This is a genomic window from Streptomyces sp. Z26 (genome assembly GCF_003665095.1).
Lineage (GTDB): Bacteria > Actinomycetota > Actinomycetes > Streptomycetales > Streptomycetaceae > Streptomyces > Streptomyces phytohabitans.
Window position 1 is genome coordinate 1,964,350 of the sequence record NZ_RCHV01000002.1, and the last position, 110,295, is coordinate 2,074,644.

Here is a 110,295-nt window from a genome sequence, read left to right on the forward strand (position 1 = left end):
GGCCGAACTCGCCCGAGGCTCCGTCGGCGGGCTTCCCGCCGATCCAGTGGCCGAGTGTCTTCATCAGGGGCACCTTTCCTACGTTCCGTCACGCTGTGCTTCGAGGCTTCTCACGCTGTCCCCCTCCCACCGGAGGGAGTTCGGCACCCGGGGGTGCCCCTACAGATGGCGCCGCCTGTCCCCCGCCCGGCGTTCGTACGCGCCGCGCGCGCGGACCGCGTCCGGCCGCGTCGCGACCTCCGCGACGGGCACGTCCCACCAGGCCGCGGCGGGCGGCGCCGCGGGCCCGTCGCCCGAGGTGTCCGTCTCCACGTACACACAGGTGGGGCGGTCGGAGGCGCGTGCCGTACGGAGCGCGTCGCGCAACTCCCCGACGGTGTCCGCGCGGAGCACGTCCATGCCGAGGGACGCGGCGTTCGCGGCCAGGTCCACGGGCAGCGGGTCGCCGGTGTACGAGCCGTCGCGCGCGCGGTGGCGGTAGGCGGTGCCGAAGCGTTCGGCGCCGGTCTCCTCGGAGAGGCCGCCGATGGAGGCGTAACCGTGGTTCTGGAGGAGGACGACCTTGAGGGCGACGCCCTCCTGCACGGCGGTCACGATCTCCGTCGGCATCATCAGGTACGTGCCGTCGCCCACCAGGGCCCACACGGGCCGGTCCGGGGCGGCGAGCCGGACGCCGATGGCGGCGGGGATCTCGTAGCCCATGCAGGAGTAGCCGTACTCCACGTGGTACTGCCGCGGCGACCGCGCCCGCCACAGCTTGTGCAGGTCACCGGGGAGCGAACCGGCGGCGTTGATCACCACGTCGTCGTCACCGACCACCGTGTCCAGCACGCCCAGCACCTGGGTCTGCGTGGGCCGCGCGGAGCTGTCGCCGTGCGCGTACGCCGCTTCGACGCTCCGCTCCCAACGCGCCCTGCCCGCGCGGTACTCCGCCTCGTACGCCGCGTCCACCCGGTGCCCGCCCAGCGCGCCCGCCAGCGCCTCCAGGCCCGCGCGCGCGTCCGCGACGAGCGGCAGGGCGGTGAGCTTGTGCGTGTCGAACGGGGTGACGTTGAGGTTGACGAAGCGGACGTCCGGCGCGGCGAAGAGCGTGCCGGACGCGGTGGTGAAGTCCGACCAGCGGGTGCCGACGCCGATCACCAGGTCCGCCGTACGGGCCAGGTCGTCCGCGACGGCCGTACCCGTGTGCCCGACGCCGCCCACGTCCGCCGGGTGGTCGTGGCGCAGCGCGCCCTTGCCCGCCTGCGTGGACGCGACGGGGATGCCCGTGGCGTCGACCAGCGCGCGCAGCGCGTCCTCCGCCTCGCTGTGGTGCACGCCGCCGCCCGCGACGATCAGCGGGCGCGCGGCGGCCCGTACGGCGCGTACGGCCTCCGCGAGCGCCGCGCCCTCCGGCGGCGGGCGGCGCACCGTCCAGACGCGGGGGGCGAAGAGGTGCGCGGGCCAGTCGTACGCCTCGGCCTGCACGTCCTGCGGCAGCGCGAGCGTGACGGCGCCCGTCTCGACGGGGTCGGTGAGGACGCGTACGGCGTCCAGCAGCGCGGGCACCAGCGCCTCCGGGCGGTGCACGCGGTCGAACCAGCGGGAGACGGGGCGGAGCGCGTCGTTGACGGACAGGTCGCCCGCGTACGGCACTTCGAGCTGCTGGAGCACCGGGTCGGCGGGGCGGGTGGCGAACGTGTCGCCGGGGAGCAGCAGTACGGGCAGCCGGTTGACGGTGGCGAGGGCGGCGCCGGTGACGAGGTTGGTGGCGCCGGGGCCGATGGAGGTGGTGACGGCCTGCGCGCGGAGACGGCCGGACTGGCGGGCGTAGCCGACGGCGGCGTGCACCATGGCCTGTTCGTTGCGCCCCTGGAGGTACGGGAGCGGGGGCAGGTCGGTGGCGTGGTGCTGCTCGACGAGCGCCTGGCCGACACCGGCGACGTTGCCGTGGCCGAAGATGCCCCAGCAGGCGGTGATCAGGCGCTGGCGGCGGCCGTCGCGTTCGGTGTGCTGCGCGGCGAGGAAGCGCACCAGCGCCTGGGCGACGGTGAGCCGGAGGGTGTCGGGTTCCCGCCGGACTGCGGCACCGCGGTCAGCGAGGTCGGCGGGGTCAGCCGGGTCGGCGGCGGGATCGACGGTGGGGCTCATGACGGGCCCTCCCCTTCTTCCGTCGGTGCGAGATAGAGCGGCAACCTTTGATCCACAGGCATTTCTCCCCAAGTGCCTCGGACCCACGCATGATCTGGATGGTCGCAGATCAGCCATTCACGGGCCACCCCGGGGCCCGCCATCACGTTGAGGTAGTACATGTCGTGCCCGGGGGCCGCGATCGACGGCCCGTGCCAGCCGTCCGGGATGAGCACCGTGTCGCCCGTACGCACCTCCGCGAGCACGTCCGTACGCGAACCGGGGCCGGAGGGCGTCACCCGCTGGTAGCCGACACCTTCGGTGGCGCCGTGCGGGGCGATCTCGAAGTAGTAGATCTCCTCCAGTTCGCTCTCCTCGCCGGGCCGGTGCTCGTCGTGCTTGTGCGGCGGGTACGACGACCAGTTGCCGCCCGGAGTGAGCACCTCGACGGCGATCAGCCGGTCCGCCTCGAAGGCGCCCGCCGCGGCGAAGTTGTTCACCTGCCGCGAGCAGTTGCCGCTGCCGCGCAGCTCCACGGCGACACCCTCCGCGGGCCCGTACCGCGCGGGCAGCCGCCGCGTACAGCGCGCGCCCGTCAACGCGAACCGGCCACCCGCCCGGCTGGACACCCGTACGGTCGCGTCCCGCGGCACGTACGCGAAGTCGCTCACTCCCGCGAACACGCTCTCCCTGCCGCGCAGTTCGAAGGTCACCTCCGCGTCGGAGCCACCGTCCGCCCCGTCGCCTGCCCCGCCGTCCGCCGCGACCACCGTGCAGCCGCCGCGCAGGGGGAGCACGATCCACTCGCTGTCCCCCGTGGCGAACTCGTGCGCGCCACCCGGCGGCAGCTCCAGCACGCGCAGCGCGGAGTAGCCCCAACCGGCCGTACGGGGGCCGACGTCGAGCGCGTACGGGCCCTCCGCGGCCGCCCCGGCGGGGAGGTGGAAACGGGGTGCCCGCCGTCCGGGTGCGCCCGGGCTGTCCTGGTGGGCCTGGTGGCCCCTGTCGTCCTTCTGGTCCTTCTGGTCCTCGTCGTCCTGGTGCCTCATGTCCCTCACCCTCCCGCGTTCAGAGCAGCCCGACAGCGGTGTCGACGGCCAACTCGACGTCCCCGTCCACCGGATAGAGCAGCGAACGCCCCACGACCAGCCCCCGCACCGTGGGCAGCCGCAGGGCGCTCCGCCAGTTCCCGTACGCCACGTCCTGGTCGGCCGGGTCCGCGCCGACGTCGCCGCCGAGCAGGACGGAGGGCAGCGTCGTGGCCGCCATCACCCGTTCCATGTCGCCGGGGTCGGCGGTGACGGGCACCTTCAGCCAGGTGTACGCGGACGTGCCCGCCAGTCCGGACGCGATGGTGAGGGACGTGGTGACGGCCTCCGCGCTGAGGTCGTTGCGCAGCCTCCCGTCCACCCGGCGGGACAGGAACGGTTCGACGAACACCGGCAGTCGGCGCGCGGCCATGTCGTCCACCGCGCGCGCGGTGGCGTGAAGTGTGCGGAGGGAGCCCTCGTCCGCGTAGTCGATGCGCAGGAGGAGCTTGCCCGCGTCGAAGCGGAGGCGTTCGATGTCGCGGGGGCGGTGGCCGGTGAAGCGGTCGTCGAGTTCGAAGGCGGAGCCCGCGAGGCCGCCGCGGTTCATCGAGCCGATGACGACCTTGTCCTCCAGCGCGCCGAGCAGCAGCAGGTCGTCCAGGATGTCGGCGGTGCCGAGCACCCCGTCGACACCCGGCCGGGACAGCGCGCGGCAGAGCCGTTCGAGCAGCTCCGCCCGGTCTGCCATGGCCAACGGGCGGGCGCCCACGGCGAGTACGCCGCGCGCGGTGTGGTCCGCCGCGATGATCATCAACCGTCCGCTCTCCCCGACGAACGGGCGACGCGAACGGCGGGCGGCGGCCTCGGCGACGGCCTCGGGGTGCTGGGCGCGCACCGCGACCAGGTCGGGAATGCTGATGCTCACGGTGACTCCAGGAGGGTTCGGCGGGGCGCGGGGCGCGCCGTCCGCGGGCGCTCACGGGAAGACGCTCACCGGCGCCCGCGGGTGGGCCCCGCGGGCGGGCGTTCGCGGGCTCGCGGACGGGGACGCGCGGACGGGGACGCGCGGGCCCCGCGGGCGGGGGCCCGCGGGCGGGGGCTCATGGGCGGGGGCTCATGGGCGGGGCTCACGTACCGGCGAGCAGCGCGTCGACCTCGGCGGCGGTGGGCATCGCCGCGGAGCACGCGAGCCGCCCGGCGACGAGCGCGCCCGCCGCGTTGGCGTACCGCACGAGGGGGTCCAACTCCCAGCCCGCGAGCAGCCCGTGGCACAGGGCGCCGCCGAACGCGTCGCCCGCGCCCAGCCCGTTGACCACCTCGACCGGGTGCGGCGGCACCTCGGCGCGCGTACCGTCCCGGTGCGCCGCGAGCACCCCCTCCGGCCCCCGCTTGACGACGGCGAGGGTGACGCCCGCCGCGAGCAGCGCCTCCGCGCAGGCGTGCGGGTCGCGTACGCCGGTGGCGACCTCGCACTCGTCCACGTTGCCGACGGCGACGGTGGCGTGGGCGAGCGCGGCGCGGTACGTGTCGCGGGCGGCGGCCGGGCCGCCGCGCCAGAACATGGGGCGCCAGTCGAGGTCGAAGACGGTGGCCGTACGGGCCCCGCCGTCCCCTCCTCCACCGGTACCGCCGTCCCCGCGCGCGGCGAGCGCCGTCAGGGTCGCCTCGCGGCTGGGCTCCTCGCACAGGCCGGTGCCGGTGACCCAGAGGATGCGCGCGGCGCGTACGGCGTCCAGGTCCAGTTCGTGCGGATGGATCTCCAGGTCGGGCGCCTTGGGGCGGCGGTAGAAGTACAGCGGGAAGTCGTCCGGCGGGAAGATCTCGCAGAACGTCACCGGCGTCGGCTCGTCCGGGACCGCCGTCACCCAGCGGTCGTCCACGCCGAACTCCCGCAGCGCCCGGTGGCAGTAGTCGCCGAACGGGTCCTGCCCGGTGCGCGTGATCACCGCCGAGGCACGCCCCAGCCGGGCGGCGGCCACGGCCACGTTCGTCGCGGAGCCCCCGAGGAACTTGCCGAACGTCTCCACGTCGGCCAGCCCCACACCCGTCTGCAGCGGGTAGAGGTCCACCCCGATCCGGCCCATCGTGAGGACGTCGAAGGTCTCGGTCATGGCGCGTCCTCCCGGGAGGCTGGACGGAGGTGCTGTGCGGCGGGTCCGTGCTGCGGGCGCGGGCGTACGGGCGGCGGCAGCGGGCCGCGCCCGCACCAGGTGTAGTCCCCGCACGGACCCCTGTCAACGCAATGTCCTTACATAAGGACGTCTGGACCCATCCCGTACGGCGGCACTATCGTCGACGGTGCCGCACCCCGGCTCCTCCACCCCTCCCCCGCCCCGACCGCGACAACCACCGCCGTCCCCGCCGCACCGCGTACCGCGCGCGACACGGGTGCGGACGGCGGAGAGGAAACAGGTAAGGAGTGCCCGCCATGCCCCTGCCCGCGAACCCAGCGCTCGACAGGCTGCGGATCGGCTCGGCCCCCGACTCGTGGGGCGTCTGGTTCCCCGACGACCCGCGGCAGGTGCCGTGGTCCCGGTTCCTGGACGAGGTCGCCGAGTCCGGTTACGACTGGATCGAACTCGGCCCGTACGGCTACCTCCCCACCGACCCCCACCGGCTCAACGAGGAGGTGGGCAGGCGCGGCCTGCGCGTCTCCGCGGGCACCGTCTTCACCTCGCTGCACCGCGGCCCGGCCGTCTGGGACGAGACCTGGGCGCACGTCTCGCAGGTCGCCGCGCTGACCCGGGCGACGGGCGCCCGGCACCTCGTCGTCATCCCGTCCTTCTGGCGCGACGACAGGACCGCCGAGCTGATCGAGCCCAGCGAGCTGACCACCGACCAGTGGCGGCAGCTGACCAGTGGCACCGAACGGCTGGCCCGCGACGTACGCGAGCACTTCGGGCTGGAGCTGGTCGTCCACCCGCACGCCGACACCCACCTCGACACCGAGCAGCACGTCGAGCGCTTCCTCGACGCCACCGACCCCGCACTGGTCAACCTCTGCCTGGACACCGGGCACTACGCGTACTGCGGCGGGGACAGCGTGCGCCTCATCGAGACGTACGGGGAACGGATCGGCTACCTCCACCTCAAGCAGGTCGACCCGGCGGTGCTCGCCTCGGTGATCGCGGAGGGTACCCCGTTCGGTCCGGCCGTACGGCAGGGCGTGATGTGCGAACCGCCGCTGGGCGTACCGGAGATGGAGCCGGTGCTGACGGCGGCGCAGGGGCTCGGCGTGGACCTGTTCGCGATCGTCGAGCAGGACATGTACCCGTGCCCGCCGGACCAGCCGCTGCCGATCGCCCGGCGCACACGCGCGTTCCTGCGCTCCTGCGGCGCCTGACGCGCGCACCCCGCACCATGGAGTGACGACGCACGACCTCCACGGCCACACGGCACCACGTACACCGCAGCACGCGAAAAGCACCAGGCACCAGGCACCACCGAAGGAGAAGCGCACATGACGCAGCAGGCCCGGCAGTTCGCCCGGCGGCCCAGCCTCGGCGTGGCCGTCATCGGCACCGGCGCGATGGGCGCGGACCACGTCCGGCGCGTCGACCGGCTGATCAGCGGCGCGCACGTGGCCGCCGTGGCGGACCTGGACCCGGAACGCGCGCGGCGGCTCGCGGACACCGTGGACGGCTGCGTCGCGTACGCCGACGCGGACGAGGCCCTGGCGGCACCCGGGGTGGACGCCGTACTCCTCGCGTCGCCCGGCCCCGCGCACGAGGAACAGCTGCTGGCGGCGCTCGCCCGCGACCTGCCGGTGCTGTGCGAGAAGCCGCTGACGCCGGACGCGGAGAGCGCCCTGCGCGTCCTGGAGGCCGAGCAGAAGCTGGGGCGCCGCCGTATCCAGGTGGGCTTCATGCGCCGCTTCGACAGCGAGTTCCGCAGGCTCAAGCGGCTGCTGGAGGGCGGCACCCTGGGCCGTCCGCTGCTGATGCACTGCCGCCACCGCAACGTACGGGTGCACGACTACTTCACGACGTCGATGCTGATCAACGACTCCGTGGTGCACGAGATGGACTGCACGCGGTGGCTGCTGGAGCAGGAGATCGCCGCCGTCACCGTCGTCCGGCCGCGCCCGTCGTCGCTGGCGCCGGAGGGGCTGGAGGACCCGCAGGTGGTGCTGTTCGAGACGGCGGGCGGCGCGGTCGTCACCGTCGAGATGTTCGCGACCTCCGGCTTCGGCTACCAGGTGCAGGCCGAGGCGGTCTGCGAACGCGGCACCGCGCGCATCGGCGAGGGGCACGACCTGCTGGTCAACTCCCGCGCGGGCTGGGGTGGTGAGATCCCGCAGGACTTCATCGCGCGGTTCGCGGACGCGTACGACCTGGAGGTGCAGGAGTGGGTGGACGCCGCGCGCGCGGACCGTACGACCGGCCCCACCGCCTGGGACGGCTACGCGGCGGCGGCGGTGTGCGCGGCGGGCGTCGAGGCGCAGCGCACGGGACGGCGCACGGAGGTCGAGCTGGTCGAACGCCCCGACCTCTACGCCTGATCCCGCCCACGCCCGGCCCCTCCGCACCTGGCCCGCCCACACCCGGCCCCGGGCCCGCGCGTCACCCGCACGTGCACCGCGCGGGCCCGTGATCCGCGCACACGTACGGCTCGTCCCGTGCGCGTCACGGCCGTAACGGATACGCGGGTTCCGTGTCACAGCGGACGCACAGCGCCGAGCGGCCGCGCGGCCGAGCCGACCGCCCGACGGAGAGTGACGCAGCACCAGTCGCTCTCCGGGAGGTTCCGCCTGATGACCGACCAACGACTCTGGACCTACAACGAGATCGCCGCGCACATCGGCGTCCAGACCGACACCGTGCGCTCCTACCGCAAGAACGGCCTGCTGCCGCCACCGGACAAGGTGGAGGGTGGCAGGCCGTTCTGGTACGCGGACACCATCCGCGACTGGGTCGTGCGCCGCCCCCGCCATCGGGGGAACAGCTGATGGGATACCCTTGGGGGGTATGGGGTGACCGTACCCGCCACCCCTCCCCGAGAGCGCGCCACCCAGGGAGCGAGTCCATGAGCAACGCCACCACGTACAAGGTCACCGGCATGAGCTGCGACCACTGCGAGCGGGCCGTCACCGCCGAACTGACCGGCGTCGAGGGCGTGTCCGCGGTGGACGCCGCGGCCGACTCGGGTCTGGTGACGGTCACCTTCACGGGCGAGCCGGACGACGAGGCCGTGCGGGAGGCCGTGGACGAGGCCGGGTACGAGCTGGTCGGCCGGGCCTGAGACGCCGAGCAGGAGGAAGGAAGAAATAAAGGAGCGCCCCGCGACAGGTCCCCCCACGGGCCTGCCAACGGGGCGCTCCCCTTGTCCCGGTCGCGGATTCCCCCCACGGGATCCTGGCCGGGCGTTCATTCGGAACCCACGTCGACGGGGACCGCTCAAGGACCCGTCGCGCGCGTTCCGCGAGTGACGACGACTCCGCCGGGTGTCGACGTCACCAGTTAGACCTACGACCCGCCTCAATGGTTACCCCCCAATTTTGTGACCTACGTCTCACAATTAGTCACAGTAGGGCCACATACGGAAGGCCCCGGTCCACTTGGACCGGGGCCTGCGCATATGCCGACGTGGTACGCCGCCGGCGCGTGGTTCAGCGCGATTCGACGGGTACGTAGTCCCGCTCGACGATGCCGGTGTAGATCTGCCGCGGACGGCCGATCCGGGAGCCCGGCTCCTTGATCATCTCGTGCCACTGGGCGATCCAGCCCGGGAGCCGCCCGAGGGCGAACAGCACCGTGAACATGGTCGTCGGGAAGCCCATGGCACGGTAGATCAGGCCGGTGTAGAAGTCGACGTTCGGGTAGAGCTTGCGCTCGACGAAGTAGTCGTCGCTGAGCGCGCGCTCCTCCAGCCGGAGCGCGATCTCCAGCAGTTCGTCGCTCTTGCCGAGCGCCGAGAGGACGTCGTGCGCCGCCGCCTTGATGATCTTCGCCCGGGGGTCGAAGTTCTTGTAGACGCGGTGCCCGAAGCCCATGAGCTTGACACCGTCCTCCTTGTTCTTCACCTTGCGGATGAAGGTGTCCACGTCGCCGCCGTCGGCGCGGATCGCCTCCAGCATCTCCAGCACGCTCTGGTTGGCGCCGCCGTGCAGCGGGCCCCAGAGGGCGTTGATGCCCGCGGAGATCGACGCGAACATGTTCGCCTGCGAGGAGCCCACGAGACGCACGGTGGACGTCGAGCAGTTCTGCTCGTGGTCCGCGTGCAGGATGAGCAGCTTGTCCAGGGCGCTGACGACGACCGGGTCCAGGTCGTACTGCGCGGCCGGGACGGAGAAGGTCATGCGGAGGAAGTTCTCCACGTAGCCCAGGTCGTTGCTGGGGTAGGCCACCGGGTGGCCCACGGACTTCTTGTAGGCGTACGCGGCGATCGTGGGGAGCTTGGCCAGCAGCCGGATCGTCGAGAGGTGGCGCTGCTCCTCGTCGAACGGGTTGTGGCTGTCCTGGTAGAACGTCGACAGGGCACTCACCACGGACGACAGCATCGCCATCGGGTGCGCGTCACGGGGGAAGCCGTCGTAGAAGCGCTTGACGTCCTCGTGCAGCAGGGTGTGCTGCGTGATCTCGTTCTTGAAGTTCGCCAGCTCGTCGACGGTGGGCAGTTCACCGTTGATCAGCAGGTAGGCGGTCTCGATGAACGAACCGCGCTCCGCGAGCTGCTCGATGGGGTATCCGCGGTAGCGCAGGATGCCCTGCTCGCCGTCGAGATACGTGATGGCCGACTGGTACGCGGCGGTGTTGCCGTAGCCGGAGTCCAGGGTCACCAGACCGGTATTGGCACGCAGCTTGCCGATGTCGAAGCCACGGTCTCCGACCGTGCTCTCCACGACCGGATAGCTGTACTCGCTGTCCCCGAACCGGAGAACCACGTTGTCACTTTCGCGGGGGTGTTCGCTCACGTCTTCCCTCACCGGAGGTAGTGCCTCGTCTTCGAGGTGCCCTGACCCTTCCACTGTCCCCCATTTGATGCCGTGCGGTGCACTCGGGGTCGGAGGAAGGGCTCCATGGTGGCACGGAGTGCCGTCTCTGTGACCATCCTGCACCCTGCGGGCCCGGTGGTCACCCCCGCGGCGGTGTGCTGTGCCCGCGAGGGCGCCGCCGTACGCGCTCAGCGGGCCGTGGCACCCGACAGCCGGTGATCGAGCGCTGTGCAGCGTCTTCCCGCCGACACCGTGCGCACCGCCTGCCCCAGCGCCCGCTGCGAGCCCACGAGGACCACCAGCCGCTTCGCCCGGGTGACGGCGGTATAGAGAAGATTGCGCTGGAGCATCATCCACGCGCTCGTCGTGACGGGGATCACCACCGCCGGATACTCGCTGCCCTGGGAACGGTGGATGGTGACCGCGTACGCGTGCGCCAGCTCGTCCAACTCGTCGAAGTCGTACGGCACGTCCTCGTCCTCGTCCGTACGCACCGTCAGCCGCTGCTCGTCGGCGTCGAGGCCGGTGACGACGCCCACCGTGCCGTTGAAGACGCCGTTCGCGCCCTTCTCGTAGTTGTTGCGGATCTGGGTGACCTTGTCCCCGACGCGGAACACCCGGCCGCCGAACCGCTTCTCCGGCAGCCCCGGCCGCGCCGGTGTCACCGCCTGCTGGAGCAGCCCGTTGAGCACCCCCGCGCCCGCCGGGCCGCGGTGCATCGGGGCCAGCACCTGCACGTCACGGCGGGGGTCGAGGCCGAACTTCGCCGGGATACGGCGGGCCACCACGTCCACCGTCAGCCTGCCCGCCTCCTCCGTGTCGTCCTCGGTGAACAGGAAGAAGTCCGGCAGGCCCCGGGTGACGGGCGGGGCACCGGAGTTGATGCGGTGGGCGTTGGTGACGACGCCCGACTGCTGCGCCTGCCGGAAGATCCGGGTGAGCCGCACCGCGGGCACCGGCCCGGCGTCGGCCAGCAGATCGCGCAGCACCTCGCCCGCGCCCACCGACGGCAGCTGGTCCACGTCGCCCACCAGCAGCAGGTGCGCGCCCGGCGGCACGGCCTTGATCAGTTTGTTCGCCAGCAGGAGGTCCAGCATCGACGCCTCGTCCACCACCACGAGATCGGCCTCCAGCGGCCGGTCCCGGTCGTACGCCGCGTCACCGCCGGGCTTCAGCTCCAACAGCCGGTGCACGGTGGACGCCTCGGCGCCGGTCAGCTCCGACAGCCGCTTCGCCGCCCGGCCCGTGGGCGCCGCCAGCACCACCCGGGCCTTCTTCGCGCGGGCCAGCTCGACCACCGACCGGACCGTGAACGACTTGCCGCAGCCCGGCCCGCCCGTCAGCACCGCGACCTTCTCCGTCAGCGCCAGCCGCACCGCCTGCCGCTGCTCCTCCGCCAGCTCCGCGCCCGTACGCCCGGCGAGCCAGCCCAGGGCCGCGTCCCAGTCCACGTCGCGGAACGCCGGGACGCGGTCCTCCTCCGTACGCAGCAGCCGCAGCAGCTGCGCGGCGAGGGACAGCTCGGCCCGGTGGAACGGCACCAGGTACACCGCCGTGACCGGCTGCCCGTCCGGGCCCGGCACGGTCTCGCGGACGACGCCCTCCTCCTCGCCCGCCAGCTCACCGAGGCACTCGATGACGAGGCCGGTGTCCACCTGGAGCAGCTTCACCGCGTCGGAGATCAACTGCTCCTCCGGCAGGAAGCAGTGGCCCTGGTCCGTCGACTGCGAAAGGGCGTACTGGAGCCCGGCCTTGACCCGTTCCGGGCTGTCGTGCGGGATGCCGACGGCCTGCGCGATGCGGTCGGCGGTGAGGAAGCCGATGCCCCAGACGTCGGCAGCGAGGCGGTACGGCTGGTTCCGGACCACGGAGATGGAGGCGTCGCCGTACTTCTTGTAGATCCGGACGGCGATGGAGGTGGAGACGCCCACGCCCTGGAGGAAGATCATCACCTCCTTGATGGCCTTCTGCTCCTCCCAGGCCGCCGCGATCTTCGCGGTGCGCTTGGGGCCCAGGCCGGGCACCTCGATCAGCTTGCGGGCGTCCTGCTCGATGACGTCGAGGGTGTCCAGGCCGAAGTGGTCGACGATGCGCTCGGCGATGCGCGGGCCGATGCCCTTGATCAGCCCGGAGCCGAGATAGCGCCGGATGCCCTGGACCGTCGCGGGCAGCACCGTCGTGTAGTTCTCCACCGTGAACTGCTTGCCGTACTGCGGGTGGGAGCCCCAACGGCCCTCCATCCGCAGCGACTCGCCCACCTGCGCGCCCAGCAGCGAGCCGACGACGGTCAGCAGGTCGCCGCCGCCGCGGCCGGTGTCGACGCGGGCGACGGTGTAGCCGTTGTCCTCGTTGGCATACGTGATGCGCTCCAGGACGCCTTCGAGCACCGCGAGTTCGAACGCCATGTGACAGACCGTAGTCCCCCGCACTGACAGCCGGGTCGCCGGACGGCCGGACCGGCGCCGTACGGGGGCGCGGGGGGGCGCGTCAGTCGGCCTGGACGTCGCCCACCGTGGAGGAGCGGAACGTGTCGCGGCGCGCGTACGCGAACTCCCCCGGTGGGATGCCCGGATGGTGGCCGTCCGGCTCCGGCGGGGCGGCGGGCGCGGGGCCGAGGGTGAGCCGGGAGACGAGGCGGTAGCGGTCGCCGCGGTAGAGGGAGTGGACGTACTCCACGGGGCGACGGCGGGTGTCGGTGGTCAGCCGCTCGAAGAGGAGCGCGGGGGACAGCTCGGGGACGTCGAGGAGTTCGGCCTCCGCCTGGGTGACGACGGTCGGTTCGATGGCCTGGACCGCCTCGTGGACGCGTATGCCGTGCCGTTCGCGCAGGTGCTCGTGGAGATGGCCGCTCTCCAACTCGCGTGCGGTCAGCCCCGGGACGAGGGCGGTCGGCACGTGGAGGTGCTCGACGGCCATCGGGGCGCCGTCGACGAGCCGCAGGCGCGCGGCGTAGACGATCTCCGCGGCGGGCGAGATCCGCAGCTTGCGGCCCACCCTGGCGCCCGCCGCCACGGTGGCGAACTCCAGCAGCCGGCTCGACCAGCTGCCCGCCGCGGGCGGCAGGCTCATGGTGGTCTGCTCCGACACCATCTCCTGGGTGATCTTGGCGGGAGCCACGAACATGCCCCGGCCGTGCTCCCGTACGAGCAGTCCGGCGGCCACCAGTTCGTCCACGGCGGCGCGCAACGTCGGCCGCGAGACGCCGAGTTCCGCGCAGAGCGCGCGCTCGGAGGGGATGGGGTCGCCGGGGCTGCGCGACTCGACGAGTTCCAGGATGACGCCGCGGGCCCGCTCCCGCTTGAGGACCGCCCCCGGTGCTTCCCTGTCCATCTGCCAGCTACCAGCCTTCCTCGCCTCGGGCTGTTGACCAGTCTGCCACGCAGCCGCCGTACGTCCCGCTGGTCAGACCGACCCGCCCCGACACCTCGGAGCCCCGGAACGGGCGCCGAAAAGCCGCCGAGCAGGGGGACTTGACGCCCCCATTGGTCTATGCCAGTTTCTTCCCGCACCAACAGGTCAGCTATCCAGTTGCCCACTGGTCAATGTGAGCCTCGACCTACCCCCACACGAAGGAGAGGCACATGCCCCGCGAGCACCGCGCACGCACCCGCAGGACGAAGACGATCGCCGCTGTCGCCGCCGCCACCGCCCTGGCCGCGGCCGGGCTCGCGGCGAACGCCGGCGCCTCGCCCGCCACCCCCGACGACGCGCCCCGCGCCGCCGCCGGTGAGACGCTGTTCGACGACTTCGACTACACCTCGCACGACGACCCGAAGCTGGGCGAGCACGGCTGGACCGCGCGCGGCAACTCCGGCGGCCCCGGTGTGCCCGGCGCGTCCTGGGCCGCGGACAACGTCACGTTCGCCGACGACGGCGGCAACTCCATCATGAACCTGGAAGCCTCCAGCGCGGGCACCCCGGAGACCACCGAGCAGGCCGAACTCCTCTCCGACACCATGAAGTTCAAGAACGGCACGTACGCGGCGCGCGTGAAGTTCTCGGACGAACCGAAGTCGGGCCCGGACGGCGACCGCCAGGTGCAGACGTTCTTCGCGCTCAACGACCTGACCGCGCCCATGGCCGACGACTACTCGGAGTACGACTTCGAGTACCTGCCGAACGGCGGCTGGGGCGAGGACGACCACGTCCTGTTCACCACCTCCTACGAGACGTACAACCCCGACCCGTGGGAGACCGTCACCCAGGTGAACAGCTCCCGGGACAGCCTCGCGGGCTGGCACGACCTGGTGTTCACGATCGACGACAGCAACATCACCTACTACCTCGACGGCGCCGAGTTCGGGAAGCACGACGCGAAGTACCTGCCGGAGCGGCCCATGGGCCTGTACTTCAACCACTGGCTGATCGACCTGGAGGGCCAGACCTCCACCGAACCGCGCGCGTACGACCAGCAGGTGGACTACGTGCTGCACGTGAAGGACCAGGTGCTGAGCCCGGCGGAGGTGACGTCCAAGGTCGAGGAGTACCGCGCGGCGGGCACCTCCTTCGAGGACACCGTGCCGAACGGCGCGGGCGCCTCCGACGCGAAGCCGCGCGGCGAGGCGGCACCGGGCACCCACGCCCGCTGACCCCGCGCCCCGCACCTCACGGCAGCCGCCACACCGCACCGTCGCCCCGCGTCGGTCACCGCACCGCACCCGCGACGGCCGCTGCCGCACCGGCCCGACGGCCCTCCCCCGGGGCCGCCGGGCCGGTGCCCGCGGCGGGGCGCCGGGAGCGCTACGGCGTCGGCACCCGGCCCTCGTCCCGGTCGCCGCGCCGGGCCGTGGTGACGGTCGCGACGGCCGGTATCAGGACGGCGGGGAGCGCGACCGCCATCATCAACGCGCTCACCCACACCGGCGAACGGAACCCCAGCCCCGCGCTGAGCGCCAGACCGCCCACCCAAGGCCCCACCGTGGCCCCCACGTTGAACGCCGCCGTCGCGAAACCGCCCGCCAGCGTGGGCGCTTCGGCCGCCCGCGTCATCACCCGGGAGATCAGCGCGATACCGGTCCCGAACGCGAGCGCGCCCTGCACGAACACGAACACCAGCGCCGCCACCGGGTGCCCAGCGGTCAGCGCGAGGACCGCCCAGCCCGTGGTCAGCGCGAGCATGGCGGCGGTCAGGTACGCGGTCGGGTGCCCGTCCGCGTACCGGCCCCCCACGGTGACGCCGACGAACGACCCCACCCCGAACAGCGCCAGCACACCCGGCACCCACCCCTCGCCGATCCCGCCGACCTCGGTGGCCAGGGGCGCGAGATAGGTGAACGTGCAGAACGTGGCGCCCTGGACCAACGCGCACACCAGCAGCGTCATCCGCAGGCGGCCGTCCCGCAGCACCCGCAACTCCCCGAGCGCGCCCGTCCCGCGTTCCACGGGCGCCTGCTCCGGGACCATCCGTACGAGCGCGGCGAGCGCCGGGAGCGAGACGACGGCGACGGCCCAGAACGCCGCCCGCCACCCCCACCGCTCCCCCAGCAGCGCGCCGCCGGGCACGCCCACGATGCACGCCAGGGTGACCCCGCCGACCACCACCGACGTGGCGCGTGCCCGCAGGCCGGGCTCCACCATGCTGACGGCGGTCGCCAGGGCGACGGCCCAGAAGCCCGCGTTGGCGAGGGCTCCGACGACCCGGGTGGCCAGCAGCACCGGGTAGTGGGTGGTGAGGGCGCCCACGACGTGGACGGCGACGAAGACGGTGAGGAAGCCCACGAGGGCGCGGCGGCGGGGCCAGCGACGGCAGAGCAGGGACATCAGCGGGGCGCCGACGACCATCCCCACGGCGAACGCGGAGGTCAGCAACCCGGCCGCGGACAGGGAGACATGGAGGTCGTCCGCGATGCCGGTCACCAGACCGGACAGCATGAACTCCGAGGTGCCCTGGGCGAAGACCGCGAGCCCGAGCACGTAGACGGCGAATGGCATGAAAAGGACTCCTGGCGTGATGACCCGCGCGCGGGCGGTCGCGGACGACCGTCCGGACCGGGCCGTGACGGCTGGACGAACGGGAGGGGTGGGGAGGGACGGAGGAACCCGGGAAAGAGGGCGCGAGGAGCCGCACGGGCACGGCGGAGTGCCGTACGGACTCGAGGAAGCAGCGGGCCCACCCGCGCGACAGGTGCACGACGCCGTAGCCACGGCGCCGCCACGTGGGCGGGTCGTACGCGTCACGACTCGCGTGACGGTGCTCGCTGAGCGAAGCCGCTGTCCGGCCGGAACATCCCGGTGCTTCGGGAGTGACGCGGCAACCGCTTTCCCCGTGGGAGGAAAGCCGTTGGCGTACGGAGACAGCGGGGTGGAGCACGGCCCGCCGGGTGGCGGTCCGGTGGCATCCCCGGGGAGCGCGCGATCAGTACGGGATCAGTGGATCCACGGAGGAACGCGCGACTGCTCGGGACGGTGTACGGGCCACCGGCAGCCGGTGGCTAGCGTAAGTCCGATTCGGGGCTGCTCACGAGAACGACCGTAACACTCCGTAGCGGATTGCTCCAGCGGTAATTTCCGGCCACTCCCGTCCGAACGCTTCCGCCCGCGCACGGCCGCCCCCGCACACCGGAGGCGCGCCCCGCACCACGCACGACGAGGGGCCCAGCCGCTGCGCGACGGGCCCCTCGTACCCCCCTCGGACTCCCTCCAGTGCCCCCCTGGAACGTCCGATGCAAGTAAGACGCCCGATCCCGCGGAACGGTTGTACGCCCCGCCGCACCTTTTCCGGAACGCCCCGTACCGGCCGCGCGGGCCCCCACCGCCCCGAGGCCCCGCTGGTCACGGCCCGTTCGGCCGGGGCTCAGCCCAGCACGTGCCGTACGTACCGCTCGACGGTCTCGGCCAGCACGTCGCCGCCGTCCCGCGCCCAGAGCCCCTCGTTGAACAACTCCACCTCCACCGGACCCGCGTACCCGGCGGCGTCCACCCGCGCGCGGAACGCGCGCAGGTCCACCGCGCCGTCGCCCAACTGCCCGCGCCCCAGCAGCACCCCCGCCGGAAGTGGCGTGATCCAGTCGGCGACCTGGAAGACGACGATGCGCCCGCCCGGCAGTGTCCCGTCCGCCCCCGTGGCCGCGCCCGCCCGCGCGATCAGCTCCGGGACGCGGTCGTCCCACCACAGGTGGTACGTGTCCACGACGACGCCGACCTGCTCCGCGGGGAAGCGTTCGGCCAGTTCCAGGGCCTGCCCGAGGGTCGACACCACGCAGCGGTCGGCCGCGTACATCGGGTGCAGCGGCTCGATCGCCAGCCGTACGCCGCGTTCCCGCGCGTACGGGGCGAGTTCGGCGAGCGCGTCCGCGACGCGTTCCCGCGCGCCCGGCAGGTCGCGGCTGCCCTCGGGGAGCCCGCCGGAGACCAGTACGAGGGTGTCGGTGCCGAGCGCGGCGGCCTCCTCGATCGCGACGCGGTTGTCGTCGATCGCCCGGCGGCGCTCGGCGGGCGCGGTGGCGGTGAGGAAGCCGCCGCGGCACAGCGAGGTGACGCGCAGCCCCTCTTCCCGCATGAGCCGGGCGGCCGCGGCGATGCCGTACGCCTGCACCGGTTCCCGCCACAGGCCGACACCCGTGACGCCGGAACGGGCGCAGGCGCGGGCGAGTTCGGGCAGGGACAGCTGCTTGACCGTCATCTGGTTGACGGAGAAGCGCGTGAGGTCCGAGGCGCCGCGGTCCGGCCCGTCGCCCGATGCCTCGGGCCGTACGGGCACCTCGGACCGTACGGCGGCCTCGGGCCGCACCTGCCCGTCGACGCGTCCCGGCGTGCTCCCCGGCACCGGCGTGTGCTCCGTCATACGCGCGCCCCCCGAGGTCCGTACGCGCCCTGCCCGCCGTACACCTCGGCCAGCCGCGCCATCCTCGCCGCCGCCAGCCCGGGGTCGGGGAAGAGGTCCAGCCCGTCGGCGAGTTCGTACGCGCGGCGCAGGTGCGGCAGCGAACGGGCCGACTGGAGGCCGCCGACCATCGTGAAGTGGTCCTGGTGTCCGGCCAGCCAGGCGAGGAGGACGACGCCGGTCTTGTAGAAGCGGGTCGGCGCCTCGAAGAGGTGCCGGGCCAGCGGCACCGTGGGGTCGAGCACCCGCCGGAAGCCCCGCGTGTCGCCCTCGTCCAGCGACCGCAGCGCGCGGGCCGCGAGGGGCGCCAGCGGGTCGAGGACGCCCAACAGGGCGTCGCTGTGGCCGTGTTCGTCGCCCTCGATCAGCTCGGGGTAGTGGAAGTCGTCGCCCGTGTAGCAGCGCACGCCGGGGGGCAGGCGCCGGCGCAGTGCCTTCTCGCGCTCCGCGTCCAGGAGCGAGACCTTCACGCCGTCGACACGGTCGGGGTGCCCCGCGATGACGCGCAGGAACGTCTCCGTGGCCTCGTCCAGGTCGGCGCTGCCCCAGTAACCGGTGAGCGCCGGGTCGAACATCGGCCCCAGCCAGTGCAGGACGACGGGCCGCGCCGCCTGGCCCAGCAGCCGCCCGTACACCTCCTCGTAGTCCTCCGCCCCGCGCGCGGCGGCGGCCAGCGCGCGGGAGGCCATCAGGACGGGCCGCGCGCCGCACTCCTCGACGTGCGCCAGCTGCCGCTCGTACGCCGCCGCCACGGCGGGCAGGTCCGCGCCCGGCGCCAGCTGGTCCGTACCCGCGCCGCAGACCAGTGCGCCGCCGACGGCGCGCGCCTCGGCGGCCGTGCGCCGGATCAGCTCCGCGGCGGTGTCCGGACCGAGGCCCATGCCGCGCTGCGCGGTGTCCATGGCCTCCGCGACGCCCAGGCCGAGCGACCACAGGTGGTGGCGGAACGCGAGGGTGGTGTCCCAGTCGACGGCCGCGGGCGCGTCCGGGGAGACGTCCGCGAACGGGTCGGCCACGACGTGGGCGGCGGCGAACACCGCGCGCGCGGACGGCGCGACGGGGGACGCCACCGCCGGGGTGGGCCCTCCCGGCGCCGTCACAGCGTCAGCTCCGGGACCTCGACGCGGCGGCCCTCCGCCGACGACCGCAGGCCCAGCTCCGCGAGCTGCACCCCGCGCGCACCCGCGAGCAGGTCGCGGTCGTACGGCTCGCCCAGCGCGACGTGCCGCAGGAACTGCTCCCACTGCGCCTTGAAGCCGTTGTCGAACTCGCCGTTGTCCGGCACCTCCTGCCACTGCGCGCGGAAGTCCTCGGTGACCGGCAGGTCCGGGTTCCAGGTGGGCTTCGGCGTCGCCGAACGGTGCTGCGCGCGGCAGCCGCGCAGCCCCGCCACGGCCGACCCGTGCGTGCCGTCGACCTGGAACTCGACCAGCTCCGCACGGTTCACCCGTACCGCCCAGGAGGAGTTGATCTGCGCGACGGCGCCGCCCTCCAGCTCGAAGATGCCGTACGCGGCGTCGTCCGCGGTCGCCTCGTACGGGCGGCCCCGCTCGTCGTGGCGCAGCGGCAGGTGCGTGGCGGTGAGCGCCTGTACGGAGGTGACGCGGCCGAACAGCCCGTTCAGCACGTACTCCCAGTGCGGGAACATGTCGACGACGATGCCGCCGCCGTCCTCCGCGCGGTAGTTCCAGGAGGGGCGTTGCGCCTCCTGCCAGTCTCCCTCGAAGACCCAGTAGCCGAACTCGCCGCGCACCGACAGGATCTTGCCGAAGAACCCTCCGTCGACGAGCCGCTTCAGCTTCAGCAGGCCGGGCAGGAACAGCTTGTCCTGGACCACCCCGTGCCGGATGCCCGCGTCGCGCGCGAGGGCGGCGAGTTCGAGTGCGCCCTTCAGCCCGGTGTCGGTGGGCTTCTCCGTGTAGACGTGCTTCCCCGCACTGATCGCCTTGCGCAGCGCGTCCGCGCGCGCGGACGTCACCTGGGCGTCGAAGTAGATGTCGACGCTGTCGTCGGCGAGTACGGCGTCCAGGTCCGTGCTGACGGCGTCCGGGTCGAGCCCGTGCCGTTCCGCCAGTGCGCGGAGGGCGTGCTCGCGGCGTCCGACGAGGACGGGTTCGGGCCACAGGACGGTGCCGTCGCCCAGGTCGAGGCCGCCTTGCTCACGGAGCGCGAGCAGGGACCGTACGAGGTGCTGGCGGTAGCCCATCCGGCCGGTCACGCCGTTCATGGCGATCCGCAGGGTCTTGCGTTCCACGGGCGCTCCCTCTCGGCAGTAAGCGCTTGCTATCGCGAGTCAGGTTAGCCACCCTCCGCACCGCGCGGCAAGAGCGGCGAGGCGGACACCGCCTGGTGCGGAGGGAGCCCGGAACGGGAGTGAACGGCGGCGCGGACGGAGGGCGCCCGGTGACGGGGCTCAGGAGGCGTCGATACCGTGCCACTCCTGGCCCGGCAGCAGCTTCAGCCAGTCCGTCAGGATCGCGTTGACCTCCTCCGCGCGCTCCTGCTGGATCCAGTGCCCGCAGTCCGGGAGGACGTGCGAGGCGATCAGGTTGGGCATCGTCGTGGGGAACGCGTCGACGGCCTTGGCCATCCAGTCCATCGTCGGGTCGGCCGCCCCGCCGACGAACAGCGAGGGCTGCGTCAGCGGCAGCCCGCGCCACGCGGCGAGGTCCGCCCAGTCCCGGTCGACGTTGCGGTAGCGGTTGAGCGCGCCGCTCATCCCCGCCCACTCGAACTCCGACGCGTAGACGTCGAGTTCCTCGTCGGAGAGCCAGCCGGGCCGTACGTCCACCGGGAAGCGGTCACGCAGCCGCCCGCCCGCGGACACCATGTACGGCTTGGGCCCGTCCACCGACCTGGTGTCGCCCGACACGGCCGCGTAGAAGCCCGCCAGCCAGCCGCGTACGTCCGGCTCCATCTCGGCCTCGGCGCGGCCGTACTCCTGGAAGTAGCTGATGTAGAACTCCTCGTCGCCGCCGAAGCGCGAGTAGACGTCCGTCGGGCGGGGACCGCCGGGCGGCGTGTACGGCACGCTGAGCAGCCCGACCGCCGTGAAGACGTCCGGCCTGAGCAGCGCCGAGTGGGCGGCGATGGGCGAGCCCCAGTCGTGGCCGACGACGGTCGCGGTCTGGGCGCCGAGCGCGTGGACGACGCCGACGTTGTCGGCCACGTGCGCCAGCATCCCGTACGCCTCCACCTCCCGCGGCTTGGACGAACGGCCGTAGCCGCGTACGTCGACGGCGACCGCGCGGAAGCCCGCGGCGGCGATGGCGGGGAGCTGGCGGCGCCACGAGTACCAGGACTCGGGGAAGCCGTGCACGAGCAGCACCAGGGGGCCGGTGCCCTGCTCGACCAGATGGATCCGGCCGCCGGGCACGTCGACCAGGCGGTGCGTCGCTCCGGGCGACAGCGTGGACGGGGTACCGGGGTACTGCGGCATGGCATCTCCTGAACGTACGGGCCGGGCATTCCGGCGTGCCGGGCTCCCGGGGCCGGGAGCGCGCCGCGCACGCGTCGCCCGATCGTGGCGGTGGCGGCGCGGTGGGCGCCATCCTCCTTGCCGGTACGGCAAAGGCGAGCGCCGACCCCGCGTACGGGCGGGTCGCGCGGGTGAGATCATGTCCCTCCCCCGAAGTCCCCACCCGCGTGTCCGACTCGCCCGCGCCCTTACGTCCGGAGGTCCCCGATGGCAGTGACCCTGGCGGACGTGGCCGCGCGCGCGGGGGTCTCTGCGGCCACGGTCTCCCGCGTGCTGAGCGGCAACTACCCGGTCGCGGCCCACACGCGCGGCAGGGTGCTGCGCGCGGTCGAGGAGCTGGAGTACGTGGTGAACGGGCCGGCCAGCGCCCTCGCCGCCGCCAGCTCCGATCTCGTGGGGGTGCTGGTCAACGACATCGCGGACCCGTTCTTCGGCATCATGGCCAGCGCCGTGCAGGGCGAGATCGGGGACCGCAAGCTCGCCGTCGTCTGCAACACGGGCGGCTCCCCGGAGCGCGAGCTGACGTACCTCACGTTGCTCCAGCGCCAGCGCGCGGCGGCGGTCGTGGTCACCGGCGGCGCGGTGGAGGACCCGGAGCACCAGGCGGCGCTCGGGGCCCGGCTGAAGCGGCTGACCGAGGGTGGCGCCCGGGTGGTGCTGTGCGGTCGGCCGCCGATGCGGGACGAGGCGGTCGGCGGCGGTACGGGCGCGGCGGGCGCCACGGGTACGGCGGCCGGTACGGAGCCGGGCGCGGCGGCCGGCGGCGCCCCGGAGGACGTGCCGGGCGGCGGGCAGGTCGGCGGGCGGGGAGCGGACGGCGGCATCGTCACCCTCGCCTTCGACAACACCGGCGGCGCCCGGCGCCTCACCGAGCACCTGATCTCCCTGGGCCACCGCCGGATCGGCTACGTCGCGGGCCCCGCCCACCGCACGACCACCCGGCACCGGCTGGACGGGCACCGGCAGGCGCTGGAGGCGCGCGGTCTGCTGGCCGACGCCGAGGCGCTCACGGTGCACGGCTGGGCGTACGACCGCCCCTCCGGCTACGACGGCGCCCTGGAACTGCTGCGGCGCGGCACGGCGCCGACCGCCGTCCTCGCCGCCAACGACACGGTGGCGCTGGGGGTCTGCGCCGCCCTGCGCGACCAAGGGCTGCGGGTCCCGGAGGACATCTCGGTGGCGGGCTTCGACGACTTCCCGTACAGCGTGGACGCGTACCCGGCGCTCACCACCGTACGCATCCCGCTGCACAGCGCGGGCGCGCGCGCCGGGCGGCTCGCGCTCGGGCGCGAGGGCGCACCGCCCGGCGGGGTGGCGACCGTACCGGCGGAGCTGATCGTGCGCGCCTCCACCGCGCCTCCGCACGCCTTCCGCTGAGGGAACCCGCCGCATACCTTTGACCGAGTCAAAGGTTCTCGTGGCCCCCGCGGGGCGTGACAGGGCGGTGGCGGCATGACGGTGACGGAGATCCGGGAGTTCAACCGCTTCTACACCAACCTCATCGGCGCGCTGGACTACAGCAGGCACCTCTACACGCCGTACAGCCTCACCGAGGCCCGCGTCCTCTACGAGCTGGCGCACTCCCCCGGGCTCGACGCCGCCGACCTGCGGGCCTCGCTCACCGTGGACGCGGGCCAACTCAGCCGCCTGCTGCTGCGGTTCGAGCAGGACGGGCTGGTCGTACGGGAGCGCTCCGCGACGGACGCCCGCCGCCAGTACGTCACCCTGACCGCGGCCGGGCGCGAGGCGGCGGAGCTGCTGGAGGAGCGTTCACGGGAGTCCGTGCAGGCCCTGCTCGACAGGGTGCCGGACGCCGAACGGCCGCGACTGGCCGAGGCGTTGGGCACGGTACGCGCCCTCTTCGGCGACCCCGACCAGGCCCCGGCGGCGGACCCCGCCCGTAGCCGTACGCGGGGCGCGGGCACGGACACCCCCGCGCCCCGCGTACGGCTGCGCGCGCCCGGGCCCGGCGACCTCGGCTGGGTCGTCCGGCGGCACGGCGTGCTGTACGCCCGCGAGTACGGCTGGGACGCCCGCTTCGAGGCCATGGTGGCGCGCATCGCCGCGGACTTCGGCGCGGACCACGACACGGCCGTGGAACGCCTCTGGATCGCGGAGGTGGACGGCGAGCCCGCCGGTTCCGTGCTGTGCGTACGGGACTCCGCGCCCGCCACCGCCCGGCTGCGGCTGCTGCTGGTCGAGCCCTCCGCGCGCGGACTCGGCGTCGGGGAGCGGCTGGTGTCGGAGTGCGTCGCGTTCGCGCGCGCGGCGGGCTACCGCGAGCTGGTCCTGTGGACCAACGGCAACCTGCACGCGGCCCGTCGCCTCTACCGGCGGGCGGGCTTCACGCTGACCTCGGAGAGCCCGCACCGCAGTTACGGCGCGGACCTTGTCGGACAGGACTGGCATCTGATCCTGTGACCTCATGCGACTGGCTTTCTCCACGCTCGGCGTCCCCGGCATGTCCATCCCCGAGGTCGCCCGCCTCGCCTCAGAGAACGGCTTCCACGGTGTCGAACTCCGCGCCCATCCCGAGGAACCGGTGCATCCGGGCCTCTCGCTCAACGAACGGGTGGAGCTCGTCGAGGAGTTCAAGGCCGCCGACGTCTCGATCCTGACGGTGGCGGGCTACGCGAAGGTCGCCGCCCCAGGCGACGACGAGCCCGTGCTCGCCGAGATCCGCGCCCTCCTGGAGCTGGCACGCGACATAGGCGCGCGGTACGTACGCGTCTTCCCGGGCGGCGGCGAGGGCAGCACCGCGCGCGCGGACGCGAGAGCCGTACGGCGCCTGTCGGCCGCCGCGGCGCTGGCGGCCGGAATGGGGCCGCGCGTGCTGCTGGAGACGCACGACTCGCACCCGACGGGTGGGGACGTCGCGCGGCTCCTGGACTCCGTGGGGGTCGGCCCGGTCGGCGCGCTGTGGGACGTGATGCACACGTGGCGCGGCGAGGAGGACCCGGCGGAGAGCCTGCGCCATCTGGCGCCGCACCTCGGCTACGTACAGGTCAAGGACATCGCCGCGGCCGAGAAGACCGCCCCGCTGCCGCCCGGTGCGGGCGTGCTGCCGCTGGCGGAGGTCGTGGAGCTGCTGAGCCGGTCGGGCTGGGACGGGTGGCTGTGCTGGGAGTACGAGAAGCGGTGGTATCCGGAGGCGCCGGAACTGCCCGCCCTGCTGCCCTCCGTACGCGAGCACCTGCTGCGGCTGCTGGCGGCCGCGGCGTAACACGCGACGGTTTTCCGTGCTCCGCGCGCGCGGAGCACGGAGAACCGCGTACGGAGGGCGGGAACCGTCGCGAACGGAGGGCGGGAACGCCCCCCGCGGAACACGCGGAACGGCCGCGGTGCCCGTCGTGCGGACGGTCACCGCGGCCGTTCCCTCTGCCTCGCCCCTGGGCGACCGGACGTCAGGGACGGAGCTTGCGCTCCGCCGTGTCCGGCCGGTCCAGCTGCGGGTCGGCGGTCGTCAGACGCTTCGCCGCGCCACCGGAGAAGCGCTTGTCGCCGTCCACGTCCGCCCAGTCGAGCAGCGTGTCGGTGGCCGACTTGCGGTCCCCCTCGGTGAGGGTCGCGATGGCCGCGCCGTGGTTCTGGCCGGGAGCGGTGAAGACGTGGGTGTCGTCGGTGCGCTTGCCCGGACGGAACGGCTCGGCACCCCACGGGTCGTTCTCCCCGTAGACGAACATCATCTCCTCGGAGTCCTTGCGGACCCAGCGGTCGATGTCCTTCATGGCCTTCTTGTCGAAGCGCATCGCGATGTCGCGGGGCACGAAGTTCCGCGAGTTGTTGATGCCGGGGTAGCGCTGCACGTCCGCCAGTTCGGGCGTGGCCACGGTGGGCTCGCCGAGCTGGGTGCCCGCCTGGTAGTAGTACGGCACGTACGGCTCGAGGCCCTGGTCGGTGTACGAGGAGAAGCCGCCGACCTCGTCGATCCACGCGTACAGCTCGTCGTCACCGGCGTCCTTCGCCGGGACGTCGGCGCAGGCCGACTCGGGCTGGTACTGCCAGAAGCCCCAGACCAGGTCCAGCGCCAGCACCTCGTACGCCTTGTCGGCGTTCCCGATCTGGTCGAAGGTCCAGCCTTCCTGCCCGGCCTGCTTCTCGTAACGGGCGACCATCTCGTCGCGCCGGACGAGCGCCTCGCGCTGGACGTCCGCGAGCCGCGTACGGCAGTCGGCGGTGGAGACGTTCTTGAAGAACCGGTCGTACGCCGAGTCCTCGTCGTTGTCGACGTTGTTCGGCGCGACGTAGGCGACGGTGCCGTCCATGTCCTTCGGGTAGAAGCGGCGGTAGTACGTGGCCGTCATGCCGCCCTTGCTGCCGCCGGTCGAGATCCACTTCTCGGAGTAGATCCGGCTGAGGGCCTTGTGGATGCGGTGCTGGTCGCTGGCGGCCTGCCAGATGTCCAGCTTGCTCCAGTCGGCGGGCTCGGGCCGGGACGGGGTGAAGTAGCGGTACTCCAGCGAGACCTGGTTGCCGTCCACGATCTGGGTCGGCTCGCTGCGCCGCGGGTCCTCGCTCATGTTGTAGCCGGAGGTGAAGAAGACCGTCGGCCGGTTCTCGTCCTTGTGCAGGAGCGTCAGCCGCTGCTTGAACGTGCCCTTCTTCGGGTGCCGGTGGTCGATCGGCTGCTCGTACTCCAGCACGAAGAAGCGGTAGCCCTCGGCGGGCTTCTCCTCGATGAGGCTCATCCCGGGGATCGCGAGAATGCGGTCCTCGATGTCGGCCTTGTGGCCGACCTGGCTGCCGTTGCCGCCGCTGTCGCCGGTGTCGGTGACGGCCATCGCCGTCGCGCCGCCGGCGCCCACGGTGCCGACGAGCACCGTGAGCGACAGCAGCCATCTGAGCGCCTTGCCCATTCACGCTCCCCTTGAGTTCGATTGCTTTCGGCCGAGGTCGCTTTCTGGCCGAAAAGGTCGCAGGCGAACCTATCCGGACGACCCGTTGCTCCGCCAGGCTCCGCGCCTCCCCACGTGCGCGCCCCCGCGTACGTGCCCCCGGATACGCCCACTTCGCCCATCCGGCGCACGCGCCGTGCGAGCCGCCCCCGGCCCCCGTCCCGAAGCCGCCCGCGCACGCCCACGGCGTACGCTCGCCCCATGGCCGCCCCCGACGCACAGCCGCCCGCAGCCACGCCGCCCACTACCGGCCCACCCGCAGCCGCCACGCCCGCGCCGCTCGCCTCCGGACCGCTCGGCATGGAGCTGCTGTCGTTCCACGACGAGCCGGAGGACGCGCGGTTCGACGACGCGCCCGTGGGCTACGTACTGGTGCTGCTGCGGCACGCGGAACGGGTGCTCATGGTGTACGTGGACGAGCGCGCCTGCTGGGAGCTGCCCGGCGGCGGGATCGAGCCGGGCGAGCGCCCGCGGGCCGCCGCCGTACGGGAGCTGCGCGAGGAGACCGGGCAGCTGCTGGCCGAGGACGACCTCCGGTTCGCGGGCTTCGCGAAGACCGCCCTCGGGCCGCGGCGACGGGTGCTGTACGGCGCGCTGTACACGGCCGGGACGCGGGAACCGGCACCGTTCGTGGCCAACTCCGAGGTGTCCGCCGCGCACTGGCGGCGGGGGGACGAACCGATGCCCGACGGCGGACGCGTGCAGACGGTGGACGAATACCTGGTCGCGCGCTGCCAGGGGTGAGCCGTAGCGTCGTCGTCATGACGGCAGCGGGGGGATTCACGTACGAGCGGTACGCGGACGGCAGCGTCCGCGTCAGCCACCACGGGCGGCCCGCGGGGACGCTGCGCGGCGACCGCGCGGCGCGCTTCCTCGCGGAGGTGGCCACCGGTGACGCGCAGACGGTGATGGCCCGCTGGACGGGCAACTACCGCCGGGGGAACGAGCGGACGGCCCGCGCCCACCCGCGCAACCAGCCGCGCGGGCGGCGCTGAGGCCCCCGGCGCCGCCCCGAGCCCCGGCCCCGTACCCGCGCCCGTGCGCGCCGCCCGCCCGCTCCCCTCCGGGGTCAGACCGCCGTCGGCTGCGGCTCCCCCGCGTACACCCGCCACAGTTCGGCGTAGTGCCCGTCCCGCGCCAGCAGCTCCGCGTGCGTGCCGCTCTCGACCACCCGGCCGTGCGCCAGCACCACGACGCGGTCCGCGCGCGCGGCGGTGCTCAACCGGTGCGCCACGACCAGCGTGGTGCGCCTGCGGGCGAGGCGGTCGGTGGCCTGGTTGACCAACGCCTCCGTCGCCAGGTCCAGGGCGGCGGTGGCCTCGTCGAGGAGGAGCACGTCCGGGTCGACGAGTTCGGCGCGGGCCAGCGCGATCAGCTGCCGTTGCCCCGCCGACAGGTTGCGGCCCCGTTCCGCCACCTCGTGCAGGTAGCCGCCGGGGAGCGACGCGACCATGTCGTGCGCCCCCACCGCCCGCGCCGCCGCCTCCACTTCGGCGTCGGTCGCGTCGGGCCGCCCGTACGCGACGGCGTCGCGCACCGTCCCCGCGAAGAGGTACGGCTCCTGCGGGACGACGCCGAGCCGGTGCCGGTAGCGGGTGAGGTCCAGCTGCCGCAGGTCGCGGCCGTCGACGCGGACGGTGCCGGACGTCGGGTCGTAGAACCGCGCCACCAGCTTGACGAGCGTGGACTTGCCGGCGCCCGTCTCCCCGACGAACGCGACCGTCTCCCCCGCCCGTACGCGCAGGTCGACGCCGGACAGCGCCTCCTCCTCGCCGTCGGCCGTGGCGTAGCGGAAGTGCACGTCCTCGAACGCGAGGTCGCCGCGGAGGCCGTCGACCGGCAGCGGCTCGGCGGCGGCCGGGGTGGTGGTCTCCTCGCGCAGCAGTTCCTGGATGCGGCCGAGGGAGACGGACGCCTGCTGGTAGCCGTCGAAGACCTGCGAGAGCTGCTGCACGGGGGCGAAGAACAACTCGATGTACAGCAGGTACGCCACCAGCGCGCCCGCCGTCAGCGTCCCGTCCCCGATCCGCCCGGCGCCCACCACGAGCACGGAGGCGGTGGCGGCGGAGGCGAGCAGCTGCACGAAGGGGAAGTACACGGAGATCAGCCACTGGCCGCGCACCCGCGCCTGCCGGTACCCGTCGCTGCGCTCCGCGAAGCGGGCGGCGCCACGCTCCTCCCCCCGGAACGCCTGCACCATCCGCAGCCCGGCGACGCTCTCCTGGAGGTCGGCGTTGACGCCGCTGACGCGCTCCCGCGCCAGCTCGTACGCCTTCACGCTCTGCCGCCGGAAGTAGAACGTGCCCACCGCCAGCAGCGGCAGCGTGGCGAAGACCAGCAGCGCCAGCTGCGCGTCGATGACGAGCAGCGCGACCAGGATGCCGAGGAACGTCAGCAGCGACACGACGGCGGTCACGAGCCCGGTCTGGAGGAAAGTCGACAGGGCGTCCACGTCCGTCGTCATACGGGTCATCACCGCGCCGCCGAGGTGGCGTTCGTAGTAGTCCAGGCCGAGGCGCTGGAGCTGCGCGAAGATCTTGACCCGCAGCGCGTACAGGACCCGCTCCCCCGCGCGCCCCGTGAGCCACACGGCGCCCGTCTGCGCGCCCCACTGCACGAGCACGACGGCCAGCGCCAGCAGGGACGCGGTCCAGACGGCGCCGAGCGCGAGCTGGCTGACGCCCTCGTCGATGCCGTGCCGGATGAGGACGGGCAGCGCCAGCCCGGCGGTCGCGTCGAGCGAGACGAAGGCGAGCGCGGCGGCCAGCGGGCGGCCGAAGCCGCGCAGCAGGCGGCGCAGCCCGTACGACTCCTCGGCGCGTTCCGCGCCCTCCTCGTCGATGTCCGGCGTGTCGTTCGCGGGCGGCAACGCCGCGACCTGCGCGAGCAGTTCGGGGCTGCCGGGCAGCGCGCCGAGGTCCGGGCCGAAGGAACGGCCGCTCTGCGCGGCGTCGGACGCGGCCCCACCGCCCGTACCGCCGCCGGTGCCCGCGGGGTCGTCCCGGCGCACCCACAGGGCGGGCGTCACGCCGCCGTTCCCGTCGCCGGGGGCGGCCTCGGCGGGCACCGTGGCGCCGTCCGTACGGGCGTCGTCCGCGTGGACGGGCGGCGCCGCGAGCCCCGCCGGGTCGCGTACGGTCTCGGCCAGCTCGTCCGGGTCGGTGAGCAGCCTGCGGTAGAGCCCGCAGCGGGCGGTCAGCTCCTCGTGCGTGCCGGTGTCCACGAGCCGCCCGCCGTCCAGTACGGCGATCCGGTCCGCGAGCGCCAGCGTGGACTGCCGGTGCGCGATGAGCAGGGTGGTACGTCCCGCCATCACGCCGCGCAGCGCGTCGTGGATCTCGTGCTCCACCCGCGCGTCGACGGCGGACGTGGCGTCGTCCAGGACGAGCAGCCGGGGGTCGGTGAGGATCGCGCGGGCGAGCGCGACCCGCTGCCGCTGTCCGCCGGAGAGGGTGAGTCCCTGCTCGCCGACGGTGGTGTCGTAGCCGTCCGGGAGGGCGGTGATGAAGCCGTCGGCCTGCGCGGTGCGCGCGGCCTCCCGCACCTGCTCGTCGGTCGCGCCGGGGGCGCCGTACGCGATGTTGGCGCGGATCGTGTCGGAGAACAGGAAGCTGTTCTCGGGCACCAGGCCGATGGCGGCGCGCAGCGAGTCGAGCGTCAGGTCGCGCACGTCGTGGCCGCCGACGCGTACGGTCCCGGCGGTCGCGTCGTAGTAGCGGGGCAGCAGCAGCGAGACGGTGGACTTGCCGCTGCCGCTGGGGCCGACCACGGCGACGGTCTCGCCGGGCTCGATGCGCAGGCTGAACCCGTCGAGCACGCGGTGCTCCCGCGCGCCGCCGTCACCCGTCCCGGTGTCCGCGTCGGGGTCCACCTCGGAGGCGGCGTCCCCGTGCCCGCCCGGCGCGTACCCGAAGGCGACGTCGTCGAACTCGACGGACGCGTCCGCGTCCCCCGGCAGCGCGTGCGCGTCCGGCCGCTCCGACATGGCGGGCTCGGTGTCGATCAGGTCGAATACCCGTTCCACGCCCGCCCGCGCCTGCTGCCCGATGGTGAGCATCATGGCCAGCATCCGTACGGGGCCGACGAGTTGCGCGAGGTACGTGGAGAACGCCACGAACGTGCCCAGCGTGATCTCCCCGCGCGTGGCCATCCAGCCGCCCAGCGCCAGCATGGCGACCTGCCCGAAGGACGGCACCGCCTGGAGGGCGGGCATGTAGCGGGCGTTGAGCCGTACGGTGCGCAGCCGGGCGGCGAACAGGGTGCGGCTGACGTCCCGCAGCTTCCCGGTCTCCTGCCGCTCCTGCCCGAAGCCCTTCACCACCCGCACGCCCGTGACCGACCCGTCGACGACGGAGGCGACCGCACCGGCCTGCTGCTGCGCGTACCAGGTGGCGGGGAACAGCCGCGTACGGCTGAGCCCGGCTATCCACCACAGCAGCGGCGCGACCGCCAGGGACACGGCCGTCAGCAGCGGCGACAGCGTCAGCATCACGACGAGCGCGACGGCGAACAGCAGCACGTTGCCGATCATCATCGGCACCATGAACAGCAGGCTCTGCACCAACTGGAGGTCGCTCGTACCGCGCCCGACGACCTGCCCGGTACTCAACTCGTCCTGGCGGCGCCCGTCGAGCCGGACGATGGCGTCGTACATGGCCGTACGCAGGTCGTGCTGCACGTCGAGGGCGAGTCGGCCGCCGTAATAGCGGCGGACGTACGTGAGCCCGTAGACGACGAGTGCCGCGACGGTCATCAGGCCGACCCACAGCGGCATGCTGCTGTCGCCCCCGTCGACGATGTCGTCGACGATGGCCTTCGTGAGCAGCGGCATGAGCGCCATCACGGCCATGCCGCCGAGGGACGCGCCGAGCGCCAGCAGGACGTTGCGCCGGTACGTCCAGCACAGCGCGGTCAGCCGCCGTGCCCAGCCCGTCCGCGCGTTCCCCGGCTGCCCCTCCTCCGCGCCGGGACCGCTCTTCCCCGTCGCGGTCCGTGCGGCCCGCTCCCCCGCCGTATCCGATTCCCCCACGCCCCGCGTCCCTTCCGCCGTCCGACCGCTCATGGTGCCGGACCGTGCAACATCACGGTGACGGGAATTCATCCCGGCCGGAGCGGGCGGGAGTACGAGGGGCGCGACGGGGCAGGCGGAGTGCGAAGGGCAAGGACCGGGGCGACGACCGGTAACGGCCCCGGAGGAGCCGCATACTTCTCCGGGGCCGTTCCTTCGGGCGCCGTGCCGGTGGCCTCGGCGGACCAGGCACCCCCCACAGGGCCGGCCCGCCATCCGTCGTGCGACGCCCCGTCCCGCGCGGGACAGTGATCAGGAGTCTGCCGAAAACCTTCACGTCTTGCACGTCGACCGAACAGAATCAGTAACGTTGCGTATTCAAGAGGTGAGCGGGTTGTAACGTTGCAATCCGTTGACGGAACGTCACTCTCCGCCTCCCACCAGCGCCGTTCCCGCCCGTACGCGTTGCGCCCACCCCTGCGGACCACCCGCGCGCGCGGCCCGACCACCTCGAACAAGGCCGGAAACCGCCTGCCCTCCGCGCCGCGCGCACCGCCCGCGCGCGGTGGCGCGTGAGCTTTCGTCGTCCGCGCGCGCGGACGACGTCTCAGCTCCCCCCGGACGTCCCCCGCCCCTCCGCGATCTGCCGCGCCATGAGCGTCGTCAGCTCGTACGCGGTGTGCGACGCGGCGACCGACGTGATCTCCGCGTGGTCGTACGCCGGTGCCACCTCCACGAGGTCCGCGGAGACCAGCCGGCAACCCGCCAGCCCGCGGAGGATCTCCAGCAGCTCCCGCGACGTGAGCCCGCCCGCCTCGGGCGTGCCGGTGCCGGGCGCGTGCGCGGGGTCGAGGACGTCGATGTCCACGGAGACGTACAGCGGCCGGTCCCCGATCCGTTCCCGCAGCTGCGCGGCCACGTCGTCCGGGCCGCGGCGCATGACGTCCGCCGAGGTGACGATGCCGAAGCCCATCTTGGCGTCGTCGTCGAGGTCCTTCGGCCCGTAGAGCGGCCCCCGGATGCCGACGTGGGAGAGCGCGGAGGTGTCGAGCACGCCCTCCTCGACGGCCCGCCGGAAGGGCGTGCCGTGCGTGTAGGCGGCGCCGAAGTACGTGTCCCAGGTGTCCAGGTGCGCGTCGAAGTGCAGCAGCGCCACCGGCCCGTGCCGACGGGCGACCGCGCGCAGCAGCGGCAGCGCGATCGTGTGGTCGCCACCGAGGGTCATCAGGCGCGCCCCCGTGTCCAGCAGGGCGCCCGCCGCCGCCTCGACGGTCTCCACGGCCTCGTCGATGTCGAACGGGTTCGCCGCCACGTCCCCGGCGTCCGCGACCTGCGCGAGGGCGAAGGGCGACGCGTGCTGCGCCGGGTTGTACGGGCGCAGCAGGCGGGACGCCTCCCGGACGGCGTTCCCGCCGAAGCGGGCGCCCGGCCGGTACGACACGCCTGTGTCGAACGGCACACCCACCACCGCGACGTCCGCCCGGCCCCCCACCTCGTCCAGCCGCGGCAGACGCGCGAACGTCGCCGGACCGGCGTACCGGGGCACCCGGGAGGAGTCGACGGGTCCGCGCGGCAACTGCCGTACCCCGTCGCCCTGTTGGGCCGCCGGGGCGGTTTCGCCGTCCGCGCGCGCGGGGGGCGGCGCGGGGGTGTCGCGCGGTTCGGGCAGGTCGTTCGGGGTGCTCGTCATGGTGGGGAGCGTAGGCAGCGGACGCGGGCGCTCCACATGGACGGAAACGATGATCGGGGCCGACCTTTTTGGACACGCCGTCCATCGACCGGGTGTACGAGTCACAATGGCGCCATGCCATTGCCACTTCCACTGCCGGCCGCGCCCTCGCGGTCCGAGCTGATCGAGCACCTCGTACGGACCCGGATCGCCGGTGACGTCGCCACTCCCCGCGAGAACAACCTGTCCCACTACCGCAAGCTCGCGACCGGCGACCGGCACTTCTGGCTCGGCCTGGAACTGGGCGACCGCTGGACCGACGAGCAGGACGTGCTCGCCGTCATGGCCGAGCGCTGCGGCGTCGTCGACGACCCGGAGCACCGGCACGGCCAGGACACCATCGACCCCGAGCTGACCGTCGGCGCCCTCGACCGCGCGGCGGCGCAGCTGCGCAAGGCCGCCGAGGGCCGCAAGCGGGTGCTGTTCGCGACCGGCCACCCTGGGGCGCTGCTCGACATGCACGGCACGCTGGCGCTGGCGCTGCGCCTGGCGGGCTGCGACATCGTACGGGCGCCGCTGGGCCTCTACCCGGACGACGGCGTCGTCGTCCAGTTCCAGGGCGTCGCGGTGTACGAGCGCGGCGCCTCGCTCTGGCACACGCACTCGCCGGAGCCGATGCGGCAGGTCCTCGACGCGCTCGCGCGCACCGGGGAGGCCGCGCCGGACCTCGTCGTCGCGGACCACGGCTGGGCGGGCTGCGCCGCGCAGCACGGCGTGGAGGCCGTCGGCTTCGCCGACTGCAACGACCCGGCGCTCTTCGTGGGCGAGGCCGAGGGCACCCTGTCCGTCGCGGTCCCGCTGGACGACCACGTCGTGGACCCGCGCTTCTACGAGCCGATGACCGCCTACCTGCTGGCGGCGGCCGAGCTGAGCGTCGGCTGACGACCACGGCGGCGGCCTGACGGCGGGCGCGGCGTCCGCACCCGTGCGCGTGCGCACCCGTGCGATCCGCGTCCGCGCGCGAGGCCGGGCGAATTTCGTTTGCCCGGCTCCGCCTCCCCCTCTACCGTCCTCCCCATGTCGGCATTCACGGCGATCTTCAGCGGCATCCGCGCCGACGCGCGGAGCTGCGGTCGCTTCCTCCTCCTGACCTCACGTCCGCGCGGTCGGCGCCAGGCCCTGGTCCGCCAGGACGCCTCCGGCGTCTGAGTCCGCAGCGTTCCTCCGGGACTCCCGCTTCCGCCGGGACCTCCCGCTCCGCCGTGATCCCGCACACCGCGGGCACGGCCCCGCCTCCGGGCGGGCGCTGACCCCACCCTCACGACCTGACGACGCGTCCCCGCGTGCGCCCAGGGCCTCCGGTGTCCCTTGCCGACACGGGCAGGCCCCGCTTCCGCGTGCCTGTCCTCCACCAGAGGACCTCGACCGTGGCACGCCGCCGCAAGACGCTCTCCCAGAACTTCCTCCACCACCCCGCCGCGGTCCAGCGCCTCGTGCGCGCCGCCGCGCTCCCTCCCGACGCGCTCGTCGTCGAACCCGGCGCGGGCGAGGGGGTGCTCACCCGCGCGCTGGCCGGACGCGTACGCCGCGTCGTGGCGTACGAGATCGACCCGGCGCTCGCCGCCCGCCTCCCCGACCGGCTGCGCGCGCACCCCAACGTCCGCACCGTGCGGGGGGACTTCCTGCGCGCGCGGGCACCGCGCGAGCCGTTCGCGGTGGTGGGCAACATCCCGTACGCGCGCACCTCCGACATCGTCCGCTGGTGCCTGGGGGCGCCCGCGCTGACCTCGGCGACACTGCTGACGCAGCTGGAGTACGCGCGCAAGCGCACCGGAGGGTACGGCCGCTGGTCGCTGCTGACGGTGCGGACGTGGCCCGAGTACGCGTGGCGGCAGGGGGCGCGGGTCGGCCGCGAGTGCTTCACGCCCGTACCGCGTACGGACTCGGCGGTGCTCCGGCTGGAGCGCCGGGCGGCGCCGCTGCTGCCGCCCGAACGGCTCGCGGACTACCGGGAGTTCGTCGACCACGGCTTCACCGGGGTCGGCGGTTCGCTCGCGGCCACCCTCGCCCGGCGGTACCGCACCCGCCGGGTGCGCGCCGCGTTCCACCGGCTGGGGATGGACGCGGCGGCACCGGTGGGCGCGGTGCCGCCGGAGCAGTGGCTGCGGGTGTTCACGGAGCTGACCGGCTAGGTGTGGAGTCCGGGCGATCCCTGAGGAGCGCGGGAAGGTCGCCCGGACATCGCCTAGCGTTCCCGCCGGACGGGTCCCGTACGGCTCCCGGCGGGGTCAGAGCCCCATCGACTTGGCGACGATGGAACGCATGACCTCGCTGGTGCCGCCGTAGATGCGGGTGACGCGGGTGTCCGCGTACAGGCGGGCGATCGGGTACTCCATCATGTAGCCGTAACCGCCGTGCAGCTGGAGGCACTTGTCGATGACGCGGCCCGCAGTCTCGGTCGTGAACAGCTTCGCGGAGGCGGCGTCGGCGGCCGTCAACTCGCCCGCGTCGTGCGCCTCCAGCGCCCGGTCGACGACGGCCTGCATGGCGTCGACGTCCGAACGGCAGTCGGCCAGCACGAACTTGGTGTTCTGGAAGGACGCCACCTCCCGGCCGAACACGGTGCGCTCCTTCACGTAGTCGTGCGCGAACCGCACGGCCGCGGCCGCCTGCGAGTACGCGCCGAGGGCGATGCCGAGGCGCTCCTGCGGGAGGTTGTGCGCGAGGTAGCCGAACGCCTTGCCCTCCTCGCCGAGCAGGTCCTCGACGGGCACCTTCACGTCGTTGAAGGACAGTTCGGCCGTGTCGGAGGTCTTCAGCCCGAGCTTGTCGAGCGTGCGGCCCACCGCGTACCCCTCGGAGGAGGTGTCCACGACCAGGATGGAGATGCCGCCGCGCCGGTCCTCCGGGGAGGGCGGGGAGGTGCGGCAGCAGACGAGGACGCGGTCGGCCTGGGCGCCGCCTGTGATGAACGTCTTCGCACCGTTCAGCACGTAGTGCGTGCCGTCCTCGGACAGCTTCGCGGTGGTCTGCATGCCCGCGAGGTCGGACCCGGCGCCCGGCTCGGTCATCGCGATGGCGGTCATCATCTCGCCCGCGACGAACGGCGGCAGCCAGCGCTGCTTCTGCTCCTCGGTGCCGTACGCCAGCAGGTACGGCAGGCACAGCCCGGTGTGCACGCTGGAGCCGCCGAAGCTCACGCCCGCGCGGGCGCACTCCTCGGTGATCACCGCGTTGAACTTGAAGCTGGACTCGCCCGCGCCGCCGTACTCCTCCGGCACCTCGATGCCGAAGACGCCGAGCGCGCCGAGCTTCTTGTAGAACTCGCGGGGCACGAAGCCCTGCTCGCCCCACTGCGCGTAGTGGGGAGCGACCTCGGACTCGATGAAGTCCCGCATGGTCCGGCGGAACGCCTCATGGTCCTCGTTGAACACCGTACGCCGCACTGCGCCACCTCCACCGCGGCCCGGAGCCGCGCCGCCACCGGATGATCTTCCACGCCACTAAGCGCTTGCTCAGGTCAAGTTACCGGGCGGTCCGCGGCACTGTCCAGGCCGGGCCGACCCCCGTCCCGTACGACCTCCACGACCCCCTCCGGAGCACGCAGCACGTCCGGCTCCGGACGGGAGCCCTCACCCGGGTCACCCACCGCGCCCAGCGCACCACGGGCGAGACGGTGCAGCAACGCGGCGGTGGTCGCCCGGTCGGGCAGCTCGGCGGAACCGCTCAGGTGCGGCGTGGAGTTGAGCAGCCCGAAGACCGTGTGCACGGACACCCGCGCCTCCAGCTCCGTCAGCCCCGGATAGACGGCCCGCACCGCGGTCACCCACAGCTCCACGTACTGCCGCTGGAGCTTGCGCACCCGCCTGCGGTCGGCCTCCCGCAGGCGGTCCAGCTCGCGGTCGTGCAGGGTGATCAACGGGCGGTCGTCGAGGGCGAAGTCGATGTGCCCGGCGATCAGCGCGTCGAGCGCGGCCCCCGGCGCGAGCCCGGCCGCCGCGGCCTCCTCGGCACGCATGCGCCCGCCGTCGTGCAGCCGCTCGCTGATCCCCACCAGCAGCTCGGCGAGCATGGCGTCCTTGCCCGCGAAGTGGCGGTAGATGCCGGGCCCGCTGATGCCGACCGCGGCGCCTATCTCGTCCACCCCCACGCCGTGGAAGCCCCGCTCCGCGAAGAGCCGGGCGGCCTCGCGCAGGATCTGCTCGCGCCGGGTCGGGGCTGCCGTCTCAGTGCTCATGCGTTCCATTCTAGACAGCGCGGTTAATGGTCGTTAACCTGGAGGGGCGGGTTAACGAGTATTAACTTTTCGAGGGGGCTCAGCGGCATGCAGGAGGCGACGACGCTGGTCAGCGGCGTGCAGGCGGCGTCCGAGGCCGGGCGGGCGAACGAGGCGGCGCACCGCGAGCTGTCCGCGGAGCTGCGCGAGCGGCTGGCCGCCGCGCGGCTCGGGGGCGGCGAGCGGGCCCGCGCGCGGCACACGGCGCGCGGCAAGCTGCTGCCACGGGACCGGGTGGACGGCCTGCTGGACCCGGGCTCCCCGTTCCTGGAGCTGGCGCCGCTGGCCGCCGAGGGGATGTACGAGGGGGCGGCGCCCGCCGCGGGCGTCATCGCCGGGATCGGCCGGGTCTCGGGCCGCGAGGTGGTCGTGGTGGCCAACGACGCCACGGTCAAGGGCGGGACGTACTACCCGATGACGGTCAAGAAGCATCTGCGCGCCCAGGAGGTCGCCCTCCAGAACAGACTGCCGTGCGTCTATCTCGTCGACTCCGGCGGCGCGTTCCTCCCGATGCAGGACGAGGTCTTCCCGGACCGCGACCACTTCGGGCGGATCTTCTACAACCAGGCGCGGATGTCCGGCGCGGGCATCCCGCAGATCGCCGCGGTCCTCGGCTCCTGCACGGCGGGCGGGGCGTACGTACCGGCGATGAGCGACGAGGCCGTGATCGTCCGCGACCAGGGCACCATCTTCCTGGGCGGGCCGCCCCTGGTGAAGGCCGCGACGGGCGAGGTCGTCACGGCCGAGGAGCTGGGCGGCGGCGAGGTGCACTCGCGGGTCTCCGGCGTGACCGACCACCTCGCGGAGGACGACCCGCACGCCCTGCGCATCGTGCGGCACATCGTGGACACCCTGCCGGTCCGTCCGACGCCGCCCTGGTCCGTGCGGCCGGTCGCGGAGCCGGTGGTGGACCCCGCGGAGCTGTACGCGGCGGTCCCGGTCGACTCCCGCACGCCGTACGACGTACGGGAGGTGATCGCGCGGGTGGTGGACGGCTCCCGCTTCCAGGAGTTCAAGGCGGAGTACGGCACGACGCTCGTCACCGGCTTCGCGCACGTGCACGGCCACCCGGTGGGCATCGTGGCGAACAACGGCATCCTGTTCGCGGAGTCCGCCCAGAAGGGCGCGCACTTCGTGGAGCTGTGCGACCAGCGCGGCATCCCGCTCCTCTTCCTCCAGAACATCTCCGGCTTCATGGTCGGCAGGGACTACGAGGCGGGCGGCATCGCCAAGCACGGCGCGAAGATGGTCACGGCCGTGGCCTGCACCCGCGTCCCCAAGCTCACCGTCGTGATCGGCGGCTCGTACGGCGCGGGGAACTACTCGATGTGCGGCCGGGCGTACGACCCGCGCTTCCTGTGGATGTGGCCCAACGCGAAGATCTCCGTGATGGGCGGCGAGCAGGCCGCGTCGGTCCTGGCCACCGTCAAGCGCGACCAGTTGGAGGCGCGCGGCGAGGAGTGGAGCCCGGAGGACGAGGAGGAGTTCCGCGCCCCGGTCCGCGCGCAGTACGAGCGGCAGGGCAACGCCTACTACGCCACGGCCCGCCTCTGGGACGACGGGGTGATCGACCCGCTGGAGACGCGGACGGTCCTCGGCCTCGCCCTGACCGCGTGTGCCAACGCGCCCCTGCCGCAGAAGGCTCCGGGCGTGCCCAACTTCGGCGTCTTCCGGATGTGAGGGGGAGCATGACCATGTTCGACACGGTGCTGGTGGCCAACCGCGGCGAGATCGCCGTCCGGGTGCTGCGCACCCTCCGGGAGAGCGGCGTGCGTTCGGTCGCCGTGCACAGCGACGCGGACGCCGACGCCCGGCACGTACGGGAGGCGGACACCGCCGTCCGCATCGGCCCGACGGCCGCCGCCGAGAGCTATCTGTCCGTCGAGCGGCTGCTGGACGCGGCCCGCCGTACGGGCGCGCGGGCCGTGCACCCGGGATACGGTTTCCTCGCGGAGAACGCGGCGTTCGCCCGCGCCTGCGAGGCCGCGGGCCTGGTGTTCATCGGCCCGCCCGCGGACGCGATCGAGCTGATGGGCGACAAGATCCGCGCCAAGGAGACGGTGCGGGCGGCGGGCGTGCCGGTGGTCCCGGGCTCGTCCGGGAGCGGCCTGAGCGACGACGAACTGTCCGCCGCCGCGCGGAAGATCGGCATGCCCGTGCTGCTGAAGCCCTCGGCGGGCGGCGGCGGCAAGGGCATGCGGCTGGTGCGCGAGGAGTCGCGACTGGCGGAGGAGATCGCCGCCGCGCGCCGCGAGGCCCGCGGTTCCTTCGGGGACGACACCCTGCTGGTGGAACGCTGGATCGACCGGCCGCGGCACATCGAGATCCAGGTGCTGGCGGACGGGCACGGGCACGTCGTGCACCTCGGTGAGCGCGAGTGCTCCCTCCAGCGCCGCCACCAGAAGATCGTCGAGGAGGCGCCGAGCCCGCTGCTGGACGAGGCGACGCGCGCCGCCATGGGCGAGGCCGCGGTGGAGGCCGCGCGTTCGTGCGGCTACCGGGGCGCGGGCACCGTGGAGTTCATCGTGCCGGGCGACGACCCCGGGGCGTACTTCTTCATGGAGATGAACACCCGGCTCCAGGTCGAGCACCCCGTCACCGAGCTGGTCACCGGCCTCGACCTGGTGGAGTGGCAGCTGCGGATCGCGGCGGGCGAGCGGCTGCCGTACGCGCAGGAGGACATCACCCTCACCGGGCACGCCGTCGAGGCGCGGCTCTGCGCGGAGACGGCCCGCCTCGGGACCGACGAGCACACCGGGCGGCCGGAGCGGGTGGACTTCCTGCCGTCGGCGGGCACCGTGGTGCTCCTGCGGGAGCCGACGGGCGACGGCGTGCGGACCGACTCCGGGCTCGTGGAGGGCACCGAGGTCGGCACGGCGTACGACCCGATGCTCGCGAAGGTCATCGCGTACGGCCCGGACCGCCCGGCCGCCCTGCGCAGACTGCGGGCGGCGCTCGCGGGCACCTCGGTGCTCGGGGTGGAGACGAACGCGGCGTTCCTGCGGCGGCTGCTGGACCATCCGGCCGTGCGCGCGGGCGAGTTGGACACCGGCCTGGTCGACCGGGACGCGCACACCCTGGTGCGTACGGACGTGCCGGACGAGGTGTACGCGGCGGCGGCGCTGCTGCGGCACGCGGCGCTGGAGCCGGACGCCGGGGCGGGTCCGGGCGCGGACGGTACGGGGGGCGGCAGCGGCTGGACCGACCCGTTCTCCGTGCCGAACGGCTGGCGGCTCGGCGGCGAGGCGGCCTGGACGGTGCACCACCTGCGGGTGCACGGACACGACCCGGTCGCCGTCCGGGTGCGCGCCCGGCCCGCGCCGGGCGGCGGCACCGGCGTGCGGGAGGTGCGCGTGGGCGACGGCCCGCCGACGGAGGCGGCGCTGCACACGGGCGCGGGCACCGGTACGGGCTCGGGCGGCGACGGTGACCTGCGGCTCGTGTGGGCCGGGGTCAGCCACCGCTTCACGTACGCCGCCGCCGACGCGGACGTCCGCTGGTTCGGCCGGGACGGCGAGGCGTGGCAGGTCCGGGACCACGACCCGGTCGAGGCGGCGCTGCGGGGCCGGACGGGCGCGCACGGCGGCGAGGCCCTCACCGCCCCGATGCCCGGCACCGTCACCGTCGTGAAGGCGGCCGTCGGTGACACGGTCGCCGCGGGGCAGAGCCTGCTGGTGGTGGAGGCGATGAAGATGGAGCACGTCATCGCCGCGCCGTACGCGGGGACGGTCACCGAGCTGGACGTACGGGCGGGCGGCACCGTCGCCATGGACCAGGTGCTGGCCGTGGTCGAGCCGCTGGCGGAAGAGGCGGCACCGGAGGCGGCGGACACGCCCCGGGAGAGCGGGGAGGGTGCGCGATGACGCAGGGTCCGCCCGAGGGGCTGCCCATGACCGTGCGGGCCGACGGGCTGCCGTCCCGGGTCCGCGTCCACGAGGTGGGCGCGCGCGACGGCCTCCAGAACGAGTCGGCGGTCGTCCCGGTCGAGGTGAAGGCCGAGTTCGTCCACCGGCTGGCGGACGCCGGGCTGCGCACGGTCGAGGCCACCAGCTTCGTGCACCCCAGGTGGGTGCCGCAGCTGGCCGACGCGGAGGAGCTGTACCCGCGGCTGGCGGACCTGACCGGGGTGCGGCTGCCGGTCCTGGTGCCGAACGAACGCGGACTGGACCGCGCCCTGGCGCTGGGCGCCCGGGACGTGGCCGTGTTCGCCAGCGCCACGGAGTCCTTCGCCAAGGCCAATCTGAACCGCACGGTCGACGAGTCCCTCGCCATGTTCGAGCCGGTCGTGGCGCGGGCCCGCGCCGCGGGCGCGTCGGTGCGCGGCTATCTGTCGATGTGCTTCGGCGACCCCTGGGAGGGCCCGGTCCCGGCCGCGCAGGTCGTCCGGGTCTGCCGACGACTGGTCGACCTCGGCTGCGACGAGCTGAGCCTCGGTGACACCATCGGCGTCGCCACGCCCGGCCAGGTCACGGGCCTGCTCACCGCGCTGGACGCGGAGGGCGTCGGCCGGGACCGGCTCGCCGTCCACTTCCACGACACGTACGGCCAGGCGCTGGCCAACACGTACGCCGCGCTCCGGCACGGTGTCAGCACCGTGGACGCGTCGGCGGGCGGCCTCGGCGGCTGCCCGTTCGCGAAGAGCGCCACCGGCAACCTCGCCACCGAAGACCTCGTGTGGATGCTGCACGGCCTCGGCATCGAGACCGGAGTCGACCTCGGCCGCCTGACCGCCACCAGCGTGTGGATGGCCGAACGGCTGGGCCGCCCCAGCCCCTCCCGTACCGTCCGCGCGCTCTCCCACAAGGAGTGACCCATGTCCCTTGACCACCGCCTCTCCGACGAGCACGAGCAACTGCGCCGCACCGTCGAGGAGTTCGCCCACGACGTCGTGGCGCCGAAGATCGGGGAGTTCTACGAGCGGCACGAGTTCCCGTACGACATCGTCCGGCAGATGGGCGAGATGGGCCTCTTCGGACTGCCGTTCCCCGAGGAGTACGGCGGCATGGGCGGTGACTACCTGGCGCTCTGCCTCGCCCTGGAGGAGCTGGCCCGCGTCGACTCGTCCGTGGCGATCACGCTGGAGGCCGGGGTCTCGCTCGGCGCGATGCCCGTCTTCCGCTTCGGCACGGAGGAGCAGAAGCGGGAGTGGCTGCCGAAGCTGTGCGCGGGCGAGCGGTTGGGCGCGTTCGGGCTGACCGAGCCGGAGTGCGGCTCGGACGCGGGCGGCACCCGTACGACCGCGGTCCGGGACGAGAAGACGGGCGAGTGGGTGATCAACGGAACCAAGTGCTTCATCACCAACTCCGGCACGGACGTCACGGGCCTGGTCACCGTCACCGCCGTCACCGGCCGCAAGGAGAACGGCGCCCCGCTGATCTCCTCGATCATCGTCCCGTCCGGCACCCCCGGCTTCACGGTCGCCGCCCCCTACTCCAAGGTCGGCTGGAACGCCTCGGACACCCGCGAGCTGTCCTTCGCGGACGTGCGGGTCCCGGCGGCGAACCTGCTGGGCGAGGAGGGCCGGGGGTACGCCCAGTTCCTCCGCATCCTCGACGAGGGCCGCATCGCGATCTCGGCGCTGGCCACGGGCCTGGCGCAGGGCTGTGTGGACGAGTCGGTGGCGTACGCGCGGACGCGTACGGCCTTCGGCAGGCCGATCGGGGCGAACCAGGCCATCCAGTTCAAGCTGGCCGACATGGAGATGCGGGCCCACACCGCGCGCGTCGCGTGGCGGGACGCGGCCTCGCGGCTGCTCGCGGGCGAGCCGTTCAAGAAGGAGGCGGCGGCGGCGAAACTGTACTCGTCGGAGATCGCCGTGACGAACGCCCGTGAGGCCACACAGATCCACGGCGGGTACGGCTTCATGAACGAGTACCCGGTGGCCCGCATGTGGCGTGACTCGAAGATCCTGGAGATCGGTGAGGGCACCAGCGAGGTCCAGCGCATGCTCATCGCCCGGGAGTTGGGCGTCGGCTGACGCGGCTGACCGGGCGGGCACGCGGGCGGGCGTTGCGGCCACGCGGGCGGGCCCGGCGGGCACACGCGCGTCCCGGCGGCCACGTACGGGCGCCGGGGCGCGGGGATAATGGGCGGATGGCGGAAATCATCCAGCGCACCGGCACCTGGACGTTCGACGGCACCACCGTCCGGATCGTGCCGGGCAGCGGCAAGGGCGTGCACAACCTGCGCAGGACGCTGGGTGAGGTGGCCGTGCCGCTCATGGCGGTGGCGGGCATCGCGTACGAGGCGGGGCGCAAGGGCGGCCGCCTCCGGCTGCGCCTGCGCGACGGCGCGGACCCGCTCACGCAGGTGGCGCGCGGACGGCTGACGGACCAGGCCGACCCGTACCAACTGGCCGTGGAGCCGGACCGTACGGGCGTCGCGGAATACGTGGTGGACGAGGTGCGCCACGCGCTGCTGCTGGAGCAGATACCGGAGACGCCCTGCGACCGCTATCTGCTGCCCGGCCCGTCCGTCCCGCTGACCGCCGCCGGTACGGACGGGACGGCGACCTTCGACGGGGAGCGCGTCCAGCTCGAGTGGAACTGGCTGACGGAGGAGAGCAAGTCCTCCGTGGGGCCGCGGACGTTCGCCCTGCGGGAGCTGGCGTCGGTGGAGTGGACCCCGGCGATCGGATGGGAGAACGGCAGCCTCCGCTTCCGCCCGAAGGGCGCGCACGCCGCGCTGAAGCCGCAGCACGACCCCAACTGCCTGATGCTGTGGGGCGTACGGCAGGCCCGCGAGACGGGCGGCTCGGTGCTGCTCGCCGCGGCCGTCACGGCGCGGATGCCGCACCCGGGCACCGACGGTTCGGCGGACGGCCACCGCGTCGGCCGTGGCGAAGGGGACGGCGCCGACGGCCGTGCGCTGGACGGTGGTACGCGCCCGGCCGCTGTGGCGGGCGCGGGACCGGAGCGGGTGGCGCTGGGCAAGGGCGACGGGCCGGGCGGTACGGCGGACGGCCCGGCCCCGGCCACCTCGGGCACGCCGTCCGCCCCGGCCGGGGCGGACTCCGACGACGGCAACCACGACCGGCTGCTGCGCCGCCTCCGCGAGTTGGGAGAGCTGCACCGCGACGGGGTGCTGACGGACGAGGAGTTCGCGGCGGCCAAGGCCGCGGTGCTGGCCCGCTTCTAGCGCGCCGCACGGGACGGGCGGGCCCCGCCCGCCCGCCCCGTGCGTACGCCCCGCACGTCAACTCCGCGGCGCACGCGCCCCGTTCAGGCCGTCCAGGTCGCGCGCCCCGTCCAGCCCGCGTTCCGTCCCGTCACTCCGTCCACGGGATCTGCGGCGACCGCCACCACTCGATGCCGAGCGCGTCCCACCGCTCGCCGTGCTCGGCGATGCGCGTCCGGTACGCCTCCCAGTCGTGCGACTCCTCCGGCGACCAGCCCAGTTCGGCGATGCCCGGCAGCCGCGGGAACGCCATGAACTCGATGTCGTCGTTCGTCTCCAGCGTCTCCGACCACATCGGCGCCTCCACCCCGTACACCGCCTCGGACGGCACGCCCTCGACGTACGTGCCCGGGTTCCAGTCGTACGACTGCCGCGCCTCGACGTACCCCGCCCAGCTCAGCCCGAGCGGCGTGCTCTCGTCGTACTTCATGTCCAGGTAGGCGCGGTTGGCGGGCGAGAGGATCACCCGGGTGCCGTTGCGGGCCGCCTCCGCGAGCTCCGGTTCGCTCTGCGTGGTCCCCCAGAACTGGGCGACGGCGCCCTCGGCCGGTTCCGCCCCGGCGAGCTGGTGCCAGCCGATGACCTTCTTGCCGTACTCGGCCACGGTCGCCTGCGCCCGCTCCATGAACGCCGCGTAGTCCGCGTCGCTGGTGGAGTGCGCCTCGTCGCCGCCGATGTGCAGGTACGGGCCGGGCGTCATCTCCGCCACCTCCCGTACGACGTCGTCCACGAAGTCGTACGTGCGCTCCAGCGGTACGCACAGCGAGCTGAAGCCGACCTCGGTGCCGGTGTAGAGCGGGGGCGCGACGCCGTCGCAGTTCAGTTCGGCGTACGAGGCGAGGGCCGCGTTGGTGTGGCCGGGCATGTCGATCTCGGGGACGACGGTGAGCTGCTTCTCGCCCGCGTGACGGACGATCTCCGCGTAGTCCTCCTTGGTGTAGTGGCCGCCCTCGCCGCCGCCGACCTCCGTGCTGCCGCCGTACTCGGTGAGCCGCGGCCAGGAGTCGATGGCGATCCGCCAACCCTGGTCGTCGGAGAGGTGCAGGTGCAGCTTGTTGACCTTGTAGAGGGCGAGTTGGTCGATGTAGCGCTTGACCTGGTCGACGGTGAAGAAGTGCCGGGACACGTCGAGCATCGCGCCGCGGTACTCGTAGCGCGGCGCGTCGGTGATCCGCCCGCCCGCCACCTGCCAGGGGCCGGGCTGCTCGGTGTCCGCCTCGACGGCGGCGGGGAGCAGCTGGCGCAGCGTCTGCACGCCGTAGAACAGTCCGGCGCGGGTGCCCGCGCGGAGGGCGACGGAGTCGGCGGACACGTCCAGCCGGTAGCCCTCGGCGCCGAGGTCGGCGCCGTCCTCGCCGTCACCGAGGCTGAGCCGGATGCCGCCGTCGGCGCCCGCGGCGGGGGCGTCGTCGGTGACGGGCAGCGCGAACCCGGTGGCCGGACGCAGCAGTTCGGCCAGCTGCTCGCCGACCTTCCGGGCGTCGTCCGAACCCTGCGGGACGCGGATGGCGGTGTCCTCGGTGAGGGTGTACGGGTCGCCCTCGGGGGTCACGGACGCCGGCGCCGGTACGACGTGGTCCAGCGGGCGCGGCCCGTCGGCGGACGTGCCGGGGGTGTCGGACGTACCGGACGTGCCGGGGGTTCCGGCGGCCGCCGCGCTGGCCGACACGGCGCCCGGTACGGCGGCGACGAGCAGGGCAGCGCAGAACAGCGTGGGCAGGATGCGTCTCACGAGCGATCCCTTCGGGGCCTCGTTCACGGTGGGGGGACCTGGCGGGAGGTGACCCGGCCGGTACGGGTGAGGTGCGGCGACGGGTACGGGGGTGGCGGGTACGGGGGTGGGCAGTCGCGGGCCGGTGGTGGTCACGCTCCGGTCACACTCGTACCGCGCGGCCCGGCGGGGGTCAAGGTGTAGACCAATCCCGGCCCGTTCCACGGGGGTTCCACTGCGCCAATCCGGCGTTCCGTGCCCGGAATCGGGCAGGTTTCTTGCGGAACGACCCCCCAGGGCCCAATATCTACGGGTGCCCGAAAGCCCCGTACCGGTCCACGACGACCTCCTCGACCACCTCGTCCGCACCACCGCGCTCCCGCGCGGCGAGGCGGCGCGCGTGGTCCTGGACGTCCTGGCCTACTTCGACGAGACGACCGAGGAGTTCGTCCGCCGCCGCCACCGCGAGCTCCAGTCCCGCGGGCTGCGGAACCCGTCGATCTTCGAACGGATCGCCGCCGAACTCCCGTACCGCGCCGTGGCGCCGCCCGAGCTGTCGCTCCGTCAGCTGCGCCGCCTCGTCTACGGCTGACCCGCGCGGCGCCGCCCGGTACGGGCACGCACCACCGCCGGACCGCGGCCGACCGCCGCGAGAACCCCCGGCCCGGGGCGACGGGCACACAGCACGGGCACACAGCACCGACACGACTGCCGAGGAGAAGCGCATGTGCGGGATCGTTGGATACATCGGCAAACGCGACGTCGCCCCCCTGCTCCTGGAGGGCCTCCAGCGCCTGGAGTACCGGGGCTACGACAGCGCGGGTATCGCCGTCCACAGCAGGAGCGCCGGTCTGCGGACCGCCAAGGCCCAGGGCCGCGTACGGGAGTTGGAGTCCCGTATCCCCAAGCGCTTCACCGGCACCACCGGCATCGCGCACACCCGCTGGGCCACCCACGGCGCCCCGACCGACGCCAACGCGCACCCGCACCTCGACACCGAGGGCAAGGTCGCCGTCGTCCACAACGGCATCATCGACAACGCCTCCGACCTCCGCGCCAAGCTGACCGCCGACGGCGTGCCACTGGCGTCCGACACCGACACCGAGGTGCTCGCCCACCTGGTGGCCCGCGCGGGCGCGGACGGCGCGGAGACGCTGGAGGAGGCCGTACGGCAGGCGCTGCGGCACGTCGAGGGCACGTACGGCATCGCCGTGCTGCACGAGGACTTCCCGGACCGCATCGTGGTCGCCCGCAACGGCTCCCCGGTGGTCCTCGGCATCGGGGAACGCGAGATGTTCGTCGCCTCCGACGTGGCGGCGCTCGTGTCGCACACCCGCCAGGTCGTCACCCTCGGGGACGGCGAGATGGCGACGATCAAGGCCGACGACTACCGCACGTACACCACCGAGGGCTCGCGCACGTCGGCGTCGCCGGAGACCGTGGAGTGGGCGGCCGAGTCGTACGACATGGGCGGCCACGACACGTACATGCACAAGGAGATCGCCGAACAGGCCGACGCCGTGGACCGGGTGCTGCGCGGACGCATCGACGACCGCTTCGCGACCGTCCACCTCGGCGGCCTCAACCTGGACGCCCGCGAGGCGCGCGGCGTACGGCGCGTGAAGATCCTCGGCTGCGGCTCCGCGTACCACGCGGGCATGATCGGGGCGCAGCTGATCGAGGAGCTGGCGCGCATCCCGGCGGACGCCGAACCGGCCAGCGAGTTCCGCTACCGCAACCCGGTCGTCGACCCCGACACGCTCTACATCGCGGTCAGCCAGTCCGGCGAGACGTACGACACGCTCGCCGCCGTACAGGAGCTGAAGCGCAAGGGCGCGCGCGTGCTCGGCGTCGTGAACGTCGTCGGCTCGGCGATCGCGCGCGAGACGGACGGCGGCGTGTACGTGCACGCGGGGCCGGAGGTGTGCGTCGTCTCCACCAAGTGCTTCACCAACACCGCCGTCGCCTTCGCCCTGCTGGCGCTGCACCTGGGCCGTATCCGGGACCTCTCGGTGGCGGACGGCAAGCGGATCATCGCGGGGCTGCGGGCGCTGCCGGGCCAGATCGCGGAGATCATGGCGGAGGAGCCGCGGATCGAGAAGCTGGCCGGGGAGTACGCGCAGGCCAGGAGCATGATGTTCGTCGGCAGGGTGCGCGGCTACCCGGTGGCGCGGGAGGCGTCGCTGAAGCTCAAGGAGGTGTCGTACATCCACGCCGAGGCGTACCCGGCCTCCGAGCTGAAGCACGGGCCGCTGGCGCTCATCGAACCGGCGGTGCCGACCGTCGCGATCCTCCCCGACGACGAACTGCTCGACAAGAACCGGGCCACGCTGGAGGAGATCAAGGCACGCAGCGGCACGATCCTGGCGCTCGCGCACAGCGAGCAGGAGAAGGCCGACCACACGCTGGTGGTGCCGCGCAACGAGCCGGAACTGGACCCGATCCTCATGGGCATCCCGCTGCAACTCTTCGCCTACCACACGGCGTTGGCGCTGGGCCGGGACATCGACAAGCCGCGGAACCTGGCCAAGTCCGTCACCGTGGAGTGACCCCGGCGGTACGGGGAGCGAGGTACGGGGTACGGGGTGCGGGATACGGGGTGCGGGATACGGGGTGCGGGCCGGTACGGGAGCGGGTGAGCGGGCGGCCCGGTGACCGGTGGTGGCGGGTCGCCCGTGCGCGCCGCCGCCCGGGAGCGGGGCGGCCGACGGGCGTGTGACGGCGAAACTCCCGCGCGGGCCACCAACCGCGCGGGAGTCCGCCTCCCGATGCCGGCGTTGCCCAAGACGCCGGCGGGTGGGCTGCCGTACCCGGGACCGTCACCTCCCGGTCGGCAGCGCGCTGTTCTCTGTATGCCCATCACAAGCGCACAATCCACCTGCCGGGGCGGATTCTTCGGGGCGGATACGGAACGACGGGGTCACGGCGGGGGCGCGAACGGCGCGCGGGCGGGCGCGGAGCGCGCACCGGCGGGGTGGTACGGCGGGGGTGTCGGGGCGGGACGTCGGCGCGGGTCGGCGCGGGTCGGGTCGGGCGTTAGGGCACGACGACGACGGGGCGCTGCGCGCGGCGCGCGAGCCGCCCGGCCACCGAGCCGAAGAGGCGCCCGGCCAACCCGTGCGTGGAGCCGACGACGATCGCGTCGGCCTCGTACTCCTGCCCGACCTCCTCCAGCTCGTGGCAGATGTCGCCACCGCGCTCGACGAGGATCCAGGGCACCTCGGAGAGGTGGTCCGCGCAGGCCAGTTCCAGCCCCAGCACCTCGGTGCGGTGGTCCGGCACGTCGACGAACACGGGCGGCTCGCAGCCCGCCCAGACGGTGGTGGGCAGCCGGTTGGCGACGTGGACGATGATCAGGCCGGAACCCGTACGCCGTCCCATGCCGATCGCGTACGCCAGCGCCCGCTCACTGGAGAGGGAGCCGTCGAAGCCCACGACGACACCGTGCTGGAACGCCGGGTCGCAGGAATGGCGCGCGCTTTCCGCCTCGGCAGGCGTGACCGTCGGATCGGCCACCTGCTTGCGGTCCGCGGGTTCGGGGATCTCGTGTCCAGCCATGGATGTCTCGGCGCGGGGAGTCCTCTTGCGGAGGGAACGGTGGTGGTGTTCTGCGGGGCGGGTGGCGCAATGACGACTTGGAACCGTCTTTCCCGACCCTTACCCCAAGGATACGGCGACAGTCCCCCCTTGCCCAGGAACGCGGGGCGCGGCCCCCGGACGCGGGTTGACCCCGGAGCATGCCCGAGCGCGGCTGTTGGCGCAATGCCGCGCTGCGCCCCTTACGCCCCCTCGCGCCCCCACCCCGCCTTCACGAGAAACGCTCCGTGTCCCTACAGTTACAGGTACTCGGGCACTCCGTACGTCCCGCAGTCGCGGTCGACGCGCCGCGCGCCCGTTCCGACCTGCGCGCGTACGTCGTCGAACGCCGGGAGCGAAGGGTGGTGCAACAGGGGGCCGACACATGTGGTTTCGGCCTCGCGTGCACCCAACCCCTCCGTTTTTCGGCCAACTTCTGCATCGGAGGCCCGACGTGCCGACCATCACCGCCAACACCGGCGCCAGCAGGGCAGAAAGGAGCACTTCGGGCCTGTGCACCCTACGCTGGCAGGGCATGCGCCGGATGCGTACTACCCAACCGTGCCGTCGAGTGGAACGCTTCGTGATCGAATGCTTTACGCCAAGTTGCCTTGTCGACATAACGTCGAGTGTCGAAGTTGTCACTCCGGCCTCGCCCGACGCAGTAGATTCGATCTTGGCTATCGCCGCGGGGGATAAGTGCAGGACCGAGAGGACGCGACGATTGAGGGGGGCTTAGGTCCAATGAGCCAGGACTCCACGAACGGTCCGGCGCCGACCGCCCGCAAGCTGGCCACGCGCCGCAGGCGCGAGATCGTCGCCGTGCTGCTGTTCAGTGGCGGACCCATCTTCGAGAGCTCCATACCGCTCTCCGTATTCGGCATCGACCGCCAGGACGCGGGAGTCCCCCGTTACCGCCTGCTGGTCGCCGCCGGTGAGGACGGCCCGCTCCGTACCACCGGCGGGCTCGAACTCTCCGCCCCCTACGGGCTGGACGCGCTGTCCCGCGCGGGCACCGTGGTGGTCCCCGCCTGGCGCTCCATCACCCAGCCCCCGCCCGCCGCCGCCCTGGAGGCGCTGCGCAGGGCGCACGAGGAGGGGGCACGGATCATCGGCCTGTGCACCGGCTCCTTCGTCCTCGCCGCGGCGGGCCTGCTCGACGGCCGCCCCGCGACGACGCACTGGATGTACGCGCCGACGCTGGCCAAGCGGTACCCGGCCGTGCACGTCGACCCGCGTGAACTCTTCGTCGACGACGGCGACATCCTCACCTCCGCCGGCACCGCGGCCGGGATAGACCTGTGCCTGCACGTCGTCCGCACGGACCACGGCGCCGAGGCGGCCGGTGCGCTCGCCCGGCGCCTCGTGGTGCCGCCCCGCCGCAACAACGGTGTGGACACGGGGCATCCACGCCACCTGGACCGCTCCTTACCCGAGGAGATCGGCGCCGACCCGCTGGCCGAGGTCGTCGCCTGGGCACTGGAGCACCTGCACGAGCAGTTCGACGTCGAGACGCTGGCCGCGCGCGCGTACATGAGCCGCCGCACGTTCGACCGCAGGTTCCGTTCGCTCACCGGGAGCGCCCCGCTCCAGTGGCTGATCACCCAGCGGGTCCTCCAGGCGCAACGCCTGCTGGAGACCTCCGACTACTCCGTCGACGAGGTCGCGGGACGCTGCGGCTTCCGCTCCCCCGTCGCGCTGCGCGGGCACTTCCGGCGGCAGTTGGGCGCGTCACCCGCGGCCTACCGCGCGGCGTACCGCGCCCGGCGTACCGACGGCGACGAGTCCCGCGTACCGGAAGCGCGCAAGGAGGCGGCGGCCGCCGCTGCCGCCGCCGAACGGGAGGCCGAAGCGGGCACGGGCGCCGGAGGCATGGGCGCACAGGGGGCGCCGGGGGCGCACACTCCGCCCGCCGGTGCGCCCGGAGGGGTGCCGCCGGGGGCGGTCCCCGCGGCGGGCGTGCCGGGAGGGGCGGGCGGGCACGGTACGCACGGCGGACACGGCGCGGGCGGCGGCATGGACGCCGACGGGCGTACGGCCGACCACGCCAAGCCGGACCCGGACGCCTGGGCGCCGCGACTGCCGCGACAGCGGGGACGGAGCTGGGGGGTGGCACCGTAGGGCGGCGGCCTGCCGCGGCCCACGGCGCCACCGCGCGCACCGGCCCGCACCCGAGCCGCACCGCGCGGCACCGGCCCCGGACCGGCGACGTAGGGTGAGCGCATGAACGATCGCATGGTGTGGATCGACTGCGAGATGACGGGTCTCTCGCTGTCCGACGACGCTCTCGTCGAGGTGGCGGCGCTCGTCACCGACTCGGAGCTGAACGTGCTGGGCGAGGGCGTGGACATCGTGATCCGCCCGCCCGCCGAAGCCCTGGAGTCCATGCCCGAGTTGGTACGCACGATGCACACCAACTCCGGGCTGCTCACCGAGCTGGAGCGGGGCACGACGCTCGCGGACGCCGAGGAGCAGGTCCTCGCGTACGTACGCGAACACGTCAAGGAGCCCGGCCGCGCGCCCCTCTGCGGCAACTCCGTCGGGACCGACCGCGGTTTCCTCGCACGGGACATGCGGACCCTGGAGTCGTACCTGCACTACCGGATCGTGGACGTCTCCTCGGTGAAGGAGCTGGCCCGCCGGTGGTTCCCGCGTGCGTACTACAACAGCCCGGAGAAGAAGGGCAACCACCGCGCCCTGGCGGACATCCGCGAGTCGATCGCGGAGCTGCGCTACTACCGCGAGGCGGTCTTCGTACCGCAGCCGGGGCCCGACTCGGACACCGCGCGGAAGATCGCGGCCCGGCACACCCTCTCCGCGGACGGCACGCCGCCGCCCACCCCCGAGGGCGCCTGACCGGGGCCGCGCGAAAGCCGGGCGCGAGCACCCCGGCTGACCCTGTACACTTCTTCACGGCCGGGGGAAAGCGCCGGTCATGGTGGATGTAGCTCAGTTGGTAGAGCACCTGGTTGTGGTCCAGGAAGTCGCGGGTTCAAGTCCCGTCATTCACCCTCACTGATCAAGGGCTGACCTGCGAGAACGGGTCGGCCCTTGTTCATACCCGGAGCCACGGGGGTCCCGTGGGGGTCCCAAGCCCTCACATCCGCCCTACAGTCGGCCCATGGCCTACATCACCGAGCGCCCACAACGTAACGGTTCGGTCACGTACCAAGTCCGGTGGATCGAAGGCGGCGGCCGGGTCGGCGAGAAGGCCGACGAGAAGTTCGCCGACCGTACGGACGCCGAGACCTTCAAGACGCTCGTCAACGCCCACGGGCAGCGCTGGCCACCCGGCTGGATCCGCGGGCAAGGCTTCGTCGAGGCGCCAGAGCACCCCGACGACGTACCGCTACTCCCCTGGTGCCACCGGTACGTCAACCGCCTCACCGGAGTCGACGAGCGCACCCGCGACGACTACCGCCGCGACATCGACCGGCACCTCGCACTGATCCAGCACACCCGGCACTCCGGGCAGGCCGTCGAGCCCACGATCGGGAACATCACCGCCGACGACGTCCAGGACTGGGTGCGCCTCCAGGAGAAGGGCGAGGAGAACCCCGAGACGCCCGGGAAGTGGATCCGTCGCCCCGCCTCACCGAAGTCCATCGCGAACCGGCACGGGCTCCTGTGGTGCATCGTTCAGGCGGCCTTGGAGTCCGAACCGCAGCGCCGTACGAAGAACTGCTGCGTCGGCACGCGTCTGCCTCGTACGGACGACGGCGTCGACGCCGAGATGGTGTTCCTGGAGCAGGACGAGTACCAGCGCGTCCGCGTCGAGTTCACCGATCCGGGCGCCCTGGATCTGGCCGACTGGCTGGTCGGCACGGGCATGCGCTGGGGCGAGGCGACGGCCCTCCAGGTGCGGGACCTGAAGCTCAGCGCGGACAATCCGACCGCGTCGGTCGAGCGGGCCTGGAAGCGGGCCCCGAAGGGCAGCACCAAGTCGTTCTTCTTGGGGCCGCCGAAGACGAGGAAGGCGCGGCGGCTCGTCGGCTTGAGTGGCGCGCAGGTGGACATGGCCCGCCGCCTGGTGACCGGTCAGCCGCCCGAGGCGGCCGTGTTCCGTACGGCGTGGGGCAATGCGTGGGCGCACGGCAACTTCTACAACCGGAAGTGGCGGCCGGCGGTTGAGGCGGCCGTTGCGGCGGGGCTGCCTCGGCGGCCGAGGATTCACGATCTGCGGCACACGCACGTGTCGTGGCTGATCGCGGCGAACATCCCGTTGCCCGCGATCCAGGCGCGTCTGGGGCACGAGTCGATCCAGACGACGGTGGACCGGTACGGGCATCTCGTACGCACCCTGGACGCGGAGATCTCGGCGGCCGTGGAGGCGGCGATGTCGCCGGTGGCGCGGCATCTACACGCGGTGCGTGACGGCGAGGAGCGGGGGGCCTAGCTGGCTCTGCGGGTCTGGGGCGGCGTGGTGGCGTCGTCCCAGTTCTGCGTCAGCTTGCCGTGGCGTCCGAGGTGTTCGGCGAATCGATTCAGCGCGGCGCAGAGTTCGTCGCTGGCGTGGTCGGGGTGGACGGCGAAGTCGAGGCGTCCGGACTGTTCGATGACGGTCAGGATCTCGCCGTCGGGCAGGAGGGTGGTGCGCTGGAATCGAAGCGAAAGCGTGCGCGTCTCAGCCATGAGGCTCCCCCAAGGAGCGTAGTTCACGTGTTCGATTGTCCGGCTTCATGCAGGCTACACCGGATGTCCACGCCCCCAGGCGGATCACTCATCGTGCCATTTCGGCCACGCTGAGGCCAGCGAAGGGGAAGAAAACTACGATCCGTGACGAGTGGGGGTAAACGTCACTCGGCGGTGAACGCGTCGATCAGCCGCGTCAGCTGCTCGCGCTGGGCGGGCGTCAGGCGCTCAGCGCGCTCGACGAGGGCGCGTGCTTCCCCGGATGCCGACCACACGGTGTCGATGCCGAGGAACTGCGCACCCGCCGCGTCCTGGACTCGGCCGAGGCTGACCTGCATGCCGGCGGCGAGTCCGCGCAGCGTCGACAGGTCGGGGGGGATGACGCCCTGCTCGGACGCGAGGCGGTGCAGCCACGACGGCTTGACGGACTGCTGCCCGGTCTCGGGGTCGATGCTCTGCTCGGCCATGCGGTCGAATGACAGGCCGAGGTACTCCTTGCGTTCGCGCAGCAGTTCGGACAGGTGTGCGCGCTGAGGTGGGCCGCCCTGCGGGGTCATGGGGCTCATCCTGCCACTCCGTGTCGTGTGATCGGTCCCCGGTGTCCATGCAACCCCGGAGATTTGGACCGAAACTACCCTGCCCGCGAGGGGCTTCACCCCTGCGCGTCGGACTAATTGTCCACGCCGTAGCCATTGCATCCCATGGACGTTCTGTCCATCGTGTGCAATGCTCTCTCCATCCACGCAATGCAACAACTCACTGCACGAGGTGGAGATGATCACGCACACCCTCATGTACCAGCTCCTCGACCCGGAGCTGCTGCACCGCCTGATGCAGCGCACCGGTACCGGGGCGCGCGTCTCGATCCGGGAGCTGTCCACGGCCTCCGGTGTCCCGCGCTCCACCATCCACAACCTGACGACCGGCAGCCAGCAGTCGGTGGCCGCCAACACCGCCCACGCCATCGCGCAGGCCATCGGCGTCGACGTCCTGATCCTGTTCGCCCCGGCCGGGCGCAGCTCGGCGCCGACGCAGGCCCGGCGCCCCGAGGCGGCGGTGACCGCATGACCGCCGCGACGTACGACTTCGCCGAGGCCGCGCGCAAGATCGGCTGCTCCGAGACCTGGCTGCGACGCAACAGCGTCCGACTGCCCCGGCAGAAGTGCGGCCGCGACGTCCGCTTCTCCGAGTCGGACTGCGCGCGCATCCAGGAGATGCACCACCTGGAGCCGCAGGCGGCGAGCCAGCCCACCGCGATCGGGCCGAAGGGCGCTCCCGCCCTGTCGAGCCTCAAGCCGCTCCCGAGCCGCACGTCGGCCTGAACGGCAAGAGGAGCCACCCCCAACTGCCAGGTCCGGGGCGGCCCCTCTCTACGGCACTACCCCGCCAACCATCAGAAAGCGAGGCGCGCGCCATGAGCGTGAAGCCTATCCCCGTCCCCCTCGGCGACTACCGCCGGACCATGGACAACCGCAACGGGTTCGACGCCATGCAGGGCTACCTCGCCCTGCCCGCGCCCGCCGTCATCGAAAAGCCGGACGCCGTACACGTCACCCTCCACGACCCCGACGACCTCGCGTACTGGGTGGTCTCCCTGGGCGGCGACATCCACGTCGGCTCCCCGACGGACGGCGCCGCGCTGTGGACGCTGCACACGCAGACGCCCCGCCGGGCGGACGGGTCGACGGTGACGATCCTCGTGCACGTCGCGGTCGTCGACGGCACGGACGTGCTGACCGAGGTGCGCAGGGCGGTGGCGGCATGAGTACGCCGACCGTGGTGGCGCAGGCGGTGCGGTCGCGTCGGGCCCGTGAGGCGGCCCGCGTGCAGGCCCCGCCGCCGAAGCCGAAGAAGCCGGTCCGCCCCGTGGCGGGGCCGGAGGTGCAGCTGGTCGTACGGGCGGCGTCCCGGGAGGCGTGGCGGGAGCGTGTCGCCGCGCTGGGCCTGACGGAGTCCCGTACGGGCGGTGGGCTGGTGGCGACGGGGGTGCACGGCGGTGTCGCCGTACGGCTCGTGGCCGAGGGCGCGGGGCCGGTTGTGTCGGCGCCGGGTTACTCCCGCCGGTACCGGAAGGGGGCCCGGCCGTGAGTGATCCCCAACAGCAGTCGCCGCGCCCGCAGTTGTCGTTCGGGTTGACCGCGGACTGGCTGCGCGCCCGTGTGCGGGTCGACGCGATCCAGCACGACACGCTGCTGGCGCTGGGTCGTGCGTGGGCCGAGGAGGGCGGCGAGGCGGACATCGCGCGCGCCGCCGACCAGCTGGCCGAGGCGCTGTCCGGCGACCCGTCGCCGGAGGAGTTGGACGCGCGGGTGCAGGCGGTGGAGGACGCGGCCGCCGTGGACGACGCGGTCGTGGAGTTCGGTTTGGCGGACGCGGTGCGGCTGCGGGACGAGCTGGACGCGGTGATCGCGGTGTTGTCGCGGTTCTCGCGGCCTCGTCTGGACGCGGTGCCGCAGCAGGATCGGGGGGCGGCGTGATGCCGATCTACCTGCCGGCTCCGGCGCCGCGCCTTGGCGGGCCGGACGGCCGCGGTTGGACGCGGCTCTCCATCGCCTCCATGGGCGGACTCGGCGGCGACGAGTGCGCACTGCGCCCGCTCGACTACACGCACTGGCTCGAGTCGTACGCGGACACTCGGCATGCCCGCTACGGCGGCTACGGGGCGTGTGTCCGTGCTGGGCAGTGCAACGAGTGCCCGATTCTCGCTGCCCGGTCGCACCTGGATGCGTTCGACTCCCGCGTCCTGGTGCGTGTGCACCCGGAGGACGGGCGGCCGTACCTGATGAGCCGTCCCGAGGACGGCTGGGCGTCTGGTGCCCTCCGCTGGTCGTGGGAGCGGCTGGCCCGCATGGAGGGGTGGGAGCCCGACGGACGCCACCAAGATCAACACGGCGGCGGGTTCTGGCTGAAGCGCGTCGGGGGTGAGCCGTCGTGAGCGCCCCGTACGACACCGTCGACGTGCCCCGCCTCCTCGCCTCCCTCTGCCGCGCCGCCGAACGCGACGGCCTGTGCATCTCCGCCACGCGCGTGCGTGACCTGGTGAACAGCCTCCGCGAGGACGGCCGCCGCGAAGCCCAACGAGACGCCGACCGTGCCGACGCCCGGCTGGAGTTGGCCACCGAGTTCCGCGTGCCGCTGCCCGAGGGGCCGGGCGGGTACGGCGAGGTCGTCGTACGCCGCCGCGCCCTCAACTCGACGCTGTTCGCGGTCACCGACGGGTCGATGCACGGCACCTGCGCGTGGGTCGGCGACCAGTGGCAGTACCTCGGGGACTGCGGCCGGGACGCGGCGTACGTGCACGACCTCGGGTCGGCGCTGGCGCTCGCGGAGGAAGTCGCGCAGCTGGAGCGGGCGAGCATCGAGGCCAGCATCCGCCGGGAAGCGGGTGACCGGCGATGACCGACCCGAAGCACGCCATCGCCACCGACCGGGGCCGCTACTACCGCGACCCCGCAGGCGGCCCCGACCTCATCTCCGTCACCAACGCCCTCGGCGCCATCCACAAACCCGCACTCGTGCCCTGGGCATCCGGGCTCGTCGCCGACGCCGTCGTCGCCGACCCGATCTCCACCGCACGCCGCGCCCGCACCGAACCGGCCGCGCTCCGCAAAGAGTTGGCCGGACTCCCCCGCGGCGTTTCCGACCACGCGAAGGATCTCGGCACGCGGGTGCACCACCGTGCGCACGCCATCGTCATCGGCGCCCCCTACCCGGCCGACCCCGAAGTCGAGCCGTACGCGATCCAGCTCGCGCAGTGGTTCCGGCTGTGGCGCATCGACTTCGAGACGCACGTCCTCGCCGTCGAGACCACCGTCCTCAACCGCCGCCGCGGATACGCGGGCACCGGCGACGTGTGGCTGTGGCTGCCCACCGGCCCCGACGGCACGTGGCAGCTGTGGCTCATCGACTACAAGACGTCCGCCCGGAAACCGGCGACGACGGTCTACGACGAGCAGCCGCTGCAACTCGCCGCGCTGCGGCACGCCCCCGAGTGGCTGCTGCCCGACGACAGCAGCGAGCCCGCGCCGCGCGTACACCGCACCGCGCTGCTCAACCTGCGGCCCCGCAGCCACCGGCTGATCGAGGTGCCGTCCGGCCCCGAGCAGTACCGCGGGTTCCTCGGCGCGCTGGCCACCTCCCGCTACCTGCACGCCGCCCCGGCGGCCTCTTCCCTTCCGACGATCCTGCCGCCTTGGGCGCCGGGCTCGCCGACGACCCGAAAGGCGGCCTGACATGGGTAGCCGCATCCTCACCATGAAGCGGCAGGCCGCCGAACTCGGCCGCCTCCGCACCGGCTACAGCGTCCCGAACAAGGACCCGAAGAAGCGCAACCGGGCCGTACGGTCGGAGACGTTCATCTTCTCCTCCCACTCCCGCGACTACGTTGCGGCTGCCGCCCAGCTGTACGGCGGGCAGGTCGAGGAGTGGACTCCGCAGGGCCAGAAGGCCACCCAGTACCGGGTCATCACCGAGGCCCGCGAGCTGCGCGCCGTGCTCCCGACTGGCGACCCGCTGTCCCAGTCGTACGAGATGTGGACCGGCGGGGGCTGCGCGCGGCGCTGCGACGGTCAGACCGAGCAGCTCACCCGGCGGCCGTGCCTGTGCCTCGCTCAGTACGGCGAGAAGTGGCACGAGCGCGGCCCGGATGAGGTGTGCCGCCCGACCACCCGCATCAACGTGATGTTGCCGGACCTGCCGGACGTCGGCGTGTGGCGGCTGGAGACGCACTCCTACTACGCCGCGGACGTGATGGCTGGGGTCATCGACACCGTTCTCCAGGCCACCGACGGCAAGTCGTTCATGCCGGTGCGGATGTGGATCGAGCAGCGCACCCGCAAGGCGGGCGGGGTGACGAAGAACTTCCCCGTCGTGATGGTCGTCCCCAGCGTCCCGCAGCTGCGGCAGGCCCTGTCCGGGCCGATCTCGACGGCGGTCGCGCTCGGGGCCGCGCCGGAGGACCGTCCCGCGCTGGAGCCCGGGACGGGAGGCCAGCCGGATTACCTGGCTGAGGCCCGCGCGTGCCGTACGGCCGCCGAGGTGCGGCAGGTGTGGGTGCGCGGCAACCGGGCCGGGCACATCGCGAAGGACAGCGACCTGTCCGCGCAGATCCAGCGGATCGCCGCCGACATCGACCGGGGTGTCGATCCGTCCACCGGGGAGATGGACGACGGGGCTCCGGGCCCGGACGACGAGGGCGTGTACGACGTCGAGGTCGTCCGCGAAGAGGCCGACGAGCCGGCCGAGTGGCCGGAGGTCGCGCAGCCGGGCGGGGGCGCCCGATGACGAACCCGCCTCCCGAGCAGCCGCTCGAAGCCCGCTGCGACCACTGCCGCCAGAACCGGCCCCTGTTCCTGTACGAGCCCGACCACGACATGCACCTCACCGGCATCACCTGCGAGTGGTGCGCCCGAGGCAGGCAGCCGCTGCTCTGTGCCCGCTGCTGGAGCGTCGAGAAGGCCCGCGAAGAGGCCGACCCCGGCGACCCGGCCGACAACGAGGCGGCTGCTGTGTTCGTCCAGCTCGTACGCAACAACCACCGTCACATCACCCGCCGCGAGGCGGACAAGGCCGCTTGTGACGGCATCGAGGCGGCCACCCGCGCCGCTGAGAGCGGCGATGCCTCATGAGCTGGCACCTCGGCAGCCTGTGCGCCTTCGACCTGGAAACCTCGGGCGTCGACGTCGAGCAGGACCGCATCGTCACCGCCGCAGTCATCCCCATCCACCGCGGCACGCCACCCGCACCCCGGACATGGCTCGCCAACCCCGGCATCGACATCCCGGACGAGGCCACCGACGTGCACGGCATCAGCACCGAGCACGCCCGTACCCACGGCCGCCCCGCCGCCGACGTGATCGAAGAGATCACGGAGGCGCTCGCCGACCAGGTCGGCCGCGGCGTACCCATCATCGGGCACAACATCGGCGGCTACGACCTCACCCTCCTCGACCGCGAGTGCCGCCGCCACGGCCTGAAGACGCTGACGGACCGGCACCCCGACGGGCAGATCTGGCCCGTCATCGACACCGCCGTCCTCGACAAGGTGGTGCTGCCCTTCCGGCGCCGCGTCTCGGAGAAGCAGGGCGCCCGGCAGCTCATCACCCTCGCCGCCGTCTACGGGCTGCGGTGGGACGAGGCCGACGCGCACGGCTGCGAGTACGACGCGCTGCAAGCCGCGCGGGTCGCGTGGCGGATCGGGCGGCTCGCCCACAGCCCGCGCGAGGAGTGGCCCGACCACATCCGCGCCGAGCGCACCGCGCTGTTCCACCAGCTCGCGGGGCTCGACCTCGAAACGCTGCATCACCGGCAGATCGCCTGGGCGAAGTCGCAGGCGGCCGGGCTCGAAAAGCACTTCCGGAAGACCGACCCGGCCGCCGTCGTCGACGGCTCGTGGCCCCTGCGCCCCTGGGAGACACCCTCATGAACAACGACCCGATCTACCCCGACGCCTACCGCCTCCTCCTCACCGTCGACGACCAGGGCCGCATCGTCATGCACCACCGCACCCTGTGCCCGCACCTCGCCGTCACCGCCCTCCGCATCGCCGCCGACGTGATCGAAGCCCGCCAAGGCGACGGCGACGGGGAGTTGGTTGACCTGCCCGTCAACTCCCGCGACGGACACCTCGACACCAGCCGACGCGTGTGGACCGACGGCGCCGGACACGCCTGGAACCTCGGTTTGGACTGGGTCGACATCACCGGCCACGCCTGGCGCTGGACCGGCGACCTCGACCCCGGCGGCCGTGCGCCGATGATGCGCGCGGCCACGGGCGACGAGACGGAGCCGCTGGACGTGCTCCGCGCCGTGTACGGGCCGATCAGCCCCGCGCCGCAGGCAGGTGACGCGTGATGTTGGACGCCCTGCTGGAGGTGCTGCGCTTCCTCCTGATCTGGACCGCGGTCGCGGGCGGCATCGCCGGCGTGTGGGTCCTCTGGAACGTCGACCACGGGCGCGGGGGTGGGGCCGATGATTCCCGGACTCCTCTCCCCCACCGACACCCCGCCCGCCCCGACGGCTGTCGGGCTGCGCGTCATCGGCCTCGACCTCAGCCTCACCTCAACCGGCGTCGCCTACCCCGACGGCACCACCCACCGCATCAAGACCCATGCGCGGGAGGGCGACCGGCGGCTGCTCCGTATCCGCGACCGGATCGTCCAAGACCTCGACCACTACGCCCCCACCGTGGCCGTCGTCGAGGACCTGCCCCGTCACGCGATGGGAGCCGGGATCACGGCGATGGTGCACGGCGTCGTACGGGCCGCTCTCGCCGAGCGGGACATCCCGTACGCCCTCGTCGCCCCGGCGACGCTCAAGAGCTACGCCTGCGACCACGGCCGCGCCGACAAGGCGCAGATGACCGCCGCCGCGTACCTCGCGGCGGGCGCGCAGTTTGCCGACGACAGCGGAGGCGACCAGGCCGACGCATGGTGGCTCCGCGCCGCCGGTCACGACGCGTACGGGCAGCCGCTGTTCGCCCTGCCGCAGGCGCAGCGCGACCGGCTCCGCAAGGTCAACTGGCCGACGGTGGCGCCGTGAGTCCCGCCCTCGGCCCGACCGTCGGCGGCGATACGCCCGGCCCCGGGCTCCGCGTACGCCTCGACCACCCCAAGGCACTCCCGTCCGCGGATTTCTGCTGCGCCTGCGGCCAGCTCGCCGAGGACGCCGTCGGCGCCCGCGAGGTGCAGCAGTTGGTGATCCGCGCCGAGCGCCACATGCGCGACACCTGCACGAACCCCGCCGTACGGGCCGCCGCCGCACACCGCGACTGGCGGCGCCACCACCCACCGAAGAAGAGAAGGAAGTGATCGTCATGCCGAAGATCGACAAGGACGCCGACGTCGAGATCAAGCTCGACTCCGCAGCCGGACTCCTCCAAGGCTCCCTGACGGAGGAACAGCGCCGCGGCCTCTTCGAACACCCCGGCTCGGCGGTCGTCGCCGTCGTCGAGTTCGTCTCCGTCACCTACACCGGCCACGCCGACGGCGAGGAGAAGCCCCCGCAGGTCAAGGTCCGCGTACGGACCGCGGAGGCCGCCCGCGACGACGCGCAGGCCGACCAGCTGCGGGAGGTCGCCCGCGGGTTCTACCGGCGCCGCAAGATGGACCAGACCCTCGACGAACTCGGGCCGGGGCCGCGCGACGCGGACCGCGCCGTCGAGGCCGCCCTCGCGAGCGTCCCGACGGAGGGCGAGTTCCGCGAGCACAAGGAGCAGACCGCGGCCCGTAAGCGCCGGTCCGGCCACGTCGAGCAGCACGGGTGACCAACACCCGGCAGGCACGGAGCAACGGGGCGCGGCCGACGCGCTGCCCCCGCTGCCACCGGCCCGTCCTCCGCCAACTCGTCGGCCAGCGGGCCGCGTTGGACGTCACCGCCGACACCGCGCCCCTCGCACCGGCCGCCGCCCACGCGCTCACCGGTCCGAACCGGCTCGCCTGGTGCCTCCGGCAGACCCGCGACGGGCCCGACCTGCGGTGGACCGGCCCCACACACCGCGCGGGCTGCCCCCACCCCCACGTCATCGACCACCAGTGCACGGCCCCGAACCGCCCTCGGGCGGCGACGGCGACCGCGCAACCCGGACTGTTCTGAGGAGCACCACAGCATGAGCCTCGACGCACAGGACTGGGTGTGGGAGCACTCCCGCGCCAAGGGAACCGCTCGCCTCGTGCTGCTCGCGATCGCGGACTGGGCGAACGGCCCGGACTGCTCGGCGTACGCCGGTACGACGATGCTGATCAGGCGCAGCAACGCGGCGAAGTCCTCCGTCGTCGTCGCCGTCGACAGGCTGATCGAGTCCGGTGAACTCGCGATCGTCGAGGGCCGTACGGGGCGTCGCGGGGAGCGCTGCTACTCGCTGCCGCTCGCGATCGGGCACACCCGTACGACCCGCGCCACAGGGGGTCCGAAAACCGGACCGGTACGGAATCCGGACCGGTCCGAAAACCGAACCCCAGGGGGTACGGAATCCGGACCCCCCCGGTCCGAAAACCGGACCGGTAGGGGTCCGAAAACCGGACCCCAGAACACAGAGAACGCAGTAAAACGCAGTGGAACGCAGAGAGAGCGCGCGGGCGCGCGTACGAACGGACACCGCAGCGGCTCGGTGAAGACCCAACAGCCTCTCTCTCAGATCGACCCCGCATGGCAGCCGAGCGAACACCACCTCGCCGCCGCCCACGCCGACATCGACCGCCTCGGCCCCGACGCCACCTCCGCGGCGACCGCCAAGTTCGTACGCCACCACAGCGCGAAGGGCACAGCCGCAGCCGACTTCGGCCCCCTGTGGATCACCTGGCTCGCCCGCGAACACGCCGCCCTGCCCACGCCATCCGGAGTGGTCGTGCACCTGCCGACCGCTCCCCGCACCGGCGGAACGTCCACCGCGACCGAACGCGCCGCCGCCGCCTACGACCTGTCCGCCCGCCTCGCCGCAGAGGAGAACTGATCATGACCCCGTCCGAAGCCGCGAAGCTGCTGGGGAACGCCGCCGCGTTCGACAACCGCACCGTGGGTGAGGCAGATGCCCGCGCGTGGGCCGCCGCCCTACACGACGTACCCGGCGACCCGGACGCGTTCGCCGCCGTCGCCCGCTACTACGGGACGGCGCCCGTCGACGGCCGTCGCCTGTGGATCGAGCCGCACCACGTGAGGGCCCTGCGCAAGACGATCCGGGACGAACGACACGGCGAGACGATCCCCGCGTACGACAGCCCGGACCCGCAGGAGTCCGGCGACGAGTTCGTGCAGCGGCGCCGGGAACAGCTGCGCGCGATCGGCGACGGACGCCTCACCCCGACACCCGTACGGCAACTCGGCGGCGGCCCCCACCCCTCCGTCGCCCCCGCCATCGCGAACGGCGTACGCACCGTCAACGCCACCCTCGACGGCGACGACGGGCAACCCCGCCCGTACATGCCCGAGGAGATCCGACGCGCCTCCGGCCTCACCGACCGCCCCCCGGAACTCCTCGTCGCCTGCCCCGAGCCGTACTGCCGCGCTGACGCGCGACGCCCCTGCGTCACCCCGCGAGGCAAGCGCCGCACCACGACGCATCAGGCCCGGCAGCGCGCCGCCCAGCAGACCGCAGGAGGCGCGTGATGCCCGCCTACGACGAGGAGTTGGAGGCCCTGTTCTCCCTCGACCTCTGCACCCCCGACTGGCCGGACAGCGACGACGAGCCGCGCACATACCCCAGCGGCCACGCCCGCCCCGCCACCCGCGCACCCACCCCCATCAACCCACGGCGGCCCATCACCGACACCCAGCCCATCGACACCTACCAGCCCGCGGCATCCGGTTCCGCCCGGCCGCGCACACACGAGGAGCACTGACTGACATGCCCCAGCCGTACACCGACGCCGACATCCGCGCCGAGGCCGCCCGCCAGCACGCGCTCTCTCTCGATGACCCCGACTTCATGGGCATCGGCGAGCGCATGAACGACACCGAGATCCCCAGCTTCACCACTGAGGACGAGCCCGGCCTGGTCGAGGGCACGACGTGGGACGCCCTGTCGCGAGAGGACTTCGACGCGGCACAGCGTGCGATCGACGACCTACTCGCCGGCGCCGCAGACGTGTCCCGCTGGGCCGTCGACCTCGGCGCCGACGGGCTGGAGCCGGTCGACGGACAGCTGACCGCCGACACCGGCGACGGGCCGCTGTTCCGCATCCACATCGCCGTGCGGCCCGACATGCCCGAGGACGTGCGTACGGCCCTCCTGGAGGGCCTCGGCATGGAGATCGCGAAGTACCTGTGACCCGCGCACCCGAGGAGCAGCTGATGGTCGAGCCGACGCTCGTCTACGTGGACGCCGGGAACGACGAACTCGCCGTGACCGCCGTCCAAGCCGCGTCCGAGGCGTTCGGTGCCGTGCCCGTGGTCGCCCTCGCGATCACCTCGCACCACACCGACGAACCGGCGTGCGTGTGCGTGCCGTTGGCCGACGTGGACCGGCTGGTCGCCGCGATCCTCTCAGCGCGCGACGAAGCCGGAAGGGAACACCGATGACCACCCCGTTCTACGCCGACGAGCACGTGACGCTCCTCTTGGGCGACGCGCTGGAGACCCTCCGCGGCATGCCCGACACCTCCGTGAACTGCATCGTCACCAGCCCGCCGTACTACTTCCAGCGGGACTACGGCGTGGATGGCCAGTACGGGCTGGAGCCCACCCCGCAGGACTACCTCGATGCGTTGCTCGCCGTCACCGGGGAGCTGCACCGGGTCCTCGCGGACCACGGCACCTGCTGGCTCAACTGCGGCGACGCCTACAGCCAGCGCAAAGCGGTGCGCGTGAGCAGCCACCAGGAGGGGCTCCACGGCCGGGTGCGGGGCGGGCGCCCGTCGTGGCGGGAGTCCCGCGCGGCCGGGCTCGCCCGGATGAGCACCGAGAACCTCATCGACGGCAGAGCAGTCACCGAGAAGAGTCTGATGATGCTGCCGGAGCGGCTGGCGCTCGGCATGCAGGACCAGGGCTGGATCATCCGCTCGAAGATCATCTGGGCCCTCACGGCGACGACCCCTGACCCCGCACCGGACCGGCCGCCGGGTCGCTGGGAGCCCATCTACCTGGCCGTCAAGTCCCGCCGCTACCACTGGGACCCGGCATCTCAGGCTTCGGCCTCCGACGTGTGGACATTGCCCGCGTCCCGCGGCGGCGGCGCCCATACGGCCAGCTACCCGCCCGAGATCCCGGCCCGCGCCATCGCCGCCGGATGCCGCGAGGGCGGAACGGTGCTCGACCCGTTCTCCGGCTCAGGCACCACCGGGGTAGCCGCCCTCGCCGCCGGGCGCCGCTACGTCGGGATTGACCTCAACCCGAAGTACCACGCCGAGGCGCTGCGTCGGATGCCGCAGCCATCGCTCCTCAACCTGACCACACCGTGACCCGCATGGACGGCCACACCACCCCGGCCGTCCCCGGGCAACTCACCCTGGAGGAAACCGTGCCCGAGATCCGGCTCACCTGCATCAGCACCGACGCCGCCGCCGCGGTCGTCGCCGAGGCCACCCGGCCCGGCGACACCGTGCACACCGTCCGGCAGGACGGCGCCCAGGTCGTCATCGGCTACCTGGACCCGCGCTGGCCGCTGAACGTCGCGGACTGGGCGGGCGAGCACGGCCACGCACACGACGACGACGCGGCGCGCGTGATCGCGCAGTTGTGACCCGCATGGACGGCCCGCCCGCTCGAACCGGGCGGGCCGCCACCCACCACTACCCCACGGAGGACCCGCACATGAGCTACCCGACCCTGTTCACCACCCCCGGCGTGAAGGCGTTCGCCGAGGACGTCGACGCCGAACGCCAGCGGCAGCTCGCCAAGTTCGGCGACCAGCACCACCCCGACGGCACCGGCGGCTCAGGACCGCGGTACACCGCCGACCGCTACCGCTCGATCGTCGACCAAGCCCTCCAAGGCGACGGACCCACGTGGCGTGACGTCCTGCTGGAGGAGGTGTACGAGGCCCTCGCCGAGGAGGACCCGGACGCGCTGCGCGTCGAGCTGGTGCAGGTGGCCGCCGTGTGCGCCGCGTGGGTGAGCGATCTCGACAGCCGCACCAGCGACCGCCACTCGGCCCACCCGGCGCCGTGCCGGGTTCCTGACTCCCCGGACTGCACCTCCCCCGACACCGACACCCCCGGCGGTGCGTCGTGAGCGCCCGTGACGGATATGCCGGGATCAGCCTGGCCGGGCGCTGGGAGTGCGGTGCCTGCGGCGCGGACGGCGACGGCTGGTACGACCTCGACGACGGCCTCGTGCTGCACGACGAGGAGGGCCACCCGTTCGCTGTCGAGGACCACGTCTGCCCCGACGCCGACGGCGGTGCGTCGTGAGCACCCGTGCGCGGATCGCCGCGCTGGACGTGCCCGCCCGCGACCACGCGCTGAAGGAGCCCCATGTCTGACACCGAGCACGTCGCTCTGCGCACCGCCGCCCAGCGGCTGCGCGCCACCCCGGTCACCATCGCCCGCCACGCCCCGTACCCGATCAGTCGCTTCACCGGCGCCGCCCGGACCGGACGTCGAGACGGGCTCGCCGCGTGGCTCGACGGCCAGGCCGACGTCGGGCGCCGCGAGTGGGGCGACCACACGCCGTACGCGCACGCGCTCGCCGTGGCGCGCTACATCCTCCGCCGGAGCAGCCCGCTCAACGGACGGCGGACGCGGTGACCAACCAGCCGATCCCCAGCCGCGACGCCATCCGCCGCCAGGCCGCCACGGTCCGCGCCGCGCAGCGCCGTGTCGACGACCTCCTCGCCGCCGCCCTCACCCTGACCGGCCGCGCCGTACGCCGAGCCGCACACGCCCGCCGCGACGACTACGCCCTCACGCCCGACCCCGAACAGGAGCAGCCCATGCACAACCCGACCCCCGCCGCCGAGATCCGCGCCGCCGCCGAGACGCTGCGCGCGCTCGCGACCGCCGCCTCCACCGCCACCTCCACACCCCTCGCCCGCGGCGGGCAGCCCACCACCCGCTGGCACTTCGCCGAGCACGTGTCCGGCTCCGGCTACCTGTACGCCGAGAACCCGTCCGGGCGCGGCGTACGCCTCCTCCGCACCCTCGGCGCCGGGGGACGTGGCCACCGCGACCCCGCGAGCATCCGCACCCGCCACGGCGCCTACGCCGCCGCCATGGACCCGGTCGTCGGACTCGCCCTCGCCGCGGCGCTCGACGAGGCCGCCGCCAGCATCGAGCAGGGAGCCATGGCCGAGGCCCTGCTCGACGTCGCCCGCGCGATCAACAGGAGCCAGCCGTGAGCGACCTGACGCCCGCCCAACAGCGCCTTGCCGAACGGCTCGTGGAGCGTCGCGGCATGGGCCCCGAGGCGGCCCGCACCGCGGTCGAGGACGTCCTCGCGCGCGGCGACCGCAGCCCGTGGGCCGCCGCCGTCCGTACGCAGGCACTGCCCCTCGCGCTGGAGCTGTACGCGGAAGCCGCGCGCGCACTCGCACGCGCCGCGCTTCCGATCTTCCAGCAGTTCGCGGCGGCGGCGCGGACGGCCGCGCGTGACGCCGAGACCGTACGGACGCTCAGCCGCCGCCGTACGGGCGTTGCCGCCCAGCGCTCGCCGTACGGACCCGCGCGCGCCCGGGCCGAGATCCACGTCCACGCCGATCCGCCGGGCGTCGCCGAGGAGATACGCGACATCCGCAGGAACGGCCCGCACCGCAGCCGCTGAGCACGCAGCAGGGGCGCGCCCTCGATCTCCCCAGACCAGGCGCGCCCCCAGGTGATCACCACCGTACCCCCGCCACGCACCACGGAGGACACCGTGACCACCACCCCGCAGCAGCACCTCCAGACCATCATCGACCGCTGGACCGACCTCACCGACACCCTCCCCGCACCCACCACCGTCGCCCCCTACGGCCTCGGCCTCCACGCCTACCTCGCCGCCCTCGACGCCTACGACGCCGAAGAAGTCGCCGCCCGCCGCGCCCTCCGCATCGCAGACCGCGCCGACCGCCCCTACGACGCCCTCGGTGAACGCCCCGTACCCATCCGCCTCACCACCCTCGACACGATGCGCGCCGTCGAGGCCGTACTCCTCGACTGCGCCGACCAGATCGCCTCCGCCATCCAACGGCCGGCCGCCAGCGCCCTACCAGCCGTCACCGGGGACGACGTCGGACTCCAACTCCGGCTCCTCGCCGCGAAGGACGCCGCCGACCGGTCCCGCTGGTCCTGGACCGACCCGGCAACGCGCACCGCCCCGTACGCCGCCGTGTGGCTCCGGCACCGCCTGGACGGCGTCTCCGGCCCGTTCGCGCCCCTGTCGGCGCTGCACCGCGACCAAGTCACCCGCGTTGCCCGTGGGACCGCTCAGCGCGTCGAGGAGACGCTCGGGCTCCAGCGCAGCCGACGGGCCCTCACCGAACCGTGCCCCCGCTGCCGCGGGCGGCTGGAGATTCACGGCGGTGACGGGCAGCCCCCGGTGGTGGAGTGCTGCGGCTGCGGCTGGAAGCGCACCGACAACACCGTGGCTGCCTAAGCGCACTGCTTTGTCGGTGGAAGTACGTAGCCTCACCCCCACGGCCCGACGAAGGAGCACCCATGCGCTACGCCGACGATCCGAAACGACTGGCGTCCCTCTTGCGTGAACTCGCCGACGCACTCGACCGCGGAGGGGTAAGCGAAGAGGACAGCAGCGCCGTACAGCGCCTGCCGCGAGAGGCACGTGACGCAGCAAAGGAACTGGACCCGCCGACCCCAGGAGGTGGCAAGGGCAGGGTGATCATTCTCGACTGACGGAGTGCCCCGCCAGGCCCCCGCACGGCGGGGCACTTGCATGAGCCGAGAGTGATGACGCACACTTGCCCCAGTTCCGGCATGCCCGGACACTCCAGGCCCGCTACGTGCGGGCCTCAGCTATGTCACGAACCGGTCATACGGTCACCGGACAGCCCGAACCCCTGTGAACCTGAGCGCTCCACCGCGTACACAGGGGGCACCATGGGCCAACACCGCACCACAGCAGCCGCGTTCGCGATCGCCGCGACGCTCGCCCTCACCGCCTGCGGCTCCGACGACGGAGGCGGAGACGACAAGCCCGACGTCCCCCCGTACAAGATCACCCACCAGAGCAAGACCGGGAACCAGCGCACCGTCGACATCGAGGTCAAGAGCACCAAGCAGCTTGAAGCCGTGTTCGAGGACGCCGCCGACAAGCTCACCGATGACGCCGGGTACTACATCGGCATCAACTGCAACTCCGGAGGCTCCGCCGCAGCCGACAACCGGCTCGCCAACGGACGCAAGGCCGTCGGCAGCATCGGCGCCGCCGTGACCGGCATGAACGACGGGGATATCGAGTACGAGGCCGTCGAGGGCAGGACCTGCCCCGACAAGTAGACCCACTCCCCACCCAGCAGAGCCCCCTCGCCGTACGGCCAGGGGGCTCACGCATGCCCGGGCAGCTCCAACGTCCCTCACTCACGTCGTTGTTGAGCGCCCGACGGGCCGCCGCCCGCCACGCCTGGGGAGGACCGGGCGGCGGCCCACACCCTTCACCCCGTGCAGCGCGGGCCCACACCCCGACCCCCGGGTGCTGACCGCCCTGCACGGCCCACCCGCGCGCGCCGGAGGTGACGAGATGTCGTTCCCCGACAGCGCCCCCGTCGTCACCCTCACCGGCCGCCTGCCGTCCGCCGCGGGCGGCGCCGGGCAGACCGGCACCGTCACCTGCACCCCGTCCGCAGTGCTCGTGGACGCCGACCGGCACGCGGTGTACGTCGGCGCCGGCAGCGTCGACGTGGTCGACGGCGAGTTCAGCATCGACCTCGTGCCGTGCAACGCCGCCGGCGTCCTCCCGACCGGCTGGGTGTGGCGCATCGACATCCGGCTCGACGGATGCCGGCTGGAGTTCTGGGCCGACATCCGCGGCCTCCACGGCGACACGATCCACCTGGACGAGCTGCTGCCCGTCCCCGCGCCCGGCGGCGGCTCCATCCCCGGCGGGCTGCGCGGCCCGAAGGGCGACCCGGGCGCGTCCGCGTACGAGGTCGCGCAGGAGGAGGGGTTCGAGGGCACGCCGCTGGAGTGGCTGGCGTCCCTCGTCGGAGCGCCGGGTGAGCCGGGCGTCGACGGCGCGGTAGGGGCGCCGGGCACGGCAGGCGCCCCGGGGGCGAAGGGCGACCCGGGCACGCCGGGAGCCCCCGGCGCGAAAGGCGACACCGGCCCGGCCGGGAGCCCCGCCCCGCTGTGGCGCCGAAGCGCGCTGCCCGACCCGGCCGTCGCCGACGCGGTCATGGCGGACACCCAGCCCGTGCTCACCGTCGTCAACGGCATCTCGCCTACATCCGGGTACGTGCGCTACGTGCCCGCCCCGATCGCGCTGTCCGCGGGCGAGGTGCGCGGCCCGTACGCCTTCCCGGGCTCGGGCGGGCTGCTCGCGGGCGCGGGCGGCGACGCCCAGTACGTGGCTCCGTCCAGCAAGTACCCCGGCAACCGTGGCGACCAGTCCACGTGGTCCGTGGCGTTCGGGACGGACTCCCGCTACATCGAGCTGCGGTTCAAGCAGTCCGTTGCAGCGACCTCGTACCGGCTGTCGATCAACGGCCGCAAGGCCACCGACCTCATGCAGGCGACGGGCGCGGTGACGACCGGCACGTACCACCTGCTCAGGTTCGACCTCGGCTCGGCGGCCCCGCGAGTGATCCGCTTCGACTTCTACATCCTGGGCTTCGGCGGCATCTACCTGCCGCCGGCGGCCACCATGTGGCAACCGGCCCTCCGCGGCGGCCCGTTCGTCTGGTACGGCGACTCCATCACCGGCGGCACCTCGTACAACACCGGGGCGGGCTGCGGGACGTACGCGGACCGCGCCGCGCGACTGCTCGGGGTCGACGACTCGTACCGGCAGGGCCTCTCCGGCACCGGCTACCTCGCGACGTCGTCCACCACGCACTTCGGGTTTCCCCGCTTGCAGACGGACCTCCTCAACCTGGCCCCGAAACGCGCGGTCATCTGGGGCGGCATCAACGACAAGTCGTACGCCCAGCCCGACATCGCGGCGGCGGCGAACACGATCTACGCGGCGATCAAGTCGAGCCTGCCGTCGTGCGAGGTGTACGTGATCGGCGTCTTCTCGCCGTACGGCAACCCGGATGCGGCCAGCACGCAGACGGACGAGACGATCCGCGCCTGCGCCGCCAGCGCCGGGTTCCCGTTCGTGTCCCCGCTCACCGGGGCGGTGTACGGCCGGGACGGCACCCTGCTCACGACGCAGGGCCCGTGGATGACGCCCGGCATCGCGCCCGCGTACATCGGCGCGGACAACGTCCACCCGAACGACGCCGGGCACACGTACCTCGCCCGGCGCGTACGAGACGCCGTCGCCGCGTGCATGCCGGACTGACCCGGAGGAGGTGACCACCGTGGCCGTCAACCACGACAAACGCCCGGTCACCGACGACGACCGGCAGCAGATCCGGGTCCTGCACGCCGAGGGCCTCGGCCGGAATGAGATCGCCCGCCGCCTCAACCGCAGCCCCCGCACGATCAGCGTGCAGGCCACCGACATGGGCCTCACCTTCGACCGCACCGCCACCGCCGTCGCGACCGCAGCCCGGAAGACCGATGCGAAGGCCCGCCGCGCCGCGATCATCGACGGCCTGTACGACGTCGCCGAGGACGACCTCGCCTACCTCAAGCAGGGCGCCGGGTACGAACTCGTCGAGGTCTCCATGGGCGCCCCCGTCCGCTACACCGTCGACCGGCTGCCCGCACAGGACCGCCGGGCGCTGATCGGCGGCATCAACACCGGCACCGGCGCCGCAGCCAGGCTGGAAGCCCTCGATGCAGGCGACGGAGCCGACGACGCCCGGAGCATGATCGGGCAGCTTGCTGCCGGCCTCACCGCGGCGTACCACGCCATGAACGAGGGGGATGGTGATGCTCCGTGACCTCGGCCTGCCCCTGTCCCGGAAGCAGATCGCCAGCATCGTAGAAGCGCAGGACGCGCCGCTCGCCCTCTGGTCCGGTGCCGTCTCCTCGGGCAAGACCATCGCCAGCCTGGTGGCGTTCCTCGTACGGCTGGTCGCTGCCCCGGACCACGGCCTGGTCGTCATCGTCGGCCGCACCCTCCAGACCATCGAGCGGAACATCCTCGACCCGCTCCAGTCCACGCACCTGTTCGGGCCGCTCGCCGCGCACGTGCACCACACCCCGGGCTCCACCACCGCCGTCATCCTCGGCCGTACCGTGCACCTGGTCGGCGCCTCGGACGCCCGCGCGGAGGGCCGCATCCGCGGCTCCACGATCGCGCTGGCGTACGTGGACGAGGCCACCCTCGTCCCGCACTCCTTCTGGATGATGCTGCTCTCCCGGCTCCGCGTCGGCGACCAGTCGCGGCTGCTGGCGACCACCAACCCGGACGGGCCGTTCCACTGGCTCCGTTCCGAGTTCATCGCGCGCGCCGACCAGGTCGACCTGACGCACTGGCACTTCACCCTCGACGACAACCCGGCCATGGACCCGAAGGTCGTCGCCCGCCTCAAGCGCCAGTACACCGGCCTGTGGTACCGCCGCTTCATCCTCGGCGAGTGGTGCCTCGCCCAGGGCTCGGTGTACGACATGTTCGACGAGCAGCGGCACATCGTCGACCTGCTGCCGCGGATGCGCCGCTGGATCGCTGTGGGCATCGACTACGGCACCGTCAATCCGTTCTCCGCCGTCCTCGTGGGCGTCGGCGACGACGACCGGCTGTACGCGGTGTCGGAGTACCGGTACGACTCGAACACGGCGCACCGGCAGCTGACGGACGCGCAGTACAGCGCGGGCGTACGGAAGTGGCTGGCGCAGGTGCCGCGCCCGGGTGAGTCCGCGTCCGGCGTACAGCCGGAATGGATCTTCGTGGACCCGTCGGCCGCCAGCTTCATGAACCAGCTGTGGGCAGACCAAGTCCCCTCGATCGCGCCCGCGGTGAACGATGTCCTCGACGGCATCCGCTCGGTGTCCGTGGCGCTCGGGTCGAACCTGCTGCGCGTGCACCGCTCCTGCACCGGGCTGCTCGCCGAACTCCCCGGCTACGCCTGGGACGAACGCGCGGCCGAGCGCGGCGAGGACAAGCCGGTGAAGACCGCCGACCACTCGGCCGACGCCCTCCGGTACGCGCTGCACTCCACCGCGCACACCTGGCGCGGCCTGATCCGCACCGACCGGGAGGAGATGGCTGCCTGATGGCCGCGACCGGGCACATCCCGATCTACATGCGGATCGGCACCGGCGCCGAGGCCGAGATCGGCTACTTCGTGATCAACGCGGGCGCCGACTGCCACAAGGGCCTGACCACCAGCCACATCGCCGAAGCACTCCGCTCCGTGGCGGACGTGCTTGAGAGCCCAGAGCCGGAACAGGGGGTGCACGATGCTCCCTGACGACAACACGCCGTGGCCGCCGCTGGCGCCCGAGGTGCGGTCCGCGCTCGCGGACTGGTCCGCGTGGTACTCCGCAAACCCCGACAAGCTCGCCGAGCGGTACCTCAACCGTGGCACCCGCGACGCCCAGAACCGGCCCTCCCAGATGCGCGGCGGCGTCGTCGGACGGTTCGCCCGCTGGTGGTGGGGTCAGCCCACACCGCTCGGGGAGAAGCGCGCGAAGATCCACGTGCCGCTCGCCTCCGACATCGCCCGTACCAGCTCGGAACTACTGTTCTCCGAGCCTCCGCAGATCACCACCGAGGACACCGCTGCGCAGGAACGCATCGACACCCTGATGAAGGGCGGGCTGCGGGCGACGCTGCTGGAGGCCGGGCAGGTCTGCGCCGCGCTCGGCGGGGTGTTCCTCCGCAACGTGTGGGACCCCGAGATCAGCCCTCTGCCGTGGATCGCGCCCGTCCACGCGGACGCCGCGATCCCCGACTTCTCGTACGGGCGGCTCCGCGCGGTCACGTTCTGGACCGTGCTGGAGGACGACGGACAGCGCCGCGTACGGCACTTGGAGCGGCACGAGCGGGGCGTCATCCGGCACGCCGTGTTCGAGGGCACCCTCGACAACCTCGGGAAGAGGCGGGACCTGGGAGGGTTCGAGGCGACACGCGGCCTGATCCTGGACGGCGACGACTACCTCACCACCGGCGCCCCCGGGCACCTCACCGCCCACTACGTGCCGAACATGCGCCCCGCCCGGGACTGGCGCGACATCTCCTCCGCCGCATGGTGGGGGCAATCCGACTTCCAGGGCATCGAGGGCCTGTTCGACGCCCTCGACGAGACGTACGCCTCGTGGATGCGGGACGTACGGCTCGGCGCCGGCCGCGTGCTGATGCCCGACGGGTTCCTCCAGTCCCACGGACCCGGACAAGGCGCCAGCTGGGAAGACCGGGAGATCCTGACCGGCCTGAACATCCCGCCCACCTCCGAACAGGCCATGCAGATCGTGCAGTTCGCGATCCGCGTGGCCGAGCACCGAGACACCGCGGCCGGAATCATTAGCCAGGCCATCCGGCAGGCCGGGTACTCCGGCGCGACGTTCTCCGAAGGCAACGAGGGCACGGCGGTCACCGCGACGGAGGTCAAGGCCCGTGAGAAGCGGTCGATGACGACGCGGTCGACGAAGACCCTGTACTGGGAGCCGGAGCTGGCCGGGGCGCTGGAGGCGGACGCGGCGCTGTGCGTGGGCCGCTTCCGGCAGTCCCTCGCGGTGGAGCGGCCGAAGATCGAGTTCGGGGACTCCGTCACCGAGGACGTACGGGAGCTGGCGGAAACCGCGGCGGCGCTGCGTACGGCCGAGGCCGCGTCCACCGAGACCCTCGTTGCGTTGGTCAACCCCGGCCGTGACCAGACGTGGGTGAAGGGCGAGGCGCGCCGGATCCTGAAGGAGTCCTCGCGGGGCCCGCAGGCCGATCCGACGATGACCGGCGCCGAACAGGCCGCCGCAGGCGGGGGTCTGTTCGGGGGCGGCGAGGCGGAGGAGTAGCCGATGCCCGTCTCCCCGGCCGATGCCGAAGACCTCGCCGCAGCGGTGCGGGTGCTGTACGAGGACGCCGAACTCGCCCTCCTCGAACGTCTACGTGCGGCGGTCGCGGAGGGCATCGACTCGCCGCTGTGGGCGGAGATCAAGCTGCGGTCCCTCGGTGACCTGCGGGCCGCGGTCGAGCGCATCGCGGTCGCGCTGGAGCGGGACGCGTCCGGGTTGGTGGCCGCCGCGCTCGCCACGGCGTACGGCCGCGGGCGGCAGGCCGCCGTCGCGGAGCTGGGCGCGCTGGAGGAAGGGCAGCGGGAGCAGGCGGCCCGAGTCCTGCCGGGCGCCCCGGCCGTGGACCGTCTCGCCGCCTCGTACGCGGCGGACACGCGCCCGCTGTACGCCCGCATCACCCGCGCGATCGTGGACGCGTTCCGGGACATCACCACCCGGGCCGCCGCCTCCCCGCTGCTCGGCACCCAGACCCGCCGCCAGGCTTCCCAGCGCGCACTGGACGCGCTGGCGGCTCGCGGCATCGCGGCGTTCACCGACCGCGCGGGCCGCAACTGGCAGCTCGCGAGCTACGCCGAGATGGCCGTACGGTCCGTCACCGCCCGCGCCGCGGTGGAGGGGCACGTCGACACCCTGGACACGGCCGGGGTCGGGCTCGTCATCGTCTCCCGCGCCCCCCTGCGCTGCCCGCTGTGCGCCCGCTGGGAAGGCAAGGTGCTCTCCCTCTCGGACGTCCGGGACGTACGCGAGGAGCAGCACCCCCACGCCGTACAACCGGCTGGCCTGCGCGGCCTGCTGACGACCCGTACGACGCAGGTACGTGTCGCCGGGAGCCTGGCCGAAGCGCGCGCGGACGGCCTGTTCCACCCAAACTGCCGCCACTCCCTCAGCGCCTACCTGCCGGGGGTGACGACCCGGCCCCCGGAGCACGCCACGCCGGGCACGACGTACGCCGACACGCAGCGGCAACGCGCCATCGAGCGGCACATCCGCCGCTGGAAGCGCGAGCAGGCCGTCGCTCTCGACGACTCCGCGCGCCGCCGCGCGGGCGAGTTCGTCCGCAGGTGGCAGGCCGCGCAGCGCGAGCACGTAGCCGCGCACGACGACCTCCGGCGCAAGCCCGCGCGCGAGCAGATCACCGGAGCACGCTGACGACTTCGGCCCGCCGGGCGCGGGCCGGGAACACCGATCCGCCTGGCGCGGATCACCCCTTGGAGGCCCGCCAGGCGCGGGCGACAACTGCCCTGGAGGGCGCATGCCGAAGAAGACTCTGCCCCGCCACCGACTCGCGGGTGCCGGATGGATGCACCCCTACTCGACCGGCCCTTTCTCCCCGTTCCTCTACGCGGACGGAGGAGGGGACGGCGGCGGCTCCGGATCAGGCAGCGACGGCGGAGGGGCTGACGGCGGCGGCCAGGACGGCGGCGACGGTGGGGGCGATGGCGGCGGCTCCGGAAACGGAGGCGACGGCACCCGCAGCGGCGCCGGGAAGGACGGCGGCCAGGGCAAGGACGGGGACGGCGGCGGCGAGGATCTCGCGGCCACCGTCAAGCAGCTGAAGAAGGAACTCGCGGACGCCCGCCGAGATGCGGGCAAGGCCCGTACGGACGCGAAGAAGCAGGCCGCGGACGACGCTGTCGCGGCGCTGACGCAGCAGCTGGGCAAGGCCCTCGGGTTCGTGAAGGACGACACCCCGCCCGACCCGGCGAAGCTGGCGGAGGCCATCGCGCAGAAGGACACCACCATCGCCGAGCGGGAGTCGACGCTGCGTGCGAAGGACGTCGAACTCGCGGTGTGGTCCCGTGCGGACAAGGCCGGAGCGAAGGCCGCCGCGCTGCTCGACTCGCGGGCGTTCCTCTCCAAGCTCGCCGAACTCGACCCGGCCGACAAGCAGCAGTTCACTTCGGCCCTCGACGACGCCATCAAGGCGGCCGTGAAGGACAACCCCGGCAGCTTCGCCGCGCAGGCCCCCGCCGGGCGCTCCGGCGCCGACCTGTCCGGCGGCTCCGGCGAGGGCAAGACCAAGCGCACCGGATCTCTCGCGGGCGCAATCGCCAACCACTACCAGACCTGAACAGGAGTACCTCATGCCCGTGACCCTCGCGCAGGCGCAGGTGAACATGGCGGCGGACGTCGACTACGCCGTCATCGACAACCTGCGGCGCAACAGCTGGCTGCTCAACAACATGGTGTGGGACGACACCGTCAGCCCCGGCACCGGCGGCGGCTCCCTGATCTACGGATACACCCGCCTGCTCACCCCGAGCACCGCCCAGTTCCGCGAGTTCAACAAGGAGTACCCGGCCAACGAGGCGAAGCGCGAACCCAAGAGCGTGCAGCTGCGCCCGCTCGGTGGCGCGTTCAACGTCGACCGGGTCCTGTCGAACCTCGGCCCCGCCGCCACGAACGAGATCATGTTCCAGATGGCGCAGAAGCTGACGTCCGTCCGGACGCGCTTCCAGCAGGAGCTGATCACCGGCGACACCGCAGTCGACGCCTCGGGTTTCGACGGCCTCGACAAGGCCCTCGTCGGCCAGTCCACGGAGTACCTGCCGCTGAACGAGGGCGTCACCACGGGCTACGTCGACTGGTCCCCGGCCACCGTCAACAGCCAGGACAAGGCCATGTCGGCGTTCGACGCGCTCGACGACTTCCTGTCCCGGATCTTCAGCTCGCAGACCGGATCGGGTGACGTCGGCGCCGACGGCTCCGTGCCCGCAGGCGTCCGCGCGATCCTCGGCAACACCGTGTCCATCTCCCGCATCAAGTCTCTGGCGCGGCGGGCGGCGCAGTTCACCTCCGACCGGGACGCGCTCGGCACCCTGGTGGAGCGGTACGGGAACTGGGTCCTGGTCGACCTCGGCGACCGCGCGGACGGCGCCGCCCCGATCATCCCGATCCGGTCGGCAGACACCGACGGCGGCGGAGCGGGCGGCGTCATCACCGGCCTCACCGACATCTACGCCGTCAGCATCGGCCTCGACGCGTTCCACGGCGCGGCCATGGCCGCCCGGCCGCTCGTGCAGACGTGGCTGCCGGACTTCTCCGTCGCGGGCGCGGTCAAGTCGGGCGAGATCGAGATGGGCCCGGTCGCAGCCGTACTGCGGAACACCAAGGCGGCCGGCGTGCTGCGCAACGTCAAGGTCAGGTGAGCAGCATGACGAAGTACCAGATCGAAGCCCCCGTGCGGTCGTTCTCCGGTGAGTCCGTGGGCGTCCAGTTCACCAAGGGCACCGGCCACGTCACCGATGCCGACAAGCCCGGCAGGGCCGCGCTGGAATACTTCCGGCGCCACGGCTACGGCGTCCTCGCGGTCGACGACGACCACAAGCCGCTCGACGAGCGCGTGAACGACCTCGTCACCGGCCCCGACTCGCCGCCGCCCCCGCCCGCGGGGAAGCCCGACATGTTCGACCCGGGCGAGCACAGCGTCGAGCAGGTCATCGAGCACCTCCGCAAGGTCGACGAGAGCGTCGAGACCCGCCGCGTCCTGGACGCGGAGGCTGCGGGCGAGAACCGCGCGGAGATCGCGTCCGAGGGCGCCGCGCTCCTCGACCGCCAGGAGGCGCGGGACAAGGCCGCCGCCTCGACCACCACCCCCGCAGCGGCTCGCACCGCCGCCCCGAAGAAGGGAGCGCGGTCGTGACCGTACTCGGTACCTTCCGCGGCAACGTCCGCGACGACCTCGGCTGGCTCAACTCCGCCGGCCGCCCCGACCCGTCCGAGGTGTTCCACCGGGCGAACCTGCCCCGTACCGGCCTCGACGACGTCCCGGCCGCGGCGACGGGCGTCATGTGCTCGGTGGCACTGTTCTTGCACGACGGGGACACCGTCAGCGCGCTGACGTTCATCTCCGGCGGCACCGCGGGCGCGTCCCTGACGAACCAGATCGCCGCCCTCTACAGCACGTCCGGGGCGCTGCTCGCGCAGTCCGCGGACAAGACATCCGAGGCGTGGGCCGCCGACTCGGCGAAGACGTTCGCGCTCGCCGCCCCGTACCGGGTGACGAAGAGTGGCGTGTACTTCGCGGCGCTCGCGTTCGCGGCGTCCACCGTGCCGACGCTCGTCGGGTCCATCGGGGCGAAGCCGCACCTGTCGGGCGAGGCCAACCTCGCGCAGACCTCCGGCTCGGGCATCGGCGCGACCGCCCCGGCGACCATCGCGTCCCCGGCGTTCAAGCGGCACGTACCGCTCGTCGTCGCGACCTGATCGGGAGGCTGGCCCATGGCTCTCACGAGCAGCGTCTCAATCGCCGCGACGGCGGAGCTGTCCACGGCGCTCGACCTCACCACGGGGCGGGCGCCGTTGCAGGTCCGCAGGGCGGTGCAGTACGGGTCCGGCACGGGTGCGGGCAAAGCCGACCGGGTGTTCTCCGACCGGCGCACGCTGGCCGCGTCGGCGTCGGAGGATCTCGACCTGGCGGGCGTTCTCCTGGACGCCTTCGGGGCAACGATCACCCTCGCTCGGATCAAGGGTCTGATCGTCTCCGCGGCGGCCGGGAACACGAACAACGTGGTGATCGGCGCGGCGAGCAGCAACCCGTGGGCGACGCTCCTCGGCGCGACCCACACCCTCACCCTGCGCCCCGGCGCCACCCTGGCGTTGATGGTCGGAGAGGCGGACGCCACGGCGTACGCGGTCACCGCCGGAACGGCCGACCTGCTGAAGGTCGCCAACTCCGGCTCCGGTACGCCGGTGTCGTACGACGTCGTCCTCATCGGCACCTCAACCTGACGGGAGGAACGCGGCATGAGGGTGTATGCGCAGCCCGCGGACCTGACCGAGTACACCGGCGAGGAACCCCCGGACGGCGCGGACCGGCTCCTGCGGAACGCGTCCCGGATGCTGGAGGCCCGCGCGCTGCGCACCGCCTGGTACGACACCGACGCCGACGGGATGCCGACCCACCCGGCCGTGCGGGCGGCGCTGCGCGACGCGGTGTGTGCGCAGGTCGCGTGGTGGGGCGAGATCGGCGACTCCAGCGGGGCGTCCGCGGTGGGCTGGGGCGCCGTCGAGATCGGCTCCGCGAAGCTGTCGCGGTCGCTGACCGCGACGGACGCCTCGGCGTCGCCCGCCCGCCAGCTGGCCGAGGCCGCGATCGACGCACTGACCGCCCCGGACCTGACGCCGGACATCTTCCGCCTTGGGGCGGTGGTGAGCGCGTGAGGCTACCGGGCTTGCTCCTGCGACACGAGGTCGCCGTCGAGGCGTTCGAGGGGGCGGGCGCGTACGGCGAGACGTACGGGCCCCCGCAGACCGTGCGCGGCTTCCTGGACGAGCAGACCCGGCTCGTGCGGGACACGGGCGGCAACCAAGTCAGCTCGTCCTCGACGTTCTACTGCCACCTGGACGCGGTGACGGCGCCGCCGCAGTCCCGCGTCACCCTGCCCGACGGCCGCACGACGACCGTCATCGCCGCCCTACGGCGCGACGGAGGCGGCCTGCCCACCCCGGACCACCTTGAGGTGCAGCTCACCTGACGGAGGGACACCCCATGGCGCAGTACACGCGGATGAGCTGGGACGGCAACCGGCTGTGGACCTCCCGCGGGCGGCGTCTGGCGGCCGAGGGCCTTCAGCGGGCGCTGGAGCACACTCTCGGCGAGGCGAAGAAGCGGGTGCCGCTGGAGGAGGGCACGCTGGAACGCTCCGGGAAAGCCAACGTGATGGGCCTCAACGGGTCGATCAGCTTCGACACCCCGTACGCCGTCCGCCAGCACGAAGAGATGACCTGGCGGCACCTGCCGGGCCGCACCGCGAAGTACCTCGAACTCCCGATGAACTCCGAGCGGGAGGTCATGCTGCGGCTGATGGCCGTGCCGCTGAGCCGCTGGCTCCGCGGATGACCGGCTACAGCAGCGCCCTCACCGAAGGGCTCGCCGAGCTGGCCGCCGGGGCGGGGCTGGGGACGTGGCGTACGAGCGGGGTGTACGCGGCGGGCGAGACCGGCATCACGGTCGGCGTGGTGCCGGACGTGCCGGACCGGATCATCTGCCTCACCCCGTACCCGGTTGAGGACACCGACCTCACGGACGCGGTGACGGGGATGCAGGTCCGGCTCCGTGCGGGCCGTGACCCCCGCCACGTCCAGGACGCGGCCGACGCGCTGTTCGACCTGCTGCACGGCCGGGAGCACTACCAGCTCGGCGGCGTGCACGTCGCGCTGAGCTGGCGGCAGTCGCAGGCGTGGATCGGCCAGGACGAGCACGGCCGTATGGAGCTGACGGCCAACTACTACATGCGGACCACCAGGGCCGCGACCTACGCGAACGAATAGGAGTGATGGGCCATGTCGACGCCCACCCCGGTCACTGCTCTGGCCCGCCGCTGGCGGCTGGAGGTCAACATGGGAGACGCGGAGACCCCGGACTGGCAGCTGTGCCCCGGGATCACCGCGTTCCAGTGGACCGCGCCGCCCAACCACGAGGACAGCTCCGACTACGACTCCGACGGCTGGGCCGGGAACACCAAGACGGGCCAATCGTGGGAGGTGAAGGCGACGTTCAACCGGAAGATCTCCAAGGATTCGACCCTGTACAGCGCGGTGCACGAGAAGATCCGGGCCGCGTTCTTCGCGTACGGCGACGCCTCCCAAGTGCACATCCGCTGGGCCGACCGACTGGGCCTCCCCGAGGCGTACGAGGGCCTCGCCCTGCCCGCGTGGGAGCCCAAGGGCGGCGAGTACACCGACCTCGACCAGGTGGAGACGACGTTCACCGGCGACGGCCCGCTCACCCCCGTCACGAACTGGCTGGCCGCCTGATGGGGCGCCGGTTCGAGGCCGTCGAGGAGGTCCTCGACGACACCCTGACGCTGCCGGTACGCGGACAGGACGGCACCACCAGGGAGTTCACGTTCGATGCGCCCGACGCGGAGACCGGGCTGCGGGTGCAGCTCATCATGGAACACGCCACCCGCGTCGTCGTCGCGGGCGAGGCCCCCGAGGACTCCACCGTCCTCGACGACGCCGCCGAAGAGGACATGTACCGCCTCGCGCTCGGCGACCAGTACGACCCGCTGCGGGAGCACTGCGACTGGTCCAGGTTCAAGCACGCGTCGATGACCGTGGTGTTCTGGATCATCGCTGACGGCGAGACCGCCGAAAGCTTCTGGTCCTCCGGTGGCGACCCTTCTCAAGCGGCCCCGAACCGGGCGGCACGCCGAGCAGCAACCCGCGCCTCGGCGTCGGGTTCGGCGAAGTCGACCCGCAAACGGGGCTCCACGAGTGGTACGAAGGCGGCACCGCGGGCCCGCAAGGGCAAGAAGGCGACGGGCTGACCTGGGCTCAACTGCTGGAGCAGTGGCCGCTGATCGAGACCGACCTCCACGCCGAGTACGGCATCGACGTCGGCTCCGGCATCCTCCGCGCACGCACGTGGCGCTGGCTGCGCGTCCGTATCGCCGGGCTCCTGACCGCTGACACCCGGGTCGCCCGCCACTTCGCCCCACCCGAGAAGTAGACGCGGAGGGGGGCGGCTCATGGCGCTCACCGTAGGCGAACTCACCGCGATCATCCGGGCCGACGACGCCGGGTTCCGCTCCGGGCTGTCCGCCGCGGCGCTGCGCCTGCGGGGTCTCCAGCGGGACGCCGACGGCCGCCTGCGGGACATCAACGGCCGGTTCGTACGGACCGGCGACAGCGCCGGGCGGGGGCTCGGCGCGGGCATCGCGCGCGGCGCCCGCGCGGCAGTCTCCGCCCTCGGGAAGATCGCCCCGGCGCTCGCCGGTATCGGGGTGGGGCTGCCGGTCGCGGCCGCGGCGGCAACCGCGCTGGGCGGGATCGCCGCGGGCGCGGCCGCCGCCGGGCTGGCGGTGAAGGCATTCCAACTGGCTGCGGGCCCGCAGATGGACGCGGTCACCGAGACGACCTCCGCCGCAGAGAAGGCCGAGGCGGCGCACGAGAAGGCCACGCTGAAGAAGGCGCAGGCCCAGAAGCTCGCGGCGAAGGGCGGCGACAAGTACAAGGCCGCGCTACGCGAGGCGGAGTCCGCGACGAAGGCTGCGAAGGACGCCGACGCGGAGTACGAGCAGCAGCTCGCTGGGCTGCCGCCCGCGACCCGCCGCTACGCCAAGTCCCTGGCCGGGCTGAAGGACGACCACCAGGAGTGGTCGGACGAGCTGTCGAAGGACACCATGCCCGTCTTCACCAAGGGCATCGAGCTGGCGCGTGACCTGCTGCCGACGCTAACGCCGTTCGTACGGGCGGCGGCGTCCGCGATCGGCGAGTTCCTCGACGACGTCAGCCGGGGCGTGAAGTCGGCAGGCTTCAAGCAGTGGGCCGCGGACATGTCCGAAGCTGCGGGCCCGGCGCTGTCCAACTTCCTCACCGTGATCAAGAACCTGGCGGTCGGGATCGGCGGCCTGTTGCAGGCGTTCCTGCCGCGGTCCGGCCAGATGACTGGCGGCCTCGTCTCCATGTCCGAGGCGTTCGCGCAGTGGGGCCAAGGGCTCAAGGACAGCGAGGGCTTCGCGCGGTTCCTGGATCTGGCGTCGGCCGGCGGCGGCACCCTGGGGCAACTGGCCCTCGCCGTGGTGAACCTGCTCATCGCGTTGGGCCCCCTCATCGGCATCAGCACGCAGGTCGCGCTGGCGCTCGCCAGCGTCATCAACGCCCTCCCGCCGGACGTGCTCTCCACGCTGACCACCGGCATCGTCGCGGTGGTCATCGCGATGAAGGCGTACCGCGCGGGCGCGGCCGCGTCGGCGACGATCAGCGCGGTGCTGCGCTCGGCGGCGATGACGACGGCGCTGGCGTGGGTGCGCGGCGCCGCGATGATGACGGCCGCCATGCTGCGGATCGCCGCGACGGCGACGCTGTCCGCGGCGCGTACGGCGGCGGTGTGGGCCGCGAGCGCGGTCAGGATGACCGTGACGTTCCTCGCGAGCATGATCCGTACCGCTGCGGTCACCGCCGCGCACTTCACGATGATGGCGGTCCGCGCGGTGGCGTGGGCCGCAGTGATGGCCGCTTCCTGGATCGCGGCGATGGGCCCGGTCGGCTGGATCACGATGGCGGTGATCGCGCTGGCGGCGCTGATCATCGCGAACTGGTCGACGGTGAAACGCTGGACAGCCGCGGTGTGGACCTGGGTGTGGGAGAAGGTACGGGCTGCCGCGCGGCTCATGGTCCAGGCATTCCTCAACTTCACGCTGCCTGGCCTGATCATCAAGCACTGGTCGACGATCCGCAGCAAGACGGCGGCGGCGTGGAACGCGATCATCGCCTGGCTGCGTGGCGTCCCGGGCCGTATCCGCTCCGCCCTGTACGTCATGGGGAACTTCGTCAACGCTGTGGCGACCGGCGCGTGGCGGCGGTTCTCCTCGGCCACGCGGCAGATGACCGGCACCGTGATCAGCTACGTGCGGGGCATCCCCGGACGTATCCGCTCTGCCCTCGGCTCGGTCGGCTCCCTGCTCTACAACAAGGGCCAGGACATCGTCTCCGGCTTGTGGCGCGGCATCCGTTCTATGGGCAGCTGGCTCCGCTCGACGCTGATCAACTGGGCGAAGGACATGATCCCGGGGCCGATCGCGAAGGCGCTGGGGATCAACAGTCCGTCGACCGTCATGGCGCGCGAGGTCGGGCGCTGGATTCCGCCCGGTGTCGTCAAGGGCGTGGACGCGTCGAAGCGCGTCTTGGACCGCGCGATGGCCAAGCTCGTCACGCCGCCGGCTGTGCCGTTCGGCGCTGGCGGCGCGGGCGCGTACGGCGCGCGCGGCGGTACCACGGCTGGCGGTCGCCAGACGGTCCGCGTCGTTCTGGACGTGGCGGGCGCCGACTCGGACATGAAGCGCATGGTCCGGCGGATGGTCCGGGTCGACGGCCGCGGGAGCGTACAGACCGCGTTCGCGTGAGGGGGTGACCGTGGCGTTCCCGGAGGACCCGCTCGGCGTGGTCGTCGAACTCCAACTGGGCGGCAGCTGGATGGACATCACGCCGCACGTCTACGCCCGCGACCCCATCAAGATCGAGCGCGGGCGGCGGGACGAGGGCTCCCGCGCCGACCCGGCCGTGTGCACGCTGACGATCAACAACCGCGACGGCCGGTACTCGCCGCGCAACCCGCGCTCCCCGTACTACGGGCTGCTGGGCCGCAACAGCCCGGTCCGCGTGTACGTGCTGCTGCCCGGCGGGGTGTCGTACCGGTTCGTCGGGGAGGTCTCCGCGTGGCCGTCGCGCTGGGCACCGTCCGGGGCGGACGTGTGGATTCCCGTGCAGGCCGCGGGCATCCTGCGGCGCCTCGGGCAGGGCGCGCAGCCGTTGCGTGACGCTCTCCGCCGCCACATCGAGGCGTCCGTCCCGCGGCCGTTGGCGTACTGGCCGTTGACCGACGGCGAGTACGCGATCCAGGGCAGCGAGGTGATCAGCGGCGCGCAGCCCGCCCGCACCCTCGGGCCTGCCGGCTCCTACTACCAGGGGCAGGTGGAGTGGGGTAAGGGCGAGCTGGCGCCGTGGATGGACGCCGCGGTCGGCCTGCCGCCGGCGTCCCGCGGCAACCTCACGGTCGGCGTCAACCCCGCCCCCGCCGCGACTGACGGGTGGAGTGTCGACATCGTCCGGTCCGGGCTAGGCAGCCAGTTGGTGGTGGAGATGTGGGACACCGCTCCCCGCATCTCCCTCGATCCGCAGATCTGCTGGTCACTCGTCGTGGGCATCGACGGGGACACCTCGATGCGCCTGGTGCTGGGCGCTTACGACGAGGCATCCTCGTCCTCAATGACGCTGGCGCTGGTGAACGTGCCGGCGCTGTACACACCGGGCCCGCACCACATACGGCTCACCGTGACTCCCGCGCCCGGGGATGACGCGGCGTGGTCGGTGATGCTGGACGGGGCGGTCGTGGCGTCGGGGGTGACGTGGCCGCTGGTCCGTCCCTTGGCGAAGATCAATACCTACTGGGTGACGGTCACCGGCGACGGCGGCGATACGGGGCCGCTCGCGATCGGGCACCTCACGTACTGGGGCCCGCAGACGCCCCCGGCGGCGGACACCTGGCGGGCCGTACGCGGCCACGCGGGCGAGCGCGCCGGACGCCGCATCGAGCGGCTGTGTGCCGAGCAGGGCGTTCCCCTCCAGGTGACCGGCAGCCTCGACGACACCCCCGCGATGGGCCCGCAGCGGCCGGCGACGTTCCTCGACCTGTTGGCCACTGCGGAGGACGTGGACGGCGGCACGCTCGGCGAGGCCCGCGACGAGCTGGCACTCGCGTACCGGACCCGCACCAGCCGCTACAACCAGGGAGGGTGACGTGGCGTACAACGTGCAGAACGTGTGGCTCGGCGCGGCCACGGACACCTCCGTGTGGGTGCGCTGCCGGACCGTGCCGCCGGTGTCCGTCACGCTGCTGGTCTCCACCTCGCCCGACCTCTCGGGGGCGCTCGCGCTCGGCCCGGCGGCGCCGACGGCGGAGGGCGTGGTGTCCTGGCAGGTCACCGGGCTGGAGCCGGACACGCGGTACTGGTACGCAACCGACGACGGCGCCGTGAGCCCGTTCTACCGGGGCACGTTCCGCACGCACCCGCCCGTCGGCGAGCGCGCCAGCTTCGCGTTCGGCGCGGCCGGGGACGCCGGGCACGCGGGCGCCGGGGACCTGGCCGAGGTCACCAACGGCGTGTCCGACGCGCAGGTGTTCGAGCAGATGCGCCACCGCGCAGGCGTTGAGGAGTGGGTGCAGTTCTGCCACCTCGGGGACCTGCACTACCGCAACATCAACACCAACTCCCCGGCGGCGTTCCGGCAGGCGTACACCGACACCCTCAGCTACAACCTCGGCTCCAACTCCTCCGCGAAGCAGGGGCACTTCTTCCGCACCGTGCCCATGACGTACGTGTGGGACGACCACGACTACGGCCCCAACAACAGCGACCGGCTGAGCGTGGCGCGGCCGGCTGCGCAGCAGGTGTACCGGGAGCGGGTGCCGCACTACCCGCTGCCGCACGCGGAGGGCATCTACCAGTCCTGGCAGGTCGGCCGCGTGCTGTTCATCGCGTCGGACGTGCGCAGCTTCCGGGACCCGAACACCGACCCGCAGACCCCGTCGAAGACGATGTTGGGCGCGGCGCAGAAGACGTGGATGGAGAACCTCCTCACCACGACGGACGCCGCGGCCCTGGTGTGGATCTCCCCCTCTCAGTGGATGTCCGACACCGACGACAGCTGGGCCAGGTTCCGGCACGAGCGGGACCAGGTCACCGAGATGCTCGGCGACACCGGCTGGCTCCGCCGCATGGTCCAACTCACCGCCGACCGGCACGCCCTCGCCATCGCGTCCGGCCCCGCCAACCCGTGGGGTAACTTCCCGATCTTCATGTTCGCGGGCCTCGACGCCGTCCCCTCCGACATCGACCCGGCGTACGACATCGGCATGCGGGCGGCGCGGCAGCAGTACGGCACGATGCACGTCCGCGACCACGGGCACACCATCTCCCTGACCGGCACCGGCCGGTACATCAGCCTCGCCAACGGGCAGTGGCAGGACAACGTGTGGAGGTCGCACACGGCGTACGTGCACGTCGGGTCACCGAGCCTGGCGCTCGGCTACCGGCAGGTTGCCCCGCCTCTCGAACCGGTCGACGACGACCAGCAGTTGCGGAACGACATCGCCGTCCAGCGCGACGGCGGCGGCGAGGCCCGCGTCCTCCTCGGAGACGGGCCGCTGTCCGTACAACCCCCGCCGGACGGCGTCGGCACGTACGACGACGCGGTCACCGTCAACGTCGTGTCGGACGAGCAGCTCCTCGACCAGGCCGGGTGGCGGCTGCGGCGCGGCACCGTGGACGCCGCCCGATACCCGACGCTGCGCCTGGACCTCACCAAGCGGCCCGACCTCATCCCGGGCGTGGCCGCGCTGTCCGAGGGCGACCGGATCACGATCTCCGACCCCCCGGAGTGGGAACCGCCCGGCCCGATCGCCCAGATAGTCGAGGGCACGACGGAGATACTCCGCCCCCGGGCGTGGGAGATCGAGGTCAACGCGAGTCCTGCGGCGCCGTGGACGGTGGCCGAGGCCGCGCCCGGCGACGAGACGACGGCCGGGCCGACCGGCCCACGCAGGCTGGACACCAGCGGCGCGCTCCTCGCTGACGCGGTGTCGGAGGCGGGCACGGTGCTGCTGGTGCACACCCCGCCTGACGGTCCGATCGACCGCGCACCGTGGGCGCCGTCGGCCGGGCCCACGCCGACGTTCGCACCGGAGTACCCGTACGACCTGAGCGTGGGCGGGGAAACCGTACGGGCGCTCTCGTGCGCGCCCGCGGTGTGGGACACCTTCGCGCGTACCGCCTCGTCCGGCTGGGGGTCGGTGCCGTCCGGCGGGGCCTGGGCCATCTCCGGCGGCGCGAGCGCGGACTACTCCGTGACCTCCGGGCTCGGCCGCATGTCACTGGGCAGCGCGAACGTCGCCCGCTGGGCACTCACCCCGGCGCCTGCGCCCGACGTGGACCTGCGTGCGACCTTCGCGGTCGACAAGCTGGCGGCCGGGGCCGCGCATCTCCTGGCGCTGGTGGCCCGCACGACGGACGTCAACAACGGCTACCTCGTGCGGCTGGCGCTGAACACCAACCAGACGATCACGCTGTCCCTCCGCAAGCGCGTGGCGGGCACCGAGACGCAACTCGCCGAGTACACCCCCGCCCTCCTCCACGTCGCGGGCGCCGCGTACGCCGTACGCCTCCAACTGGAGGGCAGCACCCTCCGCGCGAAGTTGTGGCCATCCGGGAGCAGCGAGCCGCGCTGGCACGTGACCACTGTGGACACCGCGCACGCGGGCGCGGGACAGCTCGGCGTACGGGTGATCCTCGGCGCCGGGAGCACCACCACGCTTCCGGTGCTGGTCACCGTGGCGGATCTCCAGACCGTCACGCCGCAGCGCCTCACCGTGGAGCGCTCCGTCAACGGCATCGTCAAGCCGCAGGCGAAGGGCGCCGCGGTGTCGCTGGCGCAGCCCGCCTACCTCGCCCTGTAGGGAGACCGCCCGTGCCCAACCCCCGTTTGTACGCAGGCCAGGTGCTGACCGCGGACCGCTGGAACAGCATGTTGCCGCAGTTGGTCGTGCAGGAGAACGACCAGGTGGTCACCGCGTCCGTGACGCCGATCAACACGGAGATCAGCATCGTCCCCGAGGCGAACGCCACCTACTTGTACTGGCTGTACATCTCCTACTCGGCGTCGAACAGTTGCGGGATGCGCTGGCAGTGGTCCGCGCCCGGCGCGATCTTGTGCTCCTTCACGCAGTCGATCGCGAGCCCCGGCAGCTCCGGCTCCGCGAACACCCCGCAGTCGGTGAACTTCCGCCGCCCCGCGAATACCACGGGCCGCCTGGCCGGCGGCTCCGACAGCGTGACGACGCCGGTGAACTTCCACTCGGCGTACGACTCGGGGTCGTTCACCACCGACAGCACGCTCAGCCCGATCACGCTGCAATTCGCGCAGGCCGTGTCCAGCGGAGGCCAGGCGATCCTCCGCGGCGGCAACCAAACCCGCCTGGCGTACCAGCGCGTCGCCTGACCCCGTCCCGAACTCGTACGCCCCGGAGCTATCCCGGCCCGGGGCGTTCCGCATGCCCAAGGAGGGCGCCATGAAGCTCGTCCGCAGGTCCCAGTGGGGAGCGCCCGCCACGTCGGCGGCCTCCTCCATCGGCTCCACCCGAGGCGTGAAGGTCCACTACCTCGGCTCCCCCTACGCGTCCCGCGCGCACTCCGGGTGCGACGACGCGGTCCGATCCATCCGCGCCAGCCACCTCGCGAACCGCGCGGAGGGCTACTCCGACATCGCCTACAACATGCTGGTGTGCGAGCACGGCTACGTCTTCGAGGGCCGCGGCGCACACAAGAAGACCGGCGCCAACGGCAACAGCAGCCTCAACTCGGCGCACTACGCGGTGTGCGCGCTCCTCGGCAGCAGCGGCCTCACCAAGCCGTCCGACGACATGCTGGCCGGTATCCGCGACGCCATCGAGTGGCTGCGGGAGCACGGCGACGCGGGCAACGAGATCAAGGGCCACCGCGACGGCTACGCCACTTCGTGCCCCGGGCCCGCGCTGTACGCGTGGGTGCAGAAGGGGGCCCCGCGCCCCGGCGGTACGGGCGGCAGCACCCCGCCGAAGCCCGGCCCGTCGTCGTACGAGCCGTTCCCCGGCGCCAGCTTCTTCATGAAGGACGGCCGCCCCGCGCTCGGCAAGTCCAGCCCGATCTTCACCGCGATGGGCAAGCGCCTCGTGGCCGTCGGCTGCGGCCGGTACAAGGTCGGGCCCGGCCCCGAGCTGGGGCAGGCCGACGTCTACAGCTACGAGGCGTGGCAGAGGGAATGCGGCTACTCCGGCGCCGACGCGAAGTGGCCGCCCGGCAAGACCACCTGGGACCGCCTGAAGGTCCCCAACGTCTGAGGAGGAACCATGTCGCACACGTTCACGTCCACGGCCGTCCTCGGCTACCTGAAGTGGGACACCTTCGAGCGCGCCGGGTGGACCGGCGTGCAGACGTCCCTCGGTGTCCTCGCCGCCGACCTGGCGGACGTCCCGGCGTGGTGGGCCGCGCCGATCGCGCTGGCGCTGGCCTCCGCGAAGTCGTACGCGGCATCCCGGCTCGGCGTACGGGGCACCGGTTCAACGCTCCCCGCCGGACGGGACCCGGCGGGCGCCGAGCCTCTGCTGCCCACGCCGGGTACGGGCGGGCCCGAGGCGCTGTGATGCGGGCCGCGGCGCGCCGGGCGGCGGCGCGGCTGGAGTGGCGCGGCCTCGCGATCCTCACCTCCGGCGTCGCCTGGATCTCGTACGGGGTCCATGTCGCGGTGCAGCCCCGGTACGGGACGACGCGCGGTATCGCTGTGATGCTGGACCTGATGCCGATGTGGGGGTGGGGTGTCGGCTGGATCGCCGCCGGGGCCGCGTGCCTCGGCTACGCCTGGGCGCCGACCGGGCGGGACGTGCCGGGCCTCCTCGCCAGCGTGTGCCCGCCGCTGCTGTGGGCCGTCGCGTACGCCATGGGCGGCGCGCTCGGCACCGACGCGAAGGCGTGGGGCGCGGTCGCCCCGTGGGCATCGCACGCGGTGCTCGTGCTGATCGTCGCGGCGACGACCAGTCCTCGGAAGCTGGTGATCTCGAATGGCTGAGCCGACGGGATGGTGGGCCGTGCTGGGCTTGGCGGTCACCGCGGCGGGTGGCGTCACCACGGCATGGCTGGGCCGCGGACGCGAGCAGCTGGTGCGCGTCCCCGCGGCTGGCGCCGACGAGCCGCCGCCAGCCGACCTGACGACGATCACCGGCCTGGCGACCGCCGTCACCCAGCAGCAGCGGCAGATCGACCGCATGGAGGCACGCGACGGGGCGCTGCGGCGCCGCGTACGGAGCCTGGAGGCCGCCCTGACGGCGGCCGGTGTGCCGGTTCCCGAGCCGGACCCCGATGACCGCCGCCTGATCGAGCAGTGACCCGCGTACGTACGCGCCCCCGTCTCGGCTTCGGCCGGGGCGGGGGCGATCTTCTGCGTTCAGGGCAGAATGCCCCTGTGGATGCAGGAGTTGCGGCCGTCGTGGGTGCGGCCATCGGTGGTGGACTGGCCGGGCTGACGGCCGTCGGAACGGGCCTGTTCGGCCTTCGGCAGGCACACCTTCAACTAAAACACCAGGAGTCGGAGGCGGCCCGCCAGCGGCGCTTCGAGAGTCTCACCGAGAGGCGGGGCCCGCGCTCACAGGCGTACGCGGAATTCGTCGCGGCTGGGCAAGATCTGATCGACGCGCTGTACGGACAGGAGCAGGAATTCCACGAGCAGTTCCAGGGTCTCTGGGAGGCCATCCGGAAACGCCGTTCTACCGTCGCTATCGCAGGACCAGATTTTGTAGTGAAGGCGGCAGGTCAGTTTTCCGACGAAGTCAGGTCCTTCAGGAACGACCTCGCCCACGGGCGAATCAGCACGAATCCTCTCAACGAGAAGCACCGCCTCGAACGCCGACTTGACAGCTTCACCCAGGCAGCACGCACAGCGTTAGAAGACGAAGGCCACTAGCCCGGAGGACCTAGCGCAACGGCAGAGTCCGGGAAGGGCTGCCGCTCTCCGACCTTGTTGAAGCCCCAGTCCTCGTAAGGCGACTGCACGCGGGGGGTGGGTCACGTCGACCAGAAGGTCCTCGGGGCGGAGTCGGGGGCTCGGGCTCGGTAGGCATGGGCCGAGCGTACGGCGACCGCCGTACGACGGGGGAGAGCGCACGGGCGCGTACGCGGCGCGCCCCGCTGGGCTACGCAGCACCCACGGAGAGGGCCCTCACCCCGCGCGGGGTGAGGGCCCTCTCGTACGTACGGCTACGCGAGCCAGGTGGGGGCTCCGCGGCGCCGCCACTGCTCCAGTCCTGCCCCGTCGATGGTGAACACCTGGTGGGTGCGGGCGTAGTCGGCGGCGGGCCGGGTGAAGCGGCTGGTCGTGACGAACAGTGCGATGTCGGCGCCGTGGTGGGGGCGGGCGGTGCCGACGAACCGCTGCATGTCGCCGGACCCGACGGGGTTCCGCGGCCCGTAGCGCTTGCACTGCACGACCACCCGCTGCCCGGTGCGCGTACGGGAGACGACGTCCGCGCCGAGGTCCCCGGCGCCGCCGGACACGGCGACGTGGGTGTGTCCGGCGGCGGTGAGGAGGTCGGCTATGTGCCTCTCAAAGCCGGACGGCGACAGGGCGAGGGGTGATCGTCCGGTTCGGGTGCGGAGCCGTACCGCGCTCCCCCACCGGCCTCGGGTCACCCATCCGGCCAGCAGCAGCACCGTCACGGCGGCGGCCCCGTACGCGACGGCGGGATGGTCGCGGAGCCAGCGGGCTGCGGCGAGTACGAGGACGGCGCCGACGGCGAGGGCTGTGCCGTCCAGCCGTAACCGCGCGCGCCCTCGCCCTCCTCGGCGTCTGCGTGTTCTGCGGGCCATCGGATCGTCCCCCTCAGCGGTGGTAGGTGTGGTGATTGCGGCCGAACAGGCCGTGCGCGTGCTGGTGAACGGTGACGTGCGTACGGGCGCCGGTCGTCCACCGGGCGGCGGCGATCAGCAGCACCAGCGCGAGCAGCCCGCCAGTCCCGAGCCCGGCGACGGCGCCGAGGATCTGCCCGACGCCGTAGCCGAGCCCGGCGCCGGCGGCTCCGGCGCCGAGGCCGCCCGCGAGGAGCCGCTGCGCCTGCGGGTCGAGGAGCGGCTGCGGGGTGAGATCCCGAGGCGCGGTGGGCACGGTCGGCTGCTGTACCTCGTAGACGGGCACCATGGCGCCGCCGTACGGCTGGTAGCCGACGATGCGGCGGGCGGCGGCCGGGGCGACGGGCCGGGGTGGGGCGGGCGTGATGTCGTACGGGCGGGCGGGGGTGACGGCGGTGGGTGTCACCGTGCGGCGTACCGGCTCGGGCAGGGGCATCACGAACCTCCGTTCTGGGTCTGGCGGATGCGGGCGAGGACGGGGTCCAGGCCGTCGGGGCGCACGTGCACGGTCCGGGCCCGGGACCCATCCGAGGGGCCGACGACCCCGTGGTGCTCCAGCGCGTCCATGAGCGCCCCGGCCGCCGCGAAGCCGACGCGCAACTTCCGCTGGAGCATCGACGTCGACCCGAACTGCGTGGACACGACCAGCTCGGCCGCCTGACACAACAGGTCCACGTCCACGCCGGGCGGGGCCGGGCTCGTGCTCGGGGCGGGGCGGGGCCGCAGCGCGTACCGGCCGTGCCGCGGCCGGTGCACGTCCGCGTCGGCAGCGAGCCACCGGCCGATGGTCTCCGGGCTCGGCAGGTCCACGTCCGGGCGCGTACGGGAGAGGACGTCCCGGATCGCCTCCGGCCCGATACCCTCCGGACCGGCCTGCGCGACGACCTCCCGGACCAGGGCCTTGCGGGGGTCCTCGGGCCGGGTGCGGGCGGTGTCGATCGCGTCGCCGAGCGCCCCGTCCTCGTCGCCGTCGCCGAATCCGGCGTCGAAGATGGCGCGCGCCTGCGCTTCGAGATCGGGGTCACGGCGCGAGGCATCCTCGATGGACGCGTTGATCTGGCGCATGCGGGCGTCGGCGTCCCGGATCGCGGCGGCAGCCTCGTCGTCGGGCGCACCCTCGGGTCGGGGCTTGCCCCAGTCAGCGGTCACGTCCCGGCGGCGGGGCGCGGCGGGCGGCTGCTCGACGGCCGGGGCCGCGGCGGGCGCCGCCACCACAGGGGCGGCCGCGCTGAACAGATGGGCGGTGCCGTCCCAACGGTGCTCGTACGCCTCGCCCGCGGCCTCCCGCGACAGGGCGTCCAGGGACGGCTGCCGGCCGGAGCAGGCGGCGACGATGTCCGCGATCTGGGTGGGCTTCAACCGGTACGCCTTGAACGGCCTGGCCGGCTCGTCCAACTCCTTGGCGAATCCGCAGCCGGGGTAGGGGGCGTCCTGCGGGTTGAGCCGGTCCGCCCACCCCATGAGGTACGCCAGTTCCGTTTCGTCGCTTTTCATGCCGATCTTCAGCCCGGACTGCTTCACCAACTGCGGCTCCGCAAGAACGTCCTGCGTCGCCCGCAGTGCGGCCGCGTCGACGTTGCAGGCGACGGCGCGGGCCAGCTCCACGACCTGGAGGAGGGCGTCGCCCGCGGCGCGGAGGGTGGTGTCGCGGCGCGCGCGGTGCGAGTACAGCTCGGCGATCTCGTCGGCGGCGATGACGATGCCCGGCACCTGCGGGCTCACCGGGAGCTTGTCGTCGTCGTGCTCGATCATCAGCTGCGCGTAGCCGGGCTTGCGGGCCTTCGCGATCCGCAGCAGCGCCTCGCACATCGCGCGGGCCTTCTCCGGGGTGTCGGCGACCCAGTCGATCGGGGGCTGCCCGTGGCGCCCGGCGGCGTGCCAGGCGCGCAGCCACGGCAGGGCGAGGCCGCCGCCGTTGAGGTCGAGGACCCACGGCAGGCAGTCCGTCATCCGGGCGTAGCCCGCGAGGCCGAGATGCATGCGGTTGGTCTTGCCGCTCCCCTTGCGGCCGACGGTGGTCGCGGTGTTCTGCCGGAGGCACGGCGCGAATGTCGACCCGTCTCGGTGGACGCCCAGCGGCAACGGCCCGTTCATGGACAGGGGGCTGTAGTCCTGCGGGTAGACGACGTCGCCCACGAGGGCGTTCGCGGTGGTGACGTTGATGAGGAACGCGCCGCGGTGCACACCCTGCTGCACCTCTACGCCGCAGCCCTCCGGGAGACGGGCGTCCCCGGCGAGACCGTCCTCATAATTTTTGATCTGCCGCCACGTCGCGCCGCCCGGCGGGGTCTCGCCCTCCAGGGTGTAGCCGCCGCCCTCCTCCCACTGCTCGATCCCGACGACCGTGCAGTTCGACACGTTGCAGACGCGGGCGATCCGGGCCACCCACTGGTCCGCGAGGTCCCGCTGCCCGGCACGGCGCCGAGTCCGTTCCGCCTCCGCGAGCTTCTCCGCGGCACGCTGCTCGGCACGGGTGGCCTTCGTACGGGCACCACCCATCGCCGTACCCAGACCGACCGCACCGGCGGCCAGCGCACCCAGCGCGTGCACCGACCAGGGCCCGCCCGCGAGCGCCCACGAACACCAACCCCCGGCGCCGATCCATGCCGCGGCCCGCAGCGCGAGCGTCCCGCGCGGCGCCTTGGCCTGCACCCCGGCGATGTGGTGCCCCACCAGCCCGGCCGCGGCGACCGCGCCCGCCCACGCCGGGGGTACGTCGGCGACGTACCCGGCGTAGGTGACAGCCAGCGCGGTCCCGGCGGCGCTGATCGGGCCGCTGAGCGGCCCGTGGCCGGACTCCCAGTCGATACTCACAGCTGTGCGTCTCCTCAGATGTTGTTGGTGACGTCCCACTTGGCCTCGGCGTGGATGCCCTTGCGGGGCGTCTCGATACGCGCGAGGTCGGGGGCGTGGATGCGGCGCATGACCGGCGCCAGTTCCTCGGCCAGCTCGGCCGCTTTGATCTGGAGGCCGTGGACCTGCCGCATGATGTCGACGACGGAGTCGTCGAGGGGGAAGTCCTGATCGGCCCTCGCGACGGAGATCTTCATGGCCTCGGCGATGTAGCCGAGGGCCTCGGGGAGCGCCGCGAAGTCCTCCGCGACCTGCAACATCCCGCGCGGCTCGTAGTTGGCGGCGACGCGGGCCATCTCCATGGCGGGCGCGGTGAAGTGGTGTCCGGACATCAGTCCTCCAGGACTTGAGGGTGTGCCGCCGGCGGTCGCGGGGCGGCGTACGAACGAAGCGAGGGGGCCCGGCGTCGCCGCGACGGCCGGGCCGGTCATGTCGGTGCCGTCGCCCTTGCGGGCCGCGCGGCGGTCGCGGGCGGCATCCCGGCGGCGACGCCAGACGCCGAGGGCCTTCTGCCACCCGGCGCGGATACTGCGGCTCCACAGCGCGGCACCGAGCCCGGCAACCCCGGCGATGACCCCGTCCCGGGACGCGGACGCCGCGCGACGGGCGTGACGCCCGGCCCATGTCGCGGCGCGGGCGGCGTGCGGGGCGCCGGCCTTCGCGCCCCGGCCGAGCCCCTTGCCGATACCGCGGCCCGTCGCACCCGCGGCACGACGCGCGGCCGAGGCTGCCCGCTGCGCCGGGGAGCCCTTGCCCGCGGCGGCCCGGGTCAGGTTCCGCAGCGCCTTCTCGGCGGCCCGCTGCTGCTGCCTCTGGCCGCGCGCAGAGCCGCCTCCGTGGCGCCCGCCGCCGCCCGCGCGACCGGAACCGGAACGCAGGCCGGAACCGGACTTCAACCCGGCACCCGCACCGCGGCCCTTCCCCGCGCCGCCACGACCCGCACCCGTAGCGCCGTGCCCGGCAGGCTGCTTACGCCCCGACCCCGTGCCGCCCGCCGCACCGCTACGGCCACCGGGGCGCCCGGCGCCACGCTGCGACCCGCCACCGACGCCACCGCCACGACCCGCGCGACCGGCGCCGGTGCCGCCACGGTGACGCCCACCCCCGCCGCCACCGGACCCGCCACGACGTCCACCACCCAGACCGCCACGGCCCGCCCCGAACCCGAGACGGTTCCGCACGCTACGGCGACGCAGCACCACCGCCGCGGCGGCGGCCGTACCGACCCCCGCCACAGCGCCCACCACGCCCATGGCGCCCGCCGCCTGATACAGCGCGGTGGCGCCCATCGTGGCGCTGTTGCCGACCCCGACGACGACCGGTTCGATCGGCACCCCACGCCGACGTGCAGGCGCCGGCGGCTTCGGCGCCGCGCCCCCCGTCGACGCCGTCGGCGCAGGGGTGGCCGCAGGTGCCGGCGCGACCTGTGGCTGCGCCGGTACGGGCGGGTCAGGTGCCGCCGCGGGCGCGGGCGGCGGCTGCGTCTTCGTGTCCGGCATCAGCACGTCCTCTCGGTGTACGAACTCTGATCCGCGGTCTGATCCGCGTTCTGATCCGAGGTCTGACGGGGTGGGGTATGCGCAGGCGGGAGGGGGGCCGGGGTCGGCCCGATCAGGATCAGGATCAGGATCAGAATCATGATCAGGATCACGTTCCGGTCATCGGGCGGACGTTGTCGGAGCCCAGCGCCGCCAGCTCGGGGTGCTCGGCCTCCAGCTCGCGCCGGAGCTTGTTCGCGAACTGCCGCGAGTCGTGCGGGTGGCGAGCGGCCTTGAGCGCGTCGACCATCTCGCCCTCGTAGGGGCGGCGGCCCAGCGCGTGGTACAGCTCGCGGATGGTCTCCTTGGCCGCGGTACGGCCGCTCTTGGTGGCGCTCTTGGACGCCTTGCCGGTGGCCTTGCGGGGCGCCTTCGTGGCGCCACCGTCCACCGTGGCGGGGCGCTCCGTAGCGGGGCCCGTGGCGTCGCCTGTGGCGCCACGGCCGCTCTCCTTGTGGCGCTCCGGAGCGGGTCCGGTGGCGCTCTGGGGCGTGGCGCCGTGGCGCTCCAGAGCGGGTGCCGTGGCGCCCTGGAGCGCCGGGAGCGTGGCGGTCCGGGGCGCTACGGGAGCGCCCGCCAAGGGCGCCTTCGTGGCGGGCGCCACGGTGGCGCCCTCGATCTGCCAGGGCGCTACGAGGTTCATCGTCGCGAGCGTGTTCGCGTTGCGGCGCGCCGCGAGAAGGAGCATCAGCCGCTCCCGCTGCTCGGCGTCGGCGCCGATCTGGGCCCGGTCCACAGCGACCGCGAGGCGCCGCGACGTACGCGTGTGCCGCCGCCCGCCCGCCTTCAGATCGGCCAGACGAGCGGCCAGGGCGACCGCCCGGAATGTCGCCCGGTCCCGGCTGATCTGTGCCGCGTCCCGGCCACGGCGGGCGAGACCAAGGCGGGCGAGGAGCCGCTCGCGGGCCTCGCGGGCGACGATGGCGAGGAGCCCCTGCGAGTCCGCATCGGGCTTCGCGTGCCGCAGCTCGATCCCCATCGCGAGGTGCCACAGGACGGCGGCGAGGACGGGGCCGACGACGGCACGGACGGTTCCGCCGACGACACCGGACTCCGAGTAGGCCGGGATCACCTGCACTCCGGTGATGGCCCACACCAGCAGGCCCGGGGTCCCGGGCGCCCCGGCCGTCTTGAGGTTCTGGCGCGCCATCAGCGCGCACGCGAACAGCGCCAGTTCGGCGGCGGCGAACATCGCGGCGCGCTCGACGGGCGACGCCATGTCCAGCCGGTGGGTGGCGAACCGCCAGCTGGTGTCCCCGCTGTAGGCGGTGCAGGCTGCGGCGGCGAGCGCCGCGACGCGCACGGCGGCGGGCGTACGGTCCCGGCTACGGCGCGCCTCGCGGCGGGCTGTGATGGCTACGGACAGGCGTCGCCCGACGGCGGCCACGGCCAGCACGAGAAGTACCGCGGCGACCGCGGCCAGTGCGAGGGGCACGGGGGCGAGGGCGGGAACGGGCACGCCTTCCTCCAAGGACAGAACGGGTGGGGGGTGGTCAGAACTGGTTGGGTTCGATCGCGAAGAAGACGACGTTGCCCCCGGACACGGCCGGGTTCTCACGCTCGACGTGACGCCGGATGTCCATGTAGGCGTCGAGCCGGGTCTGCCCGGGGAGAGGGGTGTAGGTGAAGGACGACGTGCTGGAGATGAGGCCGCCTCGGACGGGCTTGGAGAGGGTGATCACCACGTGGTGCGTGCCCTGGGTCGGCGTGTGGGTGGGCATGGGGCTCCGTTCGGGTCGTGCGGAAGGGGAGGGCGTGGGGCCGTGATGCTCCGGCGGCTCCCGTTGGTGCACCGCCCCAGGCGATGCACCGCAGGCAGTCGTCAGCACATTTCGCGGTACTCCTCCAGCGCGTCACATCCGGTCCGCAGCAGGTGCTCGGCGCGGGCCAGCAGGACCGGGCGCTGCTCGGCGGCGGCGGTCGGGACGTCGGCGAGGTACACGGCGGCGGCGGTCAGGTCCTCGGCGTACAGGAGGTCGACCGCAGCGGCGTTCTCCGCGGCGGCGGCGAGCTGCGCGGCGAACGTCGCTAGGTCGTCGGTCGTCTCCTCGTCGGCGACGAACGCGACGTCGTCGGCGTAGCGGGTGATGATGTCGCGCCCGATGTCGATGGTGCTGGTCATGGCCTTCCCTTCGGGTTGTGGGCCGGTCGGTCTGTCCGGCCCCTCGTCGTCCGGGGCTGTCCCGGCTCCCCTCACCGCCCGGCACGCGCCGGGCGGATCAGGCAACCGGTCAGTCGCCGTAGGGGAGGCCGTGGCGGCTCAGCCATTCGCCCTCGTAGTCGCGGCGCCCGACCGCCTCGAACGACGCCCGCGCGTCGTCGACTTCGCTGTCGGTCATCTCGCCCGAGGTCTTGTTCGCCCAAGACTTGCCAGTCAGGTCGGGCCAGCGGTCTGCGGATCCCATGACGTTCCCTTCGGGGTTGTGGCCGGTACGTCCGGCCCCACCGCACCCGCCAGCCCCGGGAGGGCTGGTTGGCGCAGAAGGGTCAGAGGGACTCGCCGGGGAGACGCTGCGGGAGGCGAGCGGGCTGGTCTGGCGGGGCAGAGGTCCGACCGTGCTCCGGCTCCGGCTCAGCCACGGCGGTCGCCCGTCTTCCGGAGCGCGTCGAGTACGGTCTCCGTCAACTCGGCGGGCAGGAGGCCCTTGTCGATCGCGGCGAGCATCGCGAACTCGCGGGCGAGCCGCTCGCGGCCGTTCATCAAGTTGCAGCCGAGGCCGCGGTTGAGTCGCTCGTTCTCCTCGACGCACTTACGCAGCAGCGCGGCGGCATCCTCCAGGTACTCGGACATCAGACCGTCACCCCCGCGAGGCTGGGGTCGGCGGCGAGGAGCGCCTCGGCGAGGTGCAGGCCGGACGGGGTGAGCCGTTCCCGCTCGACGAGGTCGGCGGCGTACAGGTCCATCAACGCCGACGCGTTCTTCGACTCGACGTGGTGGTCCGGCCGCACGGCGGCCCGCACGAGGATGCGCTGCTGGATGTACGGCATCGGCGTCGTCACGCGGCACCCCCGGTGAGGTTCGCGGCGCGACCGAAGACGCGGGCCGTCACCCGGGCGTTCATCCGGTCCAGCACCTTCTCGTCCGCGGCACGCTGCTCACGGGTGGTGAGGGTCTCCGCGTACGCGTCCACCCAGCGGCGGCGGTCCGCGGCGAGCAGGGAGACGGGGTCGGGGTCGGGGGTGTTCATCGGCCACCGCCCTGCACGGCCTCGATCACGGCCAGCTCGTCGGCCATCGCGTCCAGCCGGTCGCAGTGCGCCCGCACCTTCGCGGCCTGCGCACGCAACTGCTCCGCGTTCAGGTCCGTCCACGCGCCGCCACCGGCGTCCACGGCCGCACGAACCGGGGCCTCACCCGACAGGTCCGTGAGGTAGGCCGCAAGCGGCCCGCCGGGGATCGCGACCGGGGCGGACTCGTGGCCCTGATGCACGCCGTGGGCGTCACACCACGGCACCGGGCACGCGGGCCCCACCGTGCCCAAGATCTCGGGGGTAGAATCCATCAGGTCCCTCCTAGGGGGATCAAGGCCCCGGCAGCGGTTGCGTCGCTGTGCGGGGCCACACGTTTGTCAGGCAGCGCCGGGCGCCGGGTTGAGGTACTCGACGACCGCAGTGCGCGGGATGCGGATCAGGCTGCGGCGTACGGTCCCGCTGCCGCGCGCGATGGAGCGCATGCGCCCCGCCGCGACGGCCCGGTAGACCGTCGCCTCGTGGACCCGGAGCATGTCGGCCACCTGCTGGACGGTGAGTGATTCCTCCAGCTCTGCCAGGGCGGCGTCGAGCTCGTCGGGCTGGGCCACGGGCAGGTCTCCTCTCAAGGTCGAGTACCTGCGTAGACAGGTGACTCGTCGTGCTCGAAAGGTAGCCCCTTTGAACCTGTCTACGCAAGAGCAGCGAGACGAGTCGACTCCGGTCGAGGAGCAGGCAACACGAGAAAGCGCCCCGACCCGGAGGTCGAGGCGCTGGCGAAGGCGCAGATCAGACGGCGATCTCGTACCGGAAGGTGTGTCGATCGGCGGGAATCCGGGAGTCCAGAACCTCCACGGGGAGGCCAACCGTGTCGTACGCCGTGCGGAGAACACGAGCGAGCGGGACACCGACGGGAATGTCGAGCGACTGCTTCTCGTGGGGGTTCGGCATCCGAATGTCGATCTCCTCCACGAACTGCACGACGCGGCGGCGGATCGGGCCTTCGGGGTCTTCGATCACGCCCTGTACGCCGCCGCGGATGGGGCGAGCCTCGGCGATGCGGGTGCCCGACACCAGCTCGGGGTCGTAGTAGCCGTCCACCAGTTGGGCGGGCTCGTCGTCGATCAGAAAGAGCCGACGCCGGAGGAGGACGTTCGAGCCCGGCTCCACTCCGAGCAGGTGCGCGATGTCGTCGGCGGCCGGGACCTCCAAGACGTCCAGGATCTTCTGGCGGGGACGCCGGCCCTGGGCTTCCACCTCGGCGTTGAAGTTGGACTTCCCCGTGGCCTGCCGGTTCCGGTAGGTGGCGCCGGTCTGCCGAAGTGCCAGCTTCGGTCGCTCCCGGACGATCGGCGCGCGCCCCTGCGTGGAAGTGACGAGCCGCTCGGCCACCAGCTCATCGATCGCCCGGCGGATGGTCGCACGGGCGCCCCCGTACTGGGCGCGCAGGTCGGCGGCGGAGGGAAGCCTGTCACCGGGGCGCAGCTCGCCCGTGTTGATCTGCGTTCTCAGGTCATTCGCAATTACCTCGTAGATCTTTGGCATGTCTAGGACTCCTGGCTGAGTGGCTACACATGTCAGGGTATCCCTGACAACGGGTTTCACCCCTATGCTGCGCGCGCCTGCCATCCTGACCAGCGGCTTACCTCGATAACCATCATCGAACCCGCTGGGTGCACCTCCTGGTACTGGGGGTACTTGTCCACAAGGATTGAGACAAGTTCACCCTCATCGGCGGCGGCCGCGACCCGCGCCGCGCCATCTGCACGCACCCACCAGAGGGCATCCCAGTCGTCCGAGTAGTGATCGACCAGCAGCGAAACGGCAGGGTTCGACTCGACGTTCCGGAGGCGCTTCAAGCGCGTGCTCGTCTTCGGCTTGTGGTCGACCGCGATTCCGATCACGTCGCCTCGGATCGCGAACGTCGCAGGGACGAGGTGGGGGCGCCCTTCAGCATCCGCTGTCGCCAAGCGCAGCACGCGAGCGTCCGTGAACAAGACTCGGCTCTGCTCCGTCGTAAGGCGCATGCCGCCACGCTATCGACCGGGGAGTCAGTCGCGGTACTCGCACTCCTTGCATCCGCCTCACTGAACAGTTACGGTCACACTAGGTAACCTGTCTATGCAGGTTCAGGCTGAGGGGCTCTATGACCATAGGAAGCAAGCACGCGAGCGGGATTCTGTGCCCGACGCACCGGACGTACGGCTTGAGCTGCAAGGAGTACGAGACCCTGTGGACTCGCTGTGGTGGCTGCTGCGAGTCATGCGGTCGTCAGCTCCGGCTCAACGCCAGCGATCGGGTAATCGACCATGACCACCGGTACGGCAACACGGCGGTGCGCGGGATCATCTGCGCATCCTGCAATCAGTACCTGTGTCAGATCGAGAGCCCGCGGATCAACCCCGTCTTCCCGGCCGGACCGGGGCGCCACTTCGCCTCGTACTTCCAACGCGCATGGTTCACCCGAGCCGGACGCGACGAGGAGGACGCTCCTCCCGAATACCTCGACCATGCTGCCGTCCGGAAGCACATCCGCAAGTGGTCGACGAAGAACCGCCACCTGCACACGGTCGCCCCCAAGGCTGTCGTCGTGCCGACCGACCAGGTGCGCGAGTTGGTGCGTATCCTCCGGGCCGCCATGTCCCCGCAGGCGTTCGCGCGCCTGGCGAAGCTGATCAACGAAGAGGCGGCCATCCCGAAACGCCTGACACCCCCGGCGGCGCAGAGCTGGAGGAATCCCTCGCCACCCAAGGGGAATACCCCACCGAGATAGCCGCCCGCCACGTCCCGCCCCGTCCTCGTCGAGGGTGGGGCTTCGCTGTTTCGCGCCGACGTTTTCAGGCCAGCTCGGGGACGCCTTCCGAGGGGGTACACCTCCGCACAGGGGGTGTGTAGGTCTTACTCACTTTTTCGAGTAGCCCAAGGCCAGAGGGGTGCATGTGACACGACTCTTGCTGGTCAGACCGCCAATATTGCGACGGGGCCGCCAATTTTGGCGGTGCGGCCTGCGGCGGATTCCGCATGTGGGCGACATGGCCGAGTCTGTGCGTCGCCTAGGGTTCTGGAGCAGCACGGCGGCCGGGTGTTGGAGCACCCGGCCGCCGCAAAAACGGCAGGTCACAGCCTGCCGATGAGCACTTCCCTACATGCAACGAAGGAGATGCGATGCCGAGTGTAGGTGACATTTTCGCGGTGCCGCGAGCGTGCCCGTCGTGGTGTGCGGCGGGCCGTTCGGGTGTACCGCATCAGGGCTGCGAGGGCGACGAAGTGTCGTTGAGGGCGCCGGACGGACAGGTGCTGTTGTCGGCGTCTCGGTTTCGGGGTGACGGGCAGGGCGCGCGGCCGGTGCTTGCGGTGCATCCGGGGGCCGGGTGCGTCGAGCTGGACGCGGAGGGGGTCGAGGCGCTGCGGCGTAACGTCGCGGAGTTCAACTCCGGGCTGGCGCTGCTTTCGGAGTAACTCGACGAGCGACCGTTGACGACTGCGCCCCCACCCGGACTTGGGTGGGGGCGCAGCTGTTTCATTCGTCGCGCGTGCCTCGTTCTTGATCACGTGTCCACTGGTCTACGAGATCCGTGTTGCGACGCATCGCGGCTCGGAGTTGCTTCCGCTGGAACCGGTCACGCCCCTCCTCTACTACCTGCTGCCAGCCCTCACGCCCGTCAGCAAGGCGTTCCGCAACGAGGAACTCGATGATGTCTTCGATACACGGACGGAAGCGTTTACCTCCGACCGGGAAGTGCAGCTTGTCGAGGGGGCGCCCGATGTCGCCGTCGCGATTCAGCTTCTCAAGGGCCGGGGACGTGCCGTGAATCTGTAGGTGCGCGCCCGTGTAGTGCTCCTTCTCGCGCTCGAAGTCGAAGTGACACAAGCAGGCGCCCAGGTCCTCATCGGCGAAAATCCCGCAGAACGAGGAGTGCACAGCGAGGTAGCGGTCCTCGTCGTCCATCCGCACCTGGTACGAGAGGCTCATCCACGAGCGCGCCTTCTTATTGGTGATCCCTAGAGGGAAACCTTTGGGCTGCGTCGGGTTGGTTCTCGACAGCCCGGCACCGATGGTGAAGACGGGTCGTCCTTGTGCGGGACGCTGCACCGCGATCATCCGTACATGCTGGCAGATCGTCTTGTTGAGGGTGTTCTGGATCTGCTGGGCAAAGCTGCGCGCCTCTTGGCTGAGGTCAGAGGTCAACCGTGCCGCCGATGGAGACCCACAGGGCATGCGCCTGAGCAGAGGTGAAGCTCCGATCGTGAGCTTGCTTCTCAAGTTCGGCATACGTCAGGCCGAGATCACGTAGAGATCCCTTGGCGGCACTGCGGAACTCATCTGCTGTGACGACGATCAGGGTGTCGTCGTCGTGATCTGCCAAGTGCTCGTCTATCACGGTCATCGCCGCTTCCCCCTTCGTGATGCAGTGTTGCTCGTATGTCTACTGTCTCGCCTCGGTCTGACACTGTGCCGCACAACCTCGAGTCCCTCTAGAGGGGTGCCCTGATTGGCTGATCGGTTACCTCCACAGTGGTAGGCACTGAACGTCTGCACGCGGGTGCTCATGTCAACGGTCGGCCTGAGCGGACCAGCTCGGCGAGGTCGGCTTCGAGGGCGTGGGCGATCGCGATGTACCAGTCGATGCGTCCGGCGCGTACGCCGGTCTCGATGCGGTAGATGGTGTCGCGGGAGACGCCTGCGCGTTCGGCGAGCCCTTCCTGCGTGAGGTTGGCCTCGAGGCGGGCGGCTGCGATGTTGCGGCCGATCTGCTGGCGTACGGCGAGGGTGCGCGCGCTGGGCGGTTCTGCGGGGGCTGGCACGCGGCCAACGCTTCGGCGGCATGATCAACATGTCAGTCGCCATTCGGCAGCAGTTTTTGATCAATGGGTTCGGGGGTAGGCGACTACGTCTCGGGCTCCGTCGCGATGTGCCGCCCCCAGGCGCTGTCGCGGCGGCGCGGCGCCCCTGCTCCGGCTATGGCCGGGGTGGGGGCGCTTTCGTGCGGTCACCGGTTTTGTCATTCACCGCGGGGACGTGCTGGGGGCGGCGCCTGGCGGTGCGCCCCCGTGGGGGTCCCGTACCGGATCGGGCCCCGGCGGTCGTCATCCAGCGTCATTGAGCGGCATCGAATAGCGCCCGAATGTCCCACTTTCCGTAATCACCGCAGGTCACAATGGGGTAAAGGAACAGGTTCAAGTCCCGTCATTCACCCTCGTAGATCAAGGGCCGACCCGTGGGAACGGGTCGGCCCTTGATCGTGCTCCGGCGACCATCGCAGCGCTCGGCACTCGGTGCCGGCGGTGCTTCGCTGGGATGATCGTCGAGAGCTGACCGTACGACGACAGGCCCCGTCCGGGTCTCCTTGGACGGGGCCTCTCGCTGCTCTCAGCAACAGGTGGCCACACGGCTGCCTTCGGAGGCTTCAGGTGTCGAGTTCGACGCGGAGCCTGAGCCAGCGGCCGAGGGCGTAGTCGACTTGCATCATGTCGGTGTGGTCGAGGTGGTCCACGGGGTCACCGTCGACGTAGCTGGTGTCGATGGTGCGGACCTGGTCGATGAGCGCGAGGGTGTCTCGGCCGGCTATGTGGAGCCGGGGTCGGAAGATGGCGTCCTGGGCCCTGGTGGAGGTGGGAATGATCGTGGCGGTGGTCCACATGTCCGGGCTGTCGCTGACGACGATCCCCAGCCGCTTGCCGCGTTGCTCGCGCCCGCGCTTGGCGTCGCCGAGATCCACTCGGTAGACGGAACCGCGGATCACCGCTTGATGGTCCGGCGCTGAGCGGCGGCGTGGAGGCGGTGCAGCTTCCAGTTGGCGGTGCGGTGCGAACCAGCGCGTGCGGCGGCGAGGAGAAGTTGCCGTTGCGCTGCGGTCATTCCACGTACACGGCTTCTCGGGCCTTCTTGGGCCGACTTGGCCAAGCTCCGCACCCACGAGTGCATCGCCGCGCCCTTGACGTCCGGCAGCGGGCCGTAGCCGTCTTCGCCCCACGAGGGGCGTGGCCCCTCTGCCGCTCCGAACAGCTCGGACTCGCCGGGCCGGTCGCTCAGCGCTTGGCCAGGACGCTGCCCGCCTCGGTCGTAGGTCCAGTCGTCGGGCTCGTCGGACAGGTCTTCGCCGCTGGCCGCGATCCGTTCCATGTCCTGCCGGGCTTGTGCCTGCCACTGATTGTCGTCGAGGGCTCGCAAGGCCCGCCGGAGGACGTCGGAGGTGGATTCGTTGGGTCGCTTGTGGGCTTGGATTATCTCGTCGTCTTGAGGTGTGGGACGAAAGCCAACGCTCATGACTCCGAGCGTACAACTTTTGTCCAACAAGCGGAGGCCCCAAGCGGTCAGTCACCCTCGCACCAGGACCCGTGGTGGAACCGGTGCCCCCTTGGTAGCCACGCGCGCCCGCACATGACTCCGTACGCACGTACGAGCACTCTGCGTGCAACCCTTTGCCGTGTCCGGTGGTCTCCCCTCCACACCCCCCGCTCCGTACGACGACACCCTGGAGCGCCCATGAGCCACCACCCCGGACCGCAGCCGCCTCCCCCGATGCCGCCCCATCCCGGGCCGCCCGCCGGACAGATGCGCAGGCGCGGGAAGTTCTGGCTGGTCATCGCCGTCGTGTGGTTCCTGACCTTCGCCTGTACCGGCGCCCTCACGGCTGGTGAGGACGGCGGGGGCGGGAAGGGGAAGGCGGCGCCCGCGCCGACCGTCACCGTCACGAGGACCGCGGTGCCGAAGGCCGCGGAGCGGAAGCCCGAGCCGGGCCCGACCGTGACCGAGACGGAGCGGGTCGAGGTGGAGGTGACCGAGACGGTCACCTCACGGCCGGACCCCGCGCCCGCGGACGACGACGGTACGGGTGGTGCTCCGGGTGGGGACACCGGGGGCGGTGGCAGCGTGTACTACGACAACTGCACCGACGCCCGCGAGCGGGGCGCCGCCCCCGTCCACCGCGGCGAGCCCGGCTACGGCAGCCACCTCGACCGGGACGGGGACGGCATCGGCTGCGACACCTGAGCCGCGAGCGGCGCGCACGCGCCCCGGCCCCGCGCGGTCGTGCGCGGGGCCGGGGCGGTGGGGACGGGGCCGGGGGCCGGGGCGGGGGCTAGACGACGCGGACCCCGCGGTCCGCGAGGTACGCCACCGGGTCGACGTCCGAGCCGTACCCCCGCTTGCTGCGGACCTCGAAGTGGAGGTGCGGACCGGTGCTGCGGCCGGTGTTGCCGGACTTCCCGATCACGGTGCCCGCCTTGACCCGGTCACCCTTGCCGACCTGCCGCTTCGAGAGGTGGGCGTAGAGCGTGTACTTGCCGTCGTCCATCCGGATCGTGATGGCCTCCCCGTACGAACCGGAGGTTCCGGAGAAGACCACGGTGCCGGAGCCGACCGAGCGGACCGTCGTGCCCACCGGTACGGCGAGGTCGACGCCGGTGTGGTGGCCGGAGGCCCAGTCGCCGCGGACGCCGTAGGGCACGGAGACCTTGACGTCGGAGAGGGGGCTCGCCCAGGAGCCGGGCGGGCCGGCGGGCCAACTGCCGTACACGTGTGCGCTTTCCGCCTGCCAGGGTCCGCTGACCGCGTACGGTTCGGAGTCTGCCACCGGGTCTTCGTACGCGCGGGGCGCGGCGTGTGCCGTGCCCGCTCCGGCCAGGCCCCAACTGCCGCCCAGGAGGAGGGCGCCGGTCAGCGTGCCGCAGACCGCGCGACGGAACGGTGCTGTCGAGCGTCGAGTCGCTGCATCCATGCCAGAGAGCCAAGACCAGCCCGCGAGCCACCGCACCCCCGCGCGGTCCGTACGGGTGACGGACGGGTGACGGCCCGGACGTACGGGTGACGGACCGGCAGAACGCGCTCCCCGACGGGCCCTGACGGCCCGCCAGCCGCGCGGGAAGCCGTACGAGGCGGCACGAAGCGAGCGCGGCGCCCCCCGCTCACGCCGAGCCGCGCCGTACCAGCTCCGTCGGCAGCACCACGTGCGGCCGCTCCGCGGACCGCTCCCTGATCTGGTCGAGCAGCACCCGCGCCATGGTGCGCCCCATCTCCTCGATGGGCTGCCGCACGGTGGTCAGCGGCGGGTCCATCTGCCGGGCCATGGCCGAGTCGTCGAAGCCGACCAGCGCGACGTCGTCGGGCACCTTGCGGTCCGCCTCGCGCAGCGCGGCGCGGGCGCCCGCGGCCATCAGGTCGGAGGCGCAGAAGACGGCGTCCAACGCGGGTGCGCGCGCGAGGAGTTCGCGCATCGCGCGGTGGCCGCCGCGCTCGGTGAAGTCGCCGTGGGCGACGAGCGTGTCCGCGGGCCGGTGCCCGGCGGCGCGGAGCGCGTCGCGGTAGCCCTCCAGGCGGCACTGGGCGACGTACATGTCGAGCGGCCCGGTGATCGTCGCTATGGTCCGCCGCCCCCGCGCGGCGAGGTGCGCGACGGCGAGGGCGGCGCCGCCGGAGTTGTCCGAGTCGACGTACGGGACGGACTCGGCGCCGGAGCGGCGGCCGTTGAGGACCGCGGGCATGTCGTAGCGCTCCAGCAGGTCCGGCAGCGGGTCGTCGTGGTGCACGGAGACGAGCAGTACGCCGTCCACGCGGCGGGCCGCGACGAACTGCGCGAGGCGGTCGCGCTCGCGCTGGTCACGTACAAGAGTCAACAGCAACTGCATGTCCGTGTCGGCCAGTTCCGAACTGACGCCGCGCAGGACGCCGGAGAAGTACGGCTCGGCGAAAAGCCGCGTCTCGGGCTCGGGGACGACCAGGGCGATGGCGTCGGTGCTGCCCGCGGCGAGGGCGCGGGCGGCCCGGTTGGGCACGTAGCCCAGCTCGGTCACGGCGCGCAGCACGGCGGTGCGCGTACGGTCGCTCACCCGCGGTGATCCGTTGATGACGCGGGAGACCGTGCCGCGTCCGACGCCCGCGCGACGGGCCACTTGTTCCAGCGTCGGGCGGCCGCCGGGGTGCCTGTCCACCACTCCCATGCACAGCTCCCCGCTCGGGCCGCAGATAACAGAATCATTCAACTACATCACGTTGTGGGGCGATCCCTGCGTGACCCTTGACACTCCGCACCCTG

At 72.7% G+C, this 110,295-nt stretch carries 124 protein-coding genes, 1 tRNA gene and 1 pseudogene (1 of these 126 only partly in view); 83 read left to right on the forward strand and 43 right to left on the reverse strand.

The window, feature by feature from the left end:
* The 5 genes from D7M15_RS08610 to iolC form a co-directional block, all read right to left on the reverse strand.
* Window positions 1-64, reverse strand: the start of a protein-coding gene (locus D7M15_RS08610; protein ID WP_121520449.1) for a CoA-acylating methylmalonate-semialdehyde dehydrogenase. It extends 1,433 nt beyond the left edge of the window; only the first 64 of its 1,497 coding nucleotides appear in the window; the start codon lies at window positions 62-64; the stop codon falls past the left edge of the window.
* 95 nt (window positions 65-159) lie between these two features.
* Window positions 160-2,130: a 3D-(3,5/4)-trihydroxycyclohexane-1,2-dione acylhydrolase (decyclizing) gene (gene iolD, locus D7M15_RS08615; protein ID WP_121516956.1), complete on the reverse strand. Its 1,971-nt coding sequence runs from the start codon at window positions 2,128-2,130 to the stop codon at window positions 160-162.
* Entirely contained in the window at window positions 2,127-3,158 is a 1,032-nt protein-coding gene (gene iolB / locus D7M15_RS08620; RefSeq protein ID WP_121516957.1) for a 5-deoxy-glucuronate isomerase, read from the reverse strand. Before iolB ends, iolD begins: the two co-directional genes overlap by 4 nt.
* Before the next feature lie 19 nt (window positions 3,159-3,177).
* Window positions 3,178-4,065, reverse strand: coding sequence for a deoxyribose-phosphate aldolase (locus D7M15_RS08625; protein WP_121516958.1), 888 nt, complete (start codon window positions 4,063-4,065; stop codon window positions 3,178-3,180).
* 202 nt (window positions 4,066-4,267) lie between these two features.
* On the reverse strand, window positions 4,268-5,251 hold the full coding sequence (gene iolC, locus D7M15_RS08630; protein WP_121516959.1) for a 5-dehydro-2-deoxygluconokinase: 984 nt from the start codon (window positions 5,249-5,251) through the stop codon (window positions 4,268-4,270).
* Between the two features lie 317 nt (window positions 5,252-5,568).
* Between iolC and D7M15_RS08635 the strand changes: the two genes are divergently transcribed.
* The 4 genes from D7M15_RS08635 to D7M15_RS08650 all read left to right on the forward strand — a co-directional run bounded on the left by D7M15_RS08635 (window position 5,569) and on the right by D7M15_RS08650 (window position 8,381).
* On the forward strand, window positions 5,569-6,483 hold the full coding sequence (locus tag D7M15_RS08635) for a sugar phosphate isomerase/epimerase (protein WP_121516960.1): 915 nt from the start codon (window positions 5,569-5,571) through the stop codon (window positions 6,481-6,483).
* A 117-nt stretch (window positions 6,484-6,600) separates the two neighbouring features.
* Window positions 6,601-7,641 (forward strand): Gfo/Idh/MocA family oxidoreductase, encoded by a 1,041-nt coding sequence (locus D7M15_RS08640; RefSeq protein ID WP_121516961.1) that lies wholly within the window; start codon window positions 6,601-6,603, stop codon window positions 7,639-7,641.
* A 252-nt stretch (window positions 7,642-7,893) separates the two neighbouring features.
* Window positions 7,894-8,088: a MerR family transcriptional regulator gene (locus D7M15_RS08645; protein ID WP_121516962.1), complete on the forward strand. Its 195-nt coding sequence runs from the start codon at window positions 7,894-7,896 to the stop codon at window positions 8,086-8,088.
* A gap of 77 nt (window positions 8,089-8,165) precedes the next feature.
* Window positions 8,166-8,381 carry a heavy-metal-associated domain-containing protein gene (locus D7M15_RS08650; RefSeq protein WP_121516963.1) on the forward strand — a complete coding sequence of 72 codons (216 nt, stop codon included), beginning with the start codon at window positions 8,166-8,168 and terminating at the stop codon, window positions 8,379-8,381.
* Between the two features lie 367 nt (window positions 8,382-8,748).
* Here D7M15_RS08650 and D7M15_RS08655 read toward each other — a convergent pair whose 3' ends face one another.
* The 3 genes from D7M15_RS08655 to D7M15_RS08665 form a co-directional block, all read right to left on the reverse strand.
* Window positions 8,749-10,053 carry a citrate synthase gene (locus tag D7M15_RS08655; protein WP_165906220.1) on the reverse strand — a complete coding sequence of 435 codons (1,305 nt, stop codon included), beginning with the start codon at window positions 10,051-10,053 and terminating at the stop codon, window positions 8,749-8,751.
* Between the two features lie 209 nt (window positions 10,054-10,262).
* Entirely contained in the window at window positions 10,263-12,479 is a 2,217-nt protein-coding gene (locus D7M15_RS08660; RefSeq protein ID WP_121516965.1) for an ATP-dependent RecD-like DNA helicase, read from the reverse strand.
* A gap of 82 nt (window positions 12,480-12,561) precedes the next feature.
* Complete coding sequence (locus D7M15_RS08665; RefSeq protein ID WP_121516966.1) at window positions 12,562-13,404, reverse strand: GntR family transcriptional regulator; 843 nt, start codon at window positions 13,402-13,404, stop codon at window positions 12,562-12,564.
* A 401-nt stretch (window positions 13,405-13,805) separates the two neighbouring features.
* On the opposite strand from D7M15_RS08665, the pseudogene D7M15_RS08670 reads away from it, so the two are divergent.
* A pseudogene (locus tag D7M15_RS08670) lies at window positions 13,806-14,663 on the forward strand (glycoside hydrolase family 16 protein); the annotation flags it as partial.
* A 151-nt stretch (window positions 14,664-14,814) separates the two neighbouring features.
* On the opposite strand, the gene D7M15_RS08675 reads toward D7M15_RS08670, so the two are convergent.
* The 5 genes from D7M15_RS08675 to D7M15_RS08695 form a co-directional block, all read right to left on the reverse strand.
* Window positions 14,815-16,005 carry a Cmx/CmrA family chloramphenicol efflux MFS transporter gene (locus tag D7M15_RS08675; protein ID WP_121516968.1) on the reverse strand — a complete coding sequence of 397 codons (1,191 nt, stop codon included), beginning with the start codon at window positions 16,003-16,005 and terminating at the stop codon, window positions 14,815-14,817.
* A gap of 862 nt (window positions 16,006-16,867) precedes the next feature.
* Window positions 16,868-17,695: a sugar phosphate isomerase/epimerase family protein gene (locus tag D7M15_RS08680; RefSeq protein WP_121520451.1), complete on the reverse strand. Its 828-nt coding sequence runs from the start codon at window positions 17,693-17,695 to the stop codon at window positions 16,868-16,870.
* A 158-nt stretch (window positions 17,696-17,853) separates the two neighbouring features.
* Window positions 17,854-18,996, reverse strand: coding sequence for a dihydrodipicolinate synthase family protein (locus D7M15_RS08685; protein ID WP_121516969.1), 1,143 nt, complete (start codon window positions 18,994-18,996; stop codon window positions 17,854-17,856).
* On the reverse strand, window positions 18,993-20,150 hold the full coding sequence (locus D7M15_RS08690; RefSeq protein WP_165906222.1) for a Gfo/Idh/MocA family oxidoreductase: 1,158 nt from the start codon (window positions 20,148-20,150) through the stop codon (window positions 18,993-18,995). The genes D7M15_RS08685 and D7M15_RS08690 overlap by 4 nt, the downstream gene beginning before the upstream one ends.
* 159 nt (window positions 20,151-20,309) lie before the next feature.
* Entirely contained in the window at window positions 20,310-21,335 is a 1,026-nt protein-coding gene (locus tag D7M15_RS08695) for an alpha/beta hydrolase (RefSeq protein WP_121516970.1), read from the reverse strand.
* A gap of 246 nt (window positions 21,336-21,581) precedes the next feature.
* Here D7M15_RS08695 and D7M15_RS08700 point away from each other — a divergent pair, with 246 nt between their 5' ends.
* The 3 genes from D7M15_RS08700 (at window position 21,582) to D7M15_RS08710 (ending at window position 24,597) form a co-directional block, all read left to right on the forward strand.
* Entirely contained in the window at window positions 21,582-22,751 is a 1,170-nt protein-coding gene (locus D7M15_RS08700) for a LacI family DNA-binding transcriptional regulator (RefSeq protein ID WP_121516971.1), read from the forward strand.
* A gap of 75 nt (window positions 22,752-22,826) precedes the next feature.
* The gene (locus tag D7M15_RS08705) at window positions 22,827-23,795 is read left to right on the forward strand and encodes a helix-turn-helix domain-containing GNAT family N-acetyltransferase (protein ID WP_121516972.1); all 969 of its coding nucleotides are present in this window, start codon (window positions 22,827-22,829) and stop codon (window positions 23,793-23,795) included.
* Between the two features lie 4 nt (window positions 23,796-23,799).
* A complete protein-coding gene (locus D7M15_RS08710) occupies window positions 23,800-24,597 on the forward strand; it encodes a sugar phosphate isomerase/epimerase family protein (protein WP_121516973.1) in 798 nt (265 codons plus the stop codon).
* A gap of 181 nt (window positions 24,598-24,778) precedes the next feature.
* On the opposite strand, the gene D7M15_RS08715 is transcribed toward D7M15_RS08710, so the two are convergent.
* The gene (locus tag D7M15_RS08715; protein WP_121516974.1) at window positions 24,779-26,230 is read right to left on the reverse strand and encodes a S28 family serine protease; all 1,452 of its coding nucleotides are present in this window, start codon (window positions 26,228-26,230) and stop codon (window positions 24,779-24,781) included.
* A 240-nt stretch (window positions 26,231-26,470) separates the two neighbouring features.
* Between D7M15_RS08715 and D7M15_RS08720 the strand changes: the two genes are divergently transcribed.
* Together D7M15_RS08720 and D7M15_RS08725 are read left to right on the forward strand one after the other, a co-directional pair.
* Window positions 26,471-27,013, forward strand: coding sequence for an NUDIX domain-containing protein (locus D7M15_RS08720; RefSeq protein ID WP_206337335.1), 543 nt, complete (start codon window positions 26,471-26,473; stop codon window positions 27,011-27,013).
* 17 nt (window positions 27,014-27,030) lie between these two features.
* On the forward strand, window positions 27,031-27,264 hold the full coding sequence (locus D7M15_RS08725; RefSeq protein ID WP_121520455.1) for a hypothetical protein: 234 nt from the start codon (window positions 27,031-27,033) through the stop codon (window positions 27,262-27,264).
* A gap of 74 nt (window positions 27,265-27,338) precedes the next feature.
* On the opposite strand, the gene D7M15_RS08730 is transcribed toward D7M15_RS08725, so the two are convergent.
* Window positions 27,339-31,184, reverse strand: coding sequence for an ABC transporter ATP-binding protein (locus tag D7M15_RS08730; protein ID WP_240649604.1), 3,846 nt, complete (start codon window positions 31,182-31,184; stop codon window positions 27,339-27,341).
* Between the two features lie 700 nt (window positions 31,185-31,884).
* The gene (gene speB / locus D7M15_RS08735; RefSeq protein ID WP_240649191.1) at window positions 31,885-32,967 is read right to left on the reverse strand and encodes an agmatinase; all 1,083 of its coding nucleotides are present in this window, start codon (window positions 32,965-32,967) and stop codon (window positions 31,885-31,887) included.
* A 114-nt stretch (window positions 32,968-33,081) separates the two neighbouring features.
* Here speB and D7M15_RS08740 point away from each other — a divergent pair, with 114 nt between their 5' ends.
* The 3 genes from D7M15_RS08740 (at window position 33,082) to erm (ending at window position 35,138) form a co-directional block, all read left to right on the forward strand.
* Window positions 33,082-33,888, forward strand: a complete 807-nt coding sequence (locus tag D7M15_RS08740) for a phosphatase (protein ID WP_121516977.1) — start codon at window positions 33,082-33,084, stop codon at window positions 33,886-33,888.
* Window positions 33,889-34,023: 135 nt separating this feature from the next.
* Window positions 34,024-34,155, forward strand: a complete 132-nt coding sequence (locus D7M15_RS29375) for a hypothetical protein (protein WP_276314442.1) — start codon at window positions 34,024-34,026, stop codon at window positions 34,153-34,155.
* Window positions 34,156-34,373: 218 nt separating this feature from the next.
* Window positions 34,374-35,138 (forward strand): ErmE/ErmH/ErmO/ErmR family 23S rRNA (adenine(2058)-N(6))-methyltransferase, encoded by a 765-nt coding sequence (gene erm, locus D7M15_RS08745; protein ID WP_121516978.1) that lies wholly within the window; start codon window positions 34,374-34,376, stop codon window positions 35,136-35,138.
* Window positions 35,139-35,234: 96 nt separating this feature from the next.
* Here erm and D7M15_RS08750 read toward each other — a convergent pair whose 3' ends face one another.
* The gene (locus tag D7M15_RS08750) at window positions 35,235-36,392 is read right to left on the reverse strand and encodes an acyl-CoA dehydrogenase family protein (RefSeq protein WP_121516979.1); all 1,158 of its coding nucleotides are present in this window, start codon (window positions 36,390-36,392) and stop codon (window positions 35,235-35,237) included.
* Window positions 36,393-36,466: 74 nt separating this feature from the next.
* Entirely contained in the window at window positions 36,467-37,192 is a 726-nt protein-coding gene (locus tag D7M15_RS08755) for a TetR/AcrR family transcriptional regulator (RefSeq protein WP_206337336.1), read from the reverse strand.
* Window positions 37,193-37,270: 78 nt separating this feature from the next.
* Here D7M15_RS08755 and D7M15_RS08760 point away from each other — a divergent pair, with 78 nt between their 5' ends.
* The 5 genes from D7M15_RS08760 (at window position 37,271) to D7M15_RS08780 (ending at window position 44,359) form a co-directional block, all read left to right on the forward strand.
* Window positions 37,271-38,902, forward strand: coding sequence for a carboxyl transferase domain-containing protein (locus tag D7M15_RS08760; protein WP_121516980.1), 1,632 nt, complete (start codon window positions 37,271-37,273; stop codon window positions 38,900-38,902).
* A gap of 14 nt (window positions 38,903-38,916) precedes the next feature.
* Window positions 38,917-41,085, forward strand: a complete 2,169-nt coding sequence (locus tag D7M15_RS08765; RefSeq protein ID WP_121516981.1) for a biotin carboxylase N-terminal domain-containing protein — start codon at window positions 38,917-38,919, stop codon at window positions 41,083-41,085.
* On the forward strand, window positions 41,082-42,032 hold the full coding sequence (locus D7M15_RS08770) for a hydroxymethylglutaryl-CoA lyase (RefSeq protein ID WP_121516982.1): 951 nt from the start codon (window positions 41,082-41,084) through the stop codon (window positions 42,030-42,032). Before D7M15_RS08765 ends, D7M15_RS08770 begins: the two co-directional genes overlap by 4 nt.
* Window positions 42,033-42,035: 3 nt before the next feature.
* Window positions 42,036-43,199, forward strand: coding sequence for an acyl-CoA dehydrogenase family protein (locus D7M15_RS08775; RefSeq protein ID WP_121516983.1), 1,164 nt, complete (start codon window positions 42,036-42,038; stop codon window positions 43,197-43,199).
* A 116-nt stretch (window positions 43,200-43,315) separates the two neighbouring features.
* A complete protein-coding gene (locus D7M15_RS08780; RefSeq protein WP_121516984.1) occupies window positions 43,316-44,359 on the forward strand; it encodes a DUF4429 domain-containing protein in 1,044 nt (347 codons plus the stop codon).
* Window positions 44,360-44,489: 130 nt separating this feature from the next.
* Here the strand turns inward: D7M15_RS08780 and D7M15_RS08785 are convergent, their stop codons facing one another.
* Window positions 44,490-46,130 (reverse strand): beta-N-acetylhexosaminidase, encoded by a 1,641-nt coding sequence (locus tag D7M15_RS08785; protein ID WP_276314443.1) that lies wholly within the window; start codon window positions 46,128-46,130, stop codon window positions 44,490-44,492.
* Between the two features lie 292 nt (window positions 46,131-46,422).
* Here D7M15_RS08785 and D7M15_RS08790 point away from each other — a divergent pair, with 292 nt between their 5' ends.
* Window positions 46,423-46,701, forward strand: a complete 279-nt coding sequence (locus D7M15_RS08790; RefSeq protein ID WP_121516985.1) for a hypothetical protein — start codon at window positions 46,423-46,425, stop codon at window positions 46,699-46,701.
* A 133-nt stretch (window positions 46,702-46,834) separates the two neighbouring features.
* A complete protein-coding gene (glmS, locus tag D7M15_RS08795) occupies window positions 46,835-48,658 on the forward strand; it encodes a glutamine--fructose-6-phosphate transaminase (isomerizing) (RefSeq protein ID WP_121516986.1) in 1,824 nt (607 codons plus the stop codon).
* A 487-nt stretch (window positions 48,659-49,145) separates the two neighbouring features.
* Here glmS and D7M15_RS08800 read toward each other — a convergent pair whose 3' ends face one another.
* On the reverse strand, window positions 49,146-49,667 hold the full coding sequence (locus D7M15_RS08800; protein WP_121516987.1) for a universal stress protein: 522 nt from the start codon (window positions 49,665-49,667) through the stop codon (window positions 49,146-49,148).
* A 762-nt stretch (window positions 49,668-50,429) separates the two neighbouring features.
* Here D7M15_RS08800 and D7M15_RS08805 point away from each other — a divergent pair.
* From D7M15_RS08805 to D7M15_RS08820, 4 genes are all read left to right on the forward strand, one after another.
* Window positions 50,430-51,806, forward strand: coding sequence for a helix-turn-helix domain-containing protein (locus D7M15_RS08805; protein ID WP_121516988.1), 1,377 nt, complete (start codon window positions 50,430-50,432; stop codon window positions 51,804-51,806).
* 102 nt (window positions 51,807-51,908) lie between these two features.
* Entirely contained in the window at window positions 51,909-52,541 is a 633-nt protein-coding gene (gene orn / locus D7M15_RS08810; protein ID WP_121516989.1) for an oligoribonuclease, read from the forward strand.
* An 82-nt stretch (window positions 52,542-52,623) separates the two neighbouring features.
* A tRNA-His gene (locus tag D7M15_RS08815) sits at window positions 52,624-52,696 on the forward strand.
* Window positions 52,697-52,806: 110 nt separating this feature from the next.
* Window positions 52,807-54,081 (forward strand): site-specific integrase, encoded by a 1,275-nt coding sequence (locus D7M15_RS08820; RefSeq protein ID WP_121516990.1) that lies wholly within the window; start codon window positions 52,807-52,809, stop codon window positions 54,079-54,081.
* On the opposite strand, the gene D7M15_RS08825 is transcribed toward D7M15_RS08820, so the two are convergent.
* Both D7M15_RS08825 and D7M15_RS08830 read right to left on the reverse strand, forming a co-directional pair.
* A complete protein-coding gene (locus D7M15_RS08825) occupies window positions 54,078-54,317 on the reverse strand; it encodes a hypothetical protein (RefSeq protein WP_121516991.1) in 240 nt (79 codons plus the stop codon). The two genes, D7M15_RS08820 and D7M15_RS08825, sit on opposite strands and share 4 nt — an antisense overlap.
* Window positions 54,318-54,481: 164 nt before the next feature.
* On the reverse strand, window positions 54,482-54,883 hold the full coding sequence (locus D7M15_RS08830) for a hypothetical protein (protein ID WP_127201722.1): 402 nt from the start codon (window positions 54,881-54,883) through the stop codon (window positions 54,482-54,484).
* Window positions 54,884-55,043: 160 nt separating this feature from the next.
* Here D7M15_RS08830 and D7M15_RS08835 point away from each other — a divergent pair, with 160 nt between their 5' ends.
* The 57 genes from D7M15_RS08835 (at window position 55,044) to D7M15_RS09115 (ending at window position 92,740) form a co-directional block, all read left to right on the forward strand.
* The gene (locus tag D7M15_RS08835; RefSeq protein ID WP_240649193.1) at window positions 55,044-55,385 is read left to right on the forward strand and encodes a helix-turn-helix transcriptional regulator; all 342 of its coding nucleotides are present in this window, start codon (window positions 55,044-55,046) and stop codon (window positions 55,383-55,385) included.
* Complete coding sequence (locus D7M15_RS08840; protein WP_121516994.1) at window positions 55,382-55,639, forward strand: helix-turn-helix domain-containing protein; 258 nt, start codon at window positions 55,382-55,384, stop codon at window positions 55,637-55,639. The genes D7M15_RS08835 and D7M15_RS08840 overlap by 4 nt, the downstream gene beginning before the upstream one ends.
* Window positions 55,640-55,731: 92 nt before the next feature.
* Window positions 55,732-56,082, forward strand: coding sequence for a hypothetical protein (locus D7M15_RS08845; protein ID WP_121516995.1), 351 nt, complete (start codon window positions 55,732-55,734; stop codon window positions 56,080-56,082).
* Window positions 56,079-56,405, forward strand: coding sequence for a hypothetical protein (locus tag D7M15_RS08850; RefSeq protein WP_121516996.1), 327 nt, complete (start codon window positions 56,079-56,081; stop codon window positions 56,403-56,405). The genes D7M15_RS08845 and D7M15_RS08850 overlap by 4 nt, the downstream gene beginning before the upstream one ends.
* On the forward strand, window positions 56,402-56,794 hold the full coding sequence (locus D7M15_RS08855) for a hypothetical protein (RefSeq protein WP_121516997.1): 393 nt from the start codon (window positions 56,402-56,404) through the stop codon (window positions 56,792-56,794). Before D7M15_RS08850 ends, D7M15_RS08855 begins: the two co-directional genes overlap by 4 nt.
* The gene (locus D7M15_RS08860) at window positions 56,794-57,252 is read left to right on the forward strand and encodes a hypothetical protein (protein ID WP_121520463.1); all 459 of its coding nucleotides are present in this window, start codon (window positions 56,794-56,796) and stop codon (window positions 57,250-57,252) included. Before D7M15_RS08855 ends, D7M15_RS08860 begins: the two co-directional genes overlap by 1 nt.
* Complete coding sequence (locus tag D7M15_RS08865; protein WP_121516998.1) at window positions 57,249-57,716, forward strand: hypothetical protein; 468 nt, start codon at window positions 57,249-57,251, stop codon at window positions 57,714-57,716. Before D7M15_RS08860 ends, D7M15_RS08865 begins: the two co-directional genes overlap by 4 nt.
* On the forward strand, window positions 57,713-58,549 hold the full coding sequence (locus D7M15_RS08870) for a hypothetical protein (RefSeq protein WP_121516999.1): 837 nt from the start codon (window positions 57,713-57,715) through the stop codon (window positions 58,547-58,549). Before D7M15_RS08865 ends, D7M15_RS08870 begins: the two co-directional genes overlap by 4 nt.
* Before the next feature lies 1 nt (window position 58,550).
* A complete protein-coding gene (locus tag D7M15_RS08875) occupies window positions 58,551-59,600 on the forward strand; it encodes a hypothetical protein (RefSeq protein WP_240649195.1) in 1,050 nt (349 codons plus the stop codon).
* Window positions 59,597-59,944, forward strand: a complete 348-nt coding sequence (locus tag D7M15_RS08880) for a hypothetical protein (protein WP_121517000.1) — start codon at window positions 59,597-59,599, stop codon at window positions 59,942-59,944. The genes D7M15_RS08875 and D7M15_RS08880 overlap by 4 nt, the downstream gene beginning before the upstream one ends.
* Complete coding sequence (locus D7M15_RS08885; protein WP_121517001.1) at window positions 59,941-60,741, forward strand: exonuclease domain-containing protein; 801 nt, start codon at window positions 59,941-59,943, stop codon at window positions 60,739-60,741. Before D7M15_RS08880 ends, D7M15_RS08885 begins: the two co-directional genes overlap by 4 nt.
* Window positions 60,738-61,169 (forward strand): phiSA1p31-related protein, encoded by a 432-nt coding sequence (locus D7M15_RS08890; protein ID WP_121517002.1) that lies wholly within the window; start codon window positions 60,738-60,740, stop codon window positions 61,167-61,169. The genes D7M15_RS08885 and D7M15_RS08890 overlap by 4 nt, the downstream gene beginning before the upstream one ends.
* A 117-nt stretch (window positions 61,170-61,286) precedes the next feature.
* The gene (locus D7M15_RS08895) at window positions 61,287-61,856 is read left to right on the forward strand and encodes a crossover junction endodeoxyribonuclease RuvC (RefSeq protein WP_121517003.1); all 570 of its coding nucleotides are present in this window, start codon (window positions 61,287-61,289) and stop codon (window positions 61,854-61,856) included.
* Window positions 61,853-62,125 (forward strand): hypothetical protein, encoded by a 273-nt coding sequence (locus tag D7M15_RS08900; protein ID WP_121517004.1) that lies wholly within the window; start codon window positions 61,853-61,855, stop codon window positions 62,123-62,125. Before D7M15_RS08895 ends, D7M15_RS08900 begins: the two co-directional genes overlap by 4 nt.
* Window positions 62,126-62,130: 5 nt before the next feature.
* Window positions 62,131-62,580, forward strand: coding sequence for a hypothetical protein (locus tag D7M15_RS08905; protein ID WP_121520467.1), 450 nt, complete (start codon window positions 62,131-62,133; stop codon window positions 62,578-62,580).
* The gene (locus D7M15_RS08910) at window positions 62,577-62,909 is read left to right on the forward strand and encodes a hypothetical protein (protein ID WP_121517005.1); all 333 of its coding nucleotides are present in this window, start codon (window positions 62,577-62,579) and stop codon (window positions 62,907-62,909) included. The genes D7M15_RS08905 and D7M15_RS08910 overlap by 4 nt, the downstream gene beginning before the upstream one ends.
* 13 nt (window positions 62,910-62,922) lie before the next feature.
* Window positions 62,923-63,765, forward strand: coding sequence for a hypothetical protein (locus D7M15_RS28170; RefSeq protein ID WP_127201723.1), 843 nt, complete (start codon window positions 62,923-62,925; stop codon window positions 63,763-63,765).
* A 2-nt stretch (window positions 63,766-63,767) separates the two neighbouring features.
* The gene (locus tag D7M15_RS08920) at window positions 63,768-64,418 is read left to right on the forward strand and encodes a hypothetical protein (protein WP_121517007.1); all 651 of its coding nucleotides are present in this window, start codon (window positions 63,768-63,770) and stop codon (window positions 64,416-64,418) included.
* Entirely contained in the window at window positions 64,418-64,651 is a 234-nt protein-coding gene (locus D7M15_RS08925; protein WP_121517008.1) for a hypothetical protein, read from the forward strand. The genes D7M15_RS08920 and D7M15_RS08925 overlap by 1 nt, the downstream gene beginning before the upstream one ends.
* A gap of 5 nt (window positions 64,652-64,656) precedes the next feature.
* Window positions 64,657-65,079 (forward strand): hypothetical protein, encoded by a 423-nt coding sequence (locus tag D7M15_RS08930; protein ID WP_240649196.1) that lies wholly within the window; start codon window positions 64,657-64,659, stop codon window positions 65,077-65,079.
* Window positions 65,076-65,330, forward strand: a complete 255-nt coding sequence (locus tag D7M15_RS08935) for a hypothetical protein (RefSeq protein ID WP_121517010.1) — start codon at window positions 65,076-65,078, stop codon at window positions 65,328-65,330. Before D7M15_RS08930 ends, D7M15_RS08935 begins: the two co-directional genes overlap by 4 nt.
* Entirely contained in the window at window positions 65,327-66,208 is an 882-nt protein-coding gene (locus D7M15_RS08940; protein WP_121517011.1) for a site-specific DNA-methyltransferase, read from the forward strand. Before D7M15_RS08935 ends, D7M15_RS08940 begins: the two co-directional genes overlap by 4 nt.
* Window positions 66,209-66,213: 5 nt before the next feature.
* Window positions 66,214-66,489, forward strand: coding sequence for a hypothetical protein (locus D7M15_RS08945; RefSeq protein WP_127201724.1), 276 nt, complete (start codon window positions 66,214-66,216; stop codon window positions 66,487-66,489).
* 71 nt (window positions 66,490-66,560) lie between these two features.
* On the forward strand, window positions 66,561-66,980 hold the full coding sequence (locus D7M15_RS08950; RefSeq protein ID WP_206337337.1) for a hypothetical protein: 420 nt from the start codon (window positions 66,561-66,563) through the stop codon (window positions 66,978-66,980).
* Window positions 66,977-67,159 carry a hypothetical protein gene (locus D7M15_RS08955; RefSeq protein ID WP_121517013.1) on the forward strand — a complete coding sequence of 61 codons (183 nt, stop codon included), beginning with the start codon at window positions 66,977-66,979 and terminating at the stop codon, window positions 67,157-67,159. Before D7M15_RS08950 ends, D7M15_RS08955 begins: the two co-directional genes overlap by 4 nt.
* A gap of 63 nt (window positions 67,160-67,222) precedes the next feature.
* Window positions 67,223-67,495: a hypothetical protein gene (locus tag D7M15_RS08960; RefSeq protein ID WP_121517014.1), complete on the forward strand. Its 273-nt coding sequence runs from the start codon at window positions 67,223-67,225 to the stop codon at window positions 67,493-67,495.
* A complete protein-coding gene (locus tag D7M15_RS08965; RefSeq protein WP_121517015.1) occupies window positions 67,492-68,085 on the forward strand; it encodes a hypothetical protein in 594 nt (197 codons plus the stop codon). Before D7M15_RS08960 ends, D7M15_RS08965 begins: the two co-directional genes overlap by 4 nt.
* Entirely contained in the window at window positions 68,082-68,507 is a 426-nt protein-coding gene (locus tag D7M15_RS08970) for a hypothetical protein (protein ID WP_127201725.1), read from the forward strand. The genes D7M15_RS08965 and D7M15_RS08970 overlap by 4 nt, the downstream gene beginning before the upstream one ends.
* A gap of 93 nt (window positions 68,508-68,600) precedes the next feature.
* Window positions 68,601-69,320: a hypothetical protein gene (locus D7M15_RS28410; protein ID WP_165906223.1), complete on the forward strand. Its 720-nt coding sequence runs from the start codon at window positions 68,601-68,603 to the stop codon at window positions 69,318-69,320.
* A 62-nt stretch (window positions 69,321-69,382) separates the two neighbouring features.
* The gene (locus D7M15_RS28175) at window positions 69,383-69,577 is read left to right on the forward strand and encodes a hypothetical protein (protein ID WP_127201726.1); all 195 of its coding nucleotides are present in this window, start codon (window positions 69,383-69,385) and stop codon (window positions 69,575-69,577) included.
* Between the two features lie 204 nt (window positions 69,578-69,781).
* A complete protein-coding gene (locus D7M15_RS28720; RefSeq protein ID WP_206337338.1) occupies window positions 69,782-70,180 on the forward strand; it encodes a hypothetical protein in 399 nt (132 codons plus the stop codon).
* Between the two features lie 241 nt (window positions 70,181-70,421).
* Window positions 70,422-72,185 (forward strand): SGNH/GDSL hydrolase family protein, encoded by a 1,764-nt coding sequence (locus D7M15_RS08985; RefSeq protein WP_121517017.1) that lies wholly within the window; start codon window positions 70,422-70,424, stop codon window positions 72,183-72,185.
* A gap of 19 nt (window positions 72,186-72,204) precedes the next feature.
* Window positions 72,205-72,732, forward strand: coding sequence for a helix-turn-helix domain-containing protein (locus D7M15_RS08990; RefSeq protein WP_121520469.1), 528 nt, complete (start codon window positions 72,205-72,207; stop codon window positions 72,730-72,732).
* Window positions 72,722-74,008 (forward strand): PBSX family phage terminase large subunit, encoded by a 1,287-nt coding sequence (locus tag D7M15_RS08995; RefSeq protein ID WP_121520471.1) that lies wholly within the window; start codon window positions 72,722-72,724, stop codon window positions 74,006-74,008. Before D7M15_RS08990 ends, D7M15_RS08995 begins: the two co-directional genes overlap by 11 nt.
* Entirely contained in the window at window positions 74,008-74,205 is a 198-nt protein-coding gene (locus tag D7M15_RS09000) for a hypothetical protein (RefSeq protein ID WP_121517018.1), read from the forward strand. The genes D7M15_RS08995 and D7M15_RS09000 overlap by 1 nt, the downstream gene beginning before the upstream one ends.
* Window positions 74,195-75,745 carry a phage portal protein gene (locus tag D7M15_RS09005; protein WP_121517019.1) on the forward strand — a complete coding sequence of 517 codons (1,551 nt, stop codon included), beginning with the start codon at window positions 74,195-74,197 and terminating at the stop codon, window positions 75,743-75,745. Before D7M15_RS09000 ends, D7M15_RS09005 begins: the two co-directional genes overlap by 11 nt.
* A 3-nt stretch (window positions 75,746-75,748) precedes the next feature.
* Window positions 75,749-76,894 (forward strand): phage minor capsid protein, encoded by a 1,146-nt coding sequence (locus D7M15_RS09010; RefSeq protein ID WP_121517020.1) that lies wholly within the window; start codon window positions 75,749-75,751, stop codon window positions 76,892-76,894.
* Between the two features lie 103 nt (window positions 76,895-76,997).
* On the forward strand, window positions 76,998-77,816 hold the full coding sequence (locus D7M15_RS09015) for a hypothetical protein (RefSeq protein WP_121517021.1): 819 nt from the start codon (window positions 76,998-77,000) through the stop codon (window positions 77,814-77,816).
* Between the two features lie 13 nt (window positions 77,817-77,829).
* Window positions 77,830-78,894, forward strand: a complete 1,065-nt coding sequence (locus D7M15_RS09020) for a major capsid protein (protein WP_121517022.1) — start codon at window positions 77,830-77,832, stop codon at window positions 78,892-78,894.
* 5 nt (window positions 78,895-78,899) lie between these two features.
* Window positions 78,900-79,388 (forward strand): hypothetical protein, encoded by a 489-nt coding sequence (locus tag D7M15_RS09025; protein ID WP_121517023.1) that lies wholly within the window; start codon window positions 78,900-78,902, stop codon window positions 79,386-79,388.
* A complete protein-coding gene (locus D7M15_RS09030) occupies window positions 79,385-79,951 on the forward strand; it encodes a hypothetical protein (protein WP_121517024.1) in 567 nt (188 codons plus the stop codon). Before D7M15_RS09025 ends, D7M15_RS09030 begins: the two co-directional genes overlap by 4 nt.
* A gap of 15 nt (window positions 79,952-79,966) precedes the next feature.
* Window positions 79,967-80,476, forward strand: coding sequence for a hypothetical protein (locus tag D7M15_RS09035; protein WP_121517025.1), 510 nt, complete (start codon window positions 79,967-79,969; stop codon window positions 80,474-80,476).
* Window positions 80,477-80,491: 15 nt separating this feature from the next.
* Entirely contained in the window at window positions 80,492-80,908 is a 417-nt protein-coding gene (locus D7M15_RS09040) for a hypothetical protein (RefSeq protein ID WP_121517026.1), read from the forward strand.
* An 11-nt stretch (window positions 80,909-80,919) separates the two neighbouring features.
* Window positions 80,920-81,222, forward strand: a complete 303-nt coding sequence (locus tag D7M15_RS09045) for a hypothetical protein (RefSeq protein WP_240649198.1) — start codon at window positions 80,920-80,922, stop codon at window positions 81,220-81,222.
* 14 nt (window positions 81,223-81,236) lie between these two features.
* The gene (locus D7M15_RS09050; protein ID WP_121517028.1) at window positions 81,237-81,587 is read left to right on the forward strand and encodes a hypothetical protein; all 351 of its coding nucleotides are present in this window, start codon (window positions 81,237-81,239) and stop codon (window positions 81,585-81,587) included.
* Window positions 81,584-82,018 carry a minor capsid protein gene (locus D7M15_RS09055; RefSeq protein WP_121517029.1) on the forward strand — a complete coding sequence of 145 codons (435 nt, stop codon included), beginning with the start codon at window positions 81,584-81,586 and terminating at the stop codon, window positions 82,016-82,018. Before D7M15_RS09050 ends, D7M15_RS09055 begins: the two co-directional genes overlap by 4 nt.
* Before the next feature lie 12 nt (window positions 82,019-82,030).
* A complete protein-coding gene (locus tag D7M15_RS09060) occupies window positions 82,031-82,504 on the forward strand; it encodes a hypothetical protein (protein ID WP_121517031.1) in 474 nt (157 codons plus the stop codon).
* Complete coding sequence (locus tag D7M15_RS09065; protein WP_121517032.1) at window positions 82,504-83,019, forward strand: hypothetical protein; 516 nt, start codon at window positions 82,504-82,506, stop codon at window positions 83,017-83,019. The genes D7M15_RS09060 and D7M15_RS09065 overlap by 1 nt, the downstream gene beginning before the upstream one ends.
* Window positions 83,020-83,220: 201 nt before the next feature.
* Window positions 83,221-85,596, forward strand: coding sequence for a hypothetical protein (locus D7M15_RS28180; RefSeq protein ID WP_165906224.1), 2,376 nt, complete (start codon window positions 83,221-83,223; stop codon window positions 85,594-85,596).
* A gap of 10 nt (window positions 85,597-85,606) precedes the next feature.
* The gene (locus D7M15_RS09080) at window positions 85,607-86,989 is read left to right on the forward strand and encodes a hypothetical protein (RefSeq protein WP_127201728.1); all 1,383 of its coding nucleotides are present in this window, start codon (window positions 85,607-85,609) and stop codon (window positions 86,987-86,989) included.
* A gap of 1 nt (window position 86,990) precedes the next feature.
* Window positions 86,991-89,705: an alkaline phosphatase D family protein gene (locus tag D7M15_RS09085; RefSeq protein WP_121517035.1), complete on the forward strand. Its 2,715-nt coding sequence runs from the start codon at window positions 86,991-86,993 to the stop codon at window positions 89,703-89,705.
* A 41-nt stretch (window positions 89,706-89,746) separates the two neighbouring features.
* A complete protein-coding gene (locus tag D7M15_RS09090) occupies window positions 89,747-90,247 on the forward strand; it encodes a hypothetical protein (protein ID WP_121517037.1) in 501 nt (166 codons plus the stop codon).
* 70 nt (window positions 90,248-90,317) lie between these two features.
* Window positions 90,318-91,124, forward strand: a complete 807-nt coding sequence (locus D7M15_RS09095; RefSeq protein WP_121520474.1) for a peptidoglycan-binding protein — start codon at window positions 90,318-90,320, stop codon at window positions 91,122-91,124.
* Window positions 91,125-91,133: 9 nt separating this feature from the next.
* Entirely contained in the window at window positions 91,134-91,427 is a 294-nt protein-coding gene (locus D7M15_RS09100; RefSeq protein WP_121517038.1) for a hypothetical protein, read from the forward strand.
* Complete coding sequence (locus tag D7M15_RS09105; protein ID WP_121517039.1) at window positions 91,427-91,849, forward strand: hypothetical protein; 423 nt, start codon at window positions 91,427-91,429, stop codon at window positions 91,847-91,849. The genes D7M15_RS09100 and D7M15_RS09105 overlap by 1 nt, the downstream gene beginning before the upstream one ends.
* Entirely contained in the window at window positions 91,842-92,165 is a 324-nt protein-coding gene (locus tag D7M15_RS09110) for a hypothetical protein (RefSeq protein ID WP_127201729.1), read from the forward strand. Before D7M15_RS09105 ends, D7M15_RS09110 begins: the two co-directional genes overlap by 8 nt.
* 101 nt (window positions 92,166-92,266) lie before the next feature.
* Entirely contained in the window at window positions 92,267-92,740 is a 474-nt protein-coding gene (locus D7M15_RS09115) for a hypothetical protein (RefSeq protein ID WP_121517042.1), read from the forward strand.
* 293 nt (window positions 92,741-93,033) lie between these two features.
* Here D7M15_RS09115 and D7M15_RS09120 read toward each other — a convergent pair whose 3' ends face one another.
* From D7M15_RS09120 to D7M15_RS09185, 14 genes are all read right to left on the reverse strand, one after another.
* A complete protein-coding gene (locus tag D7M15_RS09120; RefSeq protein WP_121517043.1) occupies window positions 93,034-93,642 on the reverse strand; it encodes a restriction endonuclease in 609 nt (202 codons plus the stop codon).
* A gap of 13 nt (window positions 93,643-93,655) precedes the next feature.
* Window positions 93,656-94,117, reverse strand: coding sequence for a hypothetical protein (locus tag D7M15_RS09125; RefSeq protein ID WP_121517045.1), 462 nt, complete (start codon window positions 94,115-94,117; stop codon window positions 93,656-93,658).
* Window positions 94,117-96,495, reverse strand: a complete 2,379-nt coding sequence (locus tag D7M15_RS28945; protein ID WP_240649200.1) for a DNA translocase FtsK — start codon at window positions 96,493-96,495, stop codon at window positions 94,117-94,119. Before D7M15_RS28945 ends, D7M15_RS09125 begins: the two co-directional genes overlap by 1 nt.
* Window positions 96,496-96,509: 14 nt before the next feature.
* Window positions 96,510-97,430 (reverse strand): hypothetical protein, encoded by a 921-nt coding sequence (locus D7M15_RS09135; RefSeq protein ID WP_121517046.1) that lies wholly within the window; start codon window positions 97,428-97,430, stop codon window positions 96,510-96,512.
* 751 nt (window positions 97,431-98,181) lie between these two features.
* Entirely contained in the window at window positions 98,182-99,531 is a 1,350-nt protein-coding gene (locus D7M15_RS28730) for a hypothetical protein (RefSeq protein WP_206337339.1), read from the reverse strand.
* A gap of 34 nt (window positions 99,532-99,565) precedes the next feature.
* Entirely contained in the window at window positions 99,566-99,793 is a 228-nt protein-coding gene (locus D7M15_RS09150) for a hypothetical protein (RefSeq protein ID WP_121517050.1), read from the reverse strand.
* 101 nt (window positions 99,794-99,894) lie between these two features.
* Complete coding sequence (locus tag D7M15_RS09155; protein WP_121517051.1) at window positions 99,895-100,194, reverse strand: hypothetical protein; 300 nt, start codon at window positions 100,192-100,194, stop codon at window positions 99,895-99,897.
* A 450-nt stretch (window positions 100,195-100,644) separates the two neighbouring features.
* Complete coding sequence (locus D7M15_RS28420; protein WP_165906225.1) at window positions 100,645-100,863, reverse strand: hypothetical protein; 219 nt, start codon at window positions 100,861-100,863, stop codon at window positions 100,645-100,647.
* The gene (locus D7M15_RS09160) at window positions 100,863-101,072 is read right to left on the reverse strand and encodes a hypothetical protein (protein WP_121517052.1); all 210 of its coding nucleotides are present in this window, start codon (window positions 101,070-101,072) and stop codon (window positions 100,863-100,865) included. Before D7M15_RS09160 ends, D7M15_RS28420 begins: the two co-directional genes overlap by 1 nt.
* Window positions 101,069-101,260 carry a hypothetical protein gene (locus tag D7M15_RS09165; protein WP_121517053.1) on the reverse strand — a complete coding sequence of 64 codons (192 nt, stop codon included), beginning with the start codon at window positions 101,258-101,260 and terminating at the stop codon, window positions 101,069-101,071. The genes D7M15_RS09160 and D7M15_RS09165 overlap by 4 nt, the downstream gene beginning before the upstream one ends.
* Window positions 101,257-101,574 carry a hypothetical protein gene (locus D7M15_RS09170; protein ID WP_121517054.1) on the reverse strand — a complete coding sequence of 106 codons (318 nt, stop codon included), beginning with the start codon at window positions 101,572-101,574 and terminating at the stop codon, window positions 101,257-101,259. Before D7M15_RS09170 ends, D7M15_RS09165 begins: the two co-directional genes overlap by 4 nt.
* 66 nt (window positions 101,575-101,640) lie before the next feature.
* Window positions 101,641-101,871 carry a helix-turn-helix domain-containing protein gene (locus tag D7M15_RS09175; protein WP_121517055.1) on the reverse strand — a complete coding sequence of 77 codons (231 nt, stop codon included), beginning with the start codon at window positions 101,869-101,871 and terminating at the stop codon, window positions 101,641-101,643.
* A gap of 178 nt (window positions 101,872-102,049) precedes the next feature.
* Window positions 102,050-102,805, reverse strand: coding sequence for a GntR family transcriptional regulator (locus tag D7M15_RS09180; protein WP_121517056.1), 756 nt, complete (start codon window positions 102,803-102,805; stop codon window positions 102,050-102,052).
* Window positions 102,806-102,867: 62 nt separating this feature from the next.
* Window positions 102,868-103,287, reverse strand: coding sequence for a TIGR03668 family PPOX class F420-dependent oxidoreductase (locus D7M15_RS09185; protein ID WP_121517057.1), 420 nt, complete (start codon window positions 103,285-103,287; stop codon window positions 102,868-102,870).
* 119 nt (window positions 103,288-103,406) lie between these two features.
* Here D7M15_RS09185 and D7M15_RS09190 point away from each other — a divergent pair, with 119 nt between their 5' ends.
* Window positions 103,407-104,033: an endonuclease domain-containing protein gene (locus D7M15_RS09190; RefSeq protein WP_121517058.1), complete on the forward strand. Its 627-nt coding sequence runs from the start codon at window positions 103,407-103,409 to the stop codon at window positions 104,031-104,033.
* Between the two features lie 747 nt (window positions 104,034-104,780).
* Here the strand turns inward: D7M15_RS09190 and D7M15_RS09195 are convergent.
* The 5 genes from D7M15_RS09195 to D7M15_RS28735 all read right to left on the reverse strand — a co-directional run bounded on the left by D7M15_RS09195 (window position 104,781) and on the right by D7M15_RS28735 (window position 107,528).
* Complete coding sequence (locus D7M15_RS09195; protein ID WP_127201730.1) at window positions 104,781-105,449, reverse strand: hypothetical protein; 669 nt, start codon at window positions 105,447-105,449, stop codon at window positions 104,781-104,783.
* Complete coding sequence (locus D7M15_RS09200; RefSeq protein WP_121517060.1) at window positions 105,439-105,648, reverse strand: hypothetical protein; 210 nt, start codon at window positions 105,646-105,648, stop codon at window positions 105,439-105,441. The genes D7M15_RS09195 and D7M15_RS09200 overlap by 11 nt, the downstream gene beginning before the upstream one ends.
* Before the next feature lie 160 nt (window positions 105,649-105,808).
* Window positions 105,809-106,066: a helix-turn-helix transcriptional regulator gene (locus tag D7M15_RS09205; RefSeq protein ID WP_121517061.1), complete on the reverse strand. Its 258-nt coding sequence runs from the start codon at window positions 106,064-106,066 to the stop codon at window positions 105,809-105,811.
* 602 nt (window positions 106,067-106,668) lie between these two features.
* Complete coding sequence (locus D7M15_RS09210) at window positions 106,669-107,004, reverse strand: type II toxin-antitoxin system PemK/MazF family toxin (RefSeq protein ID WP_121517062.1); 336 nt, start codon at window positions 107,002-107,004, stop codon at window positions 106,669-106,671.
* Window positions 107,001-107,528, reverse strand: a complete 528-nt coding sequence (locus D7M15_RS28735; RefSeq protein WP_206337340.1) for a hypothetical protein — start codon at window positions 107,526-107,528, stop codon at window positions 107,001-107,003. The genes D7M15_RS09210 and D7M15_RS28735 overlap by 4 nt, the downstream gene beginning before the upstream one ends.
* A gap of 219 nt (window positions 107,529-107,747) precedes the next feature.
* Here D7M15_RS28735 and D7M15_RS09220 point away from each other — a divergent pair, with 219 nt between their 5' ends.
* Window positions 107,748-108,254 carry an excalibur calcium-binding domain-containing protein gene (locus D7M15_RS09220; protein ID WP_121517063.1) on the forward strand — a complete coding sequence of 169 codons (507 nt, stop codon included), beginning with the start codon at window positions 107,748-107,750 and terminating at the stop codon, window positions 108,252-108,254.
* Between the two features lie 88 nt (window positions 108,255-108,342).
* Here D7M15_RS09220 and D7M15_RS09225 read toward each other — a convergent pair whose 3' ends face one another.
* Window positions 108,343-108,981, reverse strand: a complete 639-nt coding sequence (locus D7M15_RS09225; RefSeq protein WP_121517064.1) for a M23 family metallopeptidase — start codon at window positions 108,979-108,981, stop codon at window positions 108,343-108,345.
* 187 nt (window positions 108,982-109,168) lie between these two features.
* Window positions 109,169-110,200, reverse strand: coding sequence for a LacI family DNA-binding transcriptional regulator (locus tag D7M15_RS09230; protein WP_121517065.1), 1,032 nt, complete (start codon window positions 110,198-110,200; stop codon window positions 109,169-109,171).
* Between the last annotated feature and the right edge of the window lie 95 nt (window positions 110,201-110,295).

Bases quoted from the DNA above. Each gene is read 5' to 3' on its own strand.
- D7M15_RS08710 (WP_121516973.1), top strand. From the start codon at position 23,800: ATGCGACTGGCTTTCTCCACGCTCGGCGTCCCCGGCATGTCCATCCCC.
- D7M15_RS09200 (WP_121517060.1), bottom strand. From the start codon at position 105,648: ATGACCGTGATAGACGAGCACTTGGCAGATCACGACGACGACACCCTG.
- D7M15_RS08720 (WP_206337335.1), top strand. From the start codon at position 26,471: ATGGCCGCCCCCGACGCACAGCCGCCCGCAGCCACGCCGCCCACTACC.
- D7M15_RS08765 (WP_121516981.1), top strand. From the start codon at position 38,917: ATGTTCGACACGGTGCTGGTGGCCAACCGCGGCGAGATCGCCGTCCGG.
- D7M15_RS09165 (WP_121517053.1), bottom strand. From the start codon at position 101,260: ATGAACACCCCCGACCCCGACCCCGTCTCCCTGCTCGCCGCGGACCGC.
- D7M15_RS08890 (WP_121517002.1), top strand. From the start codon at position 60,738: ATGAACAACGACCCGATCTACCCCGACGCCTACCGCCTCCTCCTCACC.
- D7M15_RS08675 (WP_121516968.1), bottom strand. From the start codon at position 16,005: ATGCCATTCGCCGTCTACGTGCTCGGGCTCGCGGTCTTCGCCCAGGGC.
- D7M15_RS09100 (WP_121517038.1), top strand. From the start codon at position 91,134: ATGTCGCACACGTTCACGTCCACGGCCGTCCTCGGCTACCTGAAGTGG.
- D7M15_RS08845 (WP_121516995.1), top strand. From the start codon at position 55,732: ATGAGCGTGAAGCCTATCCCCGTCCCCCTCGGCGACTACCGCCGGACC.
- D7M15_RS08760 (WP_121516980.1), top strand. From the start codon at position 37,271: ATGCAGGAGGCGACGACGCTGGTCAGCGGCGTGCAGGCGGCGTCCGAG.
- D7M15_RS09035 (WP_121517025.1), top strand. From the start codon at position 79,967: ATGGCTCTCACGAGCAGCGTCTCAATCGCCGCGACGGCGGAGCTGTCC.
- D7M15_RS09060 (WP_121517031.1), top strand. From the start codon at position 82,031: ATGTCGACGCCCACCCCGGTCACTGCTCTGGCCCGCCGCTGGCGGCTG.
- D7M15_RS08740 (WP_121516977.1), top strand. From the start codon at position 33,082: ATGCCATTGCCACTTCCACTGCCGGCCGCGCCCTCGCGGTCCGAGCTG.
- D7M15_RS08800 (WP_121516987.1), bottom strand. From the start codon at position 49,667: ATGGCTGGACACGAGATCCCCGAACCCGCGGACCGCAAGCAGGTGGCC.
- D7M15_RS08895 (WP_121517003.1), top strand. From the start codon at position 61,287: ATGATTCCCGGACTCCTCTCCCCCACCGACACCCCGCCCGCCCCGACG.
- D7M15_RS08695 (WP_121516970.1), bottom strand. From the start codon at position 21,335: ATGCCGCAGTACCCCGGTACCCCGTCCACGCTGTCGCCCGGAGCGACG.
- D7M15_RS08755 (WP_206337336.1), bottom strand. From the start codon at position 37,192: ATGGAACGCATGAGCACTGAGACGGCAGCCCCGACCCGGCGCGAGCAG.
- D7M15_RS09095 (WP_121520474.1), top strand. From the start codon at position 90,318: ATGAAGCTCGTCCGCAGGTCCCAGTGGGGAGCGCCCGCCACGTCGGCG.
- D7M15_RS08645 (WP_121516962.1), top strand. From the start codon at position 7,894: ATGACCGACCAACGACTCTGGACCTACAACGAGATCGCCGCGCACATC.
- D7M15_RS09005 (WP_121517019.1), top strand. From the start codon at position 74,195: ATGCTCCCTGACGACAACACGCCGTGGCCGCCGCTGGCGCCCGAGGTG.
- D7M15_RS08885 (WP_121517001.1), top strand. From the start codon at position 59,941: ATGAGCTGGCACCTCGGCAGCCTGTGCGCCTTCGACCTGGAAACCTCG.
- D7M15_RS09025 (WP_121517023.1), top strand. From the start codon at position 78,900: ATGACGAAGTACCAGATCGAAGCCCCCGTGCGGTCGTTCTCCGGTGAG.
- D7M15_RS09125 (WP_121517045.1), bottom strand. From the start codon at position 94,117: ATGCCCCTGCCCGAGCCGGTACGCCGCACGGTGACACCCACCGCCGTC.
- D7M15_RS09230 (WP_121517065.1), bottom strand. From the start codon at position 110,200: ATGGGAGTGGTGGACAGGCACCCCGGCGGCCGCCCGACGCTGGAACAA.
- D7M15_RS09020 (WP_121517022.1), top strand. From the start codon at position 77,830: ATGCCCGTGACCCTCGCGCAGGCGCAGGTGAACATGGCGGCGGACGTC.
- D7M15_RS29375 (WP_276314442.1), top strand. From the start codon at position 34,024: ATGTCGGCATTCACGGCGATCTTCAGCGGCATCCGCGCCGACGCGCGG.
- D7M15_RS08860 (WP_121520463.1), top strand. From the start codon at position 56,794: ATGCCGATCTACCTGCCGGCTCCGGCGCCGCGCCTTGGCGGGCCGGAC.
- glmS (WP_121516986.1), top strand. From the start codon at position 46,835: ATGTGCGGGATCGTTGGATACATCGGCAAACGCGACGTCGCCCCCCTG.
- D7M15_RS09105 (WP_121517039.1), top strand. From the start codon at position 91,427: ATGCGGGCCGCGGCGCGCCGGGCGGCGGCGCGGCTGGAGTGGCGCGGC.
- D7M15_RS08650 (WP_121516963.1), top strand. From the start codon at position 8,166: ATGAGCAACGCCACCACGTACAAGGTCACCGGCATGAGCTGCGACCAC.
- D7M15_RS08775 (WP_121516983.1), top strand. From the start codon at position 42,036: ATGTCCCTTGACCACCGCCTCTCCGACGAGCACGAGCAACTGCGCCGC.
- D7M15_RS08925 (WP_121517008.1), top strand. From the start codon at position 64,418: ATGCCCGCCTACGACGAGGAGTTGGAGGCCCTGTTCTCCCTCGACCTC.
- D7M15_RS08660 (WP_121516965.1), bottom strand. From the start codon at position 12,479: ATGGCGTTCGAACTCGCGGTGCTCGAAGGCGTCCTGGAGCGCATCACG.
- D7M15_RS08665 (WP_121516966.1), bottom strand. From the start codon at position 13,404: ATGGACAGGGAAGCACCGGGGGCGGTCCTCAAGCGGGAGCGGGCCCGC.
- D7M15_RS08715 (WP_121516974.1), bottom strand. From the start codon at position 26,230: ATGGGCAAGGCGCTCAGATGGCTGCTGTCGCTCACGGTGCTCGTCGGC.
- D7M15_RS08770 (WP_121516982.1), top strand. From the start codon at position 41,082: ATGACGCAGGGTCCGCCCGAGGGGCTGCCCATGACCGTGCGGGCCGAC.
- D7M15_RS08875 (WP_240649195.1), top strand. From the start codon at position 58,551: ATGGGTAGCCGCATCCTCACCATGAAGCGGCAGGCCGCCGAACTCGGC.
- D7M15_RS09170 (WP_121517054.1), bottom strand. From the start codon at position 101,574: ATGGATTCTACCCCCGAGATCTTGGGCACGGTGGGGCCCGCGTGCCCG.
- D7M15_RS08635 (WP_121516960.1), top strand. From the start codon at position 5,569: ATGCCCCTGCCCGCGAACCCAGCGCTCGACAGGCTGCGGATCGGCTCG.
- D7M15_RS08870 (WP_121516999.1), top strand. From the start codon at position 57,713: ATGACCGACCCGAAGCACGCCATCGCCACCGACCGGGGCCGCTACTAC.
- D7M15_RS08930 (WP_240649196.1), top strand. From the start codon at position 64,657: ATGCCCCAGCCGTACACCGACGCCGACATCCGCGCCGAGGCCGCCCGC.
- D7M15_RS09150 (WP_121517050.1), bottom strand. From the start codon at position 99,793: ATGCCCACCCACACGCCGACCCAGGGCACGCACCACGTGGTGATCACC.
- speB (WP_240649191.1), bottom strand. From the start codon at position 32,967: ATGACGAGCACCCCGAACGACCTGCCCGAACCGCGCGACACCCCCGCG.
- D7M15_RS08905 (WP_121520467.1), top strand. From the start codon at position 62,131: ATGCCGAAGATCGACAAGGACGCCGACGTCGAGATCAAGCTCGACTCC.
- D7M15_RS08880 (WP_121517000.1), top strand. From the start codon at position 59,597: ATGACGAACCCGCCTCCCGAGCAGCCGCTCGAAGCCCGCTGCGACCAC.
- D7M15_RS09050 (WP_121517028.1), top strand. From the start codon at position 81,237: ATGGCGCAGTACACGCGGATGAGCTGGGACGGCAACCGGCTGTGGACC.
- D7M15_RS09180 (WP_121517056.1), bottom strand. From the start codon at position 102,805: ATGCCAAAGATCTACGAGGTAATTGCGAATGACCTGAGAACGCAGATC.
- D7M15_RS08805 (WP_121516988.1), top strand. From the start codon at position 50,430: ATGAGCCAGGACTCCACGAACGGTCCGGCGCCGACCGCCCGCAAGCTG.
- iolB (WP_121516957.1), bottom strand. From the start codon at position 3,158: ATGAGGCACCAGGACGACGAGGACCAGAAGGACCAGAAGGACGACAGG.
- D7M15_RS09040 (WP_121517026.1), top strand. From the start codon at position 80,492: ATGAGGGTGTATGCGCAGCCCGCGGACCTGACCGAGTACACCGGCGAG.
- D7M15_RS28180 (WP_165906224.1), top strand. From the start codon at position 83,221: ATGGCGCTCACCGTAGGCGAACTCACCGCGATCATCCGGGCCGACGAC.
- D7M15_RS08985 (WP_121517017.1), top strand. From the start codon at position 70,422: ATGTCGTTCCCCGACAGCGCCCCCGTCGTCACCCTCACCGGCCGCCTG.
- D7M15_RS09225 (WP_121517064.1), bottom strand. From the start codon at position 108,981: ATGGATGCAGCGACTCGACGCTCGACAGCACCGTTCCGTCGCGCGGTC.
- D7M15_RS09190 (WP_121517058.1), top strand. From the start codon at position 103,407: ATGACCATAGGAAGCAAGCACGCGAGCGGGATTCTGTGCCCGACGCAC.
- D7M15_RS09055 (WP_121517029.1), top strand. From the start codon at position 81,584: ATGACCGGCTACAGCAGCGCCCTCACCGAAGGGCTCGCCGAGCTGGCC.
- D7M15_RS28735 (WP_206337340.1), bottom strand. From the start codon at position 107,528: ATGAGCGTTGGCTTTCGTCCCACACCTCAAGACGACGAGATAATCCAA.
- D7M15_RS08995 (WP_121520471.1), top strand. From the start codon at position 72,722: ATGCTCCGTGACCTCGGCCTGCCCCTGTCCCGGAAGCAGATCGCCAGC.
- D7M15_RS08725 (WP_121520455.1), top strand. From the start codon at position 27,031: ATGACGGCAGCGGGGGGATTCACGTACGAGCGGTACGCGGACGGCAGC.
- D7M15_RS09015 (WP_121517021.1), top strand. From the start codon at position 76,998: ATGCCGAAGAAGACTCTGCCCCGCCACCGACTCGCGGGTGCCGGATGG.
- orn (WP_121516989.1), top strand. From the start codon at position 51,909: ATGAACGATCGCATGGTGTGGATCGACTGCGAGATGACGGGTCTCTCG.
- D7M15_RS28720 (WP_206337338.1), top strand. From the start codon at position 69,782: ATGGGCCAACACCGCACCACAGCAGCCGCGTTCGCGATCGCCGCGACG.
- D7M15_RS28175 (WP_127201726.1), top strand. From the start codon at position 69,383: ATGCGCTACGCCGACGATCCGAAACGACTGGCGTCCCTCTTGCGTGAA.
- D7M15_RS08920 (WP_121517007.1), top strand. From the start codon at position 63,768: ATGACCCCGTCCGAAGCCGCGAAGCTGCTGGGGAACGCCGCCGCGTTC.
- D7M15_RS08945 (WP_127201724.1), top strand. From the start codon at position 66,214: ATGGACGGCCACACCACCCCGGCCGTCCCCGGGCAACTCACCCTGGAG.
- D7M15_RS08700 (WP_121516971.1), top strand. From the start codon at position 21,582: ATGGCAGTGACCCTGGCGGACGTGGCCGCGCGCGCGGGGGTCTCTGCG.
- iolC (WP_121516959.1), bottom strand. From the start codon at position 5,251: ATGACCGAGACCTTCGACGTCCTCACGATGGGCCGGATCGGGGTGGAC.
- D7M15_RS09185 (WP_121517057.1), bottom strand. From the start codon at position 103,287: ATGCGCCTTACGACGGAGCAGAGCCGAGTCTTGTTCACGGACGCTCGC.
- D7M15_RS08705 (WP_121516972.1), top strand. From the start codon at position 22,827: ATGACGGTGACGGAGATCCGGGAGTTCAACCGCTTCTACACCAACCTC.
- D7M15_RS08850 (WP_121516996.1), top strand. From the start codon at position 56,079: ATGAGTACGCCGACCGTGGTGGCGCAGGCGGTGCGGTCGCGTCGGGCC.
- D7M15_RS09110 (WP_127201729.1), top strand. From the start codon at position 91,842: ATGGCTGAGCCGACGGGATGGTGGGCCGTGCTGGGCTTGGCGGTCACC.
- D7M15_RS08960 (WP_121517014.1), top strand. From the start codon at position 67,223: ATGTCTGACACCGAGCACGTCGCTCTGCGCACCGCCGCCCAGCGGCTG.
- D7M15_RS28420 (WP_165906225.1), bottom strand. From the start codon at position 100,863: ATGTCCGAGTACCTGGAGGATGCCGCCGCGCTGCTGCGTAAGTGCGTC.
- D7M15_RS08820 (WP_121516990.1), top strand. From the start codon at position 52,807: ATGGCCTACATCACCGAGCGCCCACAACGTAACGGTTCGGTCACGTAC.
- D7M15_RS09155 (WP_121517051.1), bottom strand. From the start codon at position 100,194: ATGACCAGCACCATCGACATCGGGCGCGACATCATCACCCGCTACGCC.
- D7M15_RS08680 (WP_121520451.1), bottom strand. From the start codon at position 17,695: ATGACGGTCAAGCAGCTGTCCCTGCCCGAACTCGCCCGCGCCTGCGCC.
- D7M15_RS08835 (WP_240649193.1), top strand. From the start codon at position 55,044: ATGCTCTCTCCATCCACGCAATGCAACAACTCACTGCACGAGGTGGAG.
- D7M15_RS08950 (WP_206337337.1), top strand. From the start codon at position 66,561: ATGAGCTACCCGACCCTGTTCACCACCCCCGGCGTGAAGGCGTTCGCC.
- D7M15_RS28170 (WP_127201723.1), top strand. From the start codon at position 62,923: ATGAGCCTCGACGCACAGGACTGGGTGTGGGAGCACTCCCGCGCCAAG.
- D7M15_RS08825 (WP_121516991.1), bottom strand. From the start codon at position 54,317: ATGGCTGAGACGCGCACGCTTTCGCTTCGATTCCAGCGCACCACCCTC.
- D7M15_RS09010 (WP_121517020.1), top strand. From the start codon at position 75,749: ATGCCCGTCTCCCCGGCCGATGCCGAAGACCTCGCCGCAGCGGTGCGG.
- D7M15_RS09000 (WP_121517018.1), top strand. From the start codon at position 74,008: ATGGCCGCGACCGGGCACATCCCGATCTACATGCGGATCGGCACCGGC.
- D7M15_RS09065 (WP_121517032.1), top strand. From the start codon at position 82,504: ATGGGGCGCCGGTTCGAGGCCGTCGAGGAGGTCCTCGACGACACCCTG.
- iolD (WP_121516956.1), bottom strand. From the start codon at position 2,130: ATGAGCCCCACCGTCGATCCCGCCGCCGACCCGGCTGACCCCGCCGAC.
- D7M15_RS08840 (WP_121516994.1), top strand. From the start codon at position 55,382: ATGACCGCCGCGACGTACGACTTCGCCGAGGCCGCGCGCAAGATCGGC.
- D7M15_RS08940 (WP_121517011.1), top strand. From the start codon at position 65,327: ATGACCACCCCGTTCTACGCCGACGAGCACGTGACGCTCCTCTTGGGC.
- D7M15_RS08640 (WP_121516961.1), top strand. From the start codon at position 6,601: ATGACGCAGCAGGCCCGGCAGTTCGCCCGGCGGCCCAGCCTCGGCGTG.
- D7M15_RS08780 (WP_121516984.1), top strand. From the start codon at position 43,316: ATGGCGGAAATCATCCAGCGCACCGGCACCTGGACGTTCGACGGCACC.
- D7M15_RS08830 (WP_127201722.1), bottom strand. From the start codon at position 54,883: ATGAGCCCCATGACCCCGCAGGGCGGCCCACCTCAGCGCGCACACCTG.
- D7M15_RS09220 (WP_121517063.1), top strand. From the start codon at position 107,748: ATGAGCCACCACCCCGGACCGCAGCCGCCTCCCCCGATGCCGCCCCAT.
- D7M15_RS09120 (WP_121517043.1), bottom strand. From the start codon at position 93,642: ATGGCCCGCAGAACACGCAGACGCCGAGGAGGGCGAGGGCGCGCGCGG.